The 115,343-nt window shown below is 65.1% G+C and carries 90 protein-coding genes and 6 pseudogenes (2 of these 96 only partly in view); 52 read left to right on the forward strand and 44 right to left on the reverse strand.

The window, feature by feature from the left end:
* The 10 genes and pseudogenes from hisI to ACZ899_RS17250 form a co-directional block, all read left to right on the forward strand.
* Window positions 1-230, forward strand: the 3' portion of a protein-coding gene (hisI, locus tag ACZ899_RS17205) for a phosphoribosyl-AMP cyclohydrolase (RefSeq protein WP_050707261.1). Its footprint begins 163 nt before the window's first position; only the last 230 of its 393 coding nucleotides appear in the window; the start codon falls outside the window, past its left edge; it ends in the stop codon at window positions 228-230.
* A 1-nt stretch (window position 231) separates the two neighbouring features.
* Window positions 232-567 carry a phosphoribosyl-ATP diphosphatase gene (locus ACZ899_RS17210; protein ID WP_203648337.1) on the forward strand — a complete coding sequence of 112 codons (336 nt, stop codon included), beginning with the start codon at window positions 232-234 and terminating at the stop codon, window positions 565-567.
* Window positions 568-736: 169 nt separating this feature from the next.
* Window positions 737-1,009, forward strand: coding sequence for a twin-arginine translocase TatA/TatE family subunit (locus ACZ899_RS17215; protein WP_028688374.1), 273 nt, complete (start codon window positions 737-739; stop codon window positions 1,007-1,009).
* Window positions 1,010-1,012: 3 nt separating this feature from the next.
* Complete coding sequence (gene tatB, locus ACZ899_RS17220; protein WP_203648339.1) at window positions 1,013-1,381, forward strand: Sec-independent protein translocase protein TatB; 369 nt, start codon at window positions 1,013-1,015, stop codon at window positions 1,379-1,381.
* Window positions 1,378-2,169: a twin-arginine translocase subunit TatC gene (gene tatC, locus ACZ899_RS17225; protein WP_203648341.1), complete on the forward strand. Its 792-nt coding sequence runs from the start codon at window positions 1,378-1,380 to the stop codon at window positions 2,167-2,169. Before tatB ends, tatC begins: the two co-directional genes overlap by 4 nt.
* Entirely contained in the window at window positions 2,166-2,873 is a 708-nt protein-coding gene (locus ACZ899_RS17230; protein ID WP_234561947.1) for a 16S rRNA (uracil(1498)-N(3))-methyltransferase, read from the forward strand. The genes tatC and ACZ899_RS17230 overlap by 4 nt, the downstream gene beginning before the upstream one ends.
* Before the next feature lie 99 nt (window positions 2,874-2,972).
* Window positions 2,973-4,034, forward strand: a pseudogene (locus tag ACZ899_RS17235) (methyl-accepting chemotaxis protein); the annotation flags it as partial.
* 141 nt (window positions 4,035-4,175) lie between these two features.
* Window positions 4,176-4,889: a methyl-accepting chemotaxis protein gene (locus ACZ899_RS17240; RefSeq protein ID WP_408005703.1), complete on the forward strand. Its 714-nt coding sequence runs from the start codon at window positions 4,176-4,178 to the stop codon at window positions 4,887-4,889.
* 155 nt (window positions 4,890-5,044) lie between these two features.
* Window positions 5,045-6,085 (forward strand): annotated as a pseudogene (locus ACZ899_RS17245) (methyl-accepting chemotaxis protein); the annotation flags it as partial.
* A gap of 198 nt (window positions 6,086-6,283) precedes the next feature.
* Window positions 6,284-6,988 carry a methyl-accepting chemotaxis protein gene (locus ACZ899_RS17250; RefSeq protein ID WP_442799996.1) on the forward strand — a complete coding sequence of 235 codons (705 nt, stop codon included), beginning with the start codon at window positions 6,284-6,286 and terminating at the stop codon, window positions 6,986-6,988.
* Window positions 6,989-7,469: 481 nt separating this feature from the next.
* On the opposite strand, the gene ACZ899_RS17255 is transcribed toward ACZ899_RS17250, so the two are convergent.
* From ACZ899_RS17255 to pip, 7 genes are all read right to left on the reverse strand, one after another.
* Entirely contained in the window at window positions 7,470-8,204 is a 735-nt protein-coding gene (locus ACZ899_RS17255) for an amino acid ABC transporter ATP-binding protein (protein WP_186716283.1), read from the reverse strand.
* Window positions 8,197-9,159: an amino acid ABC transporter permease gene (locus tag ACZ899_RS17260; protein WP_234562268.1), complete on the reverse strand. Its 963-nt coding sequence runs from the start codon at window positions 9,157-9,159 to the stop codon at window positions 8,197-8,199. The genes ACZ899_RS17255 and ACZ899_RS17260 overlap by 8 nt, the downstream gene beginning before the upstream one ends.
* A 79-nt stretch (window positions 9,160-9,238) precedes the next feature.
* A complete protein-coding gene (locus ACZ899_RS17265) occupies window positions 9,239-10,036 on the reverse strand; it encodes a transporter substrate-binding domain-containing protein (protein ID WP_186716282.1) in 798 nt (265 codons plus the stop codon).
* Between the two features lie 232 nt (window positions 10,037-10,268).
* Window positions 10,269-12,836 (reverse strand): glucans biosynthesis glucosyltransferase MdoH, encoded by a 2,568-nt coding sequence (mdoH, locus tag ACZ899_RS17270; protein WP_203648355.1) that lies wholly within the window; start codon window positions 12,834-12,836, stop codon window positions 10,269-10,271.
* On the reverse strand, window positions 12,829-14,499 hold the full coding sequence (locus tag ACZ899_RS17275) for a glucan biosynthesis protein G (RefSeq protein ID WP_156329678.1): 1,671 nt from the start codon (window positions 14,497-14,499) through the stop codon (window positions 12,829-12,831). The genes mdoH and ACZ899_RS17275 overlap by 8 nt, the downstream gene beginning before the upstream one ends.
* Before the next feature lie 320 nt (window positions 14,500-14,819).
* Window positions 14,820-15,257 (reverse strand): D-aminoacyl-tRNA deacylase, encoded by a 438-nt coding sequence (dtd, locus tag ACZ899_RS17280; protein WP_050707270.1) that lies wholly within the window; start codon window positions 15,255-15,257, stop codon window positions 14,820-14,822.
* Window positions 15,254-16,225, reverse strand: a complete 972-nt coding sequence (gene pip / locus ACZ899_RS17285) for a prolyl aminopeptidase (protein ID WP_198745376.1) — start codon at window positions 16,223-16,225, stop codon at window positions 15,254-15,256. Before pip ends, dtd begins: the two co-directional genes overlap by 4 nt.
* Before the next feature lie 180 nt (window positions 16,226-16,405).
* On the opposite strand from pip, the gene ACZ899_RS17290 reads away from it, so the two are divergent.
* A complete protein-coding gene (locus tag ACZ899_RS17290) occupies window positions 16,406-21,982 on the forward strand; it encodes a dermonecrotic toxin domain-containing protein (RefSeq protein WP_234562266.1) in 5,577 nt (1,858 codons plus the stop codon).
* A 3-nt stretch (window positions 21,983-21,985) separates the two neighbouring features.
* Here ACZ899_RS17290 and hutG read toward each other — a convergent pair whose 3' ends face one another.
* The 7 genes and pseudogenes from hutG to hutC form a co-directional block, all read right to left on the reverse strand.
* The gene (hutG, locus tag ACZ899_RS17295) at window positions 21,986-22,789 is read right to left on the reverse strand and encodes an N-formylglutamate deformylase (protein WP_234562264.1); all 804 of its coding nucleotides are present in this window, start codon (window positions 22,787-22,789) and stop codon (window positions 21,986-21,988) included.
* Between the two features lie 112 nt (window positions 22,790-22,901).
* Window positions 22,902-24,107: an imidazolonepropionase gene (gene hutI / locus ACZ899_RS17300; RefSeq protein ID WP_234562262.1), complete on the reverse strand. Its 1,206-nt coding sequence runs from the start codon at window positions 24,105-24,107 to the stop codon at window positions 22,902-22,904.
* A gap of 18 nt (window positions 24,108-24,125) precedes the next feature.
* Window positions 24,126-25,529, reverse strand: a complete 1,404-nt coding sequence (locus ACZ899_RS17305) for an amino acid permease (RefSeq protein WP_203648365.1) — start codon at window positions 25,527-25,529, stop codon at window positions 24,126-24,128.
* Window positions 25,530-25,661: 132 nt separating this feature from the next.
* A pseudogene (gene hutH, locus ACZ899_RS17310) lies at window positions 25,662-27,195 on the reverse strand (histidine ammonia-lyase).
* Between the two features lie 87 nt (window positions 27,196-27,282).
* Window positions 27,283-28,956 (reverse strand): urocanate hydratase, encoded by a 1,674-nt coding sequence (hutU, locus tag ACZ899_RS17315; RefSeq protein WP_028688392.1) that lies wholly within the window; start codon window positions 28,954-28,956, stop codon window positions 27,283-27,285.
* Between the two features lie 201 nt (window positions 28,957-29,157).
* Window positions 29,158-29,730, reverse strand: coding sequence for a HutD/Ves family protein (locus ACZ899_RS17320; RefSeq protein WP_232854944.1), 573 nt, complete (start codon window positions 29,728-29,730; stop codon window positions 29,158-29,160).
* Window positions 29,727-30,437, reverse strand: a complete 711-nt coding sequence (gene hutC / locus ACZ899_RS17325) for a histidine utilization transcriptional repressor HutC (RefSeq protein WP_234562270.1) — start codon at window positions 30,435-30,437, stop codon at window positions 29,727-29,729. The genes ACZ899_RS17320 and hutC overlap by 4 nt, the downstream gene beginning before the upstream one ends.
* Before the next feature lie 144 nt (window positions 30,438-30,581).
* Between hutC and ACZ899_RS17330 the strand changes: the two genes are divergently transcribed.
* Window positions 30,582-31,946, forward strand: coding sequence for a formimidoylglutamate deiminase (locus ACZ899_RS17330; RefSeq protein ID WP_234562258.1), 1,365 nt, complete (start codon window positions 30,582-30,584; stop codon window positions 31,944-31,946).
* Between the two features lie 148 nt (window positions 31,947-32,094).
* On the opposite strand, the gene ACZ899_RS17335 is transcribed toward ACZ899_RS17330, so the two are convergent.
* Both ACZ899_RS17335 and bamE read right to left on the reverse strand, forming a co-directional pair.
* Window positions 32,095-32,667 carry a lipocalin family protein gene (locus ACZ899_RS17335; RefSeq protein WP_234562256.1) on the reverse strand — a complete coding sequence of 191 codons (573 nt, stop codon included), beginning with the start codon at window positions 32,665-32,667 and terminating at the stop codon, window positions 32,095-32,097.
* Window positions 32,664-32,918, reverse strand: a complete 255-nt coding sequence (bamE, locus tag ACZ899_RS17340) for an outer membrane protein assembly factor BamE domain-containing protein (RefSeq protein WP_028688397.1) — start codon at window positions 32,916-32,918, stop codon at window positions 32,664-32,666. Before bamE ends, ACZ899_RS17335 begins: the two co-directional genes overlap by 4 nt.
* Window positions 32,919-33,141: 223 nt before the next feature.
* Here bamE and ACZ899_RS17345 point away from each other — a divergent pair.
* Window positions 33,142-35,035, forward strand: a pseudogene (locus tag ACZ899_RS17345) (methyl-accepting chemotaxis protein).
* A 97-nt stretch (window positions 35,036-35,132) separates the two neighbouring features.
* On the opposite strand, the gene ACZ899_RS17350 reads toward ACZ899_RS17345, so the two are convergent.
* The 3 genes from ACZ899_RS17350 to ACZ899_RS17360 all read right to left on the reverse strand — a co-directional run bounded on the left by ACZ899_RS17350 (window position 35,133) and on the right by ACZ899_RS17360 (window position 39,453).
* Window positions 35,133-35,729 carry a DUF924 family protein gene (locus tag ACZ899_RS17350; RefSeq protein WP_110735218.1) on the reverse strand — a complete coding sequence of 199 codons (597 nt, stop codon included), beginning with the start codon at window positions 35,727-35,729 and terminating at the stop codon, window positions 35,133-35,135.
* Between the two features lie 3 nt (window positions 35,730-35,732).
* The gene (locus ACZ899_RS17355; RefSeq protein ID WP_203648374.1) at window positions 35,733-36,743 is read right to left on the reverse strand and encodes a class 1 fructose-bisphosphatase; all 1,011 of its coding nucleotides are present in this window, start codon (window positions 36,741-36,743) and stop codon (window positions 35,733-35,735) included.
* 244 nt (window positions 36,744-36,987) lie between these two features.
* On the reverse strand, window positions 36,988-39,453 hold the full coding sequence (locus ACZ899_RS17360) for a glycogen/starch/alpha-glucan phosphorylase (protein ID WP_232854940.1): 2,466 nt from the start codon (window positions 39,451-39,453) through the stop codon (window positions 36,988-36,990).
* A 198-nt stretch (window positions 39,454-39,651) separates the two neighbouring features.
* Here ACZ899_RS17360 and ACZ899_RS17365 point away from each other — a divergent pair, with 198 nt between their 5' ends.
* The gene (locus ACZ899_RS17365) at window positions 39,652-40,056 is read left to right on the forward strand and encodes a YkgJ family cysteine cluster protein (protein ID WP_203648377.1); all 405 of its coding nucleotides are present in this window, start codon (window positions 39,652-39,654) and stop codon (window positions 40,054-40,056) included.
* Window positions 40,057-40,255: 199 nt separating this feature from the next.
* Here the strand turns inward: ACZ899_RS17365 and typA are convergent, their stop codons facing one another.
* Both typA and thiI read right to left on the reverse strand, forming a co-directional pair.
* A complete protein-coding gene (typA, locus tag ACZ899_RS17370; RefSeq protein ID WP_203648379.1) occupies window positions 40,256-42,076 on the reverse strand; it encodes a translational GTPase TypA in 1,821 nt (606 codons plus the stop codon).
* A 127-nt stretch (window positions 42,077-42,203) separates the two neighbouring features.
* Entirely contained in the window at window positions 42,204-43,658 is a 1,455-nt protein-coding gene (gene thiI / locus ACZ899_RS17375) for a tRNA uracil 4-sulfurtransferase ThiI (protein WP_234562252.1), read from the reverse strand.
* Between the two features lie 414 nt (window positions 43,659-44,072).
* On the opposite strand from thiI, the pseudogene glnA reads away from it, so the two are divergent.
* From glnA to ntrC, 3 genes and pseudogenes are all read left to right on the forward strand, one after another.
* Window positions 44,073-45,480: pseudogene (glnA, locus tag ACZ899_RS17380) on the forward strand (type I glutamate--ammonia ligase).
* Window positions 45,481-45,874: 394 nt separating this feature from the next.
* Complete coding sequence (gene glnL, locus ACZ899_RS17385) at window positions 45,875-46,960, forward strand: nitrogen regulation protein NR(II) (protein ID WP_110735235.1); 1,086 nt, start codon at window positions 45,875-45,877, stop codon at window positions 46,958-46,960.
* Window positions 46,957-48,393 (forward strand): nitrogen regulation protein NR(I), encoded by a 1,437-nt coding sequence (gene ntrC, locus ACZ899_RS17390; RefSeq protein WP_234562250.1) that lies wholly within the window; start codon window positions 46,957-46,959, stop codon window positions 48,391-48,393. Before glnL ends, ntrC begins: the two co-directional genes overlap by 4 nt.
* Window positions 48,394-48,512: 119 nt before the next feature.
* Here ntrC and ACZ899_RS17395 read toward each other — a convergent pair whose 3' ends face one another.
* Window positions 48,513-49,349: an RHS repeat-associated core domain-containing protein gene (locus ACZ899_RS17395; protein WP_234562248.1), complete on the reverse strand. Its 837-nt coding sequence runs from the start codon at window positions 49,347-49,349 to the stop codon at window positions 48,513-48,515.
* 314 nt (window positions 49,350-49,663) lie between these two features.
* Window positions 49,664-50,101 carry a hypothetical protein gene (locus ACZ899_RS17400; RefSeq protein WP_234562246.1) on the reverse strand — a complete coding sequence of 146 codons (438 nt, stop codon included), beginning with the start codon at window positions 50,099-50,101 and terminating at the stop codon, window positions 49,664-49,666.
* Between ACZ899_RS17400 and trmL the strand changes: the two genes are divergently transcribed.
* The gene (gene trmL, locus ACZ899_RS17405) at window positions 50,100-50,555 is read left to right on the forward strand and encodes a tRNA (uridine(34)/cytosine(34)/5-carboxymethylaminomethyluridine(34)-2'-O)-methyltransferase TrmL (RefSeq protein ID WP_028688410.1); all 456 of its coding nucleotides are present in this window, start codon (window positions 50,100-50,102) and stop codon (window positions 50,553-50,555) included. The two genes, ACZ899_RS17400 and trmL, sit on opposite strands and share 2 nt — an antisense overlap.
* A 158-nt stretch (window positions 50,556-50,713) precedes the next feature.
* Here the strand turns inward: trmL and secB are convergent, their stop codons facing one another.
* From secB to ACZ899_RS17420, 3 genes are read right to left on the reverse strand one after another with little or no spacing between them, the layout of a single operon-like run.
* Window positions 50,714-51,196, reverse strand: a complete 483-nt coding sequence (secB, locus tag ACZ899_RS17410) for a protein-export chaperone SecB (protein ID WP_203648402.1) — start codon at window positions 51,194-51,196, stop codon at window positions 50,714-50,716.
* A gap of 39 nt (window positions 51,197-51,235) precedes the next feature.
* Window positions 51,236-51,490 (reverse strand): glutaredoxin 3, encoded by a 255-nt coding sequence (gene grxC, locus ACZ899_RS17415; protein WP_003249204.1) that lies wholly within the window; start codon window positions 51,488-51,490, stop codon window positions 51,236-51,238.
* 1 nt (window position 51,491) lies between these two features.
* Complete coding sequence (locus tag ACZ899_RS17420) at window positions 51,492-51,905, reverse strand: rhodanese-like domain-containing protein (protein ID WP_028688411.1); 414 nt, start codon at window positions 51,903-51,905, stop codon at window positions 51,492-51,494.
* Window positions 51,906-52,111: 206 nt separating this feature from the next.
* Here ACZ899_RS17420 and gpmI point away from each other — a divergent pair, with 206 nt between their 5' ends.
* From gpmI to ACZ899_RS17445, 5 genes are all read left to right on the forward strand, one after another.
* A complete protein-coding gene (gene gpmI / locus ACZ899_RS17425) occupies window positions 52,112-53,647 on the forward strand; it encodes a 2,3-bisphosphoglycerate-independent phosphoglycerate mutase (protein ID WP_234562244.1) in 1,536 nt (511 codons plus the stop codon).
* A gap of 186 nt (window positions 53,648-53,833) precedes the next feature.
* A complete protein-coding gene (locus tag ACZ899_RS17430) occupies window positions 53,834-55,132 on the forward strand; it encodes a murein hydrolase activator EnvC family protein (RefSeq protein WP_234561605.1) in 1,299 nt (432 codons plus the stop codon).
* Between the two features lie 249 nt (window positions 55,133-55,381).
* The gene (locus tag ACZ899_RS17435) at window positions 55,382-56,710 is read left to right on the forward strand and encodes a S41 family peptidase (protein ID WP_062572581.1); all 1,329 of its coding nucleotides are present in this window, start codon (window positions 55,382-55,384) and stop codon (window positions 56,708-56,710) included.
* Window positions 56,711-56,719: 9 nt separating this feature from the next.
* Window positions 56,720-57,484: a divergent polysaccharide deacetylase family protein gene (locus ACZ899_RS17440; RefSeq protein WP_203648408.1), complete on the forward strand. Its 765-nt coding sequence runs from the start codon at window positions 56,720-56,722 to the stop codon at window positions 57,482-57,484.
* Between the two features lie 212 nt (window positions 57,485-57,696).
* Window positions 57,697-59,091 carry a trypsin-like serine peptidase gene (locus ACZ899_RS17445; RefSeq protein WP_234561604.1) on the forward strand — a complete coding sequence of 465 codons (1,395 nt, stop codon included), beginning with the start codon at window positions 57,697-57,699 and terminating at the stop codon, window positions 59,089-59,091.
* 40 nt (window positions 59,092-59,131) lie between these two features.
* On the opposite strand, the gene ACZ899_RS17450 is transcribed toward ACZ899_RS17445, so the two are convergent.
* The 3 genes from ACZ899_RS17450 to ACZ899_RS17460 form a co-directional block, all read right to left on the reverse strand.
* Window positions 59,132-62,152, reverse strand: a complete 3,021-nt coding sequence (locus tag ACZ899_RS17450) for a hypothetical protein (RefSeq protein WP_485627663.1) — start codon at window positions 62,150-62,152, stop codon at window positions 59,132-59,134.
* Window positions 62,109-63,803 (reverse strand): dermonecrotic toxin domain-containing protein, encoded by a 1,695-nt coding sequence (locus tag ACZ899_RS17455; RefSeq protein WP_485627664.1) that lies wholly within the window; start codon window positions 63,801-63,803, stop codon window positions 62,109-62,111. The genes ACZ899_RS17450 and ACZ899_RS17455 overlap by 44 nt, the downstream gene beginning before the upstream one ends.
* A gap of 135 nt (window positions 63,804-63,938) precedes the next feature.
* A complete protein-coding gene (locus ACZ899_RS17460; RefSeq protein ID WP_203648412.1) occupies window positions 63,939-65,942 on the reverse strand; it encodes a BCCT family transporter in 2,004 nt (667 codons plus the stop codon).
* A gap of 478 nt (window positions 65,943-66,420) precedes the next feature.
* On the opposite strand from ACZ899_RS17460, the gene betI reads away from it, so the two are divergent.
* The 7 genes from betI (at window position 66,421) to trxC (ending at window position 77,880) form a co-directional block, all read left to right on the forward strand.
* Entirely contained in the window at window positions 66,421-67,077 is a 657-nt protein-coding gene (betI, locus tag ACZ899_RS17465) for a transcriptional regulator BetI (RefSeq protein WP_110735256.1), read from the forward strand.
* Between the two features lie 38 nt (window positions 67,078-67,115).
* Window positions 67,116-68,588: a betaine-aldehyde dehydrogenase gene (gene betB, locus ACZ899_RS17470; RefSeq protein ID WP_234561603.1), complete on the forward strand. Its 1,473-nt coding sequence runs from the start codon at window positions 67,116-67,118 to the stop codon at window positions 68,586-68,588.
* A gap of 76 nt (window positions 68,589-68,664) precedes the next feature.
* The gene (gene betA, locus ACZ899_RS17475) at window positions 68,665-70,362 is read left to right on the forward strand and encodes a choline dehydrogenase (protein ID WP_203648422.1); all 1,698 of its coding nucleotides are present in this window, start codon (window positions 68,665-68,667) and stop codon (window positions 70,360-70,362) included.
* Between the two features lie 247 nt (window positions 70,363-70,609).
* Complete coding sequence (locus ACZ899_RS17480; RefSeq protein WP_110735265.1) at window positions 70,610-72,352, forward strand: potassium/proton antiporter; 1,743 nt, start codon at window positions 70,610-70,612, stop codon at window positions 72,350-72,352.
* Between the two features lie 35 nt (window positions 72,353-72,387).
* Window positions 72,388-75,693: a mechanosensitive channel MscK gene (mscK, locus tag ACZ899_RS17485; protein WP_203648424.1), complete on the forward strand. Its 3,306-nt coding sequence runs from the start codon at window positions 72,388-72,390 to the stop codon at window positions 75,691-75,693.
* A gap of 162 nt (window positions 75,694-75,855) precedes the next feature.
* A complete protein-coding gene (selO, locus tag ACZ899_RS17490) occupies window positions 75,856-77,316 on the forward strand; it encodes a protein adenylyltransferase SelO (RefSeq protein ID WP_234561602.1) in 1,461 nt (486 codons plus the stop codon).
* A 129-nt stretch (window positions 77,317-77,445) separates the two neighbouring features.
* A complete protein-coding gene (gene trxC / locus ACZ899_RS17495) occupies window positions 77,446-77,880 on the forward strand; it encodes a thioredoxin TrxC (protein WP_203648428.1) in 435 nt (144 codons plus the stop codon).
* A gap of 6 nt (window positions 77,881-77,886) precedes the next feature.
* Here the strand turns inward: trxC and ACZ899_RS17500 are convergent, their stop codons facing one another.
* From ACZ899_RS17500 to ACZ899_RS17510, 3 genes are all read right to left on the reverse strand, one after another.
* Entirely contained in the window at window positions 77,887-78,243 is a 357-nt protein-coding gene (locus ACZ899_RS17500) for a helix-turn-helix domain-containing protein (protein ID WP_110735277.1), read from the reverse strand.
* A complete protein-coding gene (locus tag ACZ899_RS17505) occupies window positions 78,233-78,541 on the reverse strand; it encodes a type II toxin-antitoxin system HigB family toxin (protein ID WP_234561601.1) in 309 nt (102 codons plus the stop codon). Before ACZ899_RS17505 ends, ACZ899_RS17500 begins: the two co-directional genes overlap by 11 nt.
* Window positions 78,542-78,603: 62 nt before the next feature.
* Complete coding sequence (locus ACZ899_RS17510) at window positions 78,604-79,377, reverse strand: ParA family protein (protein ID WP_198745742.1); 774 nt, start codon at window positions 79,375-79,377, stop codon at window positions 78,604-78,606.
* 317 nt (window positions 79,378-79,694) lie between these two features.
* On the opposite strand from ACZ899_RS17510, the gene ACZ899_RS17515 reads away from it, so the two are divergent.
* The 21 genes from ACZ899_RS17515 to ACZ899_RS17615 are packed head-to-tail and all read left to right on the forward strand — an operon-like array spanning window position 79,695 to window position 98,554.
* Window positions 79,695-80,417: a beta-ketoacyl synthase chain length factor gene (locus tag ACZ899_RS17515; RefSeq protein ID WP_234561600.1), complete on the forward strand. Its 723-nt coding sequence runs from the start codon at window positions 79,695-79,697 to the stop codon at window positions 80,415-80,417.
* A complete protein-coding gene (locus ACZ899_RS17520; protein WP_203648432.1) occupies window positions 80,393-81,211 on the forward strand; it encodes a lysophospholipid acyltransferase family protein in 819 nt (272 codons plus the stop codon). Before ACZ899_RS17515 ends, ACZ899_RS17520 begins: the two co-directional genes overlap by 25 nt.
* Window positions 81,180-81,452 carry a phosphopantetheine-binding protein gene (locus tag ACZ899_RS17525; RefSeq protein WP_186711983.1) on the forward strand — a complete coding sequence of 91 codons (273 nt, stop codon included), beginning with the start codon at window positions 81,180-81,182 and terminating at the stop codon, window positions 81,450-81,452. The genes ACZ899_RS17520 and ACZ899_RS17525 overlap by 32 nt, the downstream gene beginning before the upstream one ends.
* Before the next feature lie 9 nt (window positions 81,453-81,461).
* Window positions 81,462-81,716, forward strand: coding sequence for an acyl carrier protein (locus ACZ899_RS17530; RefSeq protein ID WP_234561599.1), 255 nt, complete (start codon window positions 81,462-81,464; stop codon window positions 81,714-81,716).
* On the forward strand, window positions 81,713-82,258 hold the full coding sequence (locus ACZ899_RS17535; RefSeq protein WP_203648436.1) for a COG4648 family protein: 546 nt from the start codon (window positions 81,713-81,715) through the stop codon (window positions 82,256-82,258). Before ACZ899_RS17530 ends, ACZ899_RS17535 begins: the two co-directional genes overlap by 4 nt.
* Entirely contained in the window at window positions 82,255-83,925 is a 1,671-nt protein-coding gene (locus ACZ899_RS17540) for an ApeI family dehydratase (RefSeq protein WP_234561598.1), read from the forward strand. Before ACZ899_RS17535 ends, ACZ899_RS17540 begins: the two co-directional genes overlap by 4 nt.
* The gene (locus ACZ899_RS17545) at window positions 83,918-84,652 is read left to right on the forward strand and encodes a glycosyltransferase family 2 protein (protein WP_234561597.1); all 735 of its coding nucleotides are present in this window, start codon (window positions 83,918-83,920) and stop codon (window positions 84,650-84,652) included. Before ACZ899_RS17540 ends, ACZ899_RS17545 begins: the two co-directional genes overlap by 8 nt.
* Window positions 84,649-85,587 carry a lysophospholipid acyltransferase family protein gene (locus ACZ899_RS17550; RefSeq protein WP_234561596.1) on the forward strand — a complete coding sequence of 313 codons (939 nt, stop codon included), beginning with the start codon at window positions 84,649-84,651 and terminating at the stop codon, window positions 85,585-85,587. The genes ACZ899_RS17545 and ACZ899_RS17550 overlap by 4 nt, the downstream gene beginning before the upstream one ends.
* Window positions 85,568-87,112: an HAL/PAL/TAL family ammonia-lyase gene (locus ACZ899_RS17555; protein ID WP_234561595.1), complete on the forward strand. Its 1,545-nt coding sequence runs from the start codon at window positions 85,568-85,570 to the stop codon at window positions 87,110-87,112. The genes ACZ899_RS17550 and ACZ899_RS17555 overlap by 20 nt, the downstream gene beginning before the upstream one ends.
* Window positions 87,105-87,530 (forward strand): acyl-CoA thioesterase, encoded by a 426-nt coding sequence (locus tag ACZ899_RS17560; protein ID WP_234561594.1) that lies wholly within the window; start codon window positions 87,105-87,107, stop codon window positions 87,528-87,530. The genes ACZ899_RS17555 and ACZ899_RS17560 overlap by 8 nt, the downstream gene beginning before the upstream one ends.
* Window positions 87,527-88,216 (forward strand): outer membrane lipoprotein carrier protein LolA, encoded by a 690-nt coding sequence (locus tag ACZ899_RS17565; protein ID WP_232854924.1) that lies wholly within the window; start codon window positions 87,527-87,529, stop codon window positions 88,214-88,216. Before ACZ899_RS17560 ends, ACZ899_RS17565 begins: the two co-directional genes overlap by 4 nt.
* Window positions 88,206-90,521: an MMPL family transporter gene (locus ACZ899_RS17570; protein ID WP_234561593.1), complete on the forward strand. Its 2,316-nt coding sequence runs from the start codon at window positions 88,206-88,208 to the stop codon at window positions 90,519-90,521. Before ACZ899_RS17565 ends, ACZ899_RS17570 begins: the two co-directional genes overlap by 11 nt.
* Window positions 90,522-90,523: 2 nt before the next feature.
* Entirely contained in the window at window positions 90,524-91,681 is a 1,158-nt protein-coding gene (locus tag ACZ899_RS17575) for a cation:proton antiporter (protein WP_234561592.1), read from the forward strand.
* A complete protein-coding gene (locus ACZ899_RS17580) occupies window positions 91,668-92,915 on the forward strand; it encodes an NAD(P)/FAD-dependent oxidoreductase (protein WP_234561591.1) in 1,248 nt (415 codons plus the stop codon). Before ACZ899_RS17575 ends, ACZ899_RS17580 begins: the two co-directional genes overlap by 14 nt.
* Complete coding sequence (locus ACZ899_RS17585) at window positions 92,912-93,646, forward strand: class I SAM-dependent methyltransferase (protein WP_485627667.1); 735 nt, start codon at window positions 92,912-92,914, stop codon at window positions 93,644-93,646. Before ACZ899_RS17580 ends, ACZ899_RS17585 begins: the two co-directional genes overlap by 4 nt.
* Window positions 93,643-94,128 (forward strand): hypothetical protein, encoded by a 486-nt coding sequence (locus tag ACZ899_RS17590; RefSeq protein ID WP_234561590.1) that lies wholly within the window; start codon window positions 93,643-93,645, stop codon window positions 94,126-94,128. The genes ACZ899_RS17585 and ACZ899_RS17590 overlap by 4 nt, the downstream gene beginning before the upstream one ends.
* On the forward strand, window positions 94,125-95,318 hold the full coding sequence (locus ACZ899_RS17595; RefSeq protein WP_234561589.1) for a beta-ketoacyl-[acyl-carrier-protein] synthase family protein: 1,194 nt from the start codon (window positions 94,125-94,127) through the stop codon (window positions 95,316-95,318). The genes ACZ899_RS17590 and ACZ899_RS17595 overlap by 4 nt, the downstream gene beginning before the upstream one ends.
* Window positions 95,315-95,785 (forward strand): hotdog family protein, encoded by a 471-nt coding sequence (locus tag ACZ899_RS17600; protein WP_203648469.1) that lies wholly within the window; start codon window positions 95,315-95,317, stop codon window positions 95,783-95,785. Before ACZ899_RS17595 ends, ACZ899_RS17600 begins: the two co-directional genes overlap by 4 nt.
* On the forward strand, window positions 95,778-96,506 hold the full coding sequence (gene fabG, locus ACZ899_RS17605) for a 3-oxoacyl-ACP reductase FabG (RefSeq protein WP_203648471.1): 729 nt from the start codon (window positions 95,778-95,780) through the stop codon (window positions 96,504-96,506). The genes ACZ899_RS17600 and fabG overlap by 8 nt, the downstream gene beginning before the upstream one ends.
* Window positions 96,506-97,732 (forward strand): beta-ketoacyl-ACP synthase, encoded by a 1,227-nt coding sequence (locus ACZ899_RS17610; RefSeq protein WP_234561588.1) that lies wholly within the window; start codon window positions 96,506-96,508, stop codon window positions 97,730-97,732. The genes fabG and ACZ899_RS17610 overlap by 1 nt, the downstream gene beginning before the upstream one ends.
* 18 nt (window positions 97,733-97,750) lie before the next feature.
* The gene (locus ACZ899_RS17615; protein WP_203648476.1) at window positions 97,751-98,554 is read left to right on the forward strand and encodes a hypothetical protein; all 804 of its coding nucleotides are present in this window, start codon (window positions 97,751-97,753) and stop codon (window positions 98,552-98,554) included.
* Here ACZ899_RS17615 and ACZ899_RS17620 read toward each other — a convergent pair.
* Window positions 98,511-99,434, reverse strand: a complete 924-nt coding sequence (locus tag ACZ899_RS17620; protein WP_203648478.1) for a LysR family transcriptional regulator — start codon at window positions 99,432-99,434, stop codon at window positions 98,511-98,513. The two genes, ACZ899_RS17615 and ACZ899_RS17620, sit on opposite strands and share 44 nt — an antisense overlap.
* A gap of 122 nt (window positions 99,435-99,556) precedes the next feature.
* Here ACZ899_RS17620 and ACZ899_RS17625 point away from each other — a divergent pair, with 122 nt between their 5' ends.
* Entirely contained in the window at window positions 99,557-100,798 is a 1,242-nt protein-coding gene (locus ACZ899_RS17625) for an MFS transporter (protein ID WP_234561587.1), read from the forward strand.
* A gap of 115 nt (window positions 100,799-100,913) precedes the next feature.
* On the opposite strand, the pseudogene ACZ899_RS17630 reads toward ACZ899_RS17625, so the two are convergent.
* The 11 genes and pseudogenes from ACZ899_RS17630 to pilM all read right to left on the reverse strand — a co-directional run.
* Window positions 100,914-101,262 (reverse strand): annotated as a pseudogene (locus ACZ899_RS17630) (YgiW/YdeI family stress tolerance OB fold protein).
* A gap of 115 nt (window positions 101,263-101,377) precedes the next feature.
* Complete coding sequence (gene hemE / locus ACZ899_RS17635) at window positions 101,378-102,442, reverse strand: uroporphyrinogen decarboxylase (RefSeq protein ID WP_110735319.1); 1,065 nt, start codon at window positions 102,440-102,442, stop codon at window positions 101,378-101,380.
* A gap of 193 nt (window positions 102,443-102,635) precedes the next feature.
* Window positions 102,636-104,054, reverse strand: a complete 1,419-nt coding sequence (locus tag ACZ899_RS17640; protein WP_050707339.1) for an FAD-dependent oxidoreductase — start codon at window positions 104,052-104,054, stop codon at window positions 102,636-102,638.
* Between the two features lie 105 nt (window positions 104,055-104,159).
* Window positions 104,160-108,605, reverse strand: coding sequence for a glutamate synthase large subunit (gltB, locus tag ACZ899_RS17645; protein WP_234561586.1), 4,446 nt, complete (start codon window positions 108,603-108,605; stop codon window positions 104,160-104,162).
* 374 nt (window positions 108,606-108,979) lie between these two features.
* Window positions 108,980-110,602: an AAA family ATPase gene (locus tag ACZ899_RS17650; RefSeq protein WP_234561585.1), complete on the reverse strand. Its 1,623-nt coding sequence runs from the start codon at window positions 110,600-110,602 to the stop codon at window positions 108,980-108,982.
* A gap of 15 nt (window positions 110,603-110,617) precedes the next feature.
* Window positions 110,618-111,715 carry a 3-dehydroquinate synthase gene (gene aroB, locus ACZ899_RS17655; protein WP_234561584.1) on the reverse strand — a complete coding sequence of 366 codons (1,098 nt, stop codon included), beginning with the start codon at window positions 111,713-111,715 and terminating at the stop codon, window positions 110,618-110,620.
* A gap of 94 nt (window positions 111,716-111,809) precedes the next feature.
* Window positions 111,810-112,328 (reverse strand): shikimate kinase AroK, encoded by a 519-nt coding sequence (aroK, locus tag ACZ899_RS17660; RefSeq protein ID WP_186712005.1) that lies wholly within the window; start codon window positions 112,326-112,328, stop codon window positions 111,810-111,812.
* A 4-nt stretch (window positions 112,329-112,332) separates the two neighbouring features.
* Entirely contained in the window at window positions 112,333-113,556 is a 1,224-nt protein-coding gene (locus ACZ899_RS17665) for a type IV pilus secretin PilQ (RefSeq protein WP_234561606.1), read from the reverse strand.
* Window positions 113,513-114,466 carry a pilus assembly protein PilP gene (locus ACZ899_RS17670; RefSeq protein WP_234561583.1) on the reverse strand — a complete coding sequence of 318 codons (954 nt, stop codon included), beginning with the start codon at window positions 114,464-114,466 and terminating at the stop codon, window positions 113,513-113,515. The genes ACZ899_RS17665 and ACZ899_RS17670 overlap by 44 nt, the downstream gene beginning before the upstream one ends.
* 59 nt (window positions 114,467-114,525) lie before the next feature.
* Entirely contained in the window at window positions 114,526-114,993 is a 468-nt protein-coding gene (locus ACZ899_RS17675) for a PilN domain-containing protein (protein ID WP_234561582.1), read from the reverse strand.
* A 68-nt stretch (window positions 114,994-115,061) separates the two neighbouring features.
* A protein-coding gene (gene pilM / locus ACZ899_RS17680; RefSeq protein WP_234561581.1) for a type IV pilus biogenesis protein PilM crosses the window boundary here: on the reverse strand, window positions 115,062-115,343 show its 3' end. Its footprint extends 615 nt past the window's final position; the window shows 282 of its 897 coding nt (coding positions 616-897); the start codon falls outside the window, past its right edge; its stop codon occupies window positions 115,062-115,064.

Raw genomic sequence — 115,343 nt, forward strand, 5'->3', positions numbered from 1 at the left:
GGGGCAAGCTGTGGCGCAAGGGTGAAGAGTCGGGCCATGTGCAGAAGCTTCACGAAATGCGCCTGGACTGCGACGCCGACGTGATCATCCTGATGGTCGAGCAACTGGGCCATATCGCCTGCCATACCGGCCGCGAAAGCTGCTTCTACCGCGTCTTCGAGGACGGCCAGTGGAAAACCGTCGACCCGGTCCTGAAGGATCCGGATGCCATCTACAGCGCAGGACACTGACATGAGCGACACCCTGAACCGCCTCGCCGAGGTGCTGGAGGAACGCAAGCACGCGGCGCCGGACAGCAGCTACGTGGCCAGCCTGCATCACAAGGGCCTGAACAAGATCCTCGAGAAGCTCGGCGAAGAGTCCATCGAGACCATCATCGCCGCCAAGGATGCCGCCGCCAGCAAGGATTACAGCGATGTCATCTATGAAACCGCAGACCTGTGGTTTCATAGCCTGGTCATGCTCAGCGCGCTGGGCCAGCATCCGCAGGCGGTGCTTGACGAGCTGGAGCGTCGGTTCGGGTTGTCCGGGCATGACGAGAAGGCTGCGCGTCAGCCTTCTGCCTGAATAATTGCGGGGGCGCGTTGCGCCCCTTTCGCGGCGCAAGGCCGCTCCTACAGGGGCCCGCGTCGCCTGACAGATTCGCAATACCCTGTGTAGGAGCGGCCTTGTGCCGCGAAAGGCTGCAACGCAGCCCAGGGTCCGAAAGACAGACACACATTTTCAGGAGCTTGAAATGGGCATTTTTGACTGGAAACACTGGATCGTCCTGCTGGTCGTCGTGGTGCTGGTGTTCGGCACCAAGAAACTGAAGAACTTCGGCAGCGACCTGGGCGAATCGATCAAGGGCTTCCGCAAGGCCATGAACGAAGAAGAAACCAAACCCGCCGAGCAGACCCCGCCGCCGGCGCAACCGGTTCCGCCGGTACAGAACACCGCGCAGCAGGCCCAGGGCCACACCATCGAGGGCCAGGCCCAGCCGGTCCAAGAGCCGCAGCGGAAAGACTGACCCATGTTCGGCATCAGTTTCAGCGAGCTGCTGCTCGTCGGCCTGGTCGCCCTGCTGGTGCTCGGCCCCGAGCGCCTGCCGGGGGCCGCGCGCACTGCGGGCCTGTGGATCGGCCGCCTCAAGCGCAGCTTCAACGCGATCAAGATGGAGGTCGAGCGCGAGATCGGCGCCGACGACATCCGCCGCCAGTTGCACAACGAGCATATCCTGCAGATGGAGCAGGAAGCCAAACGCATCCTCAATCCGCTGACACCACCGGCGCAGCCGCCGGCCAGCGCTGAAACGCCCGCCACACCCGCCGTCGAAGCCGCCCCCGCGCAGCCGACCGCGACGCCACCCTCCGAGCCGCCCCAACCGCCACGAGCCCCATGAGCGAGAATCCGGAACATGACCAGCCGATGCCGCTGGTTTCGCACCTGACCGAACTGCGCACCCGCCTGCTGCGCTGCGTCGCCGCCATCTTCCTGATCTTCGCCGGGCTGTTCTCCTTCGCCCAGCAGATCTACACCCTGGTCTCGGCGCCGCTGCGCGCGCACCTGCCGGCCAACGCGACGATGATCGCCACCGACGTGGCCTCGCCGTTCCTGACGCCGTTCAAGCTGACCATGATCGTCTCGCTGTTCCTGGCGATCCCGTTCATCCTGCAGCAGATCTGGGGGTTCATCGCCCCGGGCCTGTACCGCCATGAAAAGCGCATCGCCATCCCGCTACTGGTATCGAGCATCTTCCTGTTCTATGCCGGCATGGCCTTCGCCTACTTCCTGGTGTTCCCGCTGATCTTCGGCTTCTTCGCCAGCGCCACCCCCGAGGGCGTGTCGATGATGACCGACATTTCCAGCTACCTCGACTTCGTCATGACCCTGTTCTTCGCCTTCGGCGTCGCCTTCGAGATCCCGGTGGCGGTGGTGCTGCTGGTGTGGATCGGCGTGGTCGACGTGCAGTACCTGAAGAAGATCCGCCCGTACGTGATCATCGGCTGCTTCGTGGTCGGCATGATCCTCACCCCGCCGGACATCTTCTCCCAGACCCTGCTGGCCGTGCCCATGTGGCTGTTGTTCGAGGTCGGTGTGCTGTGCGGCAGCCTGATCCGCAAGCGCAGCCACGAGCCGGACGCAGCGAACAACGACCACAACGACCAGCCGCCTGCGACCCAACCGTGAACCTGTTGCTTCTTGAAGAGGCCGACTTCGTGTCGGCCGACCGTGTCGTCCTGGCTGATCGCCGCTTCACCCACATGCAGGAGATCCACCGCGTGGCGGTGGGCGACAGCCTGCGCGTCGGGCGCATCGGCGGCCTGATGGGCAAGGCCGAGGTCATCCGCCTCGAAGGCCATGAAGCCGAACTGCGGGTGGCCTTCGACCAGCCACCGCCGGCCAAGCTGCCACTGACCCTGGTGCTGGCCGTGCCGCGGCCGAAGATGCTGCGCCGGCTGTTCCAGACGGTCGCTACCCTGGGCGTGCCGCGGCTGATCCTGGTCAACAGCTACAAGGTTGAAAAGAGTTTCTGGCAGACCCCGTTCCTCCAGCCTGAAACCATCCGCGAAAACCTCATTCTCGGCCTGGAGCAGGCCCGCGACACGGCGCTGCCGGAAGTGATCATCGAGAAGCGCTTCAAGCCCTTCGTCGAAGACCGCCTGCCCGCCATCGCCGAAGGCTCCCTGGGCCTGGTCGGCCATCCCGGACCCTACCCTGCCTGCCCACGCGCCGTGGAAGGCCCGGTGACCCTGGCGATCGGCCCCGAAGGCGGCTGGATCCCCTACGAGGTCGAGTTGCTCGGCAAGGCCGGCCTGGCCCCGGTGCAACTGGGCGACCGCATCCTTCGGGTGGAAACGGCGGTCACCGCCCTGCTTTCGCGAATTTTCTGACAGCAGGGTCAGGTTTTCACCATCAAGTTTCCCCGCCCCCCGCCGATGGCCTGTGCAACAGAACAATAATCCGCACTGCCACGCGCCGGGGAGTCGTCTATGTACCGTTGGTTTGCCCAGTCACTGGGAAATGTAAGCGTCAATCGCAAGTTGGGGATCGGCTTCGGCCTGGTGCTGCTGCTCACCCTCGGCATCACCTTCACCGGCTGGCTGGGCATCGACAGCGTCACCAGCCGGGGCGACAAGCTCGGCAACATCTCGGTGATCCACCAGTACACCCAGGACCTGCGCCTGGCCCGCCTGGGCTATGAGCGCAACCGTGACGACGCCGCCGTGGCGGAACTGGAAAAGGCCCTGGCCAATCTCGAGCGCCAGGTGCAGTTCATGCTCGGCCAGATCGAGCTTGCCGGCGACCGTGAGCGCCTGAACAAGCAGCAGGATGCCGTGCGCCAGTACCAACAGGCCTTCACCGAACTCAAGCAGGCCGGCCAGCGCCGCGAGGCCAGCCGCGCCACCCTGGGCGACAGCGCCGACAAGGCCGCCGAGCTGATCGGCAAGGTCCAGCAGCGCCTGCTGCAGGGTGGTGATATCCAGCAGTACCAGGAAGTGGTGCAGGTCGCCGCCCTGTTGCAGCAGGCGCGTTTCCAGGTGCGCGGCTACACCTACAGCGGCAAGGCCGAGTTCCAGCAGACCGCGCTCGGCGCCATCGACCAAGCCATGACCGTGCTCAAGGCGCTGCCGGGCAAGCTTGCGGCCGAGTTCGCCGCCAGCCTCGACGACGCCGCCAGCGCACTGGCCGCCTACCGCGACGCGGTGAACCAGTTCGGCAACGCCCAGGCCGCCAGCGAGCAGGCGTTGACGCGCATGTCGGCGCAAGGCCAACTGCTGCTGGTCACCAGCCAGGAAATGAGCGTTTCACAAACCACCGTGCGCGACCAGGGCACCCAGCAGGCCAAGACCCTGCTGGCCGGCGCCACCGCCCTGGCCCTGCTGCTGGGGGTGCTGGCCGCCTTCGCCATCACCCGGCAGATCATCGTGCCACTGCGCCAGACCCTCGCCGCCGCCGAACGCGTGGCCGGCGGCGACCTGCGCCAGGACCTCAAGGCCGATCGGCGCGACGAGCTGGGCCAGTTGCAGGCCAGCATGCAACGCATGACCCAGGCCCTGCGCGAGCTGATCGGCGGCATCGGCGACGGCGTGACGCAGATCGCCAGCGCCGCCGAGGAACTGTCGGCGGTCACCGAACAGACCAGCGCCGGGGTCAACAACCAGAAGGTCGAGACCGACCAGGTCGCCACCGCCATGAACGAGATGACCGCCACCGTCCAGGAAGTGGCACGCAACGCCGAGCAGGCCTCGGAAGCGGCGCTGATGGCCGACCAGCAGGCCCGCGAGGGCGACAAGGTGGTGGGCGAGGCGATCAGCCAGATCGAGCGCCTGGCCGGCGAGGTGGTCAATTCCAGCGAAGCGATGAGCCAGCTCAAGGCCGAGAGCGACAAGATCGGCAGCGTGCTCGATGTGATCAAGTCGGTGGCCCAGCAGACCAACCTGCTGGCGCTCAACGCCGCCATCGAGGCCGCCCGCGCCGGCGAGGCAGGCCGTGGTTTCGCCGTGGTCGCCGACGAGGTACGCAGCCTGGCCCAGCGCACCCAGCAGTCCACCGAGGAGATCGAGGAGCTGATCGCCAGCCTGCAGAACGGCACCGAACGCGTGGCCAGCGTCATGGACAGCAGCCGCGCCCTGACCGACAGCAGCGTCGAGCTGACCCGTCGCGCCGGCGACTCGCTGGGCACCATCACCCGCACCGTGTCGTCGATCCAGTCGATGAACCAGCAGATCGCCACCGCCGCCGAGCAACAGAGCGCCGTGGCCGAAGAGATCAACCGCAGCGTGATGAACGTGCGCGACATCTCCGACCAGACCTCGGCGGCGAGCGAGGAGACCGCCAGCTCCAGCGTCGAGCTGGCCCGCCTGGGGACGCATCTGCAGGGTTTGGTGGGGCGTTTCAGGCTCTAATTCGCGGCTTGCGGGCTGTAGGCCTTACCCTTCAGCCCGCGGAGAATTTTCCTACTCGATTTGCAGGTCCAGTCCGACGGACTTCCGGCCGATGAGCAAGGGCCATGGCGGCATTCTGCCGCCATGGCCTTTTCTCAATTGGACGGAGACCTGCCATGTTCGGATACCTTGACCGTCAGCTCGGCAACCTCGGCGTCGGGCTCAAGCTCGCCCTGGGTTTTGCCGTGGTGCTGCTGCTCACCCTGGCCACCACCCTCAGCGGCTGGAGCGCCCTGGACGGCGCCATCGAGCGCTCGGAGCAGCTCGGCGACATCGGCCAACTCAACGACCTGACCCGCGACCTTCGCGCCGAGCGCATCACCTACCGGGTGCTCGCCGACGACGTCAGCAGGACCCGCATCGCGACCATCCTGGAACAGTTGCACGACCGCCTGACCCTGCTGCAGCAACGCAGCGGCGTCGATTCGTCGCGACAGATGCTGAACCAGAAACTGCAGTTGCTGCAGCGCCTGAAGGCCGACTTCGCCGCCCTGCAAGGCACCGTGGACAGCCGCGAAGGCTTGCGCGTGGCGATGCAGGCGCAGGCGGGCGTGCTCGAAAACGTGATCGACGAGCTGCAGACCCAGGCCTTGCTGAAGCTGCCGGGCGACGGCCGGCAGGGTAGCGTGGTCGGCCTCATGGATACCCTGGGCCGCCATATCGAGTCCGCCAGCCAGCAAAGCCTGGTACCGGCCTATGCCTTCTCGCCCCGGGACAACTTCGCCAGCATGGGCGATGCCGCGCTGCAGGCAGCGAACAGCAGCCTCGGCCAATTGCTGCGGGCCATCGCCCCACTGGAACTGCCCGGCACATTGACCCAACGCCCGCAGGTCGAGCTGGACCGCTACCGCGACGTCTTGCGCCAATACCGCGAGGCCGCGCTCAAGGTCGAGCAGTTGCAGGACGGCATGGAGAAGATGGGCGACGAGCTGCAAACCGTGAGCCGCGAACTGAGCGAACGCAAGGTCGAGCAGCGCGACAACGAGGCCCTGGCCGACCGCTCGCTGCTGACCAGCGTGGCCGTACTGGCGCTGGTGTTCGGCATCCTCGCCGCCTGGCTGATCACCCGACAGGTCACCCAACCCCTGCGCCAGGTGCTGGCCCAGGCGGAGCGCATTGCCCGTGGCGACCTCAGCCAAGTACAGACGGTGCAGCGCCGCGACGAGATGGGCCAGTTGCAGACGAGCATGCGCGAGATGACCTTGAGCCTGCGCGAGCTGCTCGGCGGCATCGACCAGGGCGTCGGTCACCTGTCCCGGGCCGCGACGGTGCTGGCCGGCGCCAGCGTGGACACCCGCGAGCGCATTGGCCAGCAACAAGAGGAGACCGACCAGGTGGCCACGGCCATGAACCAGATGAGCGCCACGGTGCAGGAGGTCGCGCAGAACGCCGAGCAGGCCTCGCAGGCGGCCACCGCCGCCGACCGTCAGGCACAGCTGGGTGACGAGGTGGTGGCCGAGGCGATTGCCCGCATCGAGCAGTTGGCCGGGCAGATGGACCACTGCCTGACGGCCATGGGTCACCTGGCCGGTGAAAGCCAGCGCATCGGTTCGATTCTCGATGTGATCAAGTCGGTATCCGAGCAGACCAACCTGCTGGCGCTTAACGCCGCCATCGAGGCCGCCCGGGCCGGCGAGGCCGGGCGCGGTTTCGCCGTGGTGGCCGACGAGGTGCGCGGCCTGGCCCAGCGCACGCAGCAGTCGACCGAGGAAATCGAACTGCTGATCGACAACCTGCACCGTGGCACCGACGAGGTGACCGGCCTGTTGGACGACAGCAAGCGCCTGACCGGGCAAAGCGTCGAACTCAGCCGCAAGGCCGGCGCCGCGTTGGGGCAGATTACCGAGACGGTGTCGACGATCCAGGGCATGAACCAGCAGATTGCCACGGCCAGCGAGCAGCAAAGCGTGGTGGCCGAGCAGATCAACCGTAGCGTGATCAATGTGCGGGATGTTTCGGAGCAGACGCGGGCGGCCAGTGAACAGACGGCGGTTTCGAGTGGGGAGTTGGAGCAGTTGGGGCAGCAATTGCGGGGCATGGTGGGGCGGTTCAATCTTTAAGTCTTGCAGGCGTGCCCAGATCGCCAGGACCTGAAACCAGACCGACGGCTTTGGCTTTGGCTTTGGCTTTGGCTTTGGCGATCAGAAGATTAACACCGCAGCTCACTAGCGACAGCTGCGCCATCCCAGGCGCCGCCCGTAACTTCGCGACTTCAGGAGGCCGAACGCAGGTCTTGCGGAGGGAGGTGACGGGGGTCACCTCCCTTCGCAATGCCCGTCACCTCCCTTCGCAAGAACTCCGCTCGGCCTCCTGAAGTCGCAATTGGCGTCGCCTGAACTATCGCGCACTTAGAAGCAAGATCAAGATCAAGATCAAGATCAAGATCAAGATCAAGATCAAGATCAAGATCAAGAGATGAGCGTTTCTTGATTGGAGGGTGGTGTTATTTCAGTGATCAGACCCCTCGCCAACATATAGCAAGAGGCCTGAACAGTTTGACCACATACATTGCACCCACGGTTTACGCAGGTCTAAACACAATCACAGAACTTGCCGCAAGAACGCCTGCGCCCGCACATCCTTCGGCGCAGCAAAGAATTCCTGCGGTGGCGAATCTTCCAGCAACTTCCCGTGATCAAAGAACAACACCCGATCCGCCACTTCCCGGGCAAAGCCCATCTCGTGCGTCACGCAGACCATGGTCATGCCTTCCTGGGCCAGGGTCTTCATCACATCCAGCACCTCCCCGACCATCTCCGGATCAAGCGCCGAGGTCGGCTCGTCGAACAGCATCACCTTCGGGTCCATCGCCAGCGCCCGGGCAATGGCCACCCGCTGCTGCTGGCCACCGGAGAGCCGCGACGGATACTCGTTGGCCTTCTGCGCGATACCGACCTTTTCCAGCAACGCCCGGGCCTTGGCTTCGCGCTCGGCCTTGTTGCGCTTGCGCACCACCTTCTGCGCCAGACACAGGTTCTCCAGCACGGTCATGTGCGGGAACAGGTTGAAGTGCTGGAACACCATGCCGACTTCACGGCGATAGGCGTTGATATCGGTTTTCGGGTCGTCCAGCTGCAAACCGCCGATGGACACATGCCCCTCGTCGAAATGCTCCAGGCCGTTCAGGCAGCGCAGGAAGGTCGACTTGCCCGAGCCCGAAGGCCCCAGCACCACCACCACCTCGCCCTTGGCCACCTGGGTGGTGACGTTGTCCACCGCACGCACTACCTGGCCACGGGTGTCGAAGACTTTCAGCAGGTCACGGACTTCAATCACTTTGCGCAAGCCTCCGCTCGAGCCGGCTGGCGATGTGCGACAGCGGCAGGTTGATCAGCAGGTACAGGCCCGCCACGCAGAACCAGATCTCGAAGGTCGAGAACGAGGTGGTGATGGCCTCGCGGCCGCTCTTGGTCAGCTCGGTGATGGCGATCACCGACACCAGCGAAGTGTCCTTGACCAGGCTGATGAACTGCCCGGCCAGCGGCGGCAGCACGCGCTTGAACGCCTGCGGCAGGATCACGTGGCGCATCGACTGGGCGCCGTTCAGGCCCAGCGAACGCGCCGCCTCGTTCTGGCCCTTGGCGATCGACTGCACGCCGGCACGGACGATCTCGGCCACGTAGGCGCCGGTGAACAGCGCCAGCGCCGCCACCCCGGCGAACTCGCGGGACAGGTTGAGCACGGTGCCGATGAAGAAGTAGAAGATGAAGATCTGCACCAGCAGCGGCGTGCCGCGCACCAGCTCGACGTAGACAGTGGACAGGTCACGCAGGGTCGGGTTGTTCGACAGCCGGCACAGCCCGGCGAACAGGCCGATCACCAGGCCCAGGGCGCCGGAGATCACCGAGATCCACAGCGTGGTCCACAGGCCCCAGGCCAAGGGACCGGCGGCCCAGTGGCGGGTGACGCCGATGGCATCGCCCTCGGCGACATCGTCGCCACGGGCCAGCAACATGCTGTCCTTGGCCACTTCGACGACCTGGGTGCCGCCGCTTTCATCCTTCAGGGTGACCCGGGCGTTGTCGCCGGACACCACGATTTCCTCGACCGTGCCAGGGTTGGCGGCACGCTGGGTTTCCTCGGCCTTGTAGGCGAAGTATTGCGGAACACGGTTCCAGCGCCACTCGTAGGAAATCATCGAGGTGGCCAGGTACAGGCTGAACGCCAGGCCCACCAGGACCAGCGCGGTCAGCCCATGCCAGGGCCACTGTGCTTTCTTGTGTTTGATCACGTGGGGTACTTCCGTAAAAGCGAAACGCGCAGGGCTTGCCTGCGCGTCGAGGTCAGCGCCTGGGGTTTTGGCCCGGGCCTTATTCCATTTCCTTCAGCCATTCCTTGCTCTTGAACCACTTGTCGTGAATACGATCGTAGGTCCCGTCATGCTTGATCTGGTGCAGGAAGTTGTTGATGTAGTTGATGCTGTCGTAGTCGCCTTTCTTCAGGCCGAAGGCCAGCGGCTCGTAGGTGAAAGGCTCTTCCAGGAACACCAGCTTGCCAGCGCCGGCCTTCTCCACCGCCACCACGTTGTACGGCGAGTCATAGACGAAGGCGTCGGCCTTGCCGTTGACCACGTCCATCACCCCTTCCTGCTCGTTGTCGTAGCCGTGGTACTTGGCCTTGCTGATCAGCTTCTTCGCGACCATCTCGCCGGTGGTGCCGAGCTTGGAGGTGAGGCGGTACTTCTCGTTGTTCAGGTCCTTGTACGACTTGATCTCGCCCGCCAGTTCCTTGCGGATCAGCAGGGTCTGGCCGACCACGATAAAGGGTTCGCTGAAGTTCAGGCGCAGGTTGCGCTCCTGGGTCAGGGTCATGCCACTGCCGATGAAGTCGAACTTGTCGGTCATCAGGGCCGGGATGATGCCGTCGTAGGCGGTGGAGACCATCTCCAGCTTGACGCCCATGGACTTGGCCATGGCCTTGAGGATGTCGACTTCGAAGCCGATGATCTCACCGCGCTTGTTGGTCATTTCGAACGGCATGTAGGTCGGGTCCATGCCCACGCGCAGGGTGCCACGCTTGACCGCGTCATCGATGGCGCCGGCCTGGGCGGCGGTCACCGCGATCAGGGCGGTCGCACCTACCAGCAGTCGCGACAGGTATTTCTTAATCATCACCAAGTCCCCTAGCAAGAAGTACGCAGATTTTTCTTGTAAGCACGGTCCGACAGACCGATGCGCAATATCGGGACGGATGCTAACGCATGCGCGGCGCCGGACCTAGAGCCGGGGGGGACTTTGTTGGCCAAAATCGACCAGAAAGCATCGCGGGGCCAGCCCGCTCCAACGCACCGTTGAGATGGCGTGGGAGCGGGCTGGCCCCGCGATTATCGAAGCAACGGACTCAAGCCAGGGCTGGCTGGGCCACGTTCTCCGGGTGCAGCGGCAGCAGCGGCGAGTGCGGATCGTTGGCGATGGACGCCCGCCACACATCGATCCACGCCGTGTTGTGCCCGGCCCACACCTGCTCGTGCAGGCGCGACAGCGCCACCGGGTCGCTGAGCAGCGCCAGGCGGGTGTTCAGGTCCAGGCCTTTCGGGCCGACTTCCAGGGCCTTGGCCACGCGCTCGGCGCGCAGCGCCTCGATCGGGGCCGCCTGACCGTGACGCGCCGTGGCCATGGCACAGGCCAGGGCGTTCTGGCGCGGGTCGACCACGGCACGGACGAAACCGTCGTGCAAGGCGTGCCAGCGGTTCTCGTGGGTGTACTGGTCGGTGGCCAGCAGCTCTTGCGGCGTTGCGTATTCCTCGGGGATGAGGAACAGCTTCTCGTCCTTGGCCGCCAGGCCCAGGCGCGTGCGGCTGGAGATCACCGACACCGGGATCGACAGCACCAGCGAGCCGACGATCGGCGCCAGCCACCACAGGAAGCTCGGGTTCAGCCAGGCCACCAGCCCAGCCCAGGCGATACCCAGCAGGGTCTGCGGACCATGGCGACGCACCGCTTCGCTCCACGGCGTGGAGTCATCGTCACGCTGCGGCGAGTTCCAGGTCGCGGCCCAGCCGAGGAACGCGGCCAGCACGAAGCGGGTGTGGAAGATCATCCGCACCGGTGCCAGGAGCATGGAGAACAGCATCTCCATCAGCATCGACAGGGTGACCTTGATGCGCCCGCCGAACTCGGTCGCGCCCTTGGCCCAGATCAGGATGATGCTGAGCAGCTTGGGCAGGAACAGCAGCACGATGGTGGTGGAGAACAGCGCAATGGCCTTCTCCGGATGCCACTGCGGCCACAGCGGGTAGAGCTGGAACGGCTCGATGAAATACTGCGGCTCCATCAGGGTGTTGGTTGCCAGCAGCGCCGTCGACAGCACCAGGAACAGGAACCACAGCGGCGCCGACAGGTACGACATCACCCCGGTGAGGAACACTGCGCGGTGCACCGGGTGCATGCCCTTGACCAGGAACAGGCGGAAGTTCATCAGGTTGCCATGGCACCAGCGACGGTCACGCTTGAGTTCGTCGAGCAGGTTCGGCGGCAGTTCTTCGTAGCTGCCCGGCAGGTCGTAGGCGATCCACACGCCCCAGCCGGCACGGCGCATCAGTGCGGCTTCGACGAAGTCGTGGGAGAGGATAGCACCGGCGAACGCGCCCTTGCCCGGCAACGGCGCCAGGGCGCAGTGCTCGATGAACGGCTTCATGCGGATGATCGCGTTGTGACCCCAGTAGTGCGACTCGCCCAACTGCCAGAAGTGCAGGCCGGCGGTGAACAGCGGGCCGTACACGCGGGTGGCGAACTGCTGCATGCGCGCATACAGGGTGTCCATGCCCGAGGCTTTCGGTCCGGTCTGGATGATACCGGCGTCCGGGTTGGCCTCCATCAGGCGCACCAGGCTGCTCAGGCACTCGCCGCTCATGACGCTGTCGGCGTCGAGCACGACCATGTACTTGTACTCGCCGCCCCAGCGACGGCAGAAGTCGTCGAGGTTGCCGCTCTTGCGCTTCACCCGGCGCCGACGGCGGCGGTAGAAGATGCGGCCGAAACCCTTGGTTTCGCGGCACACATCGAGCCAGGCCTGTTGTTCGGCGACGGCGATGTCGGTGTCGTTGGTGTCGCTGAGCACGAAGAAGTCGAACCGGTCGAGGTTGCCGCTGGCAGCCACAGACTCGAAGGTGGCGCGCAGGCCGGCGAACACCCGTGGCACGTCTTCGTTGCAGATCGGCATCACCAGCGCGGTGCGCGCCTCGGGCGCGATCGGCTCGTTGCCGGCGCTGCTGCCGGAAATCTTGTACTTGTCACGCCCGGTGAGCAGCTCGAGGAAGCCCATCAGGGCGGTCCAGAAGCCCGCCGACACCCAGCAGAACAGGATGCCGAACAGCACCAGGATGGAGGTCTGCAGCGCATACGGCCACACCTGCACCACCGTGTCCCACAGCGGCTGGTTGACGATTTCGTCGAGATCAACGAACGACCAACCCTGGTACGGCAGGATGCCCTTCATGTACCAGCCGGCGACGAGGGTCTGGCCGATCATCAGGGTCAGCAGGATGTAGCGGCGGATCGAGCCGACCGTGCGCCAGCGCGCCGGCGGCAGCTCGCGCTTGGGCGGCTGCGGGGCGTTGGTGCGGCCGGTCATGCGCCGCCACATGCGGATCAGGATGTTGGTGCGCCACGGCTCGGGCACGACCTTGGTGCGCTTGATCGGCGGGGCGATCTTCAGGCACAGCCGCCCACCGGCATCGACGCCGAGCATCTCGGCGTCTTCCAGCTCGGCGGCGCTGCCGACGGTAAGACGGGCGCCCACCGAGGCCTGGGCGGCCTCGGCGGTGCCGGCGGCCGGTTGGGCCGCCAGGTGTTGGTGCAGCTCGCTGAAGGAGGTGCAGCGGGCGAGTTCCGCACGCTGCTCGTCGCTCAGGGGAAGGTGGGCCAGGTACTCGCTCAGCGATTCCGGCCTTGCGCTTGAGTTACTCATCGGCAGGCAACTGATAGCTCCAGGTCTCGGTCAGCACTTTCTCGGTGGTGGCCGGGGTCCCGTTGGTGGATGCCGCATCGGCGGCGGGTTGCTCGGCAGCCTTCTCGGCCTTGGCTTTCTCGGCCTTGGCGTGAGCATGCTTGGCCGCGGCCTTGTCCTGCTTGGCCGGCTTGGGCTGTTCGACCGGAACGTCGCGCAGCAGCGCGGCGCGCATCTCGGTGGATTTCTTCGGATCCTGCACCTTCAGGCGCAGGGTCAGGCGCCAGCCTTTGGTTTCCGGGTTGTAGCGCAGGTTGTTCTCGACCACTTCGGCGTTGTCGCCGACGCTGACCTGGCTGCGCACGGCGGTGTCGGCCGGCAGCGTGGCCAGGTTCGGGCCGATGAAGTCGACCAGGAAGGCCACGGTGCCATCGGTCTGGCGGATCAGGTTGGACTGTTTGACGTCGCCGGTGGAGCGCAGGGTCTGCTTGACCCAGCCCAGTTCCTGCGAATGCAGTTGGTCTTCCTTGATGGTCCAGCGCAGGCGGTAGTCGTACTCGAACGGCTTGCCCACCTCAGGCAGTTTTTCCGGGCTCCAGAAGGCCACGATGTTGTCGTTGGTCTCGTCGGCGGTCGGGATCTCGACCAGGTCGACGGTACCCTTGCCCCAGTCACCCTTCGGCTCGATCCAGGCGCTCGGGCGCTTCTCGTACTCGTCGTCGAGGTCTTCGTAGTCGCTGAAGTCGCGCTGGCGCTGCAGCAGGCCGAAACCACGCGGGTTCTCGACGCTGAAGTTGCTCACGGCCAGGTGTTTCGGGTTGTTCAGCGGACGCCACAGCCACTCGCCGTTGCCGGCGTGGATCGCCAGGCCTTCGGAGTCATGCAGGGCCGGACGGTAGTTCATGACCTTGGATGGCTGGTTGGGGCCGAACAGGTACATGCTGGTCAGCGGGGCGATGCCCAGGCGGCTGACGTTGTCACGCAGGTAGACCCGCGACTTGACGTCGACCAGGGTGTCCTCGCCCGGACGCAGGGTCAGCTTGTAGGCGCCGGTGGAGCGCGGCGAGTCGAGCAGCGCGTAGATCACCAGGTGCTTGTCGTTCGGCTTGGGCTTCTCGATCCAGAATTCGCGGAAGCGCGGGAATTCCTCGCCGGACGGCAACGCGGTGTCGATGGCCAGGCCACGGGCCGACAGGCCGTAGCGGTGGCCCTTGCCGACCACGCGGAAGTAGCTGGCGCCAAGCAGGGTCATGATCTCGTCCTGCTTGTCGGCCTTGTTGATCGGGTAGAGCACGCGGAAACCGGCGTAGCCGAGGTTCTTGGTGGCTTCGGCGTCATGCGGCACGTCACCGAACTCGAAGCGGCTCGGGTCGTACTTGATTTCCTTGACCTTGTTGGCGGTGATCTCGTTGATGGTCACCGGCGTGTCGAAGTGCATGCCCTGGTGGTAGAACGAGAGCTTGAACGGCGTCTTGTCCTTGGCCCACTCGGCCTTTTCCTGCAGGAAGCGGATCTTCTGGTAGTCGGCGTACTTCATGTCGCGGAACACCGGCGGCAGGTTGCTCTTCGGTGCCTCGAACTTCTGACCGGCCAGATCCTTTGCCTTGGCTGCAACGTCGTCCAGATTGAATGCCCACAGCTGGCCCGCGCTCAACAGGCCGACCAGCGCCACGCCGGCCAGCATGGCCTTGCGCAGCCGGGTACCGGGGATTCTAGGTGCAATACAGGGGCTTACAATCACGAGCAATCCTCGCCGAAAACAGATCATGAAACCAACGGCCAGCGACCAATGCCGGGTTGGCGAGCACTGTTCGGACCCCGTGAGGGCGTAATGATTCCCCAAACGGATCCTGACAATGCTCGAGTCAAAGTGAAACGAACCTGCGAACGCAGGTTCATGCAGCGCGCGATTATCCAGCAGGTCGCGTTACAACGCATCAGGCTGAACAAACTATTTATCGTACAAAACCCCTTGTTTTTCGACAAACAAAGGGTTTTTTGACCTCATATTTGTAACATAAATGTTACCGGGCCATCATTGACCAGATGCACCTGCATGTCTGCACCGAAGCGACCACTGGCCACCAGCGGGTGCCGGGCCTGTGCCTGGCGCAGCAGATAGTCGAACAGCTCGGCGCCGAGGGCCGGTGGCGCCGCCGTGGAAAAGCTCGGGCGCATGCCGTTGCGGGTGTCGGCGGCCAGGGTGAACTGCGACACCAGCAGCAGGCCGCCGCCGACATCCTTGAGCGAGCGGTTCATCTTGCCCTGCTCGTCGCTGAACACCCGGTAGTTCAGCAGTTTGTGCAACAGCTTGTCGGCATGCTCGGGCGAATCTTCAGGCTCGACCGCCACCAGCGCCAGCAGCCCCTGGTCGATGGCGCCGACAATCTCCCCTGCCACTTCCACCCGCGCGCCACGCACACGCTGGATCAGCCCCTTCATGCTTCTTCCAGGGGCAGGTCGAGCAGGCGCCGGGCCATCTGGTCGGCGGCGCGCACCAGGGCGTCGGTGATGCCGGGCTCGGAGGCGGCGTGGCCGGCGTCGCGGATCACCTTCAGCTCGCTGTTCGGCCAGGCCTGGTGAAGCTCCCAGGCGTTGTCCAGCGGGCAGATCACGTCGTAGCGGCCATGCACGATCACCGCCGGCAGGTGAGCGATCTTCGGCATGTCGCGGATCAGCTGGTCCTGCTCGAGGAAGGCGTTGTTGGTGAAGTAGTGGCACTCGATGCGAGCGATCGACAGGGCGCGCTGCGGCTCGGAGAAGCGGTCGACCACCAGCGGGTTCGGGCGCAGGGTCGCGGTGCGGCCCTCCCAGGTGGACCAGGCCTTGGCGGCATGCATCTGGGCGATCTGGTCGTTGCCGGTCAGGCGCTTGTGGAAGGCGTTGACCAGGTCGCCGCGCTCCTCCGGCGGGATCGGTGCGATGTAGTCCTGCCAGTAGTCGGGGAACAGCCGGCTGGCGCCTTCCTGGTAGAACCAGTGGATCTCCTGCGGGCGGCACAGGAAGATGCCGCGCAGGATCAGGCCATGCACCCGCTCGGGGTGCTTCTGGGCGTAGGCCAGGGCCAGGGTGGAACCCCAGGAACCGCCGAACAGCACCCATTTGTCGATGCCGAGGTGCTCGCGGATGCGTTCCAGGTCCTCGACCAGGTGCCAGGTAGTGTTGTTCTCCAGGCTCGCGTGCGGCGTGGAGCGGCCGCAGCCGCGCTGGTCGAAGGTGACGATGCGGTACAGGTTGGGGTCGAAGTAGCAGCGGCTCTGGGCATCGCAGCCCGCGCCCGGGCCACCGTGGATGAACACCACGGGCAGACCTTCCGGCGAGCCGCTCTCATCGACATACAGCACATGCGGCGCTTCCACGGCCAGATCGTGCCGGGCGTAGGGTTTGATCTGCGGGTAGAGGGTCTGCATCGCGCACTCCGTGTGAGGATATTGTCTGCCGCCTGGCATCATAAACCTGAATTGCGCTTTGAGCATGCTCTCGTGCTGGGTGCGATGCATGCGGACGGGTTCTACGGCCAGATCATGTTATGTCCTTGGTCGGCGGCACAGTCCATACCATCCGGGCCTCCCTTCCATCGAGGCCCCACCATGAGCGTCAACAACAACGGCGTCGCTGGCGCGCCAGTAACGGACGAACCCATAGGTTCACTGTCGAAGCGGCTGATCGCCGACAAGATGCCTGACTGGCTGAAGCACGTCGCAAAGCCGGCCCATGCCCACATGCGCAATGCCCTGAGCCAACCAAACGCCTGGTTCGACAAGGCTTGCCTGGCGCACCCGGACATCGCCCGACAGCTGGTACAGGAATATGGCACCCATCGACAGACCCAGGATGAGGTGGCCAGGCGGCTCAAGCAGCTACCCGATCTACGGCAGTTCGCCACGCAGCAGCTGACCCAGGCGATCAAGCAGCGCTTCCATCTGCAACTGGACGTGAACAAGACCTATCTGTTCAACGCCCGCCGGGCCGAGGCTTATCAGGACGCCTCCCACGGCGACCCGATCGTTCAGGCAGCACGGTCGTTCAGACGAGCCACGCAGTCCTTGCTGCACAGCGCCTTGCAGAACTTCGAGGCCGAACAGGCGCTGCCTGGTGGGCTGGATACCGCCAGGCTCAGCTCAAGGGTGCTCGACAGCAATGCGTTCGTGGGCGTGGTGCCCAGCGGCAACCAGGTCGAGATCTCGCCGAGCGAATTCGCGGCATTATCCCGCGAGCTGGATATCGGTGGTCAGTACCAGGCGCTGATCGAAACGGTCTGCCCGGCGGATCCGCAGACGGCCAAGGTATTCGGCGACGCGGAACTGAGCACCCTGCGCCTGGAGCTGCACAGGGCTTATCTGGGCGAAAAGCTCGAACAGCCGCTGTATAAAGCCTTGCTCAAGCTGGTCGAACACGGCGAGGCCGAGTACGAAGGCCGTCCGCTGGGCGCGACCTTCCTGCAGCTGTTCGGCAGCTCGGTAACAGGCGCCTTGATCTTCGGTGTAGAAACGGGCCCCAGCCTGCCGTCGCGCTACCCTGCGTTCCAACTGCCCTTCCAGGGTTGGCTGGTCACCTATTTGCCCGGCGCGCGAATCCCCTTGAAGCATCACGCCACCGCCGAGGCACTGCAGGCCTACCTGCGCGAACAGCTGGGGGCCATGACCCGCCTGCAACTGCTCGACAGCGTGCCGGCACGCGACAGCAATGCCTTTCTCACCCAGTTGCTGGACTGCCTGCAACCGGTGGACTGGAGTACCTCAAAGGTCTTCCCGGGCCAGTACGGCGGTACGGTAAACCGTGTGCGCGATCCAGACGCCCGAGTGACGGTGGCACAGCAGCCCTTCGGGCAAGGCCTGCGCGAGGCGCTGGTCGCGCAGAAACGTCAAAGGCTCAGGGACGATGCCCTGTTCCACGCGCTCCCCACCGCGACGCAAGATCAGATAACAGCGCAGAAACAACTGGCGTACTACACCGGCCTGGCCTTCAACGCCCTGGCCTTGGGCAGTTTCTTCGTACCGGCCCTTGGTCCGGTGATGCTGGGACTGACGGCACTGCAACTGGGGCATGAAGTATACGAAGGGTTCGCCAGCTGGGCGCAGGGCGACAGGCAGCAGGCCCTGGCCTACCTGGTGGACGTGGTTGAAAACGTTGCCCAGTTGGCGGCTCTCGGGGTCTGGGAGGCGAGCAGCGGAAAACCTGCCATCGAGAAAATCACCGCCGAGACGCCTTCATTTGTCGAAGAACTGGAGCCGGTGCGCAGGCCTGACGGCGAGGTCCGACTCTGGTCCCCGGACCTGAAGCCATTTGCCCATGACATCGTGCTGCCTGCAGGCTTGAAAGCGGATGAGTTCGGCTTGTACCACCACGCAGGCAATATCTGGTTGGCGCTGGAAGACCGCCTCTTCTCGGTCAAACCCATTGCTGCGCCCCACGCCTACGTCATCGAAAACCCCCAAAGTCCCCAAGGCTACCAGCCTCGATTGCGCCACAATGGTGCAGGCGCCTGGCTGCATGAACTGGACCGACCACAGGCATGGCCACTGAAGCAGTTGGCCGGTCGGGCAGGCCAACTGACCGCTGGGTTCGACGAAGCCACCCTGACCCGGATCCTCGACGTCAGCGGCACGGATGAGTCCGTGTTGCGTCGAACCGTCAGCCAGAACCTGCGCTTGCCGGCGTTGCTGGAAGACACGCTGTCTCGTTTCAAGCTGGATCAGGAGCTGCGCACCTCGGTGACGGAGCCACACATGCTGCGCAAGACGTTCCAGAAGCGCTACGACCTTTTGTACGCCAGACCCACCGCTCGCGGCGCCACCCTGCGGCAACGTTATCCACAGCTGCCGCTTCCCGTCATTGAAGAGCTGTTGCGCAACGCCAGCCTGGAGGCGCTGCAGGACCTCGACACTGGCAGGATCCACGCCCGCCTTGGCGCAGAGGCTCGCACCTACCAGCAGCAGGTTCGCCTGGCACGCGCCTATGAAGGGCTGTATCTGGACGCGGTACGCAACTGGGACACAGACCGCTTGATCTTGCATACGCTGGAACAGCTTCCCGGCTGGCCCGCCGATACGGTCATCGATCTCGAGCAACACCTGCACTGGCCCGCCGAGCGCACACGAATCGGAGCACAGACCGCTGAGCCCAACGCCACCATTTTCCGCACGACCAATGGATACATCGTTGACGGCAGCAGTGCCCCAGAAGCCTCGGAGAGGCTTCACGACACGCTCTACAGTGCGCTGATGAAAGCCCTGCCGACACCCGCAATCAGCGTACTGGGCAACCTGGGAGTGAGCTACACGCAAGCACTCAAGCGCCTGCTTCGCCAGATGCCTCGACTTTCGCGCGAGGCGTTGCGCAAGGTGTTGCGCATGCAGCCCGTGCGCCAGGGCTTCCACTCGCCGATGCGTCTGGCCGACGGCCGCCTGGGATACCCGATGGGCGGCCACGGCGGCACTGGAGGCGGCTTCACCCGCCACACCCTGCTGCGCATGATCAGGGAAACCGGCCTGCCCGTGCATACGACGCGTACGGCCGACCAGATACTGGCCGACCTGGAAGGCAGCGGACTGAGCCGAAGCGAGATAAACATACGCCTGCAGGCATTGCTGGAGCGGCACACGACCTTGCGCGACACGCTGGCCGCATGGCGACGAGCGACAACCGCCACAGTCGGGCAGGACAGCGAAGCGATCGACACGCTGCATGAGCGGATCATCCAGCACTGGTACGACAATGCCCTGCCTGTGACACCCCACGAGGCGACACCATTGCGTCTGGAGCAGATCGCACTGGACACCTTCCCGTCCGACCTGCCCACGTTCTTTGGCGAAAGTGTCAGGCATCTTCAGCTCATCGACCCGTCCCACGGCAGCGCTTCGAGCCTGGGACGGCGCGAGCGCCAGCTGACCAGTCTGTTCCAACAGTTCCCAGGCTTACGCTCGCTGGAGGTGACCCGACCTTATGTCGACAACGCACCCGCCTCCAACTTCCTGTACGACCTCAGCTCGATCACCCGCCGCCTTCCGGCGCTCGAATCCCTCAGCATCACCAACCTGAACCTGGCATTGTCGAGCAGGGAGATCGAAAGCCTGAGAGCGTTGCCCCACCTTCGGCGCCTCACGCTGGACGGCAATCGGCTGTTATCGCACAGCTACCAGGCCTTCGAAGGCCTGACGCTGGACTACCTGGGCCTCGAACGCATGGACCTCGACCACTGGCCCCAGGGACTGAGGCCACGCCCTCTGACCCGCATCAGGGAGGTCTCGCTACGCGACAACCGTATCCGCTCACTGCCGAGCTTTCTCATGAGCAACGAACCGGACCTTGCCACCCACTCGGTCATTGCCCTGGAAGGCAATCCCATCATCGAGGATCAGCTGCTGCGCATCCTGCTCAATCAACAGGGCCTGGCCGGACGGATCCATGCCGACATTTCATCGTCCCTGAACGCCCGCCTGCGCCACTACACTCAGCAGCGTGAAGCACTGCGCGATGCTATCGACAGCTGGGCCAACGCCTCAAGTTCGACGGCGCCGCTTAGCCAGGCCGCCATGGCCATGCGCAACCGGATCGGGGTCAGCATCAACAACTTCTGGCGCAACCAGGAACTGGGCATGCGCCAGACCACGCTGCGCCTGGAAAACATCGCCCTTGAGCATTTCCCGCCGCAACTTCCGTCCTTCTTCCACGATCGCGTGCGCAGCCTGTCACTAGCCCGGATCAACAGCACGAGCGCCCAGCTGGATGATTTCCTGCGACGCTTCCCCCTGGTGGAAAACCTCAGCCTCGTCGAACACACCCAGCCGAACCAGGCGCTGCCGACGGCACTCCTGCGCCTGCCCCGGCTCGTCTACCTGTCCTTGCGCGACATGGGGCTGATGATCGATGACAACGTGCTCGCCATCTTCGGCGCACTGGGCAACCTCAGCACACTGGAACTGGCCGGCAACCGCCTGGGCACCATCACCCAGGTGCCCGAGACCTTGCGCAACCTGACTCGGCTCGAGCTGAACAACATGGGCATCGAACAGTGGCCCGCCTGGCTGGACAGCCTGCTGCCGCTGGAGCTGCTCGACCTGAGCGAGAACCGCTTGACCGAACTACCCGAACACATCTTCAGCAACCTCGATCACGACTTCCCCGTGTCGTCGATCGCCCTGTTCGACAACCCATTGAGCCGCAGCACCATGTTCCGCGCGCGCACGTCCTCGGACACCCAGCGCAACTTCACCTTCGCCATGAGCCTGCCCGATGACTTGCTGACCGCGACGTCTTCGGATGAGGAACTGGCGGGGGGGCACCTGCATAATCCAATCCTTCCCCTTGCCGATGACCAGCCACGCCTGGAGGCCTGGCTGCAAGGCGCACAGCTGGAAAACGAAGCACTGCGCGATACCTGGCAGCAACTGGAACAGGCAGGCGATGCGGGCAACCTGCTGTCGCTGGTCGGGCGCCTGCAGCAGTCAGCGCCCTTTCGCAATGGCGCCAGCCGGCCGTCCTTCTGCCAGCGCGTGCGCATGGTCCTGATCAAGGCGCTGGTCAGGCCGGAAGAACGCGCGCTGTTCAACGCCATTGCTCAGGAAGCGCTGGTACAACCGGACACCGGCAGCCAGACCTGCCACGACGGGGCACTACTGGTGTTCCAGAACATCGAGCTGCTGATCGACAGTCGTAACCTGCTGAGAACCGCAGGCGATACGGAACACACGCTTTACCAGGAGCTCACGCGCCTCTATCGCCTGTACCGACTGGATGAAATCGCCCGCGACAAAGCCAAGGGCCGGGACGAGGCGGAGGTCCGCCTGGCCTATCGCCGCGGACTGAATCAGGAGCTGAAACTGGGTGTGCCCGACGACAACATGCTCTACGAGGCCTTTGCCGATGTCAGCCGCAGCGAGCTGACAGCGGCGATGGACCAGGTACACCGGGATGAGCAGGGTGAGTCGTTCCTGGGGTATGCCGCGAGCAATGACCAATGGTGCCGATACCTGCGACTGACCTACGCAGCACGCTTCGACGCCATCGAGCAGCAGTACAGGGCGCAGGTCAACGCCCTGGACGAGTCCCCGCAAAGCCTCGATGAACTGGCGCCCGAGTACGAAGCGCTGGAGAACGACAAGCAGGCACGGGAACGGCACCTGATCCGTGAACTGACCACGCTGGCCAATCCGGATCGCAGTTGAGCGCTAGCGCCTGTATCGCTCCCGGCCCCACGTAAGGACCGTCTCCAGCAACCGTCTCAGGACCGCCTGGGTCGGTTGTGCCAGGTCCTGGCGATAGGCGAACGGCTCGACTTCATTCATGTACGTGCTCTGCGCCAGCTCCAGTTGCACGGCATGGATCTGTCGGGACGGGTCACCGTAGTGGCGGGTGATGTGTCCACCCTTGAAGCGGCCGTTGAGCACATGGCTGTAGTGCGGGAACTCGGCGCACACGCCCTGCAGCCGCTTGGCCAGCTCGGGATCGCAACTGGCGCCGTTGAAGGTACCGAGGTTGAAGTCCGGCAGCTTGCCGTCGAACAGGTGCGGGATCAGCGAACGGATCGAGTGGGCGTCCCACAGCAGCGCATAGCCGAACTCGGTGCGCAGGCGCTCCAGTTCACGACGAATCGTGTCGTGGTACGGGCGCCAGATCCCTTCCAGGTACCTCGCCCGCTCATCGGCGCTCGGCACTTGCCCGTCCTTGAACAACGGCTCGCCATCGAACAAGGTCGCCGGGTACAGGCCGGTGGTGGCGCCGACGTACAGCGGCTTGTCGTCATCCGGGCGGTTCAGGTCGATGACGAAGCGCGAATACTCCGCCGCCACCACACTGGCGCCCAGGTCACGGGCGAAGTCGTACAGGCGTGGAATGTGCCAGTCGGTGTCCGGCAGGCTGCGTGCCTGGTCGACCAGGCCATTGCGCACGGCTGGCGTCAGGCCCAGCCCGGCGTGGGGCATGCTGATCAGCAGTGGCAGGCGGCCCTGGTGAAAACTCAATACCTTGTCCATATGACTCCTACAGCGTATCTGATTGACCTTCGTGGGAGCGGGCTTGCCCCGCGATGAAGGGCACCGGCCTCGCCGGTATCGCGGGACAAGCCCGCTCCCACGAAGCTACCCTTCAGTTGGATATTTCATGGCCCAGGCGTACCACGCGCTTGGGCAGGTCGCCGCCGAGCCAGTAGCTGAGGTCGGCCGGGCGTTCGATTTGCCAGGCGATGAAGTCCGCCACCTTGCCCACTTCCAACGAGCCGTGGCTGTCGCCCAGCCCCAGCGCCGTGGCGGCGTGCACGGTGACGCCGGCCAGGGCTTCTTCCGGGGTCATACGGAAACAGGTGCAGCCCATGTTCAGCATCAGGCGCAGCGACAGCCCCGGCGAGGTACCGGGGTTGAGGTCGCTGGCCAGGGCGATCTTCACGCCATGCCGGCGCAGGGCGTCCATCGGTGGCAGCTGGGTTTCGCGCAGGAAGTAGAATGCCCCCGGCAGCAGCACCGCGACCGTGCCGGCCTCGGCCATGGCAATGGCGTCTTCCTCGGTCATGAACTCCAGGTGATCGGCCGACAGCGCCTGGTAGCGGGCCGCCAGGCTCGAGCCGTGCAGCGACGACAACTGCTCGGCGTGCAGCTTTACCGGCAGCCCCAGCTCAAGCGCCTTGATGAACAAGCGCTCGACCTGGACCGGGGAGAACGCCAGGTGTTCGCAGAAGGCGTCCACCGCGTCCACCAGCCCCTCGGCGGCCAACGCCGGGAGCATCTGCTCGCAGATATGGTCGATGTAGTCGTCCGCCCTGCCCGCGTATTCCGGCGGCAGCGCGTGGGCGGCCAGGCAGGTACTGCGCACGGTGACCGGCAGCTCCTCGCCCAGGCGCCGGGCGACGCGCAGCATCTTGCGTTCGTTTTCAAGGTCCAGGCCGTAGCCGGACTTGATCTCGATCGTGGTCACGCCGTCGCGCATCAGCGCCTGAACCCGCTGGCGGGCACTGGCCAGTAGCTCGTCCTCGCTGGCCGCGCGGGTGGCCCGCACGGTGCTGGCGATACCGCCGCCCTGGGCGGCGATTTCGGCATAGCTGACGCCCTGCAGGCGCTGCTCGAACTCGCCGCTGCGGTTGCCGCCGAACACCGCGTGGGTGTGGCAGTCGATCAGCCCGGGGGTGACCCAGGCACCGCCCAGGTCGACGACGCGGTCGGCTTCGACCGGCGGCACATCAGCGCGGGGACCGATCCACTCGATCAGGCCAGCGCTGGTGACGATCGCCGCGTCCTCGATGACCGCGTAGCGGCCCTCGGTCATGGTCGCGGCGTGGCAGTGCTGCCAGAGGGTTCTCATCAGGATCTCCTTGTAAGCTTAACGGTGCAGCTCGGCAGGCTCCCGGAGCGGCTCGCCACCACCCGCGCGCGGCTTGCACCACAGCAGGTAGGACGCCACCAGGAACACCACCCAGATCACCCCGACGATCAACGCCGCCTGGGTATCGGGGAAGTAGCCGAGCACACCGAAGATGAACACCATGAAGGCAATGGCCAGGGCCGGGCCATAGGGCCAGAAGGGTACCGGGAACTTGAGCTGGGCGACTTGCTCGCGGCTCATGCTGCGGCGCATGGCGACCTGGGTGACCAGGATCATCAGCCACACCCACACGGTGGCGAAGGTGGCGATCGAGGCAATCAGCAGGAACACGTTTTCCGGGATCAGGTAGTTGAGCAGCACACCGACCAGCAGCGCCGCGCCCATCACCACCACGGTCATCCATGGCACGCCGTGTTTCGACAGTTTGCCGAAGCCACGCGGTGCCTGGCCATGCTGGGCCAGGCCGTACATCATGCGCCCGGCACCGAAGATGTCGCTGTTGATCGCCGAAATCGCCGCCGAGATCACCACGATATTGAGCACGGCTGCGGCCGAGCCGATCCCCAGGTTGCTGAAGATCTGCACGAACGGGCTGCCCTGGCTGCCGATCTGCGGCCACGGATACAGGCACATCAGCACGAACAGGGTGAGCACGTAGAACAGCAGGATGCGCAGCGGCACGGCGTTAATTGCCTTGGGGATGACGCGCTGAGGGTCTTTCGCTTCACCTGCGGTGACACCGATGATCTCGATGCCGCCGAAGGCGAACATCACCACCGCGAACGAGGCGATCAGGCCACTGACGCCATTGGGCATGAAGCCGCCATGGTCGAACAGGTTGCTCACCCCGACCGCGTGCCCGGTGCCCACCTGGCTGAAGCCGAAAGCCATGATGCCAAGGCCCGCGAGAATCATCGCGACGATGGCGCCGACCTTGAGCAGCGACAGCCAGAACTCCATCTCGCCGAAGACCCGCACGTTGCACAGGTTCAGGCCGCCGATCAGAAAGACGATGCCCAGTACCCAGATCCAGCGGGCGACCTCGGGGAACCAGAAGCCCATGTAGATACCGAAGGCGGTGACGTCGGCGATGGCGACGATGACCATCTCGAAGGCGTAGGTCCAACCGAGGATGAAGCCGGCCATCGGGCCGAGGTAGGTGCTGGCGTAGTGGCCGAAGGAGCCGGCCACCGGGTTGTGCACGGCCATCTCGCCGAGGGCGCGCATGACCATGAATACGGCGGCGCCGCCGATCAGGTAGGCCAGCAGCACGGCCGGGCCGGCCATCTGGATGGCCGAGGCCGAACCGTAGAAAAGCCCGGTACCGATTGCCGAACCGAGCGCCATGAAACGGATATGCCGGGCCGATAGCCCGCGCTTGAGACCTTGAGCTTGTTGCATGTCACGTCCTTATTGTTGTTCTGGTCGTGAATTCGGGAGGGGCTGCGGACAGCCCATCGCGGGGCAAGCCCGCTCCCACGATTGGCGTGGGAGCGGCGATGCGGCGGCCCGACTTGCCCCGCGATTGCGGTGTTACAGGCTAGGCAGGACCCCAGCCCGGCAGCAGGCCGGTCAAGGTACCTTTGGCCAGCAGCTCGGACGCCACCTCGATATCCGGTGCGAAGAAACGGTCGCGGTCATAGTGCGGCACGTCCTTGCGCAGCGCCTGGCGCGCCTGCTCCAGCTTGACCGAAGTCTTCAGCCCCTTGCGCAGGTCCAGGCCCTGGCAGGCGCCAAGCCATTCGATGGCCAGCACGCCACGGGTGTTCTCGGCCATTTCCCACAGGCGCTTGCCGGCGGCCGGGGCCATCGACACGTGGTCTTCCTGGTTGGCCGAGGTTGGCAGGCTGTCGACGCTGTGCGGGTGCGACAGCGCCTTGTTCTCGCTGGCCAGCGCGGCGGCGGTGACCTGGGCGATCATGAAGCCGGAGTTGACCCCGCCGTTTTCCACCAGGAACGGCGGCAGCTGGGACATGTGCTTGTCCATCATCAGCGAGATGCGGCGCTCGCTCAGCGAGCCGATCTCGGCGATTGCCAGGGCGATGTTGTCGGCAGCCATCGCCACGGGCTCGGCGTGGAAGTTGCCACCGGAGATCACGTCACCTTCGGCAGCGAACACCAGCGGGTTGTCCGACACGGCATTGGCTTCGATGCCGAGCACTTCGGCGGCCTGGCGGATCTGGGTCAGGCAGGCGCCCATGACCTGGGGCTGGCAGCGCAGGGAGTACGGGTCCTGGACCTTGTCGCAGTTCTTGTGCGACAGCGACACTTCGCTGGTGTCGCCCAGCAGGTCGCGGAAGCACGCGGCGGTGTCGATCTGGCCGCGCTGGCCACGCACTTCATGGATACGCGCATCGAACGGCGAGCGCGAACCCAGTGCCGCTTCCACGGTCAGGCCGCCGCAGGCGATGGCCGCGGCGTACAGGTCTTCGGCCTGGAACAGACCGCGCAGGGCGTAGGCGGTGGACGCCTGGGTACCGTTAAGCAGGGCCAGGCCCTCTTTGGCGGCCAGGGTCAGTGGCTCCAGGCCAGCGACGGCCAGGGCCTCGGTGGCAGGCAGCCACTGGCCCTGGTAGCGGGCCTTGCCCTCGCCCAGCAGTACCAGCGACATGTGCGCCAGCGGTGCCAGGTCGCCGGAAGCGCCGACCGAGCCCTTGAGTGGGATGTGTGGATAAACTTCGGCGTTGACCAGGGCGATCAGCGCGTCGATGACCTTGCGGCGGATACCGGAGAAACCGCGGCTGAGGCTGTTGATCTTCAGCACCATGATCAGGCGCACCAGGCTGTCGTCCAGCGGCGCGCCGATACCGGCGGCGTGGGACAGCACCAGCGAACGCTGCAGGTTCTCAAGGTCATGGCTGGCAATGCGGGTCGAGGCCAGCAGGCCGAAACCGGTGTTGATGCCGTAGGCCGTGCGGTCTTCGGCGATGATCTGTTCGACGCAGGCAACGCTGGCGTCGATGGCCGGCGCGGCGCTGGCATCCAGCTGCAGGCGCACGGGGGCGGCATGGATGGCGCGCAGTTGGGCCAGGGTCAGGGTGCCGGGCTTGAGGGTCAATTCGGTCACTTCGCTACTCCAATCGCATGGGGCCGCGCAGGGCCCCTTCTTGTTGTTCAGTATCACCCGTACAGGGTGCGATCCAAAGCGCGCCGATCAGCCGGTGATCATCGGCAGGTCCAGGCCCTGCTCCTTGGCGCAGTCGATGGCGATCTGGTAACCGGCATCGGCGTGGCGCATCACGCCGGTCCCCGGGTCGTTGGTCAGCACGCGGGCGATACGCTCGGCGGCTTCATCGGTACCGTCGCAGACGATGACCATGCCCGAGTGCTGGGAGAAGCCCATGCCCACGCCACCGCCGTGGTGCAGCGAAACCCAGGTGGCGCCGCCCGCAGTATTGAGCAGGGCGTTGAGCAGCGGCCAGTCGGAGACCGCGTCGGAGCCGTCGCGCATGGCTTCGGTTTCGCGGTTGGGGCTGGACACCGAGCCCGAGTCCAGGTGGTCACGACCGATGACGACTGGCGCCGACAGCTCGCCGCTGCGCACCATTTCGTTGAACGCCAGACCGAGCTTGGCGCGCAGGCCCAGGCCGACCCAGCAGATACGCGCCGGCAGGCCCTGGAAGCTGATGCGCTCGCGAGCCATGTCCAGCCAGCGGTGCAGGTGGGCGTCGTCCGGGATCAGTTCCTTGACCTTGGCGTCGGTCTTGTAGATGTCCTCGGCATCGCCGGACAGCGCGGCCCAGCGGAACGGACCGACACCGCGGCAGAACAGCGGGCGGATGTAGGCCGGGACGAAGCCCGGGAAGTCGAAGGCGTTGGCCACGCCCTCTTCCTTGGCCATCTGGCGGATGTTGTTACCGTAGTCGAAGGTCGGGATGCCCTGCTTCTGGAAGTCGAGCATGGCCTTGACGTGCACGGCCATCGATTGCTTGGCGGCCTTGACCACGGCCGCCGGGTCGGTCTGGGCGCGGTCGCGGTATTGCTCCCAGGTCCAGCCGGCCGGCAGGTAGCCGTTGAGCGGGTCGTGGGCGCTGGTCTGGTCGGTGACCATGTCCGGGCGCACGCCACGCTTGACCAGCTCCGGCAGGATCTCGGCGGCGTTGCCGTGCAGGGCGATGGAGATGGCCTTGCCTTCGGCGGTGTACTTGGCGATGCGCGCCAGGGCGTCGTCCAGGTCCTTGGCCTGCTCATCGACGTAGCGGGTTTCCAGGCGGAAATCGATGCGGCTCTGCTGGCACTCGATGTTCAGCGAGCAGGCACCGGCCAGGGTTGCAGCCAGTGGCTGGGCGCCGCCCATACCACCGAGGCCCGCGGTCAGTACCCACTTGCCTTTCAGGCTGCCGTTGTAGTGCTGGCGGCCGGCTTCGACGAAGGTTTCGTAGGTGCCCTGGACGATGCCCTGGCTGCCGATGTAGATCCAGCTGCCGGCGGTCATCTGGCCGTACATGGCCAGGCCCTTGGCGTCCAGCTCGTTGAAGTGCTCCCAGTTGGCCCAGTGCGGCACCAGGTTGGAGTTGGCGATCAGTACGCGCGGGGCGTTGCTGTGGGTCTTGAACACGCCGACCGGCTTGCCCGACTGCACCAGCAGGGTTTCGTCGTCTTCCAGGCGGGTCAGGGTCTCGACGATCTTGTCGTAGCACTCCCAGTTGCGCGCGGCGCGGCCGATGCCGCCGTACACCACCAGCTCTTTCGGGTTTTCGGCGACCTGCGGGTCGAGGTTGTTCATCAGCATGCGCAGCGGGGCTTCGGTCAGCCAGCTCTTGGCGGTCAGCTTGTTGCCACGCGGGGCACGGATTTCTACGTCACGGTATTTGTTGTTGTCAGTCACGGGGATGTCCTCTGCGGTCGTCCGACGGCATGTGTGTGTGTCGTGGCGACTATACAAACACACCTTTACTTGTATGTACAAGCATAGGCAACCAAAAAACCGGACCATTCCTCCGAAAAGCATCGCGGGGCAAGCCCGCTCCCACGCCGGACAAGATCTGGCGTGGGAGCGGGCTTGCCCCGCGATGTACTTGCGACAGAATCAGCTTGGTGTCAGCTCGATCAGGCAGAATCGCCCCTGTACATCCAGCTCCAGCAACCCCTCGTTACCATCGATCCGCAGGCAGTCATACCGCCCAAGCTGCTGCGTGCCCTGCCCAGCCAGCCCCACCTCGACATGATTGCCGGCGGCAAACAGCAACAGCGTCGACGCCGAACTGAATATCTGGTTGCCGCCATCGAACCACTGCAACCGCGCCCGATAGCGCTGCGGCGCATAGATCAGGTTGAAATCGCGAATCGCCCCACCCAGCAGCTTGCAACTGACCTGGCTCTCGCCACTGAAGGCGAACGCATCGAACGGCAACAGCGGCCGGCTGGCCTGGCCGTCGACCAGCAACCGCATGCCGTCGCCCTGCAATACGGTGATGATCCGCTGGTACCCGGCAAAGGTGGAAAAGCCACCGGACTCCTCGATATCGGCAATCGACAGGCGCCAGCCGAAACCGTCCAGGCTGTCGCCGACATCGCGGGTGATCTCTTCGGTGAAGCCACCACCGTTCTTCCAGGGCATGCGCGGATAATCCCGCGCACGCAACAGCTGCAACTGAGTCATTTGCTGAATCGTCCTTCCAGACGGTGACGGGAACCGGGGTGGATCAGGCGCGCGGCGGTCACCGGCTGGCGTCCCGACCAGGTGCGGCGGCGGATCAGCAGGCACGGCTCGCCCCGCTCGATCTGCAACAGCTTGCATTCTTCAGGCTCGGCGAGGATGGCCTCGACCACATGCTCGCCTTCGGTGAGCGGCGCGACCTGCGACAGGTAGGCGTAGGGCGTCTGCCGGGTAAAATCCTGCTTGAGGTAGTCCGGGGCGATGGCGGCGTTGACGTAGCGGTCCTCGATCTGCACCGGCACGCCGTTCTCGTAATGCACGATCAACGAGTGGAACACCCGCTGGCCTTCGCGCATGTCCAGGGCCAGGGCGCGCTCGGAGCCGGCGGCCTCCTCGGCCAGGGTGATCACCTGGCAGCTATGCTGGTGGCCACGGCCGGCGATCTCGTCGGCGATGTTGTTGACCTCGAACAGCGCCGAGCGGGTCTTGGGCTCGGCGACGAAGGTGCCGACACCCTGCATGCGCACCAGCAGGCCCTCGGCGGTCAGCTCGCGCAGCGCGCGGTTGATGGTCATGCGGCTGAAACCCAGCTCGTTGACCAGTTCACTCTCGGAAGGCACCCGATGATGAGGCGGCCAGGTGCCGCTCTCGATCTGCTGGATGATCATCTGTTTCACCCGGGCGTAGAGCGGCGCCGGCCCTTCGCCCATCTGGGCAACCAGCGCGGAGACAGGAAGTGTCGGCACGGCGTTGAATCCTTGTGCGGTTGGAGTGAACGGTAGCTTGCCGGAGTTTACCCGGCAGGCAAACGGCTGTATATGTATATACAAGTTAACAATAACAGGATTTCACCGATGTCCGCCTACTTCGCCGAACGCGCCCTGCTGCCCTCGGGCTGGGCCCGCAATGTCCGCCTGGAGGTCGCCGCCGATGGCCGGCTGACCTCGATCGAAGCCGATGCCAGCGCCGATGGCGCCGAGCGCCTGGCCGGGCCGTTGCTGCCGGGCATGCCCAACCTGCACTCGCACGCGTTCCAGCGGGCCATGGCGGGGCTGGCGGAAGTGGCCGGCAACCCCAACGACAGCTTCTGGACCTGGCGCGAGCTGATGTACCGCCTGGTCGGCCGGATCACCCCGGAGCAGTTGCAGGTGATCGCCCGCCAGCTGTACATCGAGATGCTCAAGGCCGGCTACACCTCAGTGGCCGAGTTCCATTATGTCCACCATGACCAGAACGGCCAGGCCTACGCCGACCCTGCCGAGCTGTCGCGCCGCATCAGCGCCGCCGCCAGTGCCAGCGGTATCGGCCTGACCCTGCTGCCGGTGCTGTACAGCCATTCCGGCTTCGGCGGCCAGGCCCCCAATGACGGCCAGCGGCGCTTCATCAATTCCACCGAGCAGTACCTGCGCCTGCAACAGCAGCTTGCTCCAGTGCTGGCAAAGCAGCCAGCGCAGCAACTGGGGCTGTGCTTCCATTCCCTGCGCGCCGTGACGCCGGGCCAGATCGCCGATGTGCTGGGCGCCAGTGATGCGGCCTGCCCGGTGCATATCCACATTGCCGAGCAGCAGAAGGAGGTCGATGACTGCCTGGCCTGGAGCGGCCGCCGTCCACTGCAGTGGCTGTATGAGCATGTCGAAGTCGATCAGCGCTGGTGCCTGGTCCACGCCACCCACGCCGAAGCCGACGAAGTCGCCGCCATGGCCCGCAGCGGCGCGGTGGCAGGGCTGTGCCTGACCACCGAGGCGAACCTGGGCGACGGGATCTTCCCGGCGGTGGACTACCTGGCCCAGGGCGGGCGCATGGGCATCGGCTCGGACAGCCATGTGTCGCTCAGCGTGGTCGAGGAGCTGCGCTGGCTGGAGTATGGCCAGCGCCTGCGCGACCAGCGGCGCAACCGGCTGTATCGCGGCGACCAGCCGATGGTGGGCCGTACCCTCTACGATGCCGCGCTGACTGGCGGCGCCCAGGCGCTGGGGCAAACGATCGGCGAGCTCGCCGTGGGCAAGCGCGCGGACTGGCTGGTGCTCGATGGACAGGATCCGTATCTGGCCGTGGCGGACGGCGATGCCATCCTCAACCGCTGGTTGTTTGCGGGCGGCGACCGCCAGGTGCGCGATGTGATGGTCAACGGACGCTGGGTGGTGCGCCAGGGGCGGCATGGCCAGGAAGAGGAAAGCGCGGTGGCGTTTGTGGCAGTCCTGCGCCAACTTCTGGCCTGAACGCGGGTCCTGTAGGAGCGGCCTTGTGTCGCGAAAGGGCCGCATAGCGGCCCCGGCGATATGTGCATTGACACTGAAATCCTGGGGGCGCTTCGCACCCCTATCGCGACACAAGGTCGCTCCTACAGGGACCGCGTCAGTCTGCAGCTCAATGCCGGACAACAATCTGCTTGTCGGGCGTCCGCCAGATCAGCCGATTGGTGTCATACCCCTGCTGCCGCGCCTTGGCCAGCAGGTTCTCGCGCTCCCAGGCCGGCAGCGAAGGCGTACGCGAAAGAATCCACAGGTACTTGCGATCCGGGCTGCCGACAATCGCCGTACGGTAGCGCTCGTCGACGAACAGGATCCAGTAGTCGCCCTTGGCCACGCCCGGCACCAGGCGGGTGAACCAGTTGTCGAACTCCACCCACAGCTTGTCGGTGTGCCCGGCCTCCTGCGGCGTGGCATGGCCTTCGGCGCGCAGCCACTCGTCGCCCATGGTGCGGCAGCGATTGAGCACGCCGACCGTGCCGTCGGGCTTGAGGTTGTAGTGGGCTTCAGATTGGGCACAGCCATCCTGGTACTTCATCGGCAGGCGCGCCAGCTCGAACCATTTGCCCTGGTAACGCTTGAGGTCGACCGCACCTGCGGTCTTCGGCGCCAGCGGGTCGGTGGCCGAGGTGGCGCAGCCACCCAGCAGCATCACCAGGCACACGCCCAGCAGCAGGTGCAGACGCCTCATTTGAGGCCCTGCCCGGAATACATCAGGACCTTGTCCGCCGCGTACTGCACGCTGATGAAGCTCTTCTCGTCACCCCAGGTGCAGCTGCTCATGCCCAGCGCCCCGGAGCACTCCTTGGGCGAGCCGAGCAATTGCTCGACCTCGGCCTTGTTCATGCCGGCCTTGAGCTTGGAATAGTTTTCCTGGTTGATCTTGCTGCAGGCGGTCAGGACGACGCACAAGGACAACAGGGCGAGGGAACGCAACGACATGAAGGGACACTCCTGGAGGTGGATACGCAGGTACGAGGGCCTGCAGGGAGCTTAGAAGGGAAAAAGGCTCCTCGGTTCCCTGGCGGCCCAGGTTTCGTTGTGCGCCGTTGGTCGCCTGGCGCGCAAACGATTAATGTTTTATTCCTGCGCGTCGACATAGAGCGGTGGTGTGGCCTTTTGCCGCACCCCTCCCCTTCGTGCCCGTGCGCAGATTCCAAGAAAAATGACCAAGAACCTCAAGTTCAGCCACAAGATCCTGCTGGCCGCCGCCCTCGTGGTGGCCGTCGCCTTCACTTGCTTCGTCCTGTTCAACGACTACCGGCAGCGCCAGTCGCTGCGCAGCGACACTGAATCGACGTTGCAGTCACTGGGCAACCTGACCGCGGGCAACATCCGCACCTGGCTAGACAGCCGCATCCAGCTGGTGAACTCGGTGGCCCAGCAGATCGCCGTCGACGGCCCGGCCAAGAACAGCCTCGACCGCATCCTGGCGTTGCCGGTATACAGCGGCAACTTCATCCTCACCTACTTCGGCGGCCAGGACGGCAGCATGCAGTCGGTGCCGGTGGGCAACCGCGCCGCCGACTACGACCCGCGCGTGCGCGGCTGGTACAAGGCGGCCAGCGCGGCGGGCCAGACCATCGTCACCGAGCCGTACATCTCGGTCTCGGCCGGCAAGCTGGTGATCACCCTGGCCACCCCGGTGCAACAGGGCGGGCGCATGATCGGCGTGAGCGGTGTCGACACCGACCTGCAGACCATCAGCAATCCTGATCAACACCCTCGACTTCGGCGGCCACGGCCATGCCTTCATCGTCAACGGCGAAGGCAAGGTGCTCATCCATCCCAAGGGCGAACTGGCGCTCAAGACCCTGGCCGATGTCTACCCCGGCAGCGACCTGCGCATCGGCAGCGGCCTGAAAGAGGTCGAGGTCGAGGGCCGCCGGCAGTTCATCAGCTTCACCCACGTCGACGGCGTGCCGTCGGCGGACTGGTACGTGGCGCTGGTGCTGGACCAGGACGCGGCCTTCGCCATGCTCGGCGAGCTGCGCACCTCGGCGCTGGTGGCGACGCTGATCGCGGTGGTGGTGATCATCGCCCTGCTCGGCCTGCTGATCCGTGTGCTGATGGAGCCACTGCACGTCATGGGCCGCGCCATGCGCGACATCGCCGAGGGCGAGGGCGACCTGACCCGGCGCCTGAACATCCACGCCCAGGACGAGTTCGGCAGCCTGGCGCAGTCGTTCAACCGTTTCGTCGAGCGGATCCACGAGTCGATCCGTGAAGTGGCCTCGGCCACCGGCCAGGTGAATGCCGTGGCCGGCCAGGTGGTCAACGCCTCCAACGCCTCGATCCACAATGCCGACCAGCAATCGAGCCGCACCAGCAGCGTGGCCGCGGCGATCAACCAGCTGGGTGCCGCCGCCCAGGAAATCGCCCAGAACGCCGCCCTCGCCTCGCAGCACTCCAGCGCCGCCCGCGGCCTGGCCGAGGAAGGCCAGCAGGTGGTCGGCGAGACCATCGACGTGATGAACCAGCTGTCGGCGCGCATCAGCGACGCCAGCGGCAATATCGAGACGCTGAACAACCACACGGCGAACATCGGCCAGATCCTCGATGTGATCAGCGGCATCTCGCAGCAGACCAACCTGCTGGCGCTCAACGCCGCCATCGAGGCCGCCCGTGCCGGCGAGGCCGGGCGCGGCTTCGCGGTGGTCGCGGACGAGGTGCGCAACCTGGCCCACCGTACCCAGGACTCGGCGCAGCAGGTGCAGCGCCTGATCGAGGAGCTGCAGGCCGGCGCCCAGGTGGCGGTCAGCACCATGAACCAGAGCCAGCAGCACAGCGATCGCAGCGTGGGCATCGCCAACCAGGCCGGCGAGCGCCTGGGCAGCGTTACCCAGCGCATCGGCGAGATCGACGGCATGAACCAGTCGGTGGCCACCGCCACCGAGGAGCAGACGGCCGTGGTCGAGTCGATCAATGTCGACATCAACGAGATCAATACGCTGAATCAGGAAGGGGTGCACAACCTGCAGAGCACGTTGCGTGCCTGCACCGACCTTGAGCATCAGGTCGAGCGGTTGAAGCATCTGGTGGGGAGTTTCAGGATCTGATTCGGTAACGTGGGAGCGGGCTTGCCCCGCGATTGCGATGTCAGACCCACCATCGCTATCGCGGGGCAAGCCCGCTCCCACGCCCTGTCACGAAGCCTTAAAAGCGGGACCCAGGCTCCAGCAAGAAATCCATCTCCTCGCTGGTACTCGGCCGCTCCAGCACCAGGTTGCGGTGCGGGAAGCGCCCGAACCTGGCAATCACCCGCTGGTGCTGCTCGGCATAGTCGAGGAAGCCTTCGAACAACCGGCGATTGGCCTCGGGCTGTTCAGCCAGCAGCATCTGGTAACGCTCGACACACAGGTTCTGCCAGTCCAGCACCTCGGCGTGCTCCAGCACCAGCAGCACGAACACCCGCTGGATCGGCAGCAACTGGTAGTCCCAGCCCTTCTGCAGGCCCTGCATGGCCACCACCTGCGCCCGCCGATCGCCTTCGAAGGCGCGCGGCGTGTCGCGGTGGATCATGCGTGGCAACTGATCCAGCAGGATCAGCAGGCCAAGCCAGCCCTGCGGGCTCTGCTGCCACTCGTCGAGCCCGCCCGAGAGGGCCTGCTCGACCAGGTGGCCGAACTGGGCCTGGGCTTCGGCGTCATGGTGCTTGCCGAACCACAGCGTGTTCTTCTCGTCAGCCACGGCCTGGGCACTGCTGCCCCAACCGAACCACCACTCCAGCAACGGCTGCCAAGGTGCGAGCATGACTTACTCCTTGTGGTAGGCGGTGACGCGCTCGACCTCTTCCTTCGAGCCGAGGATCACCGACACGCGCTGGTGCAGGCTCTCCGGCTTGATGTCGAGGATGCGCTCGTAACCGTTGGTGGAGGCGCCACCAGCCTGTTCGATGATGAAGGACATCGGGTTGGCTTCGTACATCAGGCGCAGCTTGCCCGGCTTGCTCGGCTCACGGGCGTCGCGCGGGTACATGAACAGGCCGCCACGGGTCAGGATGCGGTGCACATCGGCCACCATCGAGGCGATCCAGCGCATGTTGTAGTTCTTCTTCAGCGGACCGGTCTCGCCGGCCAGCAGCTCGCCCACGTAGCGCTGCACCGGGGCTTCCCAGTGACGCTGGTTGGACATGTTGATGGCGAACTCGGCGGTGGTTTCCGGAACGCGGATGTTCTCGTGGGTCAGGACGAAGCTGCCCAGCTCGCGGTCCAGGGTGAAGCCCTTGACGCCGTTGCCCAGGGTCAGGATCAGCATGGTCTGCGGGCCGTAGATGGCGTAACCGGCGGCGACCTGCTCGGTGCCTGGCTGCAGGAACGCTTCTTCGTTCAGGCTTTCGTTCTGGCTCAGGTACTGGTTAGGGCAACGCAGTACCGAGAAGATGGTGCCGACCGAAACGTTGACGTCGATGTTCGACGAACCGTCCAGCGGGTCGAAGACCAGCAGGTAGGCGCCTTTCGGGTATTTGCCCGGGATCTGGTAGGCGTTGTCCATTTCCTCGGACGCCATGCCGGCCAGGTGGCCGCCCCACTCGTTGGCCTCGAGCAGGATGTCGTTGGAGATCACGTCGAGCTTCTTCTGCACTTCGCCCTGCACGTTTTCGGTGCCCATGCTGCCCAGCACGCCGCCGAGGGCACCCTTGGACACGTGGTGGCTGATCTCCTTGCACGCACGCGCCACCACCTCGATCAGGAAGCGCAGATCGGCAGGGGTATTGTTGCTGCGGGTCTGCTCAATCAGATAGCGACTCAGGGTAACGCGGGACATGTATGGCTCCGAAAGGAATAGGGGGAGAAAAACCCCCGCAGTTTACAGGGAGAGTTGCGGGCTAGCGAGCAAAGAGACTTGCCTGGGCTGTCAGACGGCACATTAGGTCGGTAGTTCAGCCCGCGCCAGGCCGATAGTCGGCATCAGCCTAATTCGCGGGTGAACCCGCTCCCACAGGTACTGCGCAGGCTTTGAAACCTGTGAGGTCCCTGTGGGAGCGGGTTTACCCGCGAATGGCCTCACCTCAATCCAACGCCTTCCAGATCTCGGTCGCATACTCACGAATGGTCCGATCCGACGAGAACCAGCCCATCCGCGCGGTATTGAGCACTGCCATGCGCCACCAGTCCTGCGGCGCGTGCCACAGCTCCTCGACCCGCCGCTGGGCGTCCCAGTAGGCATCGAAGTCGGCGCATACCAGGAAGCGGTCATAGGCGATCAGCCCGTCCACCAGCCCGGCGTAGCGCGCCGGGTCGTCCGGCGAAAACACGCCGCTGCGGATCGCCTGCAGCACATCGCCCAACCGATGGGAGGCGGCAATCGCCGCAGCGGCGCCGAAATCGCCGCTGCGCTTGCGCGCCTCCACCTGCTGGGCGGTCAGGCCGAAGATGAACATGTTTTCGGCGCCCACCTGCTCGCACATCTCGACATTGGCGCCATCCAGGGTGCCGATGGTCAGCGCGCCATTGAGGCCGAACTTCATGTTGCTGGTACCGGACGCCTCGTAGCCGGCGGTGGAGATCTGCTCGGACAGGTCCGCCGCCGGGATGATGCTCTCGGCCAGGCTGACGTTGTAGTTGGGCAGGAACACCACCTTGAGCTGGCCACGCACCGTGGGGTCGTTGTTGACCACCCGGGCGATGTCGTTGGCCAGCTTGATGATCAGCTTGGCCTGGTGGTAGCTGGCCGCCGCCTTGCCGGCGAAGATCTTCACCCGCGGTACCCAGTCGGTCCCGGGGTCATTGCGCATCGCCTGGTACAGCGCCACCGTATGCAACAGGTTGAGCAGCTGGCGCTTGTACTCGTGGATGCGCTTGACCTGGACGTCGAACAACGCCTGCGGATTGACCGTCACCCCCAGCCGATCCTGGATGATGCTGGCCAGGGCGCGCTTGCTGTGCAGGCGCTGGGCGGCGAACTGCTTGCGGAAGGTGGCCTTGTCGGCGAAAGGCGCCAGCCCCTTGAGCTTGCCTTCCGGGTCGTCCAGCACCTGCGGACCAAGCGCCTCGATCAGCATCGCCGTGAGCTGCGGGTTGGACTGGTACAGCCAGCGACGGAAGGTGATGCCGTTGGTCTTGTTGTTGATCCGTTGCGGGTAAAGCTTGTGCAGTTCGGCGAACACCGTGCTCTTCATCAGCTTGCTGTGCAGCGCCGACACGCCGTTGACGCTGTGCGAGCCGAGAAACGCCAGGTTGCCCATGCGTACCCGGCGGCCATTGTCCTCCTCGATCAGCGACACCGCGCGCAGCACATCGAAGTCGTGCAGGCCTTTGGCCCGCAAGGCATCGATATGGTAGGCGTTGATCAGGTAGATGATCTGCATGTGCCGCGGCAGCATGCGCTCCATCAGCGCCACCGGCCAGGTTTCCAGGGCCTCGGGCAGCAGGGTATGGTTGGTGTAGGCCAGGGTTCCGACGGTCAGCTCCCAGGCTTTGTCCCAGGGGATTTCGTGCTGGTCCACCAACAGGCGCATCAGCTCGGCCACGGCGATCGACGGGTGGGTGTCGTTGAGCTGGATCGCTGCGGCATCCGGCAGGTTGAGCAGGTCTTTATGCATGTTCAGGTGGCGGCGCAACAGGTCCTGCAGCGAGGCCGAGACGAAGAAGTATTCCTGGCGCAGGCGTAGTTCCTGGCCGGCCTCGGTGCTGTCGGCCGGGTACAGCACCCGCGAGATGCTCTCGGCGCGGGCCACCTCGGCCACTGCGCCCAGGTGGTCGCCGGCGTTGAAGCGCTCCAGGTGCAGTTCTTCCAACGCCCGGGCCCTCCATAGGCGCAGGGTATTGACGCTGGCGCCGCGCCAACCAACCACCGGCGTGTCGTAGGCCACCGCCCGCACCGTCTCGCCCGGCCACCAGACCTGGCGCTGCTGGCCATTGCCCTCGTGCACGGTTTCGACACTGCCGCCGAAGCTGATCGGATAGATCACCTCGGCGCGCTCGAACTCCCAGGGGTTGCCGAAATCCAGCCAGTTCTCGGTCTGCTCCTGCTGCCAGCCATCGACTACCGCCTGGCGGAACAGGCCATGCTCGTAGCGGATGCCGTAACCATGGGCGGCGATGCCCAAAGTCGACATGCTCTCCATGAAGCACGCCGCCAGGCGCCCGAGGCCGCCATTGCCCAGCGCCGCATCGGGCTCGAGCAGGCGGATGCGCTCGAGGTCCACGTCCAGCCCCTGCAACGCCTCACGGGCGATCTCCAGGTAGCCGAGGTTGCTCAGGCTGTCGTACAGCAAGCGACCGATGAGGAATTCGAGGGAGAGGTAATAGACACGCTTCTGGCTGCGTCGGTAGGCCCGCCGGGTATGGTCCATCCAGTGATCGACCATGTGGTCGCGGGCGGCCAGGGCGATGGCCTCGAACCAGTCGTGGTCGAAAGCGTGTTCCGGGTCCTTGCCGACCGCGTAGGTCAGCTTGGCCAGCACGGCGGCGCGAAAGGCCGCCACCTCTGCACTATGGTCCTTTTCGTCACGGGCTTCGGTTTCCTGGGACATGAGGCATCCTCGGGCAAATGGGCGAAAGCGCAGGGAGATTGTTCAGCCTAGACGCTCTGACACGGAGCGACAGCGACGGTTCGCGGTTTTCATCCACCGCTGGCGAAACCGGCAAAAGGTTGTTCACAAATTGAACAACTCCGGTATCATCGCGCGCCCCAAAACCGTGATTTCCCTTGCAAGAATAAAACCGCAACCATGAAACCGACCCTGATCGCCGCCGCCGAAGTCGACCGCCTGGAGACCTGGCAGCGCTATGCCAGCCACATGTGCGGTGGCTGCCACTCGACCTGCTGCACCCTGCCGGTGGAGGTGAAGATCAAGGATCTGATCCGCATCGGCGTGGTGGACGAGTTCGAAAAAGACGAACCCCCGAAAAACGTGGCCAAACGCCTGCAGAAGGAAGGCATCATCGAGCGTTTCAACCAGAAGTCGGGGATCTTCACCCTGACCCGGATGAGCAACGACGACTGCATGTATCTGGACCGCAAGAGCCGGCTGTGCACCATTTATGACAAGCGCCCGGACACCTGCCGCAATCACCCGAAGATCGGGCCGCGGCCGGGGTATTGTGCGTACAAGCCCAAGGTGGCTACCCGCTGATCCTGTTTTGTTTTTGAAATCCCGGGGCTGCTGTGCAGCCCTTTCGCGACACAAGGCCGCTCCTACAGGGGACCGCGATCTCCTGTAGGAGCGGCCTTGTGTCGCGATGGGCCGCAAAGCGGCCCCAAATTCTCAAGGCAAACAAAAACGCCCCCGGCCTTTCGACCGGGGGCGTTTTCATTCAGCCTGAACTAATGACTCAGTTCTTGGCTTTCTTGGCAGCGCGGGTACGCTCGCCTTCGTCGAGGATCTTCTTGCGCAGACGGATCGACTTCGGCGTGACTTCGCACAGCTCGTCGTCCTGGATGAATTCCAGGGCCTGCTCGAGGGTGTGGCGAACCGGCGGAACCAGGGCGATGACTTCATCCTTGCCCGAAGCACGCATGTTGTCGAGCTTCTTGCCTTTGGTCGGGTTCACGCCCAGGTCGTTGTCACGGCTGTTCAGGCCGATGATCTGACCGTTGTAGATCTCCTGGCCGTGTTCAACGAACAGCTTGCCGCGAGCCTGCAGGGTCTCCAGCGAGTAGGTCAGTGCCTTGCCGGTCTCGACCGAAACCAGGACACCGTTCAGGCGGCCGGACATCTGGCCCGACTTCATGGTGTCGTAGCGATCGAAGATCGAGGTCAGGATGCCTGCACCGTTGGTCAGGGTCAGGAACTGGTTACGGAAACCGATCAGACCACGGGCTGGAATGTTGTATTCCAGGCGCACACGGCCCTTGCCATCCGGAACCATGTTGGTCAGGTCGCCTTTACGCAGGCCCATCTCTTCCATGACCTTGCCCTGGGATTCCTCAGGGATGTCGATGGTGACGTTCTCGAACGGCTCCTGCTTGACGCCGTCGACTTCGCGGATGATCACTTCAGGACGGCCTACGGCCATCTCGAAGCCTTCACGGCGCATGGTTTCGATCAGTACCGACAGGTGCAGCTCACCACGGCCCGATACCTTGAACTTGTCAGGGGAATCGGTTTCCTGAACGCGCAGGGCAACGTTGTACAGCAGCTCCTTGTCCAGACGGTCCTTGATGTTACGGCTGGTGACGAACTTGCCTTCTTTACCGCAGAACGGCGAGTCGTTGACCTGGAAGGTCATCGAAACGGTTGGCTCGTCAACGGTCAGCGGCTTCATCGCTTCTACCGCATCCGGGGCGCACAGGGTGTCGGAGATGAACAGCTCGTCGAAGCCGCTGATGCAGACGATGTCGCCAGCCTGGGCTTCTTCGACGTCCACACGGTGCAGACCGTGGTGACCCATCAGTTTCAGGATACGGCCGTTACGCTTCTTGCCGTTGGTGTCGATGGCGACAACCGGGGTGTTCGGCTTGACGCGACCGCGGGCAATACGGCCAACACCGATAACGCCGAGGAAGCTGTTGTAGTCCAGTGCGGAGATCTGCATCTGGAACGAGCCTTCACGGTCAACGTCCGGCGCCGGTACGTTGTCGACGATCGACTGGTACAGGGCGGTCATGTCTTCGCCCATGGCGGTGTGGTCCAGGCCGGCAATGCCGTTCAGGGCCGAGGCGTAGACGACTTTGAAGTCCAGCTGTTCATCTGTGGCGCCGAGGTTGTCGAACAGGTCGAAGATCTGATCCAGAACCCAGTCAGGACGCGCGCCCGGACGGTCGACCTTGTTGATCACGACGATCGGCTTCAGGCCGGCTTCGAAGGCCTTCTTGGTCACGAAGCGGGTTTGCGGCATCGGGCCGTCTTGCGCGTCGACCAGCAGCAGCACGGAGTCGACCATCGACATTACACGCTCGACCTCGCCACCGAAGTCGGCGTGGCCGGGGGTGTCGACGATGTTGATGTGGTAGCCGTTCCAGTTGATGGCGGTGTTTTTCGCCAGAATGGTAATGCCGCGCTCTTTTTCCTGGTCGTTGGAGTCCATGACGCGCTCGTCGTTGAGCTCGTTACGCTCCAGGGTGCCGGACTGGCGCAGGAGTTTGTCGACCAGGGTGGTTTTACCATGGTCAACGTGGGCAATGATGGCGATGTTACGCAGATTTTCGATCACAACTGTATCTCGATCAGAGGATTCGGTTGCCGCCAGTGTAGGCGGCCAATATGTACTGTTTAAGGCTCAGCGGGCCCGGCGGTCGGGAGGGCGATGGCGGATGCTGCCGCCATACAGCCCTGGCGTCTTATGTCGGACGATAAACACGCACATTGGCATGTCCCTCACTGAGCAGGTGGTGTGCGTGCAGACGGCTCATCACACCCTTGTCGCAATACAGCAAGTACTGGCGCGTGGGATCCAGATGCTTGAACTTGCTGTTGATCGCATAGAACGGCATGGCCTGGACTTCGATACCTTCCAGCGCCAGGGGTTCGTCTTCCTGGGCATCAGGGTGACGAATGTCGATGACGATCTGGCCTGGCAGCGCCTCGGCCACTTCCTCGACTTCGATGTCCTTGCCCAGCTCATCGATCACGTGGTCGATGGAAATGAACCTGGCGCGCTCCAGGGCACGCTCCAGCACTTCCATCTCGAATTGCTTCTCTTCGTGCTCCATGCGGTGACGCTTGGCATGGGTGGTCGGGTTCACCGAGATCACGCCGCAGTACTCGGGCATGTGCTTGGCGAAATCGGCGGTGCCGATCTCGGTAGCCTGGTCGATGATGTCCTGCTTGTGGCTGGCCAGCAGCGGGCGCAGCACCAGCTTGTCAGTGGCCGAGTCGATGATCGACAGGTTCGGCAATGTCTGGCTGGACACTTGGGAAATCGCCTCGCCGGTCACCAGGGCGTCGATCTGCAGGCGGTCGGCCATGCGCGCAGCCGCGCGCAGCATCATGCGCTTGAGCGTGACGCCCATGTAGCTGTTGTCGACCTTGTTGAGGATTTCGCCGACCACTTCCTCGAACGGCACGCTGATGAACAGCACGCGCTGGCTGCTGCCGTACTTCTTCCACAGGAAATGGGCCACTTCCATCACACCCAGTTCGTGGGCGCGACCACCGAGGTTGAAGAAGCAGAAGTGAGTCATCAGGCCCCGGCGCATCATCTGGTAGGCCGCCACGGTGGAGTCGAAGCCACCGGACATCAGCACCAGGGTCTGCTCCAGGGCGCCCAGCGGATAACCACCGATGCCGTTGTGCTGGTTGTGGATCACGTACAGGCGCTGGTCGCGGATCTCGATGCGTACCAGCACCTCTGGCTTCTTCAGCTCGATACCGGCTGCGCCGCACTGCTGGCGCAGCTGGCTGCCGACGTAGCGGTCGACGTCCATCGAGGTGAAGTCGTGGTGGCCGCCGCGCTTGCAGCGCACGGCGAAGTGCTTACCGGCCAGCAGGTGGCCGAAGTGGTGCTTGCACTTGGCGACGATGTCGTCGAAGTCGCCCAGCGGGTATTCCTCGACCTGCAGGAAGTGGGTGATACCCGGGGTGCAGGACAGGCGCTCGATCATCTCACGCTGGATCTTCTCGTCCTCGACGCGGGTGACCACCTCGAGATTGTCCCAGACACCGTCAACCGCGAGCTCGGGATCCAGGTCCTTGAGCACGTTGCGGATGTTCTTGGCGAGCTGGCGGATGAAGCGCTTGCGCACCGGCCGGCTCTTGATGGTGATCTCTGGGAAGACTTTGACGATAAGTTTCATTGGTTTAACAGCGCGCGCAGGGCCTGCCGAAAATAGGGGGCGCGAATTATAGCGGAAATCGCTCAAGGTTTGAGCAACTTTTGTACAGAAGGTGCGATTTATGTTGGCCGCACCACCCCTCGTCGGCCTGCTGCGCGGGAGCGGGCTTGCCCCGCGATAAGGCCCGCACCAGCACAAGAGCACCATAATGGTGCATGGCCACCAAAAAACGCATCTTATGAGTGCAAGGCTACACTCCACATCTTCGTGAAATGCCCGCCAACGCCCCCTTTCATCCCACGCTCGCCATTTTTGGGCACTGGCATGCAATTTGCTCCCTTGTGAGGCAGGTACGCTTGGCCGACTATCCGCGCCCAGCGACACCCTTTTTCCAGGGCAGCGGCCAACTGCGCCCTAGACCATCCGGAGGACAACATGTCGAAGTCGGTTCAACTCATCAAAGATCATGACGTCAAGTGGATTGATCTGCGTTTCACGGACACCAAGGGCGTTCAGCATCACGTGACCATGCCGGCGCGCGATGGCCTGGACGAAGACTTCTTCGAAGTCGGCAAGATGTTCGACGGTTCCTCCATCGCTGGCTGGAAAGGCATCGAAGCCTCCGACATGATCCTGATGCCGGTCGACGACACCGCCGTGCTGGACCCGTTCACCGAAGAGCCGACCCTGATCATCACCTGCGATATCGTCGATCCGTCGAGCATGCAGGGCTACGATCGCGACCCGCGCGGCATCGCCAAGCGCGCCGAAGAGTACCTGAAGAGCACCGGCATCGGTGACACCGTATTCGCAGGCCCCGAGCCTGAGTTCTTCATCTTCGACGAAGTGAAGTTCCAGTCGGACATCTCCGGCTCGATGTTCAAGATCTTCTCCGAGCAAGGCTCGTGGATGACCGGCGCTGACGTCGAAGGCGGCAACAAAGGCCACCGTCCGGGCGTGAAAGGCGGCTACTTCCCGGTTCCGCCGTTCGACCACGACCACGAAATCCGCACTGCCATGTGCAACGCCCTGGAAGAAATGGGCCAGACCGTCGAAGTCCACCACCACGAAGTGGCGACTGCCGGCCAGAACGAAATCGGCGTCAAGTTCAACACCCTGGTGAAGAAAGCTGACGAAGTACAGGCCCTGAAATACGTCGTGCACAACGTTGCCGACGCCTACGGCCGTACCGCCACCTTCATGCCCAAGCCTCTGTACGGCGACAACGGCTCGGGCATGCACGTGCACATGTCGATCTGGAAAGACGGCAAGAACACCTTCTCCGGCGAAGGCTATGCCGGCCTGTCCGATACCGCCCTGTACTTCATCGGCGGCATCATCAAGCACGGCAAGGCCCTGAACGGCTTCACCAACCCGTCGACCAACTCCTACAAGCGTCTGGTCCCAGGTTTCGAAGCCCCGGTGATGCTGGCCTACTCGGCGCGCAACCGTTCCGCCTCGATCCGTATTCCTTACGTCGGCAGCCCGAAAGCCCGCCGTATCGAAGCACGCTTCCCGGACCCATCGGCCAACCCGTACCTGGCCTTCGCGGGCCCTGCTGATGGCCGGCCTGGACGGCATCCAGAACAAGATCCACCCAGGCGATGCCGCCGACAAGAACCTGTACGACCTGCCGCCTGAAGAGGCCAAGGACATCCCGCAGGTGTGCGGCAGCCTGAAGGAAGCCCTGGAAGAGCTGGACAAGGGCCGTGCGTTCCTGACCAAGGGCGGCGTGTTCTCCGACGACTTCATCGATGCCTTCATCGAGCTGAAGAGCGAAGAAGAGATCAAGGTCCGCACCTTCGTGCACCCGCTGGAATACGAGCTGTACTACAGCTGCTGATCTGATCGGCGCCCCGCGTCGATGACATCAGGACGGCCTCCCTCGGGAGGCCGTTTTCATTTCCGGATCGAATCCCTCGGGGGCAAACCGCACGCCCTCTGTGGGAGCGGGCTCACCCGCGCGGAGGCCATTGGCTCCCAGCCAAAATCAAAACCTCACCCTCCGGGCTATGCTCTATATTGGTGCACTATTTTCGGGCATGCCCCGTGATGCACCCCAATATGGTTCAAGTGAAACGTTTAACCTGGACTTTCTGTTCCGAATTTGCGCAATAACAGGTGTTTATCCGGGTTTCTCGCTTCTTTTCGGAGCCTTGGTTTGTTTCTTGCATTTTCACGGTACCAAGCGCACCACCCGCGCCAGCCCATGTGCCAAAAGAGGTCAACGACGCCCCATGACCATCAGCGATGCACAGCACCGTCTGCTCCTGGACAACCTGACCACGGCCACGCTGCTGCTCAATGCCGAACTGCGCCTGGAGTACATGAACCCGGCGGCGGAGATGCTGCTGGCCGTCAGCGGCCAGCGCAGCCACGGGCAGTTCATCAGCGAGCTGTTCACCGAATCGACCGAGGCGCTCAATTCGCTGCGCCAGGCGGTGGAGCAGGCGCACCCGTTCACCAAGCGTGAAGCGCAGCTGACCTCGCTGACCGGCCAGACCATCACCGTCGACTATGCCGTGACCCCCATCCTGCATCTAGGCCAGACCCTGCTGTTGCTGGAGGTGCATCCTCGCGACCGGCTGCTGCGCATCACCAAGGAAGAGGCCCAGCTGAGCAAGCAGGAGACCACCAAGATGCTGGTGCGCGGCCTGGCCCACGAGATCAAGAACCCCCTCGGCGGCATCCGCGGCGCGGCCCAGTTGCTGGCCCGCGAACTGCCGGAAGAGAGCCTGCGCGACTACACCAACGTGATCATCGAAGAGGCCGACCGCCTGCGTAACCTGGTCGACCGCATGCTCGGCTCGAACAAGTTGCCGTCGCTGGCCATGACCAACATCCACGAGGTGCTCGAGCGCGTGTGCAGCCTGGTCGAGGCCGAGAGCCAGGGCTGCATCACCTTGGTGCGCGACTACGACCCGAGCCTGCCGGACGTGCTGATCGACCGCGAGCAGATGATCCAGGCCGTGCTCAATATCGTGCGCAACGCCATGCAGGCCATCGGCGGGCAGAACGAGCTGCGCCTTGGCCGCATCACCCTGCGCAGCCGCGCCGTGCGCCAGTTCACCATCGGCCATGTGCGCCACCGCCTGGTCGCCAGGATCGAGATCGTCGACAACGGCCCCGGCATCCCAGCGGAACTGCAGGACACCCTCTTCTATCCCATGGTCAGCGGCCGTCCGGACGGTACCGGGCTGGGCCTGGCCATCACCCAGAACATCATCAGCCAGCACCAGGGCCTGATCGAGTGCGAGAGCCACCCCGGCCACACCACCTTCTCGATCTACCTGCCCCTGGAACAAGGAGCCACCGCCCCATGAGCCGAAGTGAAACCGTCTGGATCGTCGATGATGATCGTTCCATCCGCTGGGTCCTGGAAAAGGCCCTGCAGCAGGAAGGCATGACCACCCAGAGCTTCGACAGCGCCGACGGCGTCATGGGCCGGCTGGCCCGCCAGCAGCCGGACGTGATCATCTCGGACATCCGCATGCCGGGTGCCAGCGGCCTCGACCTGCTCGCCCAGATCCGCGAACAGCACCCGGGCTTGCCGGTGATCATCATGACCGCCCACTCCGACCTGGACAGCGCCGTGGCCTCGTACCAGGGCGGCGCCTTCGAATACCTGCCCAAGCCGTTCGATGTCGACGAGGCGGTGTCGCTGGTCAAGCGCGCAAACCAGCATGCCCAGGAGCAGCAAGCCCTGGAAGTGCCCCAGGCGCTGGCCCGCACGCCCGAAATCATCGGCGAAGCGCCGGCGATGCAGGAGGTGTTCCGCGCCATCGGTCGCCTAAGCCACTCCAACATCACCGTGCTGATCAACGGTGAGTCCGGCACGGGCAAGGAGCTGGTGGCCCACGCCCTGCACCGCCACAGCCCGCGTGCGGCGTCGCCGTTCATCGCCCTGAACATGGCGGCGATCCCCAAGGACCTGATGGAATCCGAGCTGTTCGGCCATGAAAAAGGCGCCTTCACCGGCGCCGCCAACCTGCGCCGCGGCCGTTTCGAGCAGGCCGACGGCGGCACGCTGTTCCTCGACGAGATCGGCGACATGCCCGCCGACACCCAGACCCGCCTGCTGCGGGTACTGGCAGATGGCGAGTTCTACCGGGTCGGCGGCCATGTGCCGGTGAAGGTGGACGTGCGCATCATCGCCGCCACCCACCAGAACCTCGAGTCGCTGGTGCAGGCCGGCAAGTTCCGTGAAGACCTGTTCCACCGCCTCAACGTGATCCGCATCCATATCCCGCGCCTGGCGGACCGACGCGAGGACATCCCGGCCCTGGCCCGCCACTTCCTCGGCCGCGCCGCCCAGGAGCTGGCGGTGGAACCCAAGCTGCTCAAGCCGGAGACCGAGGAGTTCATCCGCAACCTGCCCTGGCCGGGCAACGTACGCCAGTTGGAGAACACCTGCCGCTGGATCACCGTGATGGCCTCCAGCCGCGAAGTGCTGGTCGGCGACCTGCCGCCGGAACTGCTCAACCTGCCCCAGGACGCAGCGCCGGTGACCAACTGGGAGCAGGCCCTGCGCCAGTGGGCCGACCAGGCCCTGGCCCGTGGCCAGTCGAGCCTGCTCGACAGCGCCGTGCCCAGTTTCGAGCGGATCATGATCGAGACCGCACTCAAGCATACGGCCGGGCGTCGTCGTGATGCGGCGTTGTTGCTGGGGTGGGGGCGAAATACCTTGACGCGCAAGATCAAGGAGTTGGGGATGAAGGTGGATGGGGGGGATGATGATGAAGGTGATGAGCACTAATTTTTGATTGCGCTTAATAAAAGAGAGGGCCAGTCATGGCCCTCCTGGACCAGCTGCATCCAGAAACCAGTTCCGATTTGTCTGAGATCTCATGACTACTTTGAGCATGACTAAGGAGGTCAGCTTAAATCCCTCAATTGATTACCTGCCTCCACTACTTCACGAAACGCGGCGTCAACCAAACGTTCACCTTCAGTTGACTTCGGCCACCTACCCTGAGCAATATCTTCGTTAATCCCAGCTTTAATTTCATTCTGTATGGCTATCACTCTATTAGCTTCCTTTCCCGTCTTATTCTTAATGTAATAGTGCGGGTCTTTTGCCTGTTTGTTTTCGCGCCTTTTTGCTAATTTTCCGATCCCCCATGCCGCCAGGCCGACCCCCACACTAACCAATCCCACGGCCGGAATCGCCGGCCCACCGGCGAGGCCAACCACAGCGGCAGCAGCTCCAAGCACAGGTACGGCAACAGCGCTTGTTTCGCCAACCTCTCTTGTCAACGTTGGCTTCACCTGATTCAGGACAGCGGGATCGGTGGAGTTGCGTTGCATAAGCTGTATATCAGCCCTCGCATGAAGGGTCTGATGCAGGTTCTTTCCTGCATCCCTGGCAGTGACCAAGTTCAACGTGGTCGCTAACACCAGCTCTAGTGTCTGCCCACTAGGGTCCCAACGATTGACAGGATCACCACTGCAATAGATATATGCATTTATCCCGCCCTTACCAAATGGACTTAACTGATCTGGCGATTGAAAACGCAGCACCCCTGCAGAATAACAACGTCGGCCATTTCCCAATGGATAGCTGCCCGTCTCCCTATCGCCAGGTTGTCCGCAAAAACCGAGCATCGGCCCATCTGAAACGGTAGTAGCACCATAGGGCGTATATGCTCTGGAGAAATTGCTCCCCCCAAACGGTGATCGCTGGTGATCAAGCATCGGCAAGTACAAACTCATGAACAGTCACTCCCGCAGGACCATGAATCATGAGTCAAAAGCTAACCGAGGCTGGCAGTGTCCGGTACTGGCAAATTTATCAGGTTCGACAGGTGCCTACCGCGCCTCCCTCCCTTCTACCGGGATAGAGCCCATTTGCACCGTTGCTGTGCTGCGCGCACCAGCAAAAGGCAGATTTGCCTTCAAAACTCCTCAAAGAGTGGCCGGAACACCGCATTTCTGGGCCTGTACCAGACCTGGCACGCTCCCTGCTAGGTACCCAGTACCTCCAGTTTTGGGGACCTCGGTACAGGCAGGCCGGGAAATCCCCTCTTTTATTCGTGCAGCCTCACCTGCACCCGCCAGCGCCCCGCCTCCTCCGTCGCGTTCCACTCGCCACGCAGGGGGCGTGCGGCCACCACGGTCAGCACCAGCCCTTCCTCGCTCTTCTGCAGGCGCCAGCCCACCGGCTTGCCCTGCAGGCTCAGCTGGCCACGCTGTACCTTGCCCTGGGCCTCGAACACGATGGCCACGGTGCCCTGGACGTTCTCGCCATGCAGCCTGGCCTCTTCGTTGAACCACAGGTCCAGGCCATCCTGCACCACCTGCACCTGCTCGAGCACCCGCTCCTCCGGAGTGGTCAGGCGCCCGATCATCATGCCGACCATCAGCCCGACGATGGCCAGCGACAGGATCACCCGCGGGAAGGCCTTCGAACGCGGGTCGGGTTCGGGGGTAGAATGCCCGTCATCTTCATGCTTGGAGCCGTGCATGTTTCACGTCATCCTTTTTCAACCAGAAATTCCGCCGAATACCGGCAACATCATCCGCCTGTGCGCCAACAGTGGCTGCGACCTGCACCTGATCGAGCCGATCGGCTTCGAACTGGACGACAAGCGCCTGCGCCGGGCAGGGCTGGACTACCATGAGTATGCCACGCTCAAGCGTCACCAAAGCCTGGCCGAATGCCTGGAAAGCCTGAATCAGCCAAGGCTGTTCGCCTTCACCACCAAGGGCTCGCACCCGTTCCATGAGGTCGAGTACCAGCCAGGCGACGCTTTCCTGTTCGGGCCTGAAAGCCGTGGCCTGCCGGCCGAGGTGCTGGACAGCCTGGCCCCCGAGCAGCGCCTGCGCCTGCCGATGCGGCCAGGGTGCCGGAGCCTGAACCTGTCCAATACCGTGGCGGTGACGGTGTACGAGGCGTGGCGGCAGCAGGGGTTTGCCTGAAAGGACCTATCGCGGGGCAAGTCGCATCGGCGCACCGCCGCTCCCACGCCTGGCTCCCACGCCTGAAGAGCTTTCGTGGGAGCGGGCTTGCCCCGCGATGACTGACACACCGACGAACAAAAAAGGGCGACCGAAGTCGCCCTTTATCGTTGCAGCAATCACTGCACGGTCGGCACTTCACCGGCTTCCTGCATGCGCTGCATTTCTTGCGCGTACAGGGCGTCGAAGTTGACCGGCGACAGCATCAGCGCCGGGAACGAGCCACGGGTCACCAGGCTGTCCAAGGTCTCGCGGGCGTACGGGAACAGGATGTTCGGGCAGAACGCGCCGAGGGTGTGGCTCATCGAGGACGCGTCCAGATTGGCGATCAGGAAGATGCCGGCCTGCTGCACTTCGGCGATGAAGGCCACTTCGTCACCATTCTTGACGGTCACCGACAGGGTCAGCACGACTTCGTGGAAGTCGCCTTCCAGGGCTTTCTGACGGGTGTTCAGGTCCAGCGAGACGCTCGGCTCCCACTGCTGGCGGAAGATCTGCGGGCTTTTCGGGGCCTCGAACGACAGATCGCGCACGTAGATGCGCTGCAGGGAGAATTGTGGAGCGGTGGCGTCAGTGGCGCCGTTGGTCTGTTGCTCGGTCATGGCAGATCCTTTTCCTAATGTTCTTGAATGCAGTGCGAATCAGGCCGCCAGCAGCGCGTCGAGCTTGCCCGCGCGCTCCAGGGCATAGAGGTCATCGCATCCACCGACGTGCGTGCTGCCGATCCAGATCTGCGGCACCGAGGTACGGCCGGCCTTCTGGCTCATTTCGGCGCGAACCTGGGGCTTGCCGTCGACCTTGATCTCCTCGAACGCCACGCCCTTGCTCTCGAGCAGGTACTTGGCGCGCATGCAGTAGGGGCAGTAGTCGCTGGAATAGACGATGACGGGCTTCATATCACTTCACCAGGGGCAGGTTATCGGCTTTCCAGCTGGAAACGCCACCGCTGAGCTTGGCGGCGGTGTAACCAGCCTTGAGCAGTTCGCGGCACAGGGTGCCGGACTGCTGGCCCATCGCGTCGACGACGATCAGGGTCTTCTCTTTGTGTTTTTCCAGCTCGCTCATGCGGCCGGCGACTTTGTCCTGGGGAATGTTCAGCGCACCGACGATATGCCCGGCCGAGTATTCCTTGGCGGTACGGATATCGATCACCACGGCCTTGTCGGCGTTGACCAGCGCGGTCAGCTGGCCGTTGCTCAGGCTCTGGCCGCCACGGCGGACTTCATTGATCAGCAGCAGGACCAGCAGGACGACGAAAATGGCCACCAGGATGTAGTGATCTGTCGCGAATTGAATCAGGTGAGCAACCATCAGGGGTGTTCCAGGCGATTGAAAATGGCGGCCAGTATACACAGCGCCCCATGACCGCCAAAGCCCACCGGGCTGGCGGTAAACGCGTCTTCATGTTGCATGCCTGACCGCGCCTGTCGGGCAAGGGGAGGAATATTCGCCGTCGCTGGCGGATTTGCCCTAAAATGCGTGTCTTTATCATCTTTGAACAACCGTGAGTTTGATTGATGACGAGTACGCCTAAACCCCTGGTCCTGATCATCCTGGATGGCTTCGGTCACAGCGAAAGCCCCGAATACAACGCCATCTTCGCTGCCAACACGCCGGTCTACGACCGCCTGCGCGCCACCCAGCCGCATGGCCTGATCTCCGGTTCCGGCATGGACGTGGGGCTGCCCGACGGGCAGATGGGCAACTCCGAAGTCGGTCACATGAACCTCGGCGCCGGCCGCGTGGTGTACCAGGACTTCACCCGGGTGACCAAGGCCATCCGTGACGGCGAATTCTTTGAAAACCCCGTGCTCGGCGGCGCGGTGGACAAGGCCGTCGGCGCCGGCAAGGCCGTGCACATCCTCGGCCTGCTCTCCGACGGCGGCGTGCACAGCCACCAGGACCACCTGATCGCCATGGCCGAGTTGGCCGCGCAGCGTGGCGCCGAGAAGATCTACCTGCACGCCTTCCTCGACGGCCGCGACACCCCGCCGCGCAGCGCCCAGTCGTCCATCGAACTGCTCGACGCCACCTTCGCCCGCCTGGGCAAGGGCCGCATCGCCAGCCTGATTGGCCGCTACTACGCCATGGACCGCGACAACCGCTGGGATCGCGTACAAGCCGCCTACAACCTGATCGTCGACAGCACCGCCGAATTCACCGCCGACAGCGCCCTCGCCGGCCTGCAAGCCGCCTACGCCCGCGAGGAGAACGACGAGTTCGTCAAGGCCACGCGCATTGGCGAAGCCGTCAAGGTCGAGGATGGCGACGCGGTCATCTTCATGAACTTCCGCGCCGACCGTGCACGCGAGCTGTCCCGGGCATTCGTCGAGCCGGACTTCAACGAATTCCCACGCGCACGCCTGCCCAAGCTGGCGGCTTACATCGGCCTGACCCAGTATTCGGCGAAAATTCCGGCGCCTGCCGCGTTTGCCCCGTCCAGTCTGGACAATGTCCTGGGCGAATACCTGGCGAAGAACGGCAAGACCCAGCTGCGTATCGCCGAGACCGAGAAGTACGCCCATGTCACCTTCTTCTTCTCCGGTGGTCGCGAAGAGCCGTTCGAAGGCGAAGAACGCATCCTGATCCCGTCGCCGAAGGTCGCCACCTACGACCTGCAGCCGGAAATGAACGCTCCCGAGGTCACCGACCGCATCGTCGAGGCCATCGAGCAGCAGCGTTATGACGTGATCGTGGTCAACTATGCCAACGGCGACATGGTCGGCCATACTGGCGTGTTCGAAGCGGCGGTCAAGGCCGTCGAAGCCCTGGACATCTGCGTCGGCCGTATCGTCGAAGCCCTGGACAAGGTCGGCGGCGAAGCGCTGATCACCGCTGACCACGGAAACGTCGAGCAGATGGAAGACGAGTGCACCGGCCAGGCGCACACCGCCCATACCAGCGAGCCGGTGCCGTTCATCTATGTCGGCAAGCGCCAGGTCAAGGTCCGCGAAGGCGGCGTGCTGGCCGATGTGGCGCCGACCATGCTCAAGCTGCTGGGGCTGGAAAAGCCGGTCGAGATGACCGGCACCTCGATCCTGGTCGACCTGTAATCACTGCGTGGGAGCGGGCTTGCCCCGCGAATGCGATCGCGGGGCAAGCCCGCTCCCACGCGTGTTGCGACGACATTTACGCATGAATTCCAGACCAACGCCCCGCCGCACATGCCGCGGGGCGTTTTTTTTGCAGGCCCGCAAGGGCATACTAGGCCAGTCTCCATCCCCGGTACGCCAAACCCCATGCTCCGCGCCCTCCTCTTACTAGCCCTGTCATGCCTGCTCACCCCGGCCTTCGCCGACGAGCGCGCGCAGACCCAGCAGCAGCTGGACGCCACCCGCCAGGACATCGCCGAGCTGAAGAAGATGCTGGGCAAGCTCCAGGAGGAGAAAGCCGGCGTGCAGAAAGACCTCAAGTCCACCGAGACCGATATCGGCACCCTCGAGAAACAGGTGGAGGCACTGCAGCAAGAACTAAAAAAGACCGAGGGCGAGCTGGAGCGCCTTGATCACGAGAAAAAAAAACTCCAGAGCGCCCGCGTTGAACAGCAACGCCTGATTGCCATCCAGGCCCGTTCGGCCTACCAGAACAATGGCCGCGAGGAATACCTCAAGCTGCTGCTGAACCAGCAGAACCCCGAGAAGTTCGCCCGTACCCTCACCTATTACGATTACCTCAGCAAGGCGCGCATGGACCAGTTGCGCGCCTTCAACGAGACCCTGCGCCAGTTGGCCAACGTCGAGCAGGACATCGCCCGCCAGCAGGAACAGCTGCTGACCCAACGCGCCGACCTTGACGGCCGCCGTCAGGCGCTGGTGGCCGAGCGCGACAAGCGCCAGCAGGTGCTGGCCAAGCTCAACAGCGACATGAAAGAGCGCGACCAGAAGCTGCAGAGCCGCGAGCAGGACCAGGCCGACCTGGGCAAGGTGCTCAAGACCATCGAGGAAACCCTGGCCCGTCAGGCCCGCGAGGCCGAGGAAGCACGCCAGCGCGCCCTGCTGGCCAGGCAGGAAGAAGAAAAACGCCACAAGGAGCAGGCCCTGGCCGCGGCGGCACGTGCCCAGGAGCCCGAGGAGGCGCCGAAAAAGGCCCGCACCACCCTCGGCCCGGTGGTTTCCAGCGATGGCGCCAGCTACGGCGGCGCTTTTTCTGCGGCCCGGGGCAAACTTCCATGGCCGGTCAATGGTCGATTGCTGGCGCGTTTCGGCGATACCCGCGGCGGCGATGCCCGGGCCAAGTGGGACGGGGTGATGATCGGCGCCAGCGCCGGCACCCAGGTGCGCGCCGTGCACGGCGGGCGCGTGGTGTTCGCCGACTGGTTGCGCGGCGCTGGACTTCTGGTCATTCTCGACCATGGCAATGGCTACCTGAGCCTGTACGGCCACAACCAGAGCCTGCTCAAGAGCGCCGGCGATATCGTCAAGGCCGGCGATGCCATCTCCACCGTCGGCGACAGCGGTGGCCAGGACAACGCCGGCCTGTACTTCGCGATTCGCCAGCAGGGCCGGCCCACCGACCCTGCGCAATGGTGCCGAGGCTAGTGTCCTGTCTCGGAAATACGTTCTCTTTTGGCGAGTGGCTTGGGTGTTCGGCCAAGGCGCCGCGACGAGTCATAGCAGGGCTATGGCGAGGAGTGGCAACGCCGGCCGGGCGCCCAAGACGCCGCCAAAAGTGAACAGCTTATTTCCGAGACAGGACACTGGATAATGCTACTTTTACGGCGCCGCCCACGAAACGGCGGCGCCGATGCTCCCGACGGGAGCACCAACAGGATCAGGAGTTCGTTCGACATGCTGCACTCGCCTCGCCTCACCCAGCTGGCCCTGACCATCGCCCTGGTCATCGGCGCGCCCCTGGCCGTTGCTGCCGAGCCGGCCAAGCCAGCGGCCAAGCCGGCTGCGGTGCCGGCCACCGAGGTGACCGCCAAGGCGCCGCTGCCGCTTGAAGAGCTGCGCACCTTTGCCGAGGTCATGGACCGCATCAAGGCCGCCTATGTGGAGCCTGTGGACGACAAGACCCTGCTGGAGAACGCCATCAAGGGCATGCTCAGCAACCTTGACCCACACTCTGCCTACCTCGGCCCCGAGGATTTCCAGGAGCTGCAGGAAAGCACCAGCGGCGAGTTCGGCGGCCTGGGCATCGAAGTGGGCATGGAAGACGGCTTCGTCAAGGTGGTCTCGCCCATCGACGACACCCCGGCCTCCCGCGCCGGCATCGAGGCCGGCGACCTGATCGTCAAGATCAACGGCGCGCCGACCCGTGGCCAGACCATGACCGAGGCCGTGGACAAGATGCGCGGCAAGATCGGCGAGAAGATCACCCTGACCCTGGTGCGCGACGGCGGCACGCCGTTCGACGTGACGCTTGCCCGCGCGGTGATCCAGGTCAAGAGCGTCAAGAGTCAGCTGCTGGAGAACGACTACGGCTACATCCGCATCACCCAGTTCCAGGTCAAGACCGGCGACGAGGTGGGCAAGGCCCTGGCCAAGCTGCGCAAGGACAACGGCAAGAAGCTGCGCGGCGTGGTCCTGGACCTGCGCAACAACCCCGGCGGTGTGTTGCAGTCGGCGGTGGAAGTGGCCGACCATTTCCTCACCAAGGGCCTGATCGTCTACACCAAGGGCCGCATCGCCAACTCCGAGCTGCGCTACTCCGCCGACCCGGCCGACGCCAGCGAAGGCGTGCCGCTGGTGGTGCTGATCAACGGCGGCAGCGCCTCGGCCTCGGAAATCGTCGCCGGCGCCCTGCAGGACCAGAAGCGCGCCGTGCTGATGGGCACCGACAGCTTCGGCAAGGGCTCGGTACAGACCGTGCTGCCGCTGGCCAACGACCGTGCGCTGAAGCTCACCACCGCACTGTATTTCACCCCCAACGGCCGCTCGATCCAGGCCCAGGGCATCGTCCCGGACATCGAGGTGCGTCCGGCCAAGCTTACCGCCGAGGCCGACAACGACAACTTCAAGGAAGCCGACCTGCAGGGCCACCTGGGCAACGGCAACGGCGGTGCCGACCGCCCAAGCGGCAGCAGCAAGCGCAAGGATCGCCCACAGGACAACGACTTCCAGCTCAGCCAGGCCCTCAGCCTGCTCAAGGGCCTGAACATCACCAAGGGCGACTGACCGCTTCCCATGCGTTACCTGCTGTTCACGCTGTTCTGCCTCATGCTCGGTACCGCCCAGGCGGCGCCGGGCAAGGCCTACATGAGCATCATCATCGACGATCTGGGACAGAGCAGCGAGCGTGACAGCCGCACCCTCGCCCTGCCCGGGCCGGTCACCATGGCGATCATGCCCGACACCCCGCACGCCACCGAGTTCGCCCGCCAGGCCCACAAGGCCGGACGCACGGTGATCCTGCACATGCCCATGGACCCGGCCACCGGTCCCTACGCCTGGCACCCCGGCACGCCGATCGAGGAGCTGGCCCGACGCCTGGACGCTGCCTTGGCCAAGGTGCCTTACGTCGCGGGTATCAACAACCACATGGGCAGCCGCATGACCGCCCAGCGCGAACCGATGCGCTGGCTGATGGAAGAGCTGCAACGCCGCCACCTGTTCTTCGTCGACAGCCGCACCAGCGCCGCCACTGTGGCGGCGGCAGAGGCCCAGGCATTGGGCTTGGCCCATGTCTCACGGGATGTGTTCCTCGATGACGTGCGCACCACGGAGGCGATCAGCGGACAATTGCAGCTGGGTATCGCCCAGGCCCGCAAACAAGGCTCTGCGGTACTGATCGGCCACCCCTACCCGCAGACGCTTGAGGTACTGGCCCGTGAAATCCCCCGACTCAAGGCCCAGGGCATCGAGTTGATCGGTCTACCGCAGATGATCGCCGAACGCGGCAATCAGGCCATGCCCGCCCATGGTCACCAGGGTCGCTACAGCAATCGCTGAGGCGTCGCCCGATCCAGACCAACGTGGGAGCGGGCTAGCCCCGCGATCACCGGCTAGGCCGGTGCTGGCAGGGCATCGCGGGCCAAGCCCGCTCCCACGCTGGTGATACCTATGCCGCCACAGCCAACGTACCGCGCATATCCATAAGCACCACCTGGCGCCCCTTCCCCGCAGGCACGCTCGCATCGGTAATCCATACAGGAGCTCAACCGATGTCGACCAAAGCCACCTCTCTGCTTGCCCTGACGATGCTCTGGGCCGCGACCGAAACCCTCGCCGCCACCAGCGACACACCCACACTGCTGAAAAACGCCCAGGGCGAGCACGCCCATTGGAGCGGCATCGGCCGCCTTAACATGGAGCGCGGCCGCCAATGCATCGCCACGCTGATCGACAGCCGCGGCCCCGCATCCACCACGACAGGCCCCGCTTACCTGCTGACCAGCGGCCACTGCCTGGAGACTCGCAATGGCCGGATCATCCACGATCAGCCGGCGCAGGGCAGCATCACCTTCAACTACTTCGCCGACACCCCGGATGCTCGCCCGACATTCGCCCTCAAGCGCACGCTGTGGAGCAGCATGCAAGGCAGCGACCTGGCGCTGCTGGAACTGGACGCCAGCCTCGCTCAGGTGATGGCCGCAGGCATCCAGCCGCTGGCGCTTGGCGTCAGTCCAGCATCAGGCAGCGCGGTGGTGATGGTGGGCGAGGCCGGCAGGCCAGACCTCGGACTGCGCGCGGCCCAATGCACAGAACAGGACCAGGCCAGCGTGACCGAGTTTCCCTGGGTATGGCGCAGGCTCAAGGTCAATGACTGCCCCTCCGGCGGCAAAGGCGCATCAGGCAGCGCGGTGATCGACCAGGTCAGCGGACACTTGGTCAGCGTCGTCAACAGCGTGCCCGTCGGAGCGACGCAAAACAATTACGCCATCCCGGTCCAGCGTGTACTCGGTTGCTTTCACCAAGGCCACGCCGATCTGAGCCTCGAACGCTGCATCCTGCTGCCCGCCTTCCAAATCACTCAGAAAGGGCGGGCCCGCTTGCTCAGGCGGCTCGGCAACGGCTCATCCGCCGCCACCTGGGACCTGGCCCTCGACATCGACACCCCGCGCTACCGCTACAAGCAGGTACGCGATGCACTCGAGTGCGAGGACGCGGCCGGCTACAGCGGCACGATCCCCGCCAGCGAACGGCGCATCGACAACTCGATCGCCAGCGAGCCGGGCCGCTACTACCTGTGTCTGGTCGGCGTGCAATCGCCGGATCAGCGTCCCTACCCGGCCCTGCTGGCCAACGCCCTTAGCCTGCCTGTCGAGGTGATTCCGGCAGGTCTTCCGCAAATCCGCTACACCCTTGATCGCCACGAGCAAGGCCACGTCATGCTCAACTGGCAGACCAGGCAGCCCTACCTGAGCCACTACCTGGTCAAGTACGGCGCCGCGGACCGGATGGACTGCGACAACGCCTTCGGTTACCGCCGCGCCCTGACACCCGCTCAGGTTATCCCGGCCTCACGCCTGCCGGCCACGCTCTGTAGCCGCGCCATCGACATCGACGGACAAGTGGCGTCGACCCACAGCGAACTGCTGCCGGTGCACGGCCATTGATTTCAGGCCCTGCCTGCGCCGCTCAGGCAGGGCCGCCCCCTCAAGCCAAGGGAATGATCCCTGCCACATCGCTGGCAGTCAGGCGCCCCCTGTGCACCCGCTCACCGCTGACGGCCTCGTACTGTCTGCCCAGAAAACGCTGGCTCCAGACCTTCAGGTGCCCATGGGTGAACGCCTCGAGCGGCGCTGCCTGGGAGGGCAGGTGGAAATGCGCCGCCCAGAGGCTGCGCCCCCTGGTTTCCCCTGGGGCTTCCAGGCGGGTTACCCTGAACTCGTCGAACGGGCTGGTAGTGGCCGAGGTATCACGCCTGATGTAGTCCACCTTGATCAATCCCTGGGCATGGAGAAAGCGCAGCCCGTGCGCAGATGGATAGCAGGTCTTGTCGTACAGCTCGGTCAGCAGCCGCTTCATCTGCGCCTGCAGGTCGCTCACCGCGGCATTCAAGGCGCCCACCAGCGCTTCAGCCGCTCCCTGCCCGGCCAGGAGCGCGGCCGTACCTTGCAAGCGGTCGGCCTGGCGTTTGAGCATGCGCTCCAGCATGCGTCCATTGACGTCATCCTTCACATAGGCCCGGGCGATGGCCAGCACGTCTTCGCTATCCTTCAGCAGCCCCTGCACCAGAGCCTTGGCTTGCTCCGTGCCCTCTTCCTCGGCACCGGCCTCTGCCCCATCACCTTCGCGCTCCACCCAGTCACCGTCCTTGAAGTCGAAGACCTGCAGGACCGCCTTGCTGATCGGGTCACGCACCTCGAGCAGTGTCCCCGCCTGCCCCTGCACTTCAGTCCCGATGACCAGCAGGCCTTCACGGGTGCGCACGGCCCGCTGCAACTCCTCGGTGCGCGGATAAGGCACTCGCTTGATCAACCCTGGCGCGCCGTCCTGCTCCGCAAGGGCATCCACCAGACGGCGGCCGGCATCATCCTTGAGCAGTTGCATATGGGTCCGGTAGCGCTGAAGCCGGTCGACTTCCACCAGGTCGCCGCCCGTGCGCTCCAGGTGCAGCGCATTGATGATCGCCGCCGCATAGGCGTCCCACGCTTCCTGGAGAATGCTGATGCGATCGGCCACGCCCAGGTTGGACATCAGCGACTCGCCATGGGCCGTGGCGGCGCTCCTGAGTGTGGTGCCCGCCAGATCGTCGCGGTACCTCAGCAGTTGATGCCGGCCATTTTGCGAGTCCAGGTGCAATGCCAGGTCTGCCAGGTTCAGGGCGTGATGGAAGCGAAGATCGACAACGGTGAAGGTACGCTCGGCTATCAACCGGGCGACCGTTCGCCGGGTTCCGGCAATGCCGAAGTCAAGGTCGTCGGGGACCTCGGCCAGCAACTCATCCAGGCCACCTTGCGCGACCAGCATGCGCTCCTGGAGGTCGACGACCTTCGCCAGCTCCACGCGAAAATGCCGGTACTCGTCGCGCACATGGGCGCCTACACCGTCATCGAACTGCGCCGCCAACTCGGTCATGCGCGGAAAGTTCGCAAGGTGCTGCAGCTCACCCAGGATGAAATCGCTGTTGCGCAGCAGCGCAGCCGTCAGCGTGGCCCGATGCAGGCCGAGGGTCTGTGCGAAGCCCGGCTTGCGGAAGGTTCCGTACTTGGGCTCGAGCATGCTCTGCAGGACACCGCAGTGCTCGCGATCCAGGCGGACCACCGCTTCGGCCTGGGCGACGGCTTGCAGGCGCTTGGCGTCCAGTTCGCCAGCGAGCGCGGCGATGCGCTGATCATAAGACGCCATGATCCGGTCGGAGGCGGCCCTGTCGAACGTGTCATCCTCGTGCTCCTCAGCTGCGAGTCGCCTGCCCCTTTCCTGAATCCTCAACCTTTCCAGATGCTGAAGACGCTCCTGGACCGTGACGACTTCCTGGCTGAAGCGGCCGAACGTTTGCAGCTCCCGGTTTGCCTGATCGGTCAATTTGTGGGTGGCGACTCGCAGCCTGGCGAACTGCCGCTCGAGACGCCCGCCGGGCATGCCACCACCGAGGCGCAGCCGGGTATCGATGCGCCAGGCACCTTGCTCGAAGACCAGCCACGGCCCCGGCTGCCGCGCGCCGTCGACAATCCGGATGTCATCGCCTTCCACACTGACGGCGAAGACCTCCCCCAGCATCGAGACATAGTGCCGCCCGTCGACCGTGTACAGCCCGGCTAGCGAGGGCTGCAAGCCCGCCAGCGGAACACTCGCACGCATGGCCATCAAGGCCTTGCGTTGCTCCGGGGCAAGCCAGTTGAACCCCTGGTTGCCGCGCCAGCTCAGGTCGAGCTGCAAACCCGTGGCGGCACGCGGCAGTGGCCCCGGCATACCCACCTTGCCTTGGGCCGGCTCGACCCTGGCCGCCGCATAGCCACCGTCCTGGGTGGGAGGTCCTTCGAAGCCGGTGGCCTGGAGCAAGCGCCGCGGCACTGCCTGGCGGCCCTTCGGCAGTCGCGCATGCAACAGCGCCATGCCAAGGTTGATGACCAGGTCGACGGCGGCCGTGGAGCGCTCGAACGCGCCACCTTGCGCCAGCGCCTGGCCATCGCCACGCAGGCTATCAAGGGCCTGGATCAACCAGGCAACCGTGGCGATCGGCCCACTCATCAGCACCGTGGCGGTATCGAACAGCAGCCAGGCGCCTTTGCCGAGCACCGCCCAACGGCTTTCGGCAGTGGACGTGCTCTGCTTCTCGGCCATGTCCAAAAGTAGCGCCCGATTTGCCGCGTACAATTTTTCATCCACATCGTCTAGCCACAGCACCCCGTCCAACCGGGCTGGCTCGGGCCTTTCGGGTAGTTGGAAAGGATCAATACCAAGATGCACGACGTGGGGCTCTGCGAACCCACCCTTGTCGTAGATCGGCCGAGCATGCTCATCCATCCAGGCCAGGATGCTCGCCTGCAGCGGGCCCGATTCGCGGATGGCCGCCATCAGCGCATCGAGGCTGGAGAACTGCCGTAGCGGTTCATCCGCGTACAGCGGGCGGTAGAGCAGCACCACACGGGGCTCGGTCGAAAACAGTACGAACATGCCCTGGACCCGATCATGCCGGCTGGAAGTCGGCTGCCGTTTGAAGGTGAGCGGCATCAGGCCGCTTGCCTTCAAGCTCTTGTCGCCAAGGTCTTTTGCACAGATCGATGACACACTGCAGGCCCGCTTCGCTGAGCTTGTGATCGAGTTTCGCCTGCAAGGCGCTGAAACGCAGCGCCTGGCGCCACTCCCGGGCAAAGCGGCGAGTGCGCTCGGGGCGGGCCGCCGGGTCATCCAGGGCGTCGGCCACGTACTTGGGATAACGGCCACCGATATCGACCTTGCGCACCAGTGCCTTCACGTAGTCGGTAGTCATCCAGGGCATGATCAGCTGACCGTTGGCATGCCTGATGTTTTGGATGAAGGCATCACCCAGTGAGCTGAGATTGGCGATGGCGAACTCGGTCAGGGTCAGCTCGCCCGCCGACTCCAGCGGTTCGCCACCAGCCGTTCCTGCGCCTGCGCCACCCGCAACTCCGTTTGCGACCTCAAGCGCCAGGATCAGTTCATCGGAGAAATAGTTGGCTTGCACCGGATAGTCCTCGAGCATCTGTTTGCGCAGTTGCTGGCGGGCATAAGCCTGCAGGTCGAGTATCCCATCCAGCGCCGCCACGCCCTTTGCGTCAATCTGGTCCAGCGCCATATCCAGCAACGCCGACTGATAGGCGAAGCTGGTGCTGGCCGACGTGGCGGCTATGCCTGGCGGTATCGCGGGCGCACCCGTTTCTTCGACGAAGTAGCCCGCCACCAACCACTGCGCGGGGTCGCTCAACTCGGCGAACAGCGCCTCCATTTGCGCCAGTGTCAGCCCCTGCAGACGCAGCTGCCCGATGCGCTCGAGCATGTGCCCGAGCAGCAAGGCGCTCCACTGCGCGAATACATCGCCCTCGAGTTCGTGGCGATCCCAGGTCAGGGCAGTGAACCGGTAGCGCAGCGCAAGTTCGTCACGCAGCGCCAGGGCGAAATCGTCCAGCGAATCGAAGGCCCTGACCTGGCCCGACGGCTCAAGCCAGAGCACAACCGCTCGCTCGTCCCACTCGGCCGTCACCAGCAAGCCGGGCTGGAGCCGTCTGAATTGCTGCTGGTCCGCACGCAGGCTGGCCTGGACGACGAACACCGCAGGCTGATCATCACTTCCCCGAATCAGGCCACGGACACAAGCCTGCTGCTGGTCGTCCAGACCCTGCAGGGGCAGGTTGCGCAGCAACGCCATTTTCAACAGCAACTGCAACCAGCTATCGCGGCGCTTGCCGGATGTACCCAGCCCGTTCCAATAGCTCACCTGAGCCTGGCTGAAGTGCTCGATCAGTCGCGCCAGCAGCCTGTTGAGCACAGGCGTGATGCCCGTCAGACGACGTGTATCCCAGGCACCGTGCGAGCCGGCGAAGCGGTGAGACCCCGCCAGGCCCAGATTGTGATGGCGTTCGCCGATGGCCTCCAGGTCCAACGGCGTACCATCGAGCATCGCCTGCAGCACAACCTCCACCAGCGGGGCGGTCGTCCAGTAGTGGGTGTCTGGATCCGGGCTGTCCAGGATCAGCGGATCGGCGGACTCCAGCGCCGGCTCGACGAAGGCCAGCCATGGCAGCTCCCTGAGCAGCACGTGCAGCAGCTGCTCGCTGACCACCTGGCGCAAGGTCGGCCGACTGGCGAATTGCCGGGCGACGGCGTTCTTGAAGTCGAAGATCGGTGTTGAGGTGTTGGTCATGGAAAAGGCCCCGTTCATTGATGAGCCACCACCATGCCCCCGCACCCGCACACCACTGGCACTACATATTGCCCCCCGGATACGACAAGGGGCCCGACACTTGCGCGCCGGGCCCCTTGTTCACATCAGCCGTGATCAGCTGTACACACGCCCCAGCAACTGGCGGTGGCTTTCGAACTGATCGAGCACGTCACGCACGATCTGCTCGCGGGTGAAGCCCATCAGGTCGTATTCCTGGCTGCCATCGTGCAGGTACACCTCGGCACGGTAGAAGCGCTGGCGCACTTCCGGCTCGCCTTCGACCGGCGCCTCGCTCGGCGCGGCCATGTAACCGTCCAGGCTGGCTTCGTAGACGAACGGGTTGCCCTCTTCCATCATCACCCGCAGGCCCATCATGTTGCGCGACTGGCCAACACGGGTCTCGACTTCGAAGCCCAGGGTGCGCAGCTGCTCGGCGGCTTCTTTCAGCGCCGGGCTGACCTGCTTGTCCATGAAGCGCTGGACCACGGCCTGGGTCGGCTGCAGGTCCAGTTGGCTGAGGCGCTCGCTGAAGCCGCGACGGCCACGGGCGGCCAGTTCGGCGCGCTCGCTCTCGACCGCGACGTCCTGCTTCATGGCTTTCATCAGGCCGAACATGAACAGCACCAGGACCACCGAGAACGGCAGGCCGGCCAGTACCACCATGGTCTGCATGGCTTCGAAGTTACCGGCGAACAGCAGGCCGATGGTGACCAGGGTGATGACCACCGACCAGAACACCACCATCCAGTGCGGGGCGTCTTCGTCGACCTTGCCGCCTTTGCACGACAGGTTGGCCATCATCACCGCGCCGGAGTCGGCCGGGGTCAGGAACAGCACGAAGCCGACGAACACCGCCACACCGATGACGATCTTGGCGGCCGGGAAGAATTCCAGCAGCTGGTAGATCGACATCGACGGCTGTTCGAGCGCGGTCTTGCCCAGCTCGACGGCGCCCTGGTTGATCACCAGGTCCAGCGCGGTGTTACCGAAGATCGACAGCCAGGCCAGGGTGAAGCCCAGCGGGATCAGCAGCACGCCGCTGACCAGCTGACGCACGGTACGGCCCTTGGAGATACGGGCAATGAACATGCCGACGAACGGGCCCCAGGAGATCCACCAGGCCCAGTAGAACACGGTCCACAGGCCCAGCCAGCGCTCGGACTTGTCGTTGTCGCCTTCATAGACATACAGATCGAAGGTCTTCAGCACGACACCGTTGAGGTAGTCACCGACGTTCTGCACGAAACCGTTGAGCAGGTGCAGGGTGTTGCCGGCCAGCAGCACGAAGATCAGCAGGCCGCTGAACAGCAGGATGTTCAGGTTGGACAGGCGGCGGATGCCGTTCTCCACACCCGACACCGCGGCCACGGTGGCAACGCCCGCCATGACCAGGATCACCACCAGCAGGTTGGTCTTGCTGTGGTCCATGCCGAACAGGTATTCCAGGCCCGAGGCCACCTGCATCGAACCGATGCCGAGGTTGGTCACCAGGCCCAGCAGGGTAACGAACATGCCGAAGATGTCCACGGCATGGCCCGCGCCGCCCTTGACCCAACGCTCACCGACCAGCGGGTACAACGCCGAACGCAGTGCCAGCGGCTGGTTGTGACGGTAGGCGAAGTAACCCACGGCAAGACCGACCAGGGCGTAGATCGCCCAGCCGTGCAGGCCCCAGTGCAGGAAGGTCAGCTGCAGGCCCTGGCGTGCGGCCTCGAGGCTGGCAGGGGTGCCTTCTGGTGGGTTGAAGTAATGGTCCAGCGGCTCGGAGGCGCCGAAGTACAGCAGCGAGATACCGATGCCCGAGGAAAACAGCATGCCGGCCCAGGCGCCGTAGCTGAAGTCGGGGGTGTCGTCCTTGCCGCCAAGCTTGAGCTTGCCGTAGTCGGAGAAGGCCAGGTAGACGACGAACAGCAGGTAACCGCAGATCACCAGCATGTAGTACCAGCCGAAGGTACGGGTCAGCCATTTCTGGGCGACACCCAGCGCCTGGCCGGCGGCTTCGGGGACAGCGATCAGCAGGGCAGTCAGAACAAGGATCATCAGCGCCGAGGTGTAGAACACCACGCGGTTGACCCGTACCCGCTCGGCGGGGGGGGTTGTCAGGGAGGCAGAACTCATTGCACGAATGCTCCGGGCAGTGCGGCAGTGGAGGCTATACAGTTATTTCCCGCGCAATTGGTGCAATAGCCCTACTGCGCAAGGTGTTATAAAAGGCACCTGGAAACCGTGATCCCGAATCGAAACGCTGCAAAAAAAACAGACCGGCCGCCTGTCGCCTTGCCACGCACTCAGCAGAAGGTGCGCGCATTCGCCACAGACCACCTGGCCCGCTCCAAGGGCCGACCGCGCAGTCCATGACCGCTCGGCAGAATCTGTCCTTTGCATCGCTCATGCCCGTCAACGCCTTGTATTCCGGGGGTTACACGATTTCCTGGGGTGTCGATTCGTGTCCTCTTGACCGTCCTGAAAACTGTCAATGGCACAAATTGTCGCAGAGCTTATTCTTTATTGATTGAACGTTCAATCAAAACAAAATAGACTGGCCTCGCCGAGGTAGCCGCTTGTCGTCTGCCCGCAGGCCTGAGGAGATAGCAAGATGCCCAAGGTCGGTATGCAACCCATCCGCCGCCAGCAGTTGATCGAAGCCACATTGCAGGCAGTCGATCAGGTCGGACTGGGCGATGCCAGCATTGCGCTGATTGCCCGTTTGGCCGGTGTGTCGAACGGCATCATCAGTCACTACTTTCAGGACAAGAACGGCCTGATCGCAGCGACGATGCGCTACATCATGAACATGCTCAACGAGGGTGTGATCGCGCGTCGTCAGGCACTCACGGACGACAGCCCGCGTGCCCACCTGAAGGTGATCATCGAAGGCAACTTCGATGCGAGCCAGGTGAATGGCCCGGCAATGAAAACCTGGCTGGCCTTCTGGGCCTCCAGCATGCACCAGCCGTCTTTGCACAGGTTGCAGCGGATCAACGATCACCGCCTGTATTCCAACCTGTGCTGCCAGTTCCGCCGCGTCCTGCCGCTCTACCATGCGCGCAAGGCTGCCCGCGGGCTGGCAGCCCTGATCGACGGCCTGTGGCTGCGTGGCGCCCTGTCGGGAGATGCATTCGACACCGACCAGGCAATACGAATTGCTTACGAATACATGGATCTACAACTGGCTAAACAGCAGTCCCTGGGCACAACCGACCAGGCCTCTGAACAGCCGCGCGCAGCGACCAGCCAACCGGCAGGAGCGTGACGCGGCAGCCAACCACACACTGCACTTGCGAGGACACTATGGCCCGTTTCGGAACGCAAAAACTCTACATTGATGGCGCTTACGTCGACGCTGGCAGCGACGCCACCTTCGAAGCCATCAACCCGGCCACCGGCGAAGTCCTCGCTCACGTGCAGCGCGCGACCCAAGCCGACGTCGAGAAGGCCGTCGAAAGCGCCGAGCGCGGCCAGAAAGTCTGGGCCGCGATGACCGCCATGCAGCGTTCGCGCATCCTGCGCCGCGCCGTCGACATCCTGCGCGAGCGCAACGACGAACTGGCCATGCTGGAAACCCTGGACACCGGCAAGTCGTACTCCGAGACCCGCTACGTCGACATCGTCACCGGCGCCGACGTGCTGGAGTACTACGCAGGCCTGGTACCGGCCATCGAAGGCGAGCAGATCCCGCTGCGCGAATCGTCCTTCGTCTACACCCGCCGCGAGCCGCTGGGCGTGACCGTCGGTATCGGCGCCTGGAACTACCCGATCCAGATCGCCCTGTGGAAATCCGCCCCGGCCCTGGCCGCCGGCAACGCGATGATCTTCAAGCCGTCGGAAGTCACCTCGCTGACCACCCTGAAACTGGCCGAGATCTTCACCGAGGCCGGCCTGCCGAACGGCGTGTTCAACGTCCTGACCGGCAGCGGCCGCGAAGTCGGCACCTGGCTGACCGAGCACCCGCGCATCGAAAAAGTCTCCTTCACCGGCGGCACCACCACCGGCAAGAAAGTCATGGCCAGCGCCTCCAGCTCCTCGCTGAAGGAAGTGACCATGGAACTGGGCGGCAAGTCGCCACTGATCATCTGCGACGACGCCGACCTGGACAAGGCCGCCGACATCGCCATGATGGCCAACTTCTACAGCTCGGGTCAGGTCTGCACCAACGGCACCCGCGTGTTCATCCCAGCCCCGATGAAAGCCGCCTTCGAAGCCAAGATCGCCGAGCGCGTCGCCCGCATCCGTGCCGGCAACCCGGAAGACGAGAACACCAACTTCGGCCCGCTGGTCAGCTTCCAGCACATGGAAAGCGTGCTGTCGTACATCGCCAAGGGTAAAGAAGAAGGCGCCCGCGTGCTGTGCGGCGGTGAGCGTCTGCTGGACGGCGACTTCGCCAAGGGCGCGTTCGTGGCCCCGACCGTGTTCACCGACTGCAGCGACGACATGACCATCGTCAAGGAAGAGATCTTCGGCCCGGTAATGAGCATCCTCAGCTACGAGACCGAGGAAGAAGTCATCCGTCGCGCCAACGACACCGAATACGGCCTGGCCGCCGGCGTCTGCACCAACGACATCAGCCGCGCCCACCGCATCATCCACAAGCTCGAGGCCGGCATCTGCTGGATCAACGCCTGGGGCGAGTCGCCGGCGGAAATGCCGGTTGGCGGTTACAAGCAGTCGGGCGTCGGCCGTGAGAACGGTGTCAGCTCGCTGGCTCAATACACTCGCATCAAGTCGGTCCAGGTCGAGCTGGGCGGCTACAACTCGGTTTTCTAAACCCCGTTTAGCCACGCCCGTGCCTTCGCGCACGGGCGTTTCCGCTCCCTGACCACCGCCAACGAGGGTACTTTTCATGTCCCAAGAATTCGATTACATCATCGTCGGTGCCGGCTCCGCCGGTAACACCCTGGCCACCCGCCTGACCGAAGACGCCAGCGTCACCGTGCTGCTGCTGGAAGCCGGCGGCCCCGACTACCGCTTCGACTTCCGCACCCAGATGCCGGCCGCCCTGGCCTTCCCGCTGCAGGGTCGCCGCTACAACTGGGCCTACGAGACCGATCCGGAGCCGCACATGGACGGCCGCCGCATGGAATGCGGTCGCGGCAAGGGCCTGGGCGGCTCGTCGCTGATCAACGGCATGTGCTACATCCGTGGTAACGCCATGGACTTCGACGGCTGGGCTGAACTGCCGGGCCTGGAAGACTGGACCTACCTGGACTGCCTGCCGTACTTCCGTAAAGCCGAAACCCGCGACATCGGCCCGAACGACTACCACGGCGGCGAAGGCCCGGTCAGCGTGGCCACGCCGAAAGCCGGCAACAACCCGCTGTTCCACGCCATGGTCGAGGCCGGCGTGCAGGCCGGTTACCCGCGCACCGAAGACCTCAACGGCTACCAGCAGGAAGGTTTCGGCCCGATGGACCGTTCGGTGACCAAGAACGGCCGTCGCTCCAGCACTGCCCGTGGCTACCTGGACCAGGCCAAGAAGCGCCCGAACCTGACCATCGTCACCCACGCCCTGAGCGATCGCGTGCTGTTCGACAACAAGCGCGCCGTTGGCGTGACCTACCTGGTGGGTGACAGCGAAGAGCGCGTCGAAGCCCGCGCCCGCAAGGAAGTGATCGTTTCCTCCGGCGCCATCGCCTCGCCGCAGCTGCTGCAGCGTTCCGGCGTCGGCCCGCGCGCCCTGCTGGAAAGCCTCGACATTCCGGTGGTCCACGACCTGCCGGGCGTCGGCGAGAACCTGCAGGACCACCTGGAACTGTACCTGCAGTACGCCTGCACCCAACCGGTGTCGCTGTACCCGTCGCTGCTGTGGTGGAACCAGCCGAAAATCGGTGCCGAGTGGCTGTTCAACGGCACTGGTATCGGCGCCAGCAACCAGTTCGAGGCCGGCGGTTTCATCCGCACCCGTCCTGAGTTCAAGTGGCCGAACATCCAGTACCACTTCCTGCCGGTCGCGATTAACTACAACGGCTCCAACGGCGTGAAAGAGCACGGCTTCCAGGCGCACATGGGCTCCATGCGCTCGCCGGCCCGTGGTCGCATCCAGGCCAAGTCGAAGAACCCGCGCCAGCACCCGAGCATCCTGTTCAACTACATGTCCACCGACCAAGACTGGCAGGAATTCCGCGACGGCATCCGCCTGACCCGCGAAATCATGGCCCAGCCGGCGCTGGACGCGTTCCGTGGTCGCGAGATCAGCCCGGGCGCTCACGTGCAAACGGATGAAGAGCTGGACAAGTTCATCCGCGAGCACGCCGAAACCGCCTTCCACCCGTCCTGCTCGTGCAAGATGGGCACCGACGACATGGCAGTGGTCGACGGCGAAGGTCGCGTGCATGGCATGCAGGGCCTGCGCGTGGTCGACGCATCGATCATGCCGCTGATCATCACCGGCAACCTGAACGCCACCACGATCATGATCGCCGAGAAGATCTCGGACAAGATCCGTGGCCGCAAGCCGCTGCCGCGCAGCACCGCCAAGTACTACGTGGCGGGCGATGCACCGGTGAAGGGCAAGCCGATGCGTGAAGTGAAGCAGGCCTGATCAGGCCCGTGGGAGCGGGCTTGCCCCGCGATAGCGAGAGATCTGCTGACATCGCTGTTCTGACGGACACCATCGCGGGGCAAGCCCGCTCCCACCCTGATCCAAAAGGCACCTCTCGAGGTGCCTTTTCTACATCTGCAGAAACGCTTTACAGCCTGCCAATTCATCAGGTTAGAATCGATTGGCACGCGACCTGCTAGTTCACGCTACAAGTCCCTTTTCTCTGCGATGTCCCGGAGTACCGCCTTTGGATGCGAGCACCATCAACAGCCTGTTCCTGATCGGCGCTTTACTGGTGGGCGCAAGTATCCTGGTCAGCTCGCTGTCATCGCGCCTGGGCATCCCCATTCTCGTCATCATCCTCGCGGTCGGCATGATCGCCGGGGTCGATGGTGGCGGCATCATCTTCAACAACTACCCGACCGCCTACCTGGTGGGCAACCTGGCGCTCGCCGTGATCCTGCTCGACGGCGGCCTGCGCACCCGGGTGGCGAGCTTCCGCGTGGCGCTGTGGCCGGCCCTGTCGCTGGCCACGGTCGGCGTGCTGATCACCACCGGCCTGACCGGCATGGTCGCCGCCTGGCTGTTCGACCTGAGCCTGATCCAGGGCCTGCTGATCGGCGCCATCGTCGGCTCCACCGATGCCGCGGCAGTGTTCTCGCTGCTCGGCGGCAAGGGCCTGAACGAGCGGGTCACCGCCACCCTGGAGATCGAGTCGGGCAGCAACGATCCGATGGCGGTGTTCCTCACCGTCACCCTGATCGACATGATCGCCAGCGGCCAGACCGGCCTGCACTGGAGCCTGCTGACCCACCTGCTGCGCGAGTTCGGCATCGGCGGGCTGATGGGCCTGGGTGGCGGCTGGTTGATGCTGCAACTGGTCAACCGCATCAACCTGGCCGGCGGCCTGTACCCGATCCTGGTGGTGGCCGGCGGCCTGGTGGTGTTCTCCCTGACCAACGCCCTGCACGGCAGCGGCTTCCTCGCCGTGTACCTGTGCGGCCTGGTGCTGGGCAACCGGCCGATCCGCAGCCGCCACGGCATCCTGCACATGCTCGACGGCATGGCCTGGCTGGCGCAGATCGGCATGTTCCTGGTGCTGGGCCTGCTGGTCACCCCCCACGACCTGCTGCCCATCGCCCTGCCCGCCCTGGGCCTGGCGCTGTGGATGATCCTGGTGGCCCGCCCGCTGTCGGTGGTGGCCGCCCTGCTGCCGTTCAAGGCCTTCCATGGCCGCGAGAAGGGCTTCATCAGTTGGGTCGGCCTGCGTGGCGCGGTGCCGATCATCCTCGCGGTGTTCCCGCTGATGGCGGGCCTGCCCCAGGCCCAGCTGTTCTTCAACCTGGCCTTCTTCATCGTGCTGGTGTCGCTGCTGGTGCAGGGCACCAGCCTGCCGTGGATGGCCAAGCTGCTGAAGGTCACGGTACCGCCGGACCCGGCGCCGATTTCCCGCTCCGCGCTCGAGGTGCACGTCACCAGCGAGTGGGAGCTGTTCGTCTACCGCCTGGGTGCCGAGAAATGGTGCATCGGCGCCGCCCTGCGCGAGCTGAAGATGCCCGAGGGCACGCGCATCGCCGCGTTGTTCCGCGGCGAGCAACTGCTGCACCCGTCGGGCAGTACCGTGCTGGAAGTCGGCGACATGCTCTGCGTGATCGGCCACGAACATAACCTGCCGGCGCTGGGCAAGCTGTTCAGCCAGGCGCCGCAACGTGGCCTGGACCTGCGTTTCTTCGGCGACTTCGTCCTCGAAGGCGATGCCGAGCTGGGTGCGGTGGCCGCACTTTATGGCCTGAAACTCGACGGTCTGGACGCAAATATGCCGCTGGCGCAGTTCATCCGACAGAAGGTCGGAGGCGCGCCAGTAGTAGGCGACCAGATCGAATGGCACGGCACGATCTGGACCGTCGCGGTCATGGACGGGAACAAGATCCAGAAAGTGGGCGTCAGATTCCCCGAAGGTACCCGCCCCGGCCCCGGGCTGTTCCTCTAAACTCCGATTTGCCGCGTAACACAAGAACTCTGCCTATGTCCCTGCGTGACCATTGCCGCGCAGCCCTGCTGGGGCTGTGCCTGACCCTCTCGTTCGCCGCCGGCGCGGTGGAAATCCCGACCACCCCGGGCATCCAGAGCAGCCTGAGCAAGATCGCCGAGCGCAAGCTGCCGGAAACCGAGCAGAAAGCCGTGCAACAGGTGCTGGAACAGACCCTGGCGCTGCTCAACGCCCGCGACGACAGCGAGAGGAAGCTCGAAGCCCTCAAGCAGCAGTTGGCCAATGCTCCCCAGGAGATCCGTGACAGCCAGCGCGAGCTGATCAAGCTCAAGGCCAGCAACGCCGTGCCAGTGGCGCAGCGCTACGCCAGCCTGACGGTGCCGCAGCTCGAACAGATGCTCAGCGAACGCAGCACCCAGCAGGGCGACCTGCAGAAGGCGCTGTCCGAAGCCAACAGCCTGATCATCAACTCGCAGACCCGCCCTGAACGCGCCCAGGCCGAGATCAGCAGCAACCAGATGCGCGTGCAGCAGATCAACAACAGCCTCAAGAGCGGCAAGGACAACGGCAAGTCGATCAACGCCGACCAGCGCAACCAGCTCAACGCCGAACTGGCCTCGCTCAACGCCCTGACCCTGCTGCGCCGCCAGGAACTGGCCGGCAACAGCGTGCTGCAGGACCTGGGCAACGCCCGCCACGACCTGCTGATCGAGCGCGCCACCCGCCTGGAGCAGGAAATCCAGGACCTGCAGACGCTGATCAACGAAAAGCGCCTGGCCCAGTCGCAACAGGCCGTCACCCGCCAGTCGATCGAGGCGCAGAAGGCCGGCGGCAGCAACCTGCTGGCCACCGAGAGCACCGCCAACCTGCAGCTGTCCGACTACCTGCTGCGCAGCACCGACCGCCTCAACGAGGTGACCCAGCAGAACCTGCGCACCAAGCAGCAGCTCGACAGTCTCACCCAGGCCGACCAGGCCCTGGACGAACAGATCAACGTGCTCAAGGGCAGCCTGCTGCTGTCGAAGATCCTCTACAAGCAGAAGCAGGCCCTGCCGCACCTGAAGCTTGACCGCAACCTGGCCGACCAGATCGCCGATATCCGCCTCTACCAGTTCGAGATCAACCAGGAACGCGAACAGATGAGCAGCCCGTCCACCTATGTGGACAAGCTGCTGGCCAGCCAGCCCGAGGAAGATGTCACCCCGCAACTGCGCAAGGCCCTGCTGGAAGTGGCGATCACCCGCAGCGACCTGCTCGAGCGGTTGAACCGCGAGCTGTCGGCGCTGCTCAACGAATGCATCACCCTGCAACTGAACCAGAAGCAACTGTTGAGCACCGCCCAGAACCTGCGCACCACCCTGGAAGAGCAGATGTTCTGGATCCCCAGCAACAAGCCGCTGGACTGGCAATGGCTGCGCGAAGTGCCCGAGCGCCTGACCACTCAGGTGGCCAGCCTGCCCTGGGGCGCGGGCATCAAGGAACTGGCTGACGGCCTGGTGCAACAGCCGCTGCTGTTCCTGCCGCTGATCCTGGTGATCGGCGCCCTGCTGTGGCGGCGCAAGGCGCTGTACCGGCGCCTGGGCAAGGTCCACCAGGACATCGGCCACTTCAAGCGCGACAGCCAGTGGCATACGCCCCAGGCGATCCTGATCAACATCCTGCTCGCCCTGCCGGTGGCCCTGGCCCTGACCCTGGGCAGCTACGCCCTGCAGCTCGACGCCCGCGGGCAGAACGCCAACCTCGGCGCCGCCCTGTGGCAGATCGCCCAGGCCTGGCTGGTGTTCTACACCGCCTACCGCATCCTCGCCCCGGGCGGCGTGGCCGAGATCCACTTCCGCTGGCACAAGCCACAGGTCGAGTTCCTGCGCGGCTGGGTGCGCCGACTCGGCACCGTGGTGCTGGCCCTGGTCGGCGTGGTGGCGGTGGCTGAACACCAGCCGTCGGCACTGGCCGAGGACGTGCTGGGCATCGGCGTGGTGCTGACCTGCTACGCCCTGATGGCCTGGCTGCTCAGCCGCCTGCTGCTGAGCAGCCCGGCGCACCAGAACACCTCGCTGTTCCGCAAGGCCGTCGGGGTGGCTTTCACCGCTCTGCCCATCGCGCTGTTCGTGGCGGTGTGCTTCGGCTACTACTACACCGCCCTCAAGCTCACCGACCGGCTGATCTACACCCTCTACCTGCTGCTGTTCTGGCTGGTGATCGAGGCCGCGTTCGTGCGCGGCCTGTCGGTGGCGGCACGGCGCCTGGCCTACCAGCGCGCCCTGAGCAAACGCCAGGCGGCCAAGGAAGGGCTGGACGGCGAAGTGGTGGTCGAGGAGCCGACCCTGGACATCGAGCAGGTCAACCAGCAGTCCCTGCGCCTGATCCGCCTGGCCCTGCTCGGCGGCTTCATCGGCGGGCTGTACTGGGTATGGGCGGACCTGATCACGGTGTTCGCCTACCTCAACAACATCACCCTCTACGAGTACAGCAGCGGCACCGGCGCGGCGGCCAGCATGGTGCCGATCAGCCTCGGCGACCTGCTCGGCGCCATGGTCATCGCCGGTATCGCCGTGGCCCTGGCCAGCAACCTGCCGGGCCTGCTCGAAGTGCTGGTGCTGTCGCGCCTGAACCTGGCCCAGGGCAGCGCCTACGCGATCACCACGTTGCTGTCCTATGTGATTGCCGGCGTCGGCATCGTCAGCACCCTGGCCACCCTCGGGGTCAGCTGGGACAAGCTGCAATGGCTGGTGGCGGCACTGTCGCTGGGCCTGGGCTTCGGCATGCAGGAGATCTTCGCCAACTTCATCTCCGGCATCATGATCCTGTTCGAGCGCCCGGTGCGCATCGGCGACACCATCACCATCGGCAACCTGTCCGGCACGGTGAGCAAGATCCGCATCCGCGCCACCACCATCACCGACTTCGACCGCAAGGACATCATCGTCCCCAACAAGACCTTCATCACCGGCCAGCTGATCAACTGGTCGCTGACCGACACGGTCACCCGGGTGACGCTGAAGCTGGGCATCGACTACGGCTCGGACCTGGACCTGGTGCGCGACCTGCTGCTCAAGGGCGCCCACGAAAACCCGCGGGTGCTCAAGGACCCGGAGCCGCTGGTGTACTTCCTCAACTTCGGCGAAAGTTCGCTGGACCACGAGCTGCGCATGCACGTGCGCGACCTGGGTGACCGCAACCCGACGCTGGATGAACTGAACCGCTATATCAACCGCGAGTTCAAGGCGCACAACATCAAGATCTCGGTGCGCCAGGTGGAGGTGTTCCTGATGGATACCAAGGGTGGCAAGCAGCAGTTGATCCCGATGGAGCGCAAGCCGGACAGCACGCCTCCCGTCTGAGTGGACGTCAAAGGGGTAACCGCCCAGAATGCCGGCGAGGGCTTCGCCCTCGTTCGCGGGTAAACCCGCTCCCACAGAGCAAGCGCGATCCCTGTGGGAGCGGGTTTACCCGCGAAGGGCCGCACAGCGACCCCAATGGCATCGAATCCAGGAGCAGGCCCCGTGAAGTCCCTCGACCAACTCACCTTCGACAACCGCTTCGCCCAACTCGGCGACGCGTTTTCCACCCAGGTCCTGCCCGACCCGATCGCCGATCCACGCCTGGTCGTCGCCAGCGAATCGGCCATGGCCCTGCTCGACCTCGACCCGGCCCAGGCCGAACTGCCGGTGTTCGCCGAGCTGTTCAGCGGCCACAAGCTCTGGGAAGAGGCCGACCCTCGGGCGATGGTGTATTCCGGCCACCAGTTCGGCTCCTACAACCCGCGCCTGGGTGACGGCCGCGGCCTGCTGCTGGGCGAGATCCTCAACGAGGCCGGCGAGCACTGGGACCTGCACCTCAAGGGCGCCGGCCAGACCCCCTATTCGCGCATGGGCGACGGCCGCGCCGTGCTGCGCTCGTCGATCCGCGAATTCCTCGCCTCCGAGGCCCTGCACGCCCTGGGCATTCCCAGCAGCCGCGCATTGTGCGTGATCGGCTCGAGCACCCCGGTATGGCGCGAAGCCCGCGAGAGCGCCGCCATGCTCCTGCGCCTGGCCCAGAGCCACGTGCGCTTCGGCCACTTCGAATACTTCTACTACACCAAGCAACCGGAACAACAGCGGGTGCTGATCGACCATGTGCTGGAGCAGCACTACCCCGAGTGCCGCGACGCCGAGCAGCCCTACCTGGCCATGTTCCGCACCATCGTCGAACGCAACGCCGAACTGATCGCCCGCTGGCAGGCCTATGGCTTCTGCCACGGGGTGATGAACACCGACAACATGTCGATCCTGGGCATCACCTTCGACTTCGGCCCCTACGCCTTCCTCGACGACTTCGACGCCAACTTCATCTGCAACCATTCCGATGACCGGGGCCGCTACAGCTACGCCAACCAGGTGCCGATCGCCCACTGGAACCTCAGCGCCCTCGCCCAGGCCCTGACCACGGTGATCGAGGTCGAGCCGCTGAAGGAGGCGCTGGGACTGTTCCTGCCGCTGTACCAGGCGCACTACCTGGACCTGATGCGCCGCCGCCTGGGCCTGACCACCGCCGAGGACGACGACATGGCACTGGTCGAACGACTGCTGCAGTGCATGCAGCGGGGTGGCGTGGATTACACCCTGTTCTTCCGCCGTCTGGGCGAGCAGCCCGTGGCCGAGGCCCTGCAGGTGCTGCGGGATGACTTCATCGACCTGGCCGGCTTCGACGCCTGGGGCATCGAGTACCAGGCGCGCTGCGAACGCGAGCCGGGCAACGCTGAAGGGCGGTGTGAGCGCATGCATGCGGTCAACCCGCTGTACGTGCTGCGCAACTACCTGGCGCAGAAGGCCATCGAAGCCGCCGAGGCGGGCGACTACAGTGAAGTGCGGCGGCTGCACCAGGTACTGGGCAAGCCGTTTGAGGAGCAACCCGGGATGCAGGCCTATGCCGAGCGTCCGCCGGAGTGGGGCAAGCACCTGGAGATCAGTTGCTCGTCATGAACCCCGGGGCCGCTGCGCGGCCCTTTCGCGGCACAAGGCCGCTCCTACAGGAAAACGCATACCCCTGTAGGAGCGGCCTTGTGCCGCGAAAGGGCTGCACAGCAGCCCCAGCAATATCAAGGAGATAAAATGTCCGAACCCCTGGTAATCCCCTGCCCCCACTGCAACGGCCTCAACCGCCTACCCGCCGAGCGCCTGGGCGACAGCCCCAAATGCGGCCGCTGCAAGCAGGACGTGCTGCTCGCTCAGCCCTTCGACCTGAACGAGAGCACCTACGCCGCCCAGATCAAGGGCGACCTGCCGTTGCTGCTGGATGTCTGGGCCGACTGGTGCGGCCCCTGCAAGAGTTTCGCCCCGGTGTTCGAACAGGCCGCGCGCCAGCTCGCCGGCCGCTGCCGCCTGGCCAAGCTCGACAGCGAGGCCAACCGTAACCTCGCCGGCCAGCTCGGTATCCGCTCGATCCCCAGCTTGATCCTGTTCAGGAATGGCCGTGAAGTGGCGCGCCAGGCTGGGGCGTTTCCGCTGCAGTCGTTGCTGGAGTGGCTACGCAGCCAAGGAGTCTAGATACGCTCACACACTGGCCAGAAGGGACTCATAGGGAATCCTCAGACCATCATGCAAGCGCTTGATCATCGAGAGGCTCAAGCCTCGCTTGCCGTTCAATACTTCGGAAACGCGACCGCTCGGACCGATATAGCGCTCAAGATCACGCGGCGTCAGCCCTTGCTGGTCCATGCAGAACTTGATCGCCTCGATCGGGCCCGCTGAATGAATCGGATAGTGCTTGTTCTCATAAACTTCGATCAATGTCACAAGCACTTCCATTTCATCCGCCTCCGGCGTCCCGGCTTCGGCCTGGAAAATGGCTTCCAGCCGCTTGAAGGCGGCCTGCAGGTCATCATCACTGCGAATGGGCTTAATATTCATTGATCGTCTCCACGTCGATCTCGTCATAGCGCTTGTGCGTTCCGACGAATTTCACCCAGGCAATACCTGCCCGATACTGCATTTCCACCACGAGCCGATACTTGTTGCCGCCGATGTTGAACACCACACGATTGATCGCGCAGATGCTGGCATTGCCGATCTGCGCCTTCACGTCCTGTGGAGAACACCAATCGGCCTTGAGCACCAGGTCATGCCAGCTTTCCAGGGGCGCCTTGGCATCCTCATGCCCGGGCAGCTCCCAGAACCGGACCAACGATCGCTTTGCAATAATACGCATCCCGGCGCAATCTCCCGTTTTGGGAGATTTTAGTCAGGATCGGTACTGCTCGCAAGTACCGTCTAGGCGCTGCGCTCCAGCAGATCATGCAACTCGACGAACTGCTGGGTCAGTTTGTGCCGTGGCTCCAGGTGGATCAGCGGCAGGCTGGCATGGTGGGACTCGCGCATCTTCACCGAGCTGCCCAGGTAAACCGGCAGCACCGGCAGGCCTTCGGCCAGCAGCTCGTCGAGCATCTGCTGGGGCAGGCTGGCCCGTGACTGGAACTGGTTGACCACGATGCCCTCGACCATCAGCTCGTCGTTGTGGTCTTCCTTGAGTTCGTCGATCTCGGCCAGCAGGCCGTACAGCGCCTGGCGCGAGAAGCTGTCGCAATCGAAGGGGATCAGCACGCGATCGGCAGCGATCAGCGCGGAAACCGCGTAGAAGTTCAACGCTGGCGGCGTATCGATGTAGATCCGCTCGTAGTCTTCATCCAGCTCGTCGAGCAGTTTGCGCAGCTTGTTGATCTTGTGCTTGGCCTCGAGCTTGGGCTGCAGGTCGGCCAGCTCCGGGGTGGCGGTCACCACGTGGAGGTTGTCGAAGGGGGTTTCGTAGATGTCGACCTTGTTCTTCTTGGCGAACGGCCCGCTGGACAGCGACTGCTTGAAGAAGTCGGCGATGCCCATGGGAATGTCGTCGCCGGTCAGGCCGGTGAGGTACTGGGTCGAGTTGGCCTGGGCATCCAGGTCGATCAGCAGGGTCCGATAGCCTTCGCTGGCACTGACCGCCGCAAGATTGCAGGCAATGCTCGACTTGCCCACGCCACCTTTCTGATTGAACACCACGCGCCGCATGACAGACCTCCGTGTATCAACGAATGCCCGAGTATGTGGCGCCGCACCGCTTATGGCCAGCACTTCACTCAAGTTGGGCGGCCAGCGACCGACAACCTGTCACTGACCAGCCGTCGGAAAACCCTTACGCAGCAGATTCGATTCGATACTTCTGCGCAAATGCAATGTCTGACTGACAGGAATGTAACGACTAATTGCTACACACCTCCGTCACCGGGATAATGCGCGCCACTCGGCAAAGCGCCACCCTGCAAGGTCTGTGTTCCGAGTCATCCCCAAGGCAAGGAAGTCCCACAGGGCGGGAAGTAACAAGCACCGTGATCACCTTTGATATCAGCCAATGGCGCGCCTGGGCGCCCGGCCTGCAGACGCCCGACGACTGGCAGTCCTGGGCCGACCATGACCTGCACCCATGCGCCGTGGAGCAGGTGCCGGACGTCTCGTTCCTGCCCGCCATGCAACGCCGCCGCCTGAGCCCGCTCGCACGCATGGCGTTCGCCGTGGGCTGGCCACTGGCCGAGGATTGCGAACCGATGCCACTGGTGTTCGTCTCGCGCCACGGCGAAACGCCGCGCACCTTCTCGATCCTCAGCGACCTGGCCGCACAGCAGCCGCTCTCGCCCACCCAGTTCAGCCTCTCGGTGCACAATGCCGTGATCGGCCTGTGGTCGATCCTGCGCGGCGAGACGTGCGAGATGACCGCTCTGGCCGCGGCCGGCGACGGTTTCGAGCAAGGCCTGCTGGAAGCCGCGGCCTTGCTGCGCGAAGGGGCGCCGGCGGTGCTGCTGATCATCGCCGAGGAACAACCGCCGTCGGTCTACGGCCCCTGGATCGACGACGTGCCATTTGGCTACGCGCTGGCATTGCGCCTCACGCCTGGGCGACAATGGCAACTGGCACTAGGCCACCCCTCATCGCCCGATGCTCCCCGCCCCCCGCTGCCCCACGCCTTGAGCTGGCTGCAAGCCACGCTGGGCGGTGCCCGATCCCTTTCCCACACCTGGAACCGCCGCACATGGAACTGGCAACGACAGCCATAGAGCGCCCCCGGGACGCCTACCTGTGGCGCCTGCTGGCAACCGCCCTGAGCTTTGGCCTGTTCGGCCTGGGTGGTCTGTGCCTGCGTCTGCTGGTGTTCCCCCTGCTCGCCTGCCTGCCGGGTGACGCCACGCGCCACCGCCAGCGCGCCCGGCGCACCATCGGCTGGCTGTTCTGGCGCTTCATCCGCTTCATGCAGGTGACCGGCGTGCTCACTTATGAGATCAAGGGTGCCGAGCGCCTGGGCAGCCCCGGGCAGATGATCATTGCCAACCACCCCTCGCTGATCGACGTGGTGTTCCTCATCGGCCTGGTGCGCCAGGCCAACTGCGTGGTCAAGCACAGTCTGTTCGCCAACCCGTTCACCCGCGGCCCGGTGCGCGAGGCCCAGTACATCGGCAACGACGGCAGCATGGACATGCTCGACAGCGCCGTCGCCGCCTTGCAGCAAGGCCAGCCGCTGATCATCTTCCCCGAAGGCACGCGCACCGCGCCCGGCCATGTCCCCGCCTTTCATCGCGGCGCCGCGGCCATCGCCCTGCGGGGTGCGAAGATCATCACACCCGTGACCATCCGGGTCAGCCCCACCACCCTGACCAAGAACGAGCCCTGGTACCGCATTCCCTGGCGCCGTGTGCACTTCTGCCTCAGCGTCGGCGCCGACATCGACCTCCAGGCCTTCGCCGCCATGGGCCCGGCGCCGATCGCGTCGCGCCGACTCAACGATTTCCTGCACCAGCACTATACAAAGGAGCTCGCCGCCGATGAGCGATCCACAGCAAGACCTGAACCGTGACCTCAAGCAACTGATCATCGACGCCCTGGGCCTGGAAGACATCAGCGTGCAGGACATCGACGACCAGCAGACCCTGTTCGGCGAAGGTCTGGGCCTGGACTCGGTGGACGCCCTCGAGCTCGGCCTGGCGATCCAGAAGCGCTACGGCATCAAGATCGACGCCGACGCCAAGGACACCCGCAACCATTTCAGCAACGTCGCCACCCTCGCGGCGTTCGTCACCGCTCGTCAGGCAGCCTGAGACCGCACCATGCAAACCCGTGAAGACATCTTCAACATCCTGCGCGACGCCCTGGTCGAGCTGTTCGAACTGCAACCGACCAGCATTTCCCTGGAGTCCAACCTGTACCAGGACCTGGAAATCGACAGCATCGACGCCGTCGACCTGATCGACCACATCAAGCGCCAGACCGGCAAGAAGATCGCCGCCGACGACTTCAAGTCGGTACGCACCGTGGGTGACGTGGTCGAGGCGGTGCACCGCCTGGTCAACCCGGCGGCATGAAACGCCTGATCGGCCTCGGCCTGCTGCTGGCCGGGCTGCTGTACCCCTTCGCGGTGCACTTCGGCATGGCCCATTTCGCCCCCTGGCAATTCGGCCTGCTGCTCGGCGGCCTGTGGCTGGCCCGTGCCCTGAGCACGCCGCGCCGCCCGGGCAGCCTGTGGATGGCGCTGGCGGCGCTGGCGTTCTGCGCCCTGCTGGGGCTGTCCGACAGTCCGCATCTGCTGCGCTGGTACCCGGTGCTGATCAGCGCCTTCATGCTGGCCCTGTTCGGCGCCAGCCTGCTGCGCGGCATGCCGGTGGCCGAACGCCTGGCGCGCCTGCGCGAGCCCGATCTGCCGCCCCATGCGGTGCGCTACACGCGGCGGGTGACGCAGGTGTGGTGCCTGTTCTTCCTGGCCAATGGACTGGTCGCCGCGGGCCTGACCCTGTGGGCGCCGCTGGCCTGGTGGACCCTGTACAACGGGCTGATCGCCTATGCCGCGATGGGCCTGCTGTTCGCCGTCGAATGGCTGATAAGACAACGTGTGCGAGGACGCTCATGAACTGGATCAACCTCGAACACCTGCTGCGCCCGCTGGACGCCCCGCGCCAGGTGACCCACGCACCATCCCTGGACCACGCCCAGCTCAGCCTGCAGGCCCTGCGCCTGGCCGGCGGCCTGCGTGAGCGCGGGATCCGCCGCCTGGCCGTGCACCTGGAAGACGCCGCGTCGCTGGCCATCGCCCTGCTCGGCGCCTGGCGCGCTGGCGCCGAGGTGCTGCTGCCCGCCGACCTGCAACCCGCCACCCGTGAGCGCTGGCAGGCCCAGGTCGACCTGTGGCTGACCACCGACGAGCAGCTAGACGACCTGCTGGATGAGGCCCTCGCGCCTGCCGACCTCGACCTCGACACCTGCCGCGTCAGCCTGTGCACCTCCGGCTCCAGCGGTGAGCCCAAGCGCATCGACAAGCAGCTGCGCCAGCTGGCCAACGAGGTCAATGCCCTGGAGCAGCTCTGGGGCAAGGACCTCGGCACGGCCTGGATCATCGGCAGTGTCGCCACCCAGCACATCTACGGCCTGCTGCTGCGCGTACTCTGGCCACTGTGTGCCGGGCGCGGCTTCGAGCGCCGCCAACTGCCATTTCCCGAAGACCTGCAACGCGCCAGCCGCGAGCACCCGGCGTTCGCCTGGGTGGCCAGCCCGGCACTGCTCAAGCGCATGGGCGACAACCTCGACTGGCCGGCCCTGAGCCCGGTGCGCAGGGTATTCTCCTCCGGCGGTGAACTGCCGCCAGCCGCCGCCGAAAGCCTGCAACAACGCCTGGGACAATGGCCCACCGAGATCCTCGGCAGCTCCGAGACCGGCGGTATCGCCTGGCGTCAGGGCGAACCGCTGTGGCAACCCTTTGCCGACGTGCAGTTGAGCCAGGATGAACGGGGCGCCCTGCGCATCGCCTCGCCCTACCTGCCCGCCGGTCATGTCGAACAGAGCGCCGACGCCGCCGAGTTCAGCGACGACGGGCGCTTCCGCCTGCTCGGCCGGCTGGACCGCATCGTCAAGCTCGAAGAGAAACGCATCTCGCTGCCCATGCTCGAACAGGCCCTGTGCGCCAATGCCTGGGTCGCCGAAGCACGCCTGGGGATGATCGAGGAAGGCCGCGCCTACCTCGGCGCCCTGGTAGCCCTGACCCCGGCCGGGCTGCACGCCCTGCGCAACCAGGGCCGCCGCGCCGTGATCGACGGCCTGCGCCAGCACCTGGCCGGCCATTGCGAGGCGCTGGCCCTGCCACGCCGCTGGCGCCTGGTGCGCCAGTTGCCTCTCAATACCCAGGGCAAGCTGCCCCAGGCCGATCTGCAGGCGCTGCTGCTGGCCTCGCGCAGCATGGCGCCGGAGGTGCTGGAGCACAGTCGACAAGGCGAAGAGCTGCACCTGCGCCTGGCGGTGCCCCTGGATCTTGCCTGCTTCCCCGGTCACTTCCCGCAGACGCCCGTGCTGCCGGGCGTGGTCCAGGTCGACTGGGCGCTCGCCCTGGCCACGTCGCACTTGCACCTGGCCCAGCGCTTTGCCGGCATGGAAGTACTCAAGTTCCAGCAACTGGTGCGCCCCGGTGACGAGCTGCTGTTGACCCTGCGTTTTGATGCCGAGCGCGGCAAGCTGTACTTCGCCTACACCTGCGCCGGGCAGCCCTGCTCCAGCGGTCGCATCGTGCTGGAGGCCGCCTGTGCATAAGCCTTGCGCGGTGATCCCGGTGTACAACCACGAGCAGGCGCTGCCCAAGGTGGTCGACGACCTGCTGCGCGCCGGCCTGCCCTGCGTGCTGGTCGACGACGCCAGCCACGCGGCCTGTGCCCGGGTACTGGGCCAGCTGGCCGAGCGCGACGACGTTCACCTGGTCACCCTGGCGGTCAACCAGGGCAAGGGCGGCGCGGTGATGGCCGGCTTGCGCGAAGCCGCGCGGCTGGGCTTCAGCCACGCCCTGCAGGTGGATGCCGACGGCCAGCACGACCTGGCCGATGTCAGCCACTTCCTGAACCAGTCGCAGGCTTATCCACAGGCGCTGGTGTGCGGTTATCCACAGTACGATGCCAGCGTGCCCAAGGGCCGCCTGTATGCCCGCTACCTGACCCACGTGTGGGTGTGGATCAACAGCCTGTCGCTGCGCATCCCCGATTCGATGTGCGGTTTTCGCGTCTACCCGCTGCCCGCGACCCTGGCGCTGATCGACAGCGTCAGCCTTGGTCGGCGCATGGATTTCGACCCGGAGATCCTGGTGCGCCTGGCGTGGCGCAACCAGCCGATGCGCTGGTTGCCGACCAAGGTCCACTACCCCCAGGACGGCCTGTCGCACTTCCGTCTGTTCCACGACAACGCACTGATCTCGAAGATGCACGCCAAGCTGTTCTTCGGCATGCTCGTGCGCGCCCCGCTGATCCTCTGGCGCAGGTGGCACGCATGAGCGAGCGTCCGCAACACTGGGCCGAGCACCAGGAACGCGGCAGCTTCTGGCTGATGAAGCTCACCGCCACCCTGGCCCGCCTGCTCGGGCGGCGCGTGCTCAGCCCGCTGATCCATGTGATCGTCGCCTACTTCTTCGTCTTCGGCGGCCGCGCCCGGCGCAGCGCCTGGCAGTACCAGCAGCGCTTGCACCGCTGGAGCGCCGGCCAGGTCCAGGCCCCCGGCCAGTGGCGCGTGTTCCGCCAGTTCATGTCATTTGCCGAAGCCCTGCTGGACAAGCTCGACGTATGGAATGGCCGACTGGCCCTGTCGCAGATCGACATCGTCGACCCGGCCAACCTGCGCCAGCAGTTGCGCGGCGAACGCGGGCAAATGCTGGTGGGCGCACACCTGGGCAACCTGGAAGTATGCCGGGCCCTGGCCGAGATCGGCGAAAAAGTGACCATGAACGTGCTGGTGCATACCCGCCATGCCGAACACTTCAACCGCCTGCTGGGTGAAGCCGGGGCCAGCCACCTGCGGCTGATCCAGGTCAGCGAGCTGGACCCGGCGGTGATGCTGCAACTGTCCGAGCGCCTGGAGCGCGGCGAGTGGCTGGCGATCGCCGGCGACCGTGTGCCGCTGCATGGCGGTCGCACCGTGGAGGTGGACTTCCTCGGCTACCCGGCGGCCTTCCCCCAGGGGCCGTGGCTGCTGGCCGGGCTGCTCGGCTGCCCGCTCAACCTGCTGTTCTGCCTCAAGCTTCAGGGCCGCTACCAGGTCACCCTCGAGCCGTTCGTCGAGCGCCTGCAGTGGCGCCGTGGCCAACGCGACGCGGTGATCGCCGAATGGACCGCCCGCTACGCCGAACGCCTGGGCCACTACTGCGCCCAGGCGCCGCTGCAATGGTTCAATTTCTACCCCTTCTGGAAGACCGATGACGATGCATCCGCATGAGCCTGTAACCTTCGGCGAAGCGCCGCTGGCGATCGAAGACGTCCTGGCCCTGGCCGAGCGCCGCGCGCCGTCGCGCCTGCAGGCTGACGCCACCTACCGCGAGCGCATTGCCCGTGGCGCGCGCTTCCTCGACACCTTGCTGGACAAGGAAGGGGTGATCTACGGCGTGACCACCGGCTACGGCGACTCCTGCGTGGTGGCCGTGCCGCTGGAGCACGTCGAGGCCCTGCCCCGCCACCTCTACACCTTCCACGGCTGCGGCCTGGGCCGGCTGCTCGACGCGCCGGCGACCCGCGCCGTGCTGGCGGCGCGCCTGCGCTCGCTGAGCCATGGCGTGTCCGGCGTGCGCCTGGAGCTGCTGGAGCGCCTGCAGGCGTTCATCGAGCATGACATCCTGCCGCTGATCCCCGAAGAAGGTTCGGTCGGCGCCAGCGGCGACCTGACACCGCTGTCCTACGTGGCCGCAGCCCTGTCGGGCGAGCGCGAAGTCATGTACCAGGGCGAGCGCCGCAGCAGCGCCGACGTGCACCGCGAACTCGGCTGGCAGCCCCTGGTGCTGCGCCCCAAGGAAGCGCTGGCGCTGATGAACGGTACTGCGGTGATGACTGGCCTGGCCTGCCTGGCCTTCGCCCGCGCCGACTACCTGCTCAAGCTGGCCACGCGCATCACCGCGCTCAATGTCGTCGCCCTGCAGGGCAACCCCGAGCACTTCGACGAGCGCCTGTTCGCCGCCAAGCCGCACCCCGGCCAGACCCAGGTCGCCGCCTGGCTGCGCCAGGACCTGGCCATCGAGGCCCCGCTGCCACCGCTGCATCGCCTGCAGGACCGCTACTCGCTGCGCTGCGCGCCCCATGTGCTGGGCGTACTGGCCGACAGCCTGGGCTGGCTGCGCAGTTTCATCGAAACCGAACTCAACAGCGCCAACGACAACCCGATCATCGACGGTGATGCCGAGCGCGTGCTGCACGGCGGGCACTTCTATGGCGGGCACATCGCCTTCGCCATGGACAGCCTGAAGAACCTGGTGGCCAACGTCGCCGACCTGCTCGACCGCCAGCTCGCCCTGCTGGTGGACGTGCGCTACAACCACGGCCTGCCGAGCAATCTTTCGGGCGCCGAGGCCGAGCGCGCCATGCTCAACCACGGTTTCAAGGCCGTGCAGATCGGCGCCAGTGCCTGGACCGCCGAGGCACTCAAGCAGACCATGCCGGCCAGCGTGTTCTCTCGCTCCACCGAGTGCCACAACCAGGACAAGGTAAGCATGGGCACCATTGCCGCCCGCGACGCCCTGCGCGTGCTGGAACTGACCGAACAGGTTGCCGCCGCCACCCTGCTGGCCGCCAACCAGGGGGTCTGGCTGCGCCAGCGCCTGGCCGACGCGCACGCCCTGCCGCCGGCCCTGGCGCAGATGCACGCGGCCTTGCTGGAGGACTTCGCCCCGGTCATCGAGGACCGCGCCCTGGAGCAAGACCTGCGCCTGTGCCTGGCCCGTATCGGCCAGCGCCACTGGAGGCTGCATGCGTAATCCCGGGGTGTTCCACGTCGACAGCGAGATCGTCGTGCCATTCTTCGACGTCGACAGCATGCACATCGTCTGGCACGGCCACTACGTCAAGTACCTGGAAGTCGCCCGCTGCGCGCTGCTCGACCGCCTGGAGCACGACTACCTGCGCATGCAGGCCAGCGGCTATGCGTGGCCGGTGATCGACCTGCAGCTGCGCTACATCCGCGGCGCCACCTTTGGCCAGCGCCTGACCGTGCGCGCCAGCCTGGTGGAATGGGAAAACCGTCTGAAGATCCACTACCTGATCAGCGACGCCGCCAGCGGCGAACGCATGACCCGCGCCAGCACCGTGCAGGTGGCGGTGCACATCGATAGCGGCGAAATGCAACTGGCCTCGCCCCAGGCGATGCTCGATGCCGTTGCCAAGGTGCTGCCATGAGCGCCGCGCTGTGCACTGGCATTGCCAGCCTCTTCGCGGGTAAACCCGCTCCCACAGGCACCGCGAAACCTGTGGGAGCGGGTTTACCCGCGAAGGTCCCGACACTGCTCGCCCTGTTGCTGCTGTTCATCAGCCCCCTGACCCTGGCCTTCACCCTCGACGACCTGCAAAAGCAGCTCAGCGAACCTGCCGTGGTCAGCGGCCCGTTCATCCAGGAAAAACACCTGCGCGCCCTGCCCCAGCCACTGACCAGCAAGGGCCGCTTCGTCCTGGCCCGCGACCACGGTCTGCTCTGGCTGCTACAGACCCCGCTGAGTCAGGACTACCGCATCGACGCAAAGGGCATCGCCCGCCGCGACCCGAGTGGCTGGCAAACGTTACCCGCACGCAGTGCCGGCGCCGAACAGAACCGCCTGTTCTTCGCCGTGCTGCAAGGCGACAGCAGCGGCCTGCAACGCGATTTCGAACTGGCGCTTTCAGGCGACGCCGCGCACTGGCAATTGCGCCTGACCCCACGCTCGCTGCTGCTCAAGCAAATCTTCACCCGCATCGACATCGCCGGCGGTCGCTATGTCGAGCGCATCGAACTGAGCGAAACCCAGGGCGACAGCACCGTGCTGCGCATGCCCGAAAGCCGTGGTGCCAGCGCCCTCAGCGACGCGGAGCGCAGCGATTTTGCCGACTGAACGCCTGCTGCCGCGCCTGTTCGCGGGCCTGCTGCTGATCATGCTTGCCGTGGCCGGCTGGCAATGGCATCGCGGTGCGCCGCTGTCGGCCGACCTGATGACCCTGGTGCCCGGCGCCACCCAGGACCCACTGGTCAAGCAAGCCGAGCAACGCATGCAGGAGCCGCTCAACCGCGAGCTGCTGGTGCTGGTCGGCCATTCCCAGCGCGAGCAGGCCGTCGCCCTGGCCCAACGCCTGGCCGGTCAATGGCAGGCCAGCGGCCTGTTCGAGAAGGTGCAATGGAGCCTGCAGACCGACCTGCAAGCGCTACGCAGCCAGTTGCTGCAGGGCCGCGTGGCCATGCTCTCGACCCACGACCGGCAATTGCTGGCCGAGCAGCCCGACACCTTTGTCGAGCAACGCCTGCAAAGCCTGTTCGACCCCTTCGCCGGCTTCAGCCTGGTGGCCAGCCAGGATGACTGGCTCGGCTTGAGCGGCCGCATCCAGCAGAGCCAGCCCAAGCCGGTCAACGTGCAACTGGACACCGCCAGCGGCGCGCTGGTGGCCGAAGCCGACGGCCAGCAGTGGGTGCTGCTGCGCGCCCGCACCCTGGGCAACGCCTTCGACATGCACCTGCCCTTGCAGGTGGCCGACCTGCTGGCCCGCGCCCGCGTCGAGGCCAGCCAGCAAAGCGCCCGACTGCTGGCGGCCAGCGGCCTGCTGTATGCCGCGGCCGGCCAGCAACAGGCCAGCCGCGAGATCACCTGGGTCGGCGGCGGCGCCACCGTGGGCATCCTGCTGCTGTTGCTGCTGGCTTTCCGCCGCTGGCGCGTGCTGCTGGCCTTCGTGCCGGTGCTGGTGGGCATGCTGTTCGGCTCGGTGGTGTGCGTGGCGCTGTTCGGGCAGATGCACGTAATGACGTTGGTGCTCGGCTCCAGCCTGATCGGCGTGGCCGTCGACTACCCGCTGCACTACCTGTCCAAGAGCTGGAGCCTGCAACCCTGGCGCAGCTGGCCGGCCGTGCGCCTGACCCTGCCGGGGCTGAGCCTGAGCCTGGCGACCAGTTGCATCGGCTACCTGGCCCTGGCCTTCACGCCGTTCCCCGCGCTGACCCAGATCGCCGCGTTCTCGGCCGCCGGCCTGGTCGGCGCCTATCTCAGCGCCGTGTGCCTGCTGCCGGCGTTGCTCGGCGGTGTCGAGCTGCGCCCGGCCCAGTGGCCACTGCGCGTCGCGCAATGGCTGACCGAACTGCGCGCCGGCCTGCTGCGCCGAGTCCCCAGCGCTGCGCTGCTGGCCCTGCTGGTGCTGTTCTGCGCCGCCGGGCTGTGGCGCCTGGACAGCCGCAACGACGTGCGCCAGTGGGTCGGCAGCCCGCCGCAACTGCTGGAGGAAGCCCAAGCGGTGGCACGCATCACCGGCTACCAGCCCACCAGCCAGTTCTACCTGGTACGTGGCGCCGACCCACAGCAATTGCTGGAACGCCTGGCGGCGCTGTCGGAAAAACTCGACGAGCTGGTCGACCTGGGCAAGCTCAAGGGTTACATGTCCCTCGATCGGCTGGTTGCCAGCCCCGCCGAGCAGACGCGCACGCTGCAGGCGCTGGATCGCCTGCCCGGACACTGGCAACCGCTGCTGGCCCAGGGCGTGCCGGAAACCGCGCTGCTGGCCGAACTCAAGCAATTGCACCAGTTGCCTATCCAGTCCATCGACGATGTCCTCGCCGGCCCCCTGGGCGAAGCCTGGCGCCCCTTGTGGCTGGGCCAGGTGGACCAGGGCGTGGCCGCCATCGTCAGCCTTCAGGGGCTGAACGACACCGCCTTGCTGCGCCTGCAGTCCGAGGGTCTGCCTGGCGTGCAGCTGGTGGACCGGCTGGGTGAGCTGAACCAACTGTTTGCCGCCACCCAGGTCAGCGCCGCCGAGCTCAAGCTGCTGTCGTGCGTGTTGATCCTGGTGTTGCTGGTGCTGCCGTTCGGCCTGCGCGGTGCCTTGCGCATCGTCGCCCTGCCGCTGCTCGCCGCGCTGTGCAGCCTGGCCCTGCTGGGCTGGCTCGGGCAGCCGCTGACGCTGTTCAGCCTGTTCGGCCTGCTGCTGGTGACTGCCATCGGCGTCGATTACGCGATCCTCATGCACGAGCGCGTCGGCGGTGAGGCGGTGAGCCTGCTGGGCACCCTGCTGGCGGCGCTGACCACCTGGCTGTCGTTCGGCCTGCTGGCGCTGTCGAGCACCCCGGCGGTGAGCAATTTCGGCCTGGCGGTGAGCCTGGGCCTGGCAATGAGCTTCATCCTGGCCCCCTGGGCCGCGCCGCGCCAAGGAGCGCACAGCTGATCATGAGCGTGTTGTTGTTCTGGGCCATGGCCCTGCTGCTGTTCGCCCTGGCCTGTGCGCTGGGCAAACGCGTGGGGCTGATCCCGATCGTCAGCCAGCTGCTGCTGGCGACCCTGGCACTGCCGCTGCTGATGCTGCTGTGGGTCGAGCCGCACTGGCAGCTCGACGGCGCCGCGCTGGTCGCGCCGAGCTGGCTCAAGACGCTGTATGGCTGCAGCTTCGCCCTGCTGCTGGGGCATATCCTCAGCGACGTCGCCGAGCTGCGCATCGACCGACAGGCGCTGAAACTCGCCGTGCCCAGCTTCCTGGTGCCCTTCATCTGCGGCCTGGCCTGCGCGCTGTGGTTGCTGGATCAGGGCGGCCTCACCGCGCTGGCCCTGGGCCTGGTGTTCGCCATCACCGCGATCCCGGTGTTGTACCTGTACCTGCGCGCCATCGACTACCCACCCGCGGCCAGCAGCCGGCTGCTGCAGGCGGCGATCCTCATCGACCTGGCCTGCTGGCTGCTGCTGGGCCTCGGCCAGGGCAGCCTGCAACCGGGCAGCCTGGCCTGGCCGCTGCTGGCGGCGATCCTGCCCGTGCCGCTGCACTTCGCTGGCCTGCGAGCGCCCAGGGTGTATGGCGCGCTGTTCCTGGCGCTGCTGTTCGTCGCCGAGCACTACCGGCTCAATGCCTTGGTCTTCGGCATCGGCTACCTGGCTTGCCTGGCCTGGCTCAAGGTCCCGGTGCGCATGCTGCTGTCCGAGGCCTGGAGCCGCCGCCTGCAGCAAGGCTTGGCAGTGCCGCTGATCCTCACCTACGGCGTGGTGCAGATCGACGTGCACCATGCCCTGCAAGGCTTCGATGCGCTGCAGCTGGCCGCCCTGCTGGCCCTGCCGATCGCCAGCAAGCTGCTGGGCAACTGGCTGGGCCTGTGCTGGGCCGCGCCATCGTTCCCCGGCGCGAGCAAATGGCGCGAGAGCCTGCTGCTGAACATCCGCGGCCTGAGCGAAATCGTCTTTCTCAACCTGTTGCTGCAACAGGGGCTGATCGGCCCGGCGCTGTACTTCGCCCTGATGCTGATGAGCCTGGTCGCCACCCTGATGCCGGCAATGGCCGGCCTGCACCGGATTCCCCTGAATACTGTCCCGACGCCAAGGAGGCCTCATGCCGAACTGTGAACTGCAACAACGCCAGGTGCTGGTGATCGGCGCAGGGCCTTCCGGCGCCATCGCCGCCGCCCTGCTCAAGCGCAAGGGCCACGATGTGCTGGTAATCGAGCGCCAGCGTTTCCCACGCTTCTCCATCGGCGAGAGCCTGCTGTCCCACTGCCTGGACTTCGTCGAGGAGGCCGGGATGCTCGAAGCCGTCGAGGCCGCGGGCTTCCAGCACAAGAACGGCGCCGCCTTCGCCTGGGGCGAGGAATACAGCGCGTTCGACTTCGGCCTGACCTTCTCCCAGGGCAAGCCAAATACCTTCCAGGTGCAACGTGCGCAGTTCGACCAGTTGCTTGCCGACCAGGCCCAGGCCAAGGGCGTGGAGATCCGCTATGAGCACGAGATCGTCAGCGTCGACATGGGCGGTGACTGCCCGCGCGTGCGGGTGCGCCGCCCCGAGGGTGACGAATACGAGGTGGAAAGTGCCTTCGTGCTCGACGCCAGCGGCTACGGCCGCGTGCTGCCGCGCCTGCTGGAGCTGGAAGCACCGTCGAACTTCCCGGTGCGCCAGGCGGTGTTCACCCATATCGAAGACCGCATCGACCACCCCGGCTTCGACCGTGACAAGATCCTCATCACCACCCACCCCGAACACCGTGACATCTGGTTCTGGACCATCCCGTTCAGCAACGGCCGCACTTCCCTGGGCGTGGTCGCCGCCGCCGAGCGCTTCGCAGAGGCGCCAGCCGACCTGGACGCCTGCCTCAAGCACTTCGTGGCGCAGACCCCGAGCCTGTCCAAGGTGCTGGCCAATGCCGTTTGGGACACGCCGGCCCGCACCATCGGTGGCTACTCGGCCAACGTCAGCACCCTGCACGGCCCGGGCTTTGCCCTGCTGGGCAACGCCGCCGAATTCCTCGATCCGGTGTTCTCCTCGGGGGTGACCATCGCCATGCGCTCGGCGAGCATGGCCGCCAACCTGCTGCACCGTCAGCTGGAGGGCGAGGCGGTGGACTGGCAGGCCGAGTTCGCCACGCCGCTCAAACGCGGCGTCGATACCTTCCGCGCCTATGTCGAAGGCTGGTACGACGGCAGCTTCCAGGATGTGATCTACCACCCCGGCAGCTCGCCGGAGATCCGCGCCATGATCAGCTCGATCCTGGCCGGCTATGCCTGGGACCTGCGCAATCCGTTCGTCGCCGAACCCCAGCGCCGCCTGCGCACCCTGGCCGAGCTGTGCGCGAGGACGCCAGCATGAGCCAGCAGCCGTACCTGAGCGACACCTACGTCGAAGAAACCCGCATCGGCTTCTGGTTCCTGCGCAGCCACACCTGGCAGCACCATGTGCTGCGCGTGGCCATCAATGACCTGCGCCGCCTGTTCGACGGCGAGCCGCCCCAGGCGCCGGTGCTGCTCGATGCCGGCTGCGGCCAGGGCAAGTCGTTCAAGCACCTGCTACAGGTGTTCGCCCCGTCGCGCCTGCTGGGCACCGACGCCGACCCGCACAGCCTGGCGCTGAGCGCCGCCGAGGCGGGGCAGCGGCTGGGCGTCGAGGTGGAGCTGCGCGGCAGCGACTGCGCGGCGCTGCAGTTCCCCGACGCCAGCGTCGACATCCTGTTCTGCCACCAGACCTTCCACCACCTGGTGGAACAGGAGAAAGCCCTGGCCGAGTTCTACCGTGTACTCAAGCCGGGCGGCTACCTGCTGTTCGCCGAGTCCACCGAGGCCTACATCGACACCTGGGTAATCCGCTGGCTGTTCCGCCACCCCATGCACGTGCAGAAGAGCGCCGAAGGCTACCTGCAGATGCTGCGTGACCAGGGCTTCGAGTTTGCCGCACGCAACGTGTCCTACCCTTATCTGTGGTGGAGCCGCTCAAAGGACTTCGGCCTGCTCGAACGCCTGGGACTGCGCAAGCCGCCACCAGTTGGCCAGCGCGAGGAAACCCTGGTCAACGTAGTGGCGCGCAAGCCCCTGGAGCAACCATGAAACACCTGCTGGCGCTGTGCCTGTGCCTGCTGCTCGGCGCCTGCGCCGCGCGCCCGCCCCTGCCCGAGACGCTGCCCACGCTGACACTGCCGCGCCAGTTGCACGTGCAGCGCGAGCAGGACGGCCAACGCCAGGACTGGCTGCTGGTGATCCAGGACGAAGACCACCGTCTGCGCTGGTCGCTGCTCGACCTGCTGGGCATCCCCCAGGCGCGCCAGTTGCTCGATGGCACGCGCTGGCAGGCCGACGGCCTGCTGCCGCCCAACCCGGCGGCGCGCGAACTGTTCGCCGCCGTGCTGTTCGCCCTGACGCCGTCCGGGCAACTGCAGCGTCTCTATCCACAGGCCCGCCAGCAGGATCAACGACGCTGGCTGGGCGACCGCTGGCAGGTCAACTATCGGGCCAGCGAGCATTTCACCTTGAACCTGGGCCAGGGCCTGCGTTATGAAGTCAGCCCATTGCCCAGCGAGAACACACCATGACCGCCTATCTCAACGCCCTGGGCCTGGTCTGCGCCCTTGGCCGCGGCCAGGCCGAGGTGGCCGCTCGCCTGTTCGCCGGTGACTGCTCCGGCATGCTGCCCCAGGAGGGCTGGGTGCCGGACCGACGTCCTACGGTGGGTGCGGTCAGTGGCGAACTACCCGCCGTGCCGCTGCCTGAACAGCACAGTCGCAACAACCAGCTGCTCTACTGCGCGGCCTTGCAGATCGAACCGGCGATCCGCCAGGCGATTGCCGATTTCGGCCCGCAACGGGTGGGCGTGGTGCTGGGCACCAGCACCTCGGGAATTGCCGAGGCCAGCGCCGACATTGCCCACTACCTGCACGAAGGTGTGCTGCCAGGCAGCTACCGCTACGACCAGCAGGCACTGAGCGCTCCCGCCGAGTTCCTCGCCGACTGGCTGCAACTGAGCGGCCCGGCCTACGTGATCTCCACCGCCTGCACCTCCAGCGGCCGGGCGCTGCTGAGCGCGCGTCGCCTGCTCGACCTGGGCCTGTGCGACGCCGTGCTGTGCGGGGGCGTCGACAGTCTGTGCGGGCTGACCCTCAACGGTTTCAGCGCCCTGGAGGCGGTCAGCGAACAACGCTGCAACCCGTTCTCGGTGAACCGCAACGGCATCAACATCGGCGAAGCCGCCGCGCTGTTCGTCATGAGCCGAACTCGCCCGGCACAGGGGCCTGCCATCGCCCTGCTTGGCGCCGGCGCCAGTTCCGACGCCCATCACATCTCGGCACCCGACCCCACCGGCAACGGCGCCTTGCAAGCCATGGCCAAGGCCCTGGACAATGCCGGCCTGGCCGCGGCGCAGATCGACTACCTGAACCTGCACGGCACCGCCACCCAGCACAACGACGCCATGGAAAGCCTGGCCGTGCATGCCCTGTTCGGCGCCGGCACAGCGTGCTCATCCAGCAAGCCGATGACCGGCCACACCCTGGGCGCGGCCGGGGCGCTGGAGGCGGCCTTCTGCTGGCTGGCCCTGAGCGAACACAACCCGCACGGGCGGCTGCCACCCCATGTCTGGGACGGCCAGCGCGACCCGCAACTGGCGGAGCTGGCCCTGGCAGACGCTGGCCAGCAGCTGCCCCAGGGCCGCCCGCGTCGACTGATGAGCAATTCGTTCGCCTTCGGCGGCAACAACGTGAGCCTGATTCTCGGAGACACCCCATGATTGCCTGGCCATTGGCCGAACTGCTGCCGCATGCCGGCGACATGATCCTGATCGATCAGGTCGACAGCTGCGACGATGAGCAGATCCACACCCGCGTGACCGTCCGCCCCGGCGGGCTGTTCAACCGCGAGGACGGCAGCCTGCCGGCCTGGCTGGGCCTGGAGCTGATGGCCCAGAGCGTGGCCGCCTACGCTGGCTGCCGCGCACGCCGCCTGGACCAGCCGGTGGAGCTGGGCTTCCTGCTCGGCACCCGCAAGTTCGAATGCGATGTCGAACACTTCCCCGCCGGCGCAGAGCTGCGCATCCACGCGCTGCGCTCGCTGGAGGACGACAACGGCATGGGTGTGTTCGAATGTCACCTGCGCGGCCCCGGCATCAACGCCAGCGCCCGCCTGAATGTCTACCGCCCGCCGCAAGTGGCCAGCTACCTGGCCGAGGCGGGCCCTGAGGAGTCACCCCATGACTGACACCATCCTGGTCACCGGCTCCAGCCGGGGCATCGGCCGGGCCATCGCCCTGCGCCTGGCGCGTGCCGGTTACGACCTGGTCCTGCACTGCCGCAGCGGCCGCGCCGAGGCCGACACCGTCGCCGCCGAGGTCCAGGCCCTGGGCCGGCAGGCGCGGGTGCTGCAGTTCGATGTCGCCGACCGCGAAGCCTGCAAGGCCGTCCTGGAAGCCGACGTTGAGACCCATGGCGCCTACTACGGTGTGGTATGCAATGCCGGCCTGACCCGTGACGGCGCCTTCCCGGCCTTGACCGAGGACGATTGGGACCAGGTCATGCGCACCAACCTTGATGGTTTCTACAACGTCCTGCACCCGCTGACGATGCCGATGATCCGCCGCCGCGCGCCGGGCCGGATCGTCTGCGTCACTTCGGTGTCCGGCCTGATCGGTAACCGTGGCCAGGTCAACTACAGCGCCTCCAAGGCCGGCCTGATCGGTGCCGCCAAGGCCCTGGCGATCGAGCTGGGCAAGCGCCGCATCACGGTCAACTGCGTGGCCCCCGGGCTGATCGACACCGCCATGCTCGACGAACACGTACCGGTGGACGAGCTGCTGAAGATGATCCCCGCTGGGCGCATGGGCACACCGGAGGAAGTAGCCGGCGCGGTGAACTTCCTGATGTCGCCCGAGGCGGCCTACATCACCCGTCAAGTGCTGGCGGTCAACGGAGGGCTGTGCTGATGCGCCGCGTCGTCGTCACCGGCATGGCCGGCATCACCGCCCTGGGCAACGACTGGGCCAGCATCGCCGGGCATTTCGCCCAGCAACGCAGCGGCATCCGGCGCATGGACGAGTGGGACCGCTTTGAAGAGCTCAACACCCGCCTGGCCGGTCCCATCGATGACTTCAAGGTGCCCGGCCACTGGACCCGCAAGCAGCTGCGCAGCATGGGCCGGGTGTCGCGCCTGGCGGTTGCCGCCGCCGAGCGCGCCCTGGCCGACGCCGGCCTGCTCGACGAGCCGAGCATCCGCGACGGGCGCATGGGCGTGGCCTGCGGCTCGTCCACCGGCAGCACCGACGAGATCAAGGCCTTCGGCAACATGCTGCTCAACTCGGTGGCCGACGGCCTCAATGCCAACTCCTACGTGCGCATGATGCCCCACACCACGGCGGCCAACATCAGCATCTTCTTCGGCCTCACCGGGCGCCTGATCCCCACCTCCAGCGCCTGCACCAGCGGCAGCCAGGGCATCGGCTACGCCTACGAGGCGATCAAGTACGGGCGCCTGCCGATGATGCTCGCCGGCGGCGCCGAAGAACTGTGCCCCACCGAGGCCATGGTGTTCGACGCGCTCTACGCCACCAGCCTGAAGAACGACACCCCGCACCTGAGCCCGCGCCCCTACGACCTCGACCGCGATGGCCTGGTGATCGGCGAAGGCGGCGGCATGCTGGTGCTCGAGGAGCTGGAACACGCCCTGGCCCGTGGCGCGCGGATCCACGCCGAGATCGTCGGCTTCGGCAGCAACGCCGATGGCCAGCACACCACCCGTCCGGAGCAGGCCACCATGCGCCGCGCCATGGAACTGGCGCTGGAGGACGCGGGCCTTGCCCCCGAGGCGATCGGCTATGTCAACGGCCACGGTACCGCCACCGAGCAGGGCGACATCGCCGAGACCCAGGCCACCAGCAGCCTGTTCGGCCCACGCATGCCGATCAGCTCGCAGAAGAGCTTCCTCGGCCATACCCTGGGTGCCTGTGGCGCGCTGGAGTCGTGGTTCAGCATCGAGATGATGAACAGCGACCGCTACGTGCCCACCCTCAACCTCGACCACGTCGACCCGCGCTGCGGCGAGCTGGACTACCTGCGCGGCGAGTTCCGCGCGATGAACCATGAGCATGTGATGAACAACAACTTCGCCTTCGGCGGGGTCAACACGTCGTTGATCTTCCGTCGCTGGCGCTGACCCTTTGGAGTGAAAGGAATGACTCGGATCCACCGCCTGTTTGCCGTACTGGCATTGGCCCTGCTGGTCACCGGCTGCACCAGCAAACCCGTGTACAACGCCAAGGAAGCGTTTTCCAGCGACCTCGGCTTCAGTGACGACCAGATGAAGCGCGCCATCGTCACCGCCCTCAACGACCGCCAGTGGATCATCCAGTCGGTGCGCCCCGGCATGGTCAAGGCAGAGATCACCGTGCGCGGCCGCCACCACGCCGAGGTCGACATCCCCTACAGCCCCACCGAATTCCAGGTGATCTACCGCAGCAGCTGGGGCCTGGACTACGACGACGGCAAGATTCACGGCAACTACAACCGCTGGGTCAACCGCCTGCGCGACAACATCCTCAAGGAGCTGTCCTTCGACCCGCATATCGAGCACCTGAATGCACAGGGCTTCGTCAACCAGGGCGTGGACGCGCCGACCTACCTGAGCTTCCGTGAAGGGGTCAAGCGCGCCACCCAGGCCGGTTTGCTCGATGGCAGCGTGAAGTTCTACCTGGCCGGCGAAAGCCTGCCCGCCTCGACCCGCACCCTCAGCCCGGTGAGCAGCAGCCGCAAGACCAACGGCAGCAACAAGGCCGACGAAGATGCCTGCTACTGGGCCCTGCAATCGGCCCTGGCGACCTTGCAGAACGCCGCGCGCAAGGCCAACGCCAACGCCGTGGTGAACATCGCCAGCGTCGACCAGCGCAACCTGTACAAGGACACCGAGAAGTTCCAGTGCCGTGCCGGCCTGCTCGTCACTTCGGTGGCCCTGCGCGGCGACCTGGCCCAGGTGGACTGACCCCGCCCAGCAGCTCGGCGAAGGCCCTGGCCATCGCCGAGCTTGCGCCGGCCCGCTGCACCAGCCACACGGCGGTGTCGGCGCCTTCGTCCAGCAAGGTACGGTAGACCACGCCGTCGATCCGCATCCGCTGGAACGATGCCGGCAATACCGACACCCCCAGCCCCGCCGAGACCAGGCCGATGATGGTCATCGCCTCGCCCGCTTCCTGAGCGAAGTGCGGGCTGAAGCCGGCCTTGCCCGCCAGGCTCATCAACTGCGCATGCAGGCCGCTGCCGTAGCTGCGCGGGAAGAACACGAACGGCTCCTGCGCCAACGCCGCCATGTGCACGCCCTGTCCACTGCCCATTGCCAGCGGGTGCGAGGCGTTGAGCACGGCCACCAGCGGCTCGCGGAACAGCTCGCTGACCACCAACCCATCCGGCACCGGCAGCGGGCGCATCAGGCCGACCTCGATGGACTCATCGAATACCCCGTCTACCACCTCGCGGCTGCTCATTTCCTTGAGGTGCAGATGCACCGAAGGGAAGCGCTGGCGGAACGCATGGATGGCCTGGGGGATGCGCGAGGTGAAAGGTGCCGATGAAGTGAAGCCAATCTTCATCTCGCCCAATTCCCCCAGCTGCGCCCGCCGCGCCACGTCGGCGGCTTTCTCCACCTGGGCCAGCACCTGGCGCGCTTCCTCGAGGAACAGGCGCCCGGCCTCGCTCAGCTCGACCCGGCGGTTGGTGCGCTCGAACAGGCGCGCCCCCAGTTCCTGCTCCAGGGCCTGGATCTGCTGGCTCAGCGGGGGCTGGGAGATACCCAGTTGCTGGGCGGCGCGGCCAAAATGCAGCTCCTCGGCCACGGCAATGAAATAGCGCAAGTGACGTAGCTCCATGATCGACTCCAAACAGGTCGTAAAACATCTCAAACAGGTCGAACAATATATTGGATCTAATCATTAGCCAGCTATATGCTTTTTTCATCGCAGCACCGGCCCCAGCGCCCGAGGTACCCTCCGTGAGATCCGCCGTAGTCCCCCTGCCTGCCGAACCCGAGCCTGTCGTCAACGATATCTGGATCGAGAAAGGCTCCCCCGCCTTCATGAAAACCGTGCTGGCGTTGTTCAGCGGTGGCTTTGCCACCTTCGCCCTGCTGTACTGCGTGCAGCCGATGATGCCGCTGCTGTCCCAGGAATTTTCCATCAACGCCGCGCAGAGCAGCCTGGTGCTGTCGGTATCCACCGCCATGCTGGCGTTCGGGCTGCTGGTCACCGGGCCGATCTCCGACCGTATCGGGCGCAAGCCGGTGATGGTCTTCGCCCTGCTCTGCGCCGCCCTGTCGACCCTGGCCAGCGCAGTGATGCCGAGCTGGGAGCTGGTGCTGGCGACGCGCGCCCTGGTGGGCCTGTCGTTGAGCGGCCTGGCGGCGGTGGCAATGACCTACCTGAGCGAAGAGATCCACCCGCAGCACATTGGCCTGGCCATGGGCCTGTACATCGGTGGCAACGCCATCGGTGGCATGAGCGGGCGCCTGATCACCGGCGTGCTGATCGACTTCGTCAGCTGGCACACGGCGATGCTGAGCATCGGCGGGCTGGCGCTGGTAGCGGCGCTGGTGTTCTGGAAGGTACTGCCCGAGTCGCGCAACTTCCGTCCCCAGGCACTGAATCCGCGCAACCTGCTCGACGGCTTCGTCATGCACTTCAGGGATGCCGGGCTGCCCTGGCTGTTCCTCGAGGCCTTCCTGCTGATGGGCGCCTTCGTCACCCTGTTCAACTACATCGGCTACCGCCTGCTGGCCGGGCCCTATCACATGAACCAGGCACTGGTCGGGTTGCTGTCGGTGGTGTATCTGTCGGGGATCTACAGTTCGGCGCAAGTCGGCGCCCTGGCCGACAAGCTGGGCCGGCGCAAGGTGTTCTGGGCCAGCATCGTGGTAATGGCCGGCGGCCTGCTGATGACCCTGGCCAACCCGCTGGCGATGATCATCGTCGGCATGCTGGTGTTCACCTTCGGCTTCTTCGGCGCGCACTCGGTGGCCAGCAGCTGGATCGGCCGCCGGGCGTTGAAGGCCAAGGGGCAGGCTTCGTCGTTGTACCTGTTCTGTTACTACGCGGGATCGAGCGTGGCGGGGACGGCGGGCGGGGTGTTCTGGCATCAGTGGGGCTGGAACGGCATCGGGCTGTTCATCGGCAGCCTGCTGGCGGTGGCGTTGCTGGTGGCGGTGCACCTGAGCAAGCTGCCACCGAAAACGGCCTGATATCGTGGGAGCGGGCTTGCCCCACGATGGCGTCCTATCAGGCAACGAGGCTTGCACTGGCTGGCGCTATCGCGGGGCAAGCCCGCTCCCACGCATTGAAGCGTGAAGCTTCGGATCAGTTGATGATCTCGACGATATCCACATCCACTTCGCGGCTCATCAGGTGCTTCTCCACCTCGCCGGTCAGCTTGACCTTGGTCTTGTCGTTGAACGGCGTCGGCGGCAGGTCTTCGTCGTCGATCTCGACGGTGATGGTGCCGGTGTTGTCCTTGAACTCGTACTTGTCGTCGTTGTTGATCTTCTTGGTCACGAAGCCCTGCAGCACTACCGGGGTGTCGTCGGCGGCATCGTTGGCGGCGGCGACCGTGGTCACGGCCTGGGCGCCAGGACCGGGTGTAGCCGGCGGCCAGGGCGGCGGTGCTGAACAGTGGGGCGAGGATCAGGGGCAGGTAACGGGCTTTCATGGTGATCGGGTCCTGTTTGCGTTTTGATGGGACCAGATTACCGACGATCGCTGAATTGAAACTTAATACAACAAAAAGCCCGGCACTTGGCCGGGCTTCTCGCGTTGCACACCGATTACTGGTGGTACTGCGCCGACAGCTCATGCACGGCGTTGATGAACACGCCGGCGTGCTCAGGGTCAACCTCGGGGGTAATGCCATGCCCCAGGTTGAACACATGGCCACTGCCCTTACCATAGCTGGCGAGGATGCGCGCCACTTCCTTGCGGATCGCCTCGGGCTTGGCATACAGCACGGTCGGGTCCATGTTGCCCTGCAGCGCCACCTTGTCGCCGACGCGGCGACGGGCGTCGCCGATCTCGCAGGTCCAGTCCAGGCCCAGGGCGTCGGCACCGGCATCAGCAATGCTTTCCAGCCACATACCGCCGTTCTTGGTGAACAGGATCACCGGTATTTTGCGCCCTTCGTGCTCGCGGATCAGGCCGCTGACGATCTTGCGCATGTAGGCCAGGGAGAACTCCTGGTAGGCCGCCGCCGACAGGTTACCGCCCCAGGTGTCGAAGATCTGCACCGCCTGGGCGCCGGCGAGGATCTGGCCATTGAGGTAGCTGGTGACCGACTGGGCCAGCTTGTCCAGCAGCAGGTGCAGGGCTTCGGGGTTGTCGTAGGCCATGGCCTTGGTCTTGCGGAAGTCCTTCGACGAGCCGCCTTCGACCATGTAGGTGGCCAGGGTCCATGGGCTGCCGGAGAAGCCGATCAGCGGCACGCGGCCGTTGAGCTCGCGGCGGATGGTGCTGACCGCGTCCATGACGTAACCCAGGTCCTTCTGCGGATCGGGGATCGGCAGCGCCTCGATGTCCGCCAGGGTGCTGATGACTTTCTTGAAACGCGGGCCTTCGCCGGTCTCGAAGTACAGGCCCTGGCCCATGGCGTCGGGGATGGTGAGGATGTCCGAGAAGAGGATCGCCGCGTCCAGCGGGTAGCGGTCCAGCGGCTGCAGGGTGACCTCGCAGGCGAACTGCGGGTTCATGCACAGGCTCATGAAGTCACCGGCCTTGGCGCGGCTGGCACGGTACTCCGGCAGGTAGCGGCCGGCCTGGCGCATCATCCACACCGGGGTGACGTCTACGGGTTGCTTGAGCAGTGCACGCAGGAAACGATCGTTCTTCAGGGCAGTCATGTCGGCATCCGGAAAAAAAGTGCGGGCATTTTCTCAGACGCGGGCACAAAAGGCACGGCCATGGCCATGCGTTTTGTCTATTGGGTGCCGTGGATCAAGCATTTTTGTATACAAAAAGCATCACGGGGCAAGTCCGCTCCTACGCTATACATGTTCTAGCGTGGGAGCGGGCTTGCCCCGCGAATAGACCGGATCAGACTTCGAGATAATCCAGGATGCCTTCGGCAGCGGTACGGCCTTCGAAGATCGCCGTCACCACCAGATCCGACCCCCGCACCATGTCGCCACCGGCAAACACTTTCGGATTGCTGGTCTGGTGCTTGAACTTGCCCTTCTCCGGCGCCACCACGCGGCCCTGGCTGTCCAGCTGGATGCCATGCTGCTCGAACCACGGCGCCGGGCTCGGGCGGAAGCCGAAGGCGATCACCACGGCATCGGCCGGCAGGATCTCCTCGGAGCCCGGGATCGGCTCGGGGCTGCGGCGGCCACGGGCATCCGGCTCGCCGAGACGGGTCTCGACCACCTTCACACCCTCGACCTTGTCCTCGCCGACGATGGCGATGGGCTGGCGGTTGTAGAGGAACTTCACGCCCTCTTCCTTGGCGTTCTTCACCTCTTTGCGCGAACCCGGCATGTTGGCTTCGTCGCGGCGATAGGCGCAGGTCACGGCCTTGGCGCCCTGACGGATCGAGGTGCGGTTGCAGTCCATCGCGGTGTCGCCACCACCCAGGACCACGACCTTCTTGCCCTGCATGTCGACGAAGTCTTCCGGCGACTTCTCGAAACCGAGGTTGCGGTTGACGTTGGCGATCAGGAAGTCCAGCGCGTCATGCACGCCCGGCAGGTCCTCGCCCGGGAAGCCGCCCTTCATGTAGGTGTAGGTGCCCATGCCCATGAACACCGCATCGTACTCGGCGAGCAGCTGCTCCATGCTGATGTCCTTGCCCACCTCGGTGTTCAGGCGGAACTCGATGCCCATGCCGGTGAAGACTTCGCGGCGATTGCTCAACACGGTCTTTTCCAGCTTGAACTCGGGGATGCCGAAGGTCAGCAGGCCGCCGATCTCGGGGTTCTTGTCGAACACCACCGGGGTCACGCCCGCTCGTACCAGCACGTCGGCGCAGCCCAGGCCAGCAGGGCCGGCACCGATGATGGCGACGCGCTTGCCGGTGGGCTTGACCTTGGACATGTCCGGGCGCCAGCCCATGGCGAAGGCGGTGTCGGTGATGTACTTCTCCACCGAGCCGATGGTCACCGCGCCGAAGCCGTCGTTCAGGGTGCAGGCCCCTTCGCACAGACGGTCCTGCGGGCACACGCGGCCGCACACTTCCGGCAGGGTGTTGGTCTGGTGCGATAGTTCAGCCGCGGCCAGGATGTTGCCTTCGGAGACCAGCTTCAACCAGTTGGGGATGAAGTTGTGCACCGGGCACTTCCATTCGCAATACGGGTTGCCGCAGCCCAGGCAGCGGTGCGCCTGCTCCACGGACTGCTGCGGCTTGAAGGGTTCGTAGATCTCGACGAACTCCTTCTTGCGCTGGCGCAGCAGCTTTTTCTTCGGGTCCTTGCGGCCCACTTCGATGAACTGGAAGTCGTTGCTCAGACGTTCAGCCATTTTTCAAACCTCTTTACCGCAGTTGCCGGCCTTGGGCCGCAAGCTGCAAGACAATCACTTGAGCAGGACGGGCCCCGCGCACGGGGCCGTCACTTGCAGCTGTTCTTACTGCGGGTTGGCACGGGTACTGGACAGCAGTTGTTTGAGATTGGCCGCCTTCGGCTTGACCAGCCAGAAGCGCCGCACGTAGTCGTCCAGGTTCTCGGAGAGCTCACGCCCCCACTCGCTGCCGGTTTCCTCCACGTACTCGCCCAGGACCCGCGCCAGATGGCTGCGGTAGGCCTCCATCGCCTCACCACTGATACGCTGGATTTCCACCAGTTCGTGGTTGAGCTTGTCGACGAAGCTATTGTCCATGTCGAGCACGTAGGCGAAGCCGCCCGTCATGCCAGAACCGAAGTTGTAACCGGTCTTGCCCAGGACGCAGACAAAGCCGCCGGTCATGTATTCACAGCAGTGATCGCCGGTGCCCTCTACAACAGCGTGGGCGCCGGAGTTACGCACAGCGAAGCGCTCGCCCGCGGTGCCGGCGGCGAACAGCTTGCCGCCGGTGGCACCGTACAGGCAGGTGTTGCCGACAATGGCGCTGTGCTGGGTTTCGAATGGGCTGCCGGCAGGCGGCACGATGGTCAGCTTGCCACCGGTCATGCCCTTGCCGACGTAGTCGTTGGCATCGCCTTCCAGGTGCAGGTTCAGGCCACCGGCGTTCCACACGCCGAAGCTCTGGCCCGCGGTGCCCTTGAAGCGGAAGGTGATCGGCGCTGCAGCCATGCCCTGGTTGCCGTGCAGCCTGGCGATTTCGCCGGAGATGCGCGCACCGATGGAGCGGTCGCAGTTGCAGATGTCGAGGCTGAACTCGCCACCGGCCTGATCGCGGATCGCCGGCAAGGCCATGGCGACCATCGCCTCGGCCAGTTCGCCCTGGTCGAACGGCGGGTTCTTGTCGACTTCGCAGAACTGCGGCTTGTCGGCCGGGATGTGCGAGCTGCCCAGCAGCGGCGACAGGTCAAGGTGATGCTGGCGCTCGGTGTCGCCCGGCAGCACGTCGAGCAGGTCGGTGCGACCGATCAGCTCGCCCAGGCTGCGCACGCCGAGCTTGGCCAGCCACTCGCGAGTCTCTTCGGCGACGAAGGTGAAGAAGTTGATCACCATGTCGACGGTGCCGATGTAGTGATCCTTGCGCAGCTTGTCATTCTGCGTGGCGACGCCCGTGGCGCAGTTGTTCAGGTGGCAGATGCGCAGGTACTTGCAGCCCAGGGCGATCATCGGCGCGGTGCCGAAGCCGAAGCTCTCGGCGCCGAGGATGGCGGCCTTGATCACGTCCAGGCCGGTTTTCAGGCCACCGTCGGTCTGTACCCGCACCTTGCCGCGCAGGTCATTGCCACGCAGGGTCTGATGGGTTTCGGCCAGGCCCAGTTCCCACGGGGCGCCGGCGTATTTGATCGAGGTCAGCGGCGAAGCGCCGGTACCACCGTCATAACCCGAGATGGTGATCAGGTCGGCATAGGCCTTGGCCACGCCGGCGGCGATGGTGCCGACGCCAGCTTCGGCGACCAGCTTGACCGAGACCAGCGCCTGCGGGTTGACCTGCTTGAGGTCGAAGATCAGCTGGGACAGGTCTTCGATCGAGTAGATGTCGTGGTGCGGCGGTGGCGAGATCAGGGTCACGCCTGGTACGGCGTAGCGCAGCTTGGCGATCAGGCCGTTGACCTTGCCGCCTGGCAGCTGGCCACCCTCGCCGGGCTTGGCGCCCTGGGCGACCTTGATCTGCAGCACTTCGGCGTTGACCAGGTACTCCGGCGTCACACCGAATCGGCCGGTGGCCACTTGCTTGATCTTCGAGCTCTTGATGGTGCCGTAGCGGGCCGGGTCTTCGCCGCCCTCGCCAGAGTTGGAGCGCGCGCCCAGACGGTTCATCGCCTCGGCCAGGGCCTCGTGTGCCTCCGGCGACAGGGCACCGAGCGAGATACCGGCAGAGTCGAAGCGTTTGAGGATCGCCTCCAGCGGCTCGATCTGGTCCAGTGCCAACGGCTGGTCGGCCACCTTGACCTTGAGCAGGTCGCGGATCATCGACACCGGGCGCTGGTCGACCAGCGTGGTGTATTCCTTGAACTTGGCATAGTCGCCCTGCTGCACGGCGGCCTGCAGGGTGTTCACCACGTCGGGGTTGTAGGCGTGGTATTCGCCACCATGGACGAACTTCAGCAGGCCGCCCTGCTGGATCGGCTTGCGTGCGCTCCAGGCTTCGGCGGCCAGCAGTTTCTGGTCGCTTTCCAGGTCGGCGAAACGGGCACCCTTGATACGGCTCGGCACGCCGCGGAAGCTCAGGCCGACCACGTCCTCGGACAGGCCGATCGCTTCGAACAACTGCGCGCCACGGTACGAGGCGATGGTGGAGATACCCATCTTCGACAGGATCTTCAGCAGGCCCTTGGAGATACCCTTGCGGTAGTACTTGAAGACTTCGTCCAGGTCGCCCAGTACTTCGCCGGTGCGGATCAGGTCGGCCAGCACTTCATAGGCAAGGTACGGATAGACGGCCGAGGCGCCGAAGCCCAGCAGCACGGCGAAGTGGTGCGGGTCTCGGGCGGTGGCGGTCTCGACCAGGATGTTGCTGTCGCAGCGCAGGCCCTGCTCGGTCAGGCGGTGGTGCACCGCACCGACCGCCAGCGAGGCATGCACCGGCAGCTTGCCTGGGGCGATGTAGCGGTCGCTCAGCACCAGCTGGGTCTTGCCGCCGCGCACGGCTTCCTCGGCCTGGTCGGCGATGTTGCGAATCGCCGCTTCCAGGCCGACGCTCTCTTCATAGTTGAGGTCGATCAGCTGGCGGTCGAAACCTTCGCGTTCCAGGTTCATCAGCGAACGCCACTTGGCGGGCGAGATGACCGGCGAGCTGAGGATCACCCGCGAGGCGTGCTCGGGGGACTCCTGGAAGATGTTGCGCTCGGCGCCCAGGCAGATTTCCAGGGACATGACGATCGCTTCGCGCAGCGGGTCGATCGGCGGGTTGGTCACCTGGGCGAATTGCTGGCGGAAGAAGTCGTACGGCGAGCGCACGCGCTGCGACAGCACGGCCATCGGCGTGTCGTCGCCCATCGAGCCGACCGCTTCCTGGCCTTGTTCGCCGAGCGGGCGCAGCACCTGGTCACGCTCCTCGAAGGTGACCTGGAACATCTTCATGTACTGCTTGAGTTGGTCGGCGTCGTAGCTGGCCACGCCCTGGTCGTCGCTCAGGGTCGCCTGGATGCGTGTGGCGTGCTGGCGCAGCCAGCGCTTGTACGGGTGGCGCGACTTCAGACGGTTGTCGATGGCGTCGGTGTCGAGGATCTGCCCGGTCTCGGTGTCCACGGCGAGAATCTGGCCTGGGCCGACACGGCCCTTGGCCAGGACTTCCTCGGGCTGGTAGCCCCACACGCCGATTTCCGAGGCGATGGTGATGTAGCCATTGGTGGTGGTCACCCAGCGCGCCGGGCGCAGGCCGTTACGGTCGAGCAGGCACACCGCGTGGCGGCCTTCGGTCATGACGATGCCGGCCGGGCCGTCCCACGGCTCCATGTGCATGGAGTTGTATTCGTAGAAGGCGCGCAGGTCGGCGTCCATGGTCTCGACGTTCTGCCAGGCCGGTGGTACCAGCATGCGCACGCCGCGGAACAGGTCGATGCCGCCGGTGACCATCAGCTCCAGCATGTTGTCCATGCTCGAGGAGTCGGAACCGACACGGTTGACCAGCGGGCCAAGCTCTTCGAGATCGGGGATCAGGTCGTTGGCGAACTTGGTGCGTCGGGCCATGGCCCAGTTGCGGTTGCCGGTGATGGTGTTGATCTCGCCGTTGTGGGCGAGGAAGCGGAAGGGCTGGGCCAGCGGCCACTTCGGCAGGGTGTTGGTAGAGAAGCGCTGGTGGAACACGCAGATCGCGGTCTGCAGGCGCTCATCGCCCAGGTCCGGATAGAACGCCGCGAGATCGCGCGGCATCATCAGGCCTTTGTAGATGATGGTCTTGTGCGAGAAGCTGCAGATGTAGTGGTCGGTGTCGTGGGCGTTGGCCACGGACGAACGGCGACGGGCACTGAACAGCTTGATGGCGAATTCCTGGTCACTCAGGCCTTCGCCGCCGATGAACACCTGCTCGATCTGCGGCAGGCGCTCCAGGGCCAGGCGGCCGAGGACGCGGGTGTCGATCGGCACCTTGCGCCAGCCGACCAGCTTGAGGCCGGCGTTGACGATCTCGCGGTCCATGTTGGCGCGGGCGGCCTGGGCTTTGACCGGGTCCTGGTTGAAGAACACCATGCCGACGGCGTACTGCCTGGGCAGCTCGACGGCGAAGTGCTCCTGGGCCACGGCACGCAGGAATTGATCGGGCTTCTGCATGAGCAGACCGCAACCGTCACCGGTCTTGCCGTCGGCGTTGATGCCGCCGCGGTGGGTCATGCAGGTCAGCGCCTGCATGGCGGTTTGCAGAAGGTGGTGACTCGGCTGCCCCGTCATATGGGCGATCAGGCCGAAACCACAGTTGTCCTTGAATTCTTCGGGATGGTACAGACCTGTTTTCATAGACACTTTCTCACCAGGTTCACCTCTCAACCGGAGGCAAATCTCTTTTTTAACAACCACTTACCATCCACGCCGATCAAACGCCAGCTTTTTTGCGGTGGTCATGGAAAACCATTGTTGCACAGCGACAGCGATGCCCACAAATTTTCATGTCTCACCATTGAAAATTTATGTCGCAATTTTGAATGTTTTTGCGCCATGCGCCGTGATAGCGGCTAGGCTGGAGTCTGAAGCGTTTCAGCCATGACTGCAACACAGGGCTTGTGGCCGGCAGTCTGGGACAGAAAAGCCTGCCGCGCTCGGGCGCAGCAGGCTGATCGAAAGCTAGAAGTCGCTCAGCAACTGGGCGGCGGGGTGGTGCCGCCCGGAAGGTATCAGCGGGCCGTGGCCAGCTCTTGTTGGACGCTGCCGACGGTACGTGGCCAAGGTTTACCAGCCTGGACCTTGGCTGGCAAGTTCTTGATTGCCGCAGCGGCGGCGTCGCGGCTGGCGAAGTTGCCGTAGGTGACGACAAACAGCGGCTTGCCCTGCAGGTTTTTCTTGAAGTAGCGATAGTCGCCACCCTGCGCCTTGACGAACGACTGGGCCGACGCCTCGGAGCTGGTGCCGAAGATCTGCACCACGTAATTGCCCGGTTTCTGGCCGGCATACCAGCTGCTGTTACCGGCGCCGCCTGCGGTTGGTTTCTCGGCAGGCTTGCTGGCGGGCTTGGCGCTGGCGACCTGGGTCGGAGCCGGAGTCGGCTTTGCAGGTGCAACCGGTTTTGCCGGCTGGGTTGCGACAGGCTTCGACGCAGGCGCAACCGGCTGTACCGGAGCGGTGGTCACCGGCTGGGCAGGGGCCGGTGCCGGGCTGGCGGTGGCACCTTGTGGCGGCGCGATGGTGGTCACGGTCGGCGGCACGGCGGCCGACGGCGCGGCAGGCTGCAGGGCGGTATCGCCCGCTGGCCCACCCTCTTCGCCTTCGCCCATGCCGGCGGCCTGGGCCAGCGGCTCACGCATCACCGGCTGCGACTGGCCGACCAGCGGCAGCGGCATTGGCTGCGAGGAACCGGAGAACTCGATGGCGGGCGCGCCGCCGTTCGCACCCTGTCCGAGCGGCAGCTGGGCCTGGGCGGCCGGTGCCTCGGTCGGGGCCTTGTCACCCTTCTTGGGCATCAGGACCGCCGCGCCAACGGCGACCACGACCACAGCGGACAACGCGAGCACGTGTTTCTTAGGCATTTTGAACCCCATGGATGGTCGCTTGACCGTGGTACGGCTGGCGATCATGGCTTCGATCAAGGTATCGCGGGCAACCTGGTTGATGTTCCCAGGCCAACCGTCGGAGTTTTCGTGGATGTCGACGATCTGCTCGGCGCTGAACACCTCGATGCCCCGGCCGGCGCCCTCCAGGCGCTGCTCCAGGTACTCGCGGGTCTCTTCCTCGCTGTACGGGGCCAACTCGATGACATGGAAGCGCTCGCCATCGGTATTGAGTTCTTCCAGCCCGGCAATCAGCGAAGGCTCGCCGAACAGGAACACATGCGGGCGCCCTTCGGCCACGCCTGCCGCCAACTCCAGCAACGCTTGGAGTGCCGACTCGTCGAGTTGTTCCGCATCGTCCACCAGCAGATAGACTTCCTGGCCGGTCAGCGCCAGCTGCACTACCTGCGACAGGATCGCCTGCACCTCCGGTTGCGCCACGTTCAGCGACTGCGCCACCTGGCCCAGCACGCTGGCTGCGTCACTGGCGCCACGGGCGGACACCACCACGCTCTGCACCGACTGCTTGTTGGTGCTGGCCACCAGGGCCTGGCGCAGCAGGGTCTTGCCGCTGCCCACCGGGCCGCTGACCACCAGCATCAGCTGGCTGTAGCGCGCCAGGTGGTGCAGCTGGCCGAGCACGGGTTTGCGCTGGGCGGGGAAGAACTTGAAGCCGGGCACTCGCGGTGCGAACGGATCGTGGCTCAACTGGTAATGGTCGAGGAACGCCTCATCGGCATGCAGACTGGTCATTGCGTTGTCACAACCTCAAAGCTGGGCCACGATCGCGCGGTAATCCGCCGCCAGGGTGGCCTGTAGAATCTCTGTCGAATAGTCGTCGGTGACGACGGCCTCGCCCAGCTGGCGCAACAGCACCAGGCGCAGGCGCCCGTCGAGCACTTTCTTGTCGACCGCCATGTGCTCCATGAAATGCGCCGGGGTCATTTCCTGTGGTGGCACCACCGGCAATCCTGCGTCCTGCAGCAGGCGAATTCCGCGATCACGCGCCGGCTGGTCGATCCAGCCCAGGCGCATGGACATTTCCAGGGCCATGACCGTACCCGCCGCCACGGCTTCGCCGTGCAGCCAGACGCCATAGCCCATGTGTGTTTCGATGGCATGGCCGAAGGTATGGCCAAGGTTGAGCGTGGCACGCACGCCCGATTCGCGCTCGTCGGCGCCGACCACGGCGGCCTTGGCCGCGCAGGAGCGACGGATGGCCTCGGTCAGGGCGACGCAATCCAGGTCACGCAGCGCCTGCATATTGTCTTCGAGCCAGGCGAGGAACGGCTTGTCGCAGATCAGGCCGTACTTGATGACTTCGGCCAGGCCCGCGGACAGCTCGCGTCCGGGCAGGGTCTTCAGGCTGGTGGTGTCGATCAGCACCGCGTTGGGCTGATAGAAGGCACCGACCATGTTCTTGCCCAGCGGGTGGTTGATGCCGGTCTTGCCGCCCACCGACGAGTCCACCTGGGACAGCAGCGTGGTCGGCACCTGGATGAAGTCGACGCCGCGCTGGTAACAGGCTGCGGCAAAGCCGGCCATGTCGCCGATCACGCCGCCCCCCAGGGCGACCACGGTGGTGCGACGGTCATGGCGGGCGGTGAGCAGCGCATCGAAGATCAGCTGCAGGGTTTCCCAGTTCTTGTGGGCCTCGCCGTCGGGCAACACCACGGGCAGCACCGAGTAGGCACCCAGGGTCTTGCTCAGGCGTTCGAGGTACAGCGGCGCGACGGTCTCGTTGGAGACGATGGCGACCTGCCGTCCGGCAATGTGCGGCGCCAGCAGCTCGGGCTGGTCCAGCAGGCCTTCGCCAATGTAGATCGGGTAGCTACGTTCGCCCAGGTCGACCTTTAGTGTCTGCATGTATCCCCACAATGTGCTTGGACGCGCGGCGGTGCGGCCCCGCGCGGTGACGTTCAACCCCGTCTCGGCGTTGGTCGCCGAGGATAGACCCCGCTCAGCGGGGCGGCAACTTCTGCAGGCGCTCGAGAATGTCGAGCACCACCATGCGTGGTGGCCGTTCGTCGGTTTCCACCACCAGGTCAGCGATTTCGCGATAAAGCGGGTCGCGTGTCTCCAGCAGGGCGCGCAACGTGGCTTCCGGGTTGGCGGTGCGCAACAGCGGCCGGTTGCGATCACGTGAGGTACGCCCCACCTGCTGCTCCACCGAGGCGTGCAGGTAGACCACCCGCCCGCCGGCACGCAGCGCCGCACGGTTGGCGTCGCGCATCACCGCGCCGCCGCCGGTGGCCAGGACCACGCCATCGAGCGCGCTGAGCTCGGCGATCATCGCCTGCTCGCGGTCACGAAAGCCCGGTTCGCCTTCCTTGTCGAAGATCCACGGGATGTTGGCGCCGGTTCGCAGTTCGATTTCCTTGTCGGAATCCTTGAACAGCAGGCGCAGCTCTTTGGCCAACAGGCGCCCGATGGTGCTTTTACCAGCGCCCATGGGCCCCACAAGTATCAAATTTCGCACAGAATCAACGACTCACAGCAATCGCCTGGTCACTCATGATACGCGGAGTCAGGAAGACCAGCAGCTCGGATTTTTTCTCTTGTAATGCATCGCGTCGAAACAGCCGTCCAACATACGGCAGATCGCCGAAAAATGGCACCTTGTCGACCACTTTGTTCTGCGACGTCGAGTACACGCCACCAATCACAATGGTCTGCCCATCGGTTACCCGCACCTTGGCATTGACCTCGTTCTTGCGAATCGGCGGCACATCGTTGAGGGCATTGATGAAGTCCGGCTCGTCCTTGGTCACCCGCACCGCCATGATCACCTTGCCGTCCGGCGTGATCTGCGGGGTCACCTCCAGCGACAGGGACGCCTCGCGGAAGGAGACCGACGTGGCGCCGCTGCGGGTGGTTTCCTGGTAGGGCACTTCGGTGCCCTTGAGGATACGCGCGGTTTCCTTGTCGGCCGTGACCACCTTGGGCTGGGAGATGATCTCGCCATTGCCGCTTTTTTCCATGGCGCTGAGCTCCAGGTCGAGCAGGATATCGCTGCGCAGCAGCCCCACCCCGAGCCCGGCACCAGCCCGCTCGACCCCGAGGTCGACGAACAGGTTGCTGCCCAGCCGGCGCTCCGCGCCATACAGCGGTCCACCCCAGCGCACGCCCAAGGCCTTATCGTAATCGACATTGGCCTCGACGATCCGTGCCTCGATCATGACCTGGCGCACCGGCACATCCAGCTGTGTGACCAGCCTGCGCAGTTCGGCGAGCCGGGCGGCAGGCTGGGTGGCTACCAGTGTATTGGTGCGTACATCCACACTGAGGCTGCCACGCCCGGCCAGGGCACCGTCGTCAGCCAGGCTCGCCAGCAACAGCTCCGCCAACTCGCCGGCCTTGGCATGGAACACAGGGATCAACTCACGCTGCAGAGGCTCCAGCAATACCTCCTGACGCATGTCCTGGGCTTGCCCGGCGAGCTCGGCCAGGGGAGCGACCAGCAGCACATTCCCCTCCTGGCGCCTGCCCAGCCCCTTGCTGCGCAACACCAGGTCAAGCGCCTGGCCCCAGGGCACATCCTCCAGACGCAGGGTTATCCGCCCCTGCACCGAATCGCCGGCCACCAGGTTGATGCCCGCGTGGTCGGCCATGACCTGGAGCACCGAACGCAGTTCGACATCCTGGAAGTTGAGCGACATCGGCTCACCCTGAAACGTCTCGGCCTGCGCCATCTGCAGCCCCAGCATCAATAGCGCGCCGCTCCACCCTCTCGTCGGTCTCATCCCTGACCTCTCCTTGCTCACGCGTTCCAAGAACCAGATACCTGGGGCGCGCCTGCCAGCGCCCATCGATGTAGAACCGCTCGTGGACCTCCACCCGGTCGAATTCGATGGCTACCACGACACCCCCTTCGAGCCCCAACCGCTCGCCCTGCGCAATCCGATACAGGCGACCTCCCGAGCGCAGCAAGGCCTGTCGCCACCCTGCCCGCGATAGGCTGCCGACCATCTCAAGTCGTGCCAAAGGAACATGCGCCAGGTCACCGCCCTCTCTGGGAGGCGACCAGGCCCGGAACGGATCGAATGCCGTCTTCTTCGACAAGATTGCCTGGGCCGGCTCATCCGCCAATGACGCCGGGACCGGCAGCTCTTCTCCGGGGTGGTAGGCATGTAGTCGTAGCTGAGCATCAACTCGCCCAATCCCCTCATCCTTCAGGACCAGCCTGAGCCGCTCCACATTCAGCAGACGCAATTGCCGCAGCCATTGCTCCAGCCACAGACGCAGCGCCGGATACTGTCCCGACACCGCGATTTCCAGCGGTTGCACCCGATACACTGAAGCCTGCTGTGCCTCCTGCACTTCGACTCGCTCGAATACCAGGCCATGCTCATGCCCCGATAACGCCAGCTGATCGAGCAGCTCGCTCATGCCCTCTCCCGCGGCCAGCCGCCATCGTGCCGCCTGCAAAAGCACCCGTGCGTGCTCGAGCGCCTGCTGCTCGACACCCAGTTCGACGAGGCGCGCCCCGCGCTCCTCCAGTTCGTCCTGTAGCTGGAGCTGCAGTCGGACAGACTCGACATGCCCCTGAACCGGATCACGCAGACGAACCAGGTAGCCCACGCAAGCAACCATGAGCACGAGCGCCAGGCACACCATGGCCCTCACCACTCCCGACCGGCCAGCCAACGCCTGCCAGTCAAGGGGCCAGAGGCGGTTCACGACTCGCCCGCCAGCAATCGCGCCGCCAGCAGGAACTCGTCCCCCTGGACATGGCGCCTGATGTGAACGAGCTCGAGGTTCCGCACCATGCCCACTTGCTCCAGATCGCGCATGAACCGGGCGACCACCGACGCGGAGGCCGCCAGGCCGCCCAGGCGCAGGCGCCCCGCCTCAACATCCACCTCCGTCAAGCGAGCGCCTTCTGGCAGGGCCTGCTCAAGGGCGAGGAACAGGCCGGGCATCTGCGATCGCCCGGCGTCCAGTGCGGACACTGCGGCATGCTCGGCCTGCAACGCCGCCCGCCTGCCGCGCAGCTGATCGACCTGCCTCAAGGTGGCATCGAGCCGCTCAAGCTCCGCCTGATGCGAGGCGACGACCAGTGATTGCCTGGCCAGACGCGACCGCGCCATCTGATCGAGCCATATGACCCCGCACAGTGCCACTACCAGGGCGACAACCAGCATGATCTGAAATCGTCGCACAACCCTGGCCCTACGCTGCTCGCGCCAAGGCATCAGGTTCAGTCTCGCCATCATGCCCGGCCTCCCATGGCCAGCCCGCAGGCCAGGACCATCGAAGCTGCGCGCAGGCCATCCCTCTCCAGCAGGCCGGCCAGAGGGAGTGGGCAACCCACCTGGCATTTCACACCCAAGTGCTCTCGCAAATACGCCGCCCGGTCCTCATCAGCAGCGCAGCCGAACAGGACAACTTCCTCTACGGGCGCCCGTTCACCCAACCGCCAGAGATCATCGACAGCCTCACTCCATTGCGCCGGCGAGCCCAGGGCGAGCCGCTGTCGTTGCGGCGCGGGGCT

The organism is Pseudomonas sp. TE31087, from assembly GCF_057284075.1.

What these genes read in the sequence shown, in the direction of transcription:
- ACZ899_RS17210 (WP_203648337.1), top strand. Translation starts at nt 232, where the DNA reads ATGAGCGACACCCTGAACCGCCTCGCCGAGGTGCTGGAGGAACGCAAG.
- ACZ899_RS17215 (WP_028688374.1), top strand. Translation starts at nt 737, where the DNA reads ATGGGCATTTTTGACTGGAAACACTGGATCGTCCTGCTGGTCGTCGTG.
- tatB (WP_203648339.1), top strand. Translation starts at nt 1,013, where the DNA reads ATGTTCGGCATCAGTTTCAGCGAGCTGCTGCTCGTCGGCCTGGTCGCC.
- tatC (WP_203648341.1), top strand. Translation starts at nt 1,378, where the DNA reads ATGAGCGAGAATCCGGAACATGACCAGCCGATGCCGCTGGTTTCGCAC.
- ACZ899_RS17240 (WP_408005703.1), top strand. Translation starts at nt 4,176, where the DNA reads ATGAACGAGATGACCGCCACCGTCCAGGAAGTGGCACGCAACGCCGAG.
- ACZ899_RS17250 (WP_442799996.1), top strand. Translation starts at nt 6,284, where the DNA reads ATGAGCGCCACGGTGCAGGAGGTCGCGCAGAACGCCGAGCAGGCCTCG.
- mdoH (WP_203648355.1), bottom strand. Translation starts at nt 12,836, where the DNA reads ATGAGTAACTCAAGCGCAAGGCCGGAATCGCTGAGCGAGTACCTGGCC.
- ACZ899_RS17275 (WP_156329678.1), bottom strand. Translation starts at nt 14,499, where the DNA reads ATGCTGGCCGGCGTGGCGCTGGTCGGCCTGTTGAGCGCGGGCCAGCTG.
- dtd (WP_050707270.1), bottom strand. Translation starts at nt 15,257, where the DNA reads ATGAAGGGGCTGATCCAGCGTGTGCGTGGCGCGCGGGTGGAAGTGGCA.
- pip (WP_198745376.1), bottom strand. Translation starts at nt 16,225, where the DNA reads ATGCAGACCCTCTACCCGCAGATCAAACCCTACGCCCGGCACGATCTG.
- ACZ899_RS17290 (WP_234562266.1), top strand. Translation starts at nt 16,406, where the DNA reads ATGAGCGTCAACAACAACGGCGTCGCTGGCGCGCCAGTAACGGACGAA.
- hutG (WP_234562264.1), bottom strand. Translation starts at nt 22,789, where the DNA reads ATGGACAAGGTATTGAGTTTTCACCAGGGCCGCCTGCCACTGCTGATC.
- hutI (WP_234562262.1), bottom strand. Translation starts at nt 24,107, where the DNA reads ATGAGAACCCTCTGGCAGCACTGCCACGCCGCGACCATGACCGAGGGC.
- ACZ899_RS17305 (WP_203648365.1), bottom strand. Translation starts at nt 25,529, where the DNA reads ATGCAACAAGCTCAAGGTCTCAAGCGCGGGCTATCGGCCCGGCATATC.
- ACZ899_RS17320 (WP_232854944.1), bottom strand. Translation starts at nt 29,730, where the DNA reads ATGACTCAGTTGCAGCTGTTGCGTGCGCGGGATTATCCGCGCATGCCC.
- hutC (WP_234562270.1), bottom strand. Translation starts at nt 30,437, where the DNA reads ATGGGCGAAGGGCCGGCGCCGCTCTACGCCCGGGTGAAACAGATGATC.
- ACZ899_RS17330 (WP_234562258.1), top strand. Translation starts at nt 30,582, where the DNA reads ATGTCCGCCTACTTCGCCGAACGCGCCCTGCTGCCCTCGGGCTGGGCC.
- ACZ899_RS17335 (WP_234562256.1), bottom strand. Translation starts at nt 32,667, where the DNA reads ATGAGGCGTCTGCACCTGCTGCTGGGCGTGTGCCTGGTGATGCTGCTG.
- bamE (WP_028688397.1), bottom strand. Translation starts at nt 32,918, where the DNA reads ATGTCGTTGCGTTCCCTCGCCCTGTTGTCCTTGTGCGTCGTCCTGACC.
- ACZ899_RS17350 (WP_110735218.1), bottom strand. Translation starts at nt 35,729, where the DNA reads ATGCTCGCACCTTGGCAGCCGTTGCTGGAGTGGTGGTTCGGTTGGGGC.
- ACZ899_RS17355 (WP_203648374.1), bottom strand. Translation starts at nt 36,743, where the DNA reads ATGTCCCGCGTTACCCTGAGTCGCTATCTGATTGAGCAGACCCGCAGC.
- ACZ899_RS17360 (WP_232854940.1), bottom strand. Translation starts at nt 39,453, where the DNA reads ATGTCCCAGGAAACCGAAGCCCGTGACGAAAAGGACCATAGTGCAGAG.
- ACZ899_RS17365 (WP_203648377.1), top strand. Translation starts at nt 39,652, where the DNA reads ATGAAACCGACCCTGATCGCCGCCGCCGAAGTCGACCGCCTGGAGACC.
- thiI (WP_234562252.1), bottom strand. Translation starts at nt 43,658, where the DNA reads ATGAAACTTATCGTCAAAGTCTTCCCAGAGATCACCATCAAGAGCCGG.
- glnL (WP_110735235.1), top strand. Translation starts at nt 45,875, where the DNA reads ATGACCATCAGCGATGCACAGCACCGTCTGCTCCTGGACAACCTGACC.
- ntrC (WP_234562250.1), top strand. Translation starts at nt 46,957, where the DNA reads ATGAGCCGAAGTGAAACCGTCTGGATCGTCGATGATGATCGTTCCATC.
- ACZ899_RS17395 (WP_234562248.1), bottom strand. Translation starts at nt 49,349, where the DNA reads ATGAGTTTGTACTTGCCGATGCTTGATCACCAGCGATCACCGTTTGGG.
- trmL (WP_028688410.1), top strand. Translation starts at nt 50,100, where the DNA reads ATGTTTCACGTCATCCTTTTTCAACCAGAAATTCCGCCGAATACCGGC.
- ACZ899_RS17400 (WP_234562246.1), bottom strand. Translation starts at nt 50,101, where the DNA reads ATGCACGGCTCCAAGCATGAAGATGACGGGCATTCTACCCCCGAACCC.
- secB (WP_203648402.1), bottom strand. Translation starts at nt 51,196, where the DNA reads ATGACCGAGCAACAGACCAACGGCGCCACTGACGCCACCGCTCCACAA.
- grxC (WP_003249204.1), bottom strand. Translation starts at nt 51,490, where the DNA reads ATGAAGCCCGTCATCGTCTATTCCAGCGACTACTGCCCCTACTGCATG.
- ACZ899_RS17420 (WP_028688411.1), bottom strand. Translation starts at nt 51,905, where the DNA reads ATGGTTGCTCACCTGATTCAATTCGCGACAGATCACTACATCCTGGTG.
- gpmI (WP_234562244.1), top strand. Translation starts at nt 52,112, where the DNA reads ATGACGAGTACGCCTAAACCCCTGGTCCTGATCATCCTGGATGGCTTC.
- ACZ899_RS17430 (WP_234561605.1), top strand. Translation starts at nt 53,834, where the DNA reads ATGCTCCGCGCCCTCCTCTTACTAGCCCTGTCATGCCTGCTCACCCCG.
- ACZ899_RS17435 (WP_062572581.1), top strand. Translation starts at nt 55,382, where the DNA reads ATGCTGCACTCGCCTCGCCTCACCCAGCTGGCCCTGACCATCGCCCTG.
- ACZ899_RS17440 (WP_203648408.1), top strand. Translation starts at nt 56,720, where the DNA reads ATGCGTTACCTGCTGTTCACGCTGTTCTGCCTCATGCTCGGTACCGCC.
- ACZ899_RS17445 (WP_234561604.1), top strand. Translation starts at nt 57,697, where the DNA reads ATGTCGACCAAAGCCACCTCTCTGCTTGCCCTGACGATGCTCTGGGCC.
- ACZ899_RS17450 (WP_485627663.1), bottom strand. Translation starts at nt 62,152, where the DNA reads ATGCCGCTCACCTTCAAACGGCAGCCGACTTCCAGCCGGCATGATCGG.
- ACZ899_RS17455 (WP_485627664.1), bottom strand. Translation starts at nt 63,803, where the DNA reads ATGACCAACACCTCAACACCGATCTTCGACTTCAAGAACGCCGTCGCC.
- ACZ899_RS17460 (WP_203648412.1), bottom strand. Translation starts at nt 65,942, where the DNA reads ATGAGTTCTGCCTCCCTGACAACCCCCCCCGCCGAGCGGGTACGGGTC.
- betI (WP_110735256.1), top strand. Translation starts at nt 66,421, where the DNA reads ATGCCCAAGGTCGGTATGCAACCCATCCGCCGCCAGCAGTTGATCGAA.
- betB (WP_234561603.1), top strand. Translation starts at nt 67,116, where the DNA reads ATGGCCCGTTTCGGAACGCAAAAACTCTACATTGATGGCGCTTACGTC.
- betA (WP_203648422.1), top strand. Translation starts at nt 68,665, where the DNA reads ATGTCCCAAGAATTCGATTACATCATCGTCGGTGCCGGCTCCGCCGGT.
- mscK (WP_203648424.1), top strand. Translation starts at nt 72,388, where the DNA reads ATGTCCCTGCGTGACCATTGCCGCGCAGCCCTGCTGGGGCTGTGCCTG.
- trxC (WP_203648428.1), top strand. Translation starts at nt 77,446, where the DNA reads ATGTCCGAACCCCTGGTAATCCCCTGCCCCCACTGCAACGGCCTCAAC.
- ACZ899_RS17500 (WP_110735277.1), bottom strand. Translation starts at nt 78,243, where the DNA reads ATGAATATTAAGCCCATTCGCAGTGATGATGACCTGCAGGCCGCCTTC.
- ACZ899_RS17505 (WP_234561601.1), bottom strand. Translation starts at nt 78,541, where the DNA reads ATGCGTATTATTGCAAAGCGATCGTTGGTCCGGTTCTGGGAGCTGCCC.
- ACZ899_RS17510 (WP_198745742.1), bottom strand. Translation starts at nt 79,377, where the DNA reads ATGCGGCGCGTGGTGTTCAATCAGAAAGGTGGCGTGGGCAAGTCGAGC.
- ACZ899_RS17520 (WP_203648432.1), top strand. Translation starts at nt 80,393, where the DNA reads ATGGAACTGGCAACGACAGCCATAGAGCGCCCCCGGGACGCCTACCTG.
- ACZ899_RS17525 (WP_186711983.1), top strand. Translation starts at nt 81,180, where the DNA reads ATGAGCGATCCACAGCAAGACCTGAACCGTGACCTCAAGCAACTGATC.
- ACZ899_RS17530 (WP_234561599.1), top strand. Translation starts at nt 81,462, where the DNA reads ATGCAAACCCGTGAAGACATCTTCAACATCCTGCGCGACGCCCTGGTC.
- ACZ899_RS17535 (WP_203648436.1), top strand. Translation starts at nt 81,713, where the DNA reads ATGAAACGCCTGATCGGCCTCGGCCTGCTGCTGGCCGGGCTGCTGTAC.
- ACZ899_RS17540 (WP_234561598.1), top strand. Translation starts at nt 82,255, where the DNA reads ATGAACTGGATCAACCTCGAACACCTGCTGCGCCCGCTGGACGCCCCG.
- ACZ899_RS17550 (WP_234561596.1), top strand. Translation starts at nt 84,649, where the DNA reads ATGAGCGAGCGTCCGCAACACTGGGCCGAGCACCAGGAACGCGGCAGC.
- ACZ899_RS17555 (WP_234561595.1), top strand. Translation starts at nt 85,568, where the DNA reads ATGACGATGCATCCGCATGAGCCTGTAACCTTCGGCGAAGCGCCGCTG.
- ACZ899_RS17560 (WP_234561594.1), top strand. Translation starts at nt 87,105, where the DNA reads ATGCGTAATCCCGGGGTGTTCCACGTCGACAGCGAGATCGTCGTGCCA.
- ACZ899_RS17565 (WP_232854924.1), top strand. Translation starts at nt 87,527, where the DNA reads ATGAGCGCCGCGCTGTGCACTGGCATTGCCAGCCTCTTCGCGGGTAAA.
- ACZ899_RS17575 (WP_234561592.1), top strand. Translation starts at nt 90,524, where the DNA reads ATGAGCGTGTTGTTGTTCTGGGCCATGGCCCTGCTGCTGTTCGCCCTG.
- ACZ899_RS17580 (WP_234561591.1), top strand. Translation starts at nt 91,668, where the DNA reads ATGCCGAACTGTGAACTGCAACAACGCCAGGTGCTGGTGATCGGCGCA.
- ACZ899_RS17585 (WP_485627667.1), top strand. Translation starts at nt 92,912, where the DNA reads ATGAGCCAGCAGCCGTACCTGAGCGACACCTACGTCGAAGAAACCCGC.
- ACZ899_RS17590 (WP_234561590.1), top strand. Translation starts at nt 93,643, where the DNA reads ATGAAACACCTGCTGGCGCTGTGCCTGTGCCTGCTGCTCGGCGCCTGC.
- ACZ899_RS17595 (WP_234561589.1), top strand. Translation starts at nt 94,125, where the DNA reads ATGACCGCCTATCTCAACGCCCTGGGCCTGGTCTGCGCCCTTGGCCGC.
- ACZ899_RS17600 (WP_203648469.1), top strand. Translation starts at nt 95,315, where the DNA reads ATGATTGCCTGGCCATTGGCCGAACTGCTGCCGCATGCCGGCGACATG.
- fabG (WP_203648471.1), top strand. Translation starts at nt 95,778, where the DNA reads ATGACTGACACCATCCTGGTCACCGGCTCCAGCCGGGGCATCGGCCGG.
- ACZ899_RS17610 (WP_234561588.1), top strand. Translation starts at nt 96,506, where the DNA reads ATGCGCCGCGTCGTCGTCACCGGCATGGCCGGCATCACCGCCCTGGGC.
- ACZ899_RS17615 (WP_203648476.1), top strand. Translation starts at nt 97,751, where the DNA reads ATGACTCGGATCCACCGCCTGTTTGCCGTACTGGCATTGGCCCTGCTG.
- ACZ899_RS17620 (WP_203648478.1), bottom strand. Translation starts at nt 99,434, where the DNA reads ATGGAGCTACGTCACTTGCGCTATTTCATTGCCGTGGCCGAGGAGCTG.
- hemE (WP_110735319.1), bottom strand. Translation starts at nt 102,442, where the DNA reads ATGACTGCCCTGAAGAACGATCGTTTCCTGCGTGCACTGCTCAAGCAA.
- ACZ899_RS17640 (WP_050707339.1), bottom strand. Translation starts at nt 104,054, where the DNA reads ATGGCTGAACGTCTGAGCAACGACTTCCAGTTCATCGAAGTGGGCCGC.
- gltB (WP_234561586.1), bottom strand. Translation starts at nt 108,605, where the DNA reads ATGAAAACAGGTCTGTACCATCCCGAAGAATTCAAGGACAACTGTGGT.
- ACZ899_RS17650 (WP_234561585.1), bottom strand. Translation starts at nt 110,602, where the DNA reads ATGACCAGTCTGCATGCCGATGAGGCGTTCCTCGACCATTACCAGTTG.
- aroB (WP_234561584.1), bottom strand. Translation starts at nt 111,715, where the DNA reads ATGCAGACACTAAAGGTCGACCTGGGCGAACGTAGCTACCCGATCTAC.
- ACZ899_RS17665 (WP_234561606.1), bottom strand. Translation starts at nt 113,556, where the DNA reads ATGCTGGGGCTGCAGATGGCGCAGGCCGAGACGTTTCAGGGTGAGCCG.
- ACZ899_RS17670 (WP_234561583.1), bottom strand. Translation starts at nt 114,466, where the DNA reads ATGGTGTGCCTGGCGCTCGTGCTCATGGTTGCTTGCGTGGGCTACCTG.
- ACZ899_RS17675 (WP_234561582.1), bottom strand. Translation starts at nt 114,993, where the DNA reads ATGCTGGTTGTCGCCCTGGTAGTGGCACTGTGCGGGGTCATATGGCTC.